Source organism: Alteromonas sp. 76-1, assembly GCF_900654235.1.
In the GTDB taxonomy this organism is placed as follows: Bacteria; Pseudomonadota; Gammaproteobacteria; order Enterobacterales; family Alteromonadaceae; genus Alteromonas; species Alteromonas naphthalenivorans.
In genome coordinates, this window is the sequence record NZ_LR136958.1 from 3,748,068 (window position 1) to 3,863,410 (window position 115,343).

At 40.2% G+C, this 115,343-nt stretch carries 52 protein-coding genes and 1 tRNA gene (2 of these 53 cut by a window edge); 29 read left to right on the forward strand and 24 right to left on the reverse strand.

Annotation, left to right across the window (positions count from 1 at the left end; all coding sequences use genetic code 11):
* Positions 1–1,013 carry the 5' portion of a translational GTPase TypA gene (gene typA, locus ALT761_RS16180; protein WP_129739964.1) on the reverse strand. The gene continues 817 nt to the left of window position 1, outside the view, so only the first 1,013 of its 1,830 coding nucleotides appear in the window; it begins with the start codon at positions 1,011–1,013; its stop codon lies off the left edge, out of view.
* Between the two features lie 432 nt (positions 1,014–1,445).
* Here typA and glnA point away from each other — a divergent pair, with 432 nt between their 5' ends.
* The 4 genes from glnA (at position 1,446) to glnG (ending at position 6,141) form a co-directional block, all read left to right on the forward strand.
* Positions 1,446–2,855 (forward strand): glutamate--ammonia ligase, encoded by a 1,410-nt coding sequence (glnA, locus tag ALT761_RS16185; RefSeq protein ID WP_129739965.1) that lies wholly within the window; start codon positions 1,446–1,448, stop codon positions 2,853–2,855.
* A gap of 105 nt (positions 2,856–2,960) precedes the next feature.
* On the forward strand, positions 2,961–3,530 hold the full coding sequence (locus ALT761_RS16190) for a DUF4124 domain-containing protein (protein ID WP_129739966.1): 570 nt from the start codon (positions 2,961–2,963) through the stop codon (positions 3,528–3,530).
* 126 nt (positions 3,531–3,656) lie between these two features.
* Positions 3,657–4,742 (forward strand): nitrogen regulation protein NR(II), encoded by a 1,086-nt coding sequence (gene glnL, locus ALT761_RS16195; protein WP_129739967.1) that lies wholly within the window; start codon positions 3,657–3,659, stop codon positions 4,740–4,742.
* On the forward strand, positions 4,732–6,141 hold the full coding sequence (gene glnG, locus ALT761_RS16200) for a nitrogen regulation protein NR(I) (RefSeq protein WP_013782790.1): 1,410 nt from the start codon (positions 4,732–4,734) through the stop codon (positions 6,139–6,141). The genes glnL and glnG overlap by 11 nt, the downstream gene beginning before the upstream one ends.
* 115 nt (positions 6,142–6,256) lie before the next feature.
* On the opposite strand, the gene ALT761_RS16205 is transcribed toward glnG, so the two are convergent.
* Positions 6,257–7,396, reverse strand: coding sequence for an HD domain-containing phosphohydrolase (locus ALT761_RS16205; RefSeq protein WP_129739968.1), 1,140 nt, complete (start codon positions 7,394–7,396; stop codon positions 6,257–6,259).
* Between the two features lie 232 nt (positions 7,397–7,628).
* Between ALT761_RS16205 and ALT761_RS16210 the strand changes: the two genes are divergently transcribed.
* The 4 genes from ALT761_RS16210 to ALT761_RS16225 all read left to right on the forward strand — a co-directional run bounded on the left by ALT761_RS16210 (position 7,629) and on the right by ALT761_RS16225 (position 11,326).
* A complete protein-coding gene (locus ALT761_RS16210) occupies positions 7,629–8,354 on the forward strand; it encodes a 1-acylglycerol-3-phosphate O-acyltransferase (protein ID WP_129739969.1) in 726 nt (241 codons plus the stop codon).
* A 30-nt stretch (positions 8,355–8,384) separates the two neighbouring features.
* Positions 8,385–8,783 carry a ribonuclease E inhibitor RraB gene (rraB, locus tag ALT761_RS16215; RefSeq protein ID WP_129739970.1) on the forward strand — a complete coding sequence of 133 codons (399 nt, stop codon included), beginning with the start codon at positions 8,385–8,387 and terminating at the stop codon, positions 8,781–8,783.
* Between the two features lie 113 nt (positions 8,784–8,896).
* Positions 8,897–9,736 (forward strand): choice-of-anchor H family protein, encoded by an 840-nt coding sequence (locus ALT761_RS16220; RefSeq protein ID WP_129739971.1) that lies wholly within the window; start codon positions 8,897–8,899, stop codon positions 9,734–9,736.
* 183 nt (positions 9,737–9,919) lie between these two features.
* Positions 9,920–11,326 (forward strand): sensor domain-containing diguanylate cyclase, encoded by a 1,407-nt coding sequence (locus ALT761_RS16225; protein WP_129739972.1) that lies wholly within the window; start codon positions 9,920–9,922, stop codon positions 11,324–11,326.
* On the opposite strand, the gene ALT761_RS20825 is transcribed toward ALT761_RS16225, so the two are convergent.
* Complete coding sequence (locus ALT761_RS20825) at positions 11,315–11,608, reverse strand: hypothetical protein (protein ID WP_232043611.1); 294 nt, start codon at positions 11,606–11,608, stop codon at positions 11,315–11,317. The two genes, ALT761_RS16225 and ALT761_RS20825, sit on opposite strands and share 12 nt — an antisense overlap.
* On the opposite strand from ALT761_RS20825, the gene ALT761_RS16230 reads away from it, so the two are divergent.
* Positions 11,532–12,755 carry an ABC transporter substrate-binding protein gene (locus ALT761_RS16230; RefSeq protein WP_232043600.1) on the forward strand — a complete coding sequence of 408 codons (1,224 nt, stop codon included), beginning with the start codon at positions 11,532–11,534 and terminating at the stop codon, positions 12,753–12,755. The genes ALT761_RS20825 and ALT761_RS16230 overlap by 77 nt on opposite strands.
* Before the next feature lie 34 nt (positions 12,756–12,789).
* A complete protein-coding gene (locus ALT761_RS16235; RefSeq protein WP_129739974.1) occupies positions 12,790–15,453 on the forward strand; it encodes a hybrid sensor histidine kinase/response regulator in 2,664 nt (887 codons plus the stop codon).
* Between the two features lie 102 nt (positions 15,454–15,555).
* Here ALT761_RS16235 and ALT761_RS16240 read toward each other — a convergent pair whose 3' ends face one another.
* From ALT761_RS16240 to pepA, 3 genes are read right to left on the reverse strand one after another with little or no spacing between them, the layout of a single operon-like run.
* Positions 15,556–18,330 carry a valine--tRNA ligase gene (locus tag ALT761_RS16240; RefSeq protein WP_129739975.1) on the reverse strand — a complete coding sequence of 925 codons (2,775 nt, stop codon included), beginning with the start codon at positions 18,328–18,330 and terminating at the stop codon, positions 15,556–15,558.
* A gap of 39 nt (positions 18,331–18,369) precedes the next feature.
* The gene (locus ALT761_RS16245) at positions 18,370–18,795 is read right to left on the reverse strand and encodes a DNA polymerase III subunit chi (RefSeq protein WP_013782780.1); all 426 of its coding nucleotides are present in this window, start codon (positions 18,793–18,795) and stop codon (positions 18,370–18,372) included.
* 6 nt (positions 18,796–18,801) lie between these two features.
* Entirely contained in the window at positions 18,802–20,307 is a 1,506-nt protein-coding gene (pepA, locus tag ALT761_RS16250) for a leucyl aminopeptidase (RefSeq protein ID WP_129739976.1), read from the reverse strand.
* 261 nt (positions 20,308–20,568) lie between these two features.
* Here pepA and lptF point away from each other — a divergent pair, with 261 nt between their 5' ends.
* Both lptF and lptG read left to right on the forward strand, forming a co-directional pair.
* Entirely contained in the window at positions 20,569–21,669 is a 1,101-nt protein-coding gene (gene lptF / locus ALT761_RS16255; protein ID WP_013782777.1) for an LPS export ABC transporter permease LptF, read from the forward strand.
* Complete coding sequence (gene lptG / locus ALT761_RS16260) at positions 21,670–22,731, forward strand: LPS export ABC transporter permease LptG (RefSeq protein WP_013782776.1); 1,062 nt, start codon at positions 21,670–21,672, stop codon at positions 22,729–22,731. It abuts the gene before it with no gap.
* A gap of 141 nt (positions 22,732–22,872) precedes the next feature.
* Here lptG and ALT761_RS16265 read toward each other — a convergent pair whose 3' ends face one another.
* Entirely contained in the window at positions 22,873–23,316 is a 444-nt protein-coding gene (locus ALT761_RS16265; RefSeq protein WP_041452682.1) for an RDD family protein, read from the reverse strand.
* A gap of 464 nt (positions 23,317–23,780) precedes the next feature.
* On the opposite strand from ALT761_RS16265, the gene ALT761_RS16270 reads away from it, so the two are divergent.
* The 14 genes from ALT761_RS16270 (at position 23,781) to ALT761_RS16335 (ending at position 39,981) form a co-directional block, all read left to right on the forward strand.
* Positions 23,781–24,314 (forward strand): sigma-70 family RNA polymerase sigma factor, encoded by a 534-nt coding sequence (locus ALT761_RS16270; RefSeq protein WP_129739978.1) that lies wholly within the window; start codon positions 23,781–23,783, stop codon positions 24,312–24,314.
* Complete coding sequence (locus tag ALT761_RS16275) at positions 24,311–25,012, forward strand: anti-sigma factor (RefSeq protein WP_129739979.1); 702 nt, start codon at positions 24,311–24,313, stop codon at positions 25,010–25,012. The genes ALT761_RS16270 and ALT761_RS16275 overlap by 4 nt, the downstream gene beginning before the upstream one ends.
* Before the next feature lie 158 nt (positions 25,013–25,170).
* Positions 25,171–26,751 (forward strand): DUF4331 domain-containing protein, encoded by a 1,581-nt coding sequence (locus tag ALT761_RS16280; RefSeq protein ID WP_129739980.1) that lies wholly within the window; start codon positions 25,171–25,173, stop codon positions 26,749–26,751.
* Between the two features lie 12 nt (positions 26,752–26,763).
* Positions 26,764–27,264 carry an Ig-like domain-containing protein gene (locus tag ALT761_RS16285; RefSeq protein ID WP_129739981.1) on the forward strand — a complete coding sequence of 167 codons (501 nt, stop codon included), beginning with the start codon at positions 26,764–26,766 and terminating at the stop codon, positions 27,262–27,264.
* An 80-nt stretch (positions 27,265–27,344) separates the two neighbouring features.
* Entirely contained in the window at positions 27,345–28,499 is a 1,155-nt protein-coding gene (locus ALT761_RS16290) for a hypothetical protein (protein WP_129739982.1), read from the forward strand.
* A gap of 9 nt (positions 28,500–28,508) precedes the next feature.
* Positions 28,509–29,663: a HupE/UreJ family protein gene (locus ALT761_RS16295; RefSeq protein ID WP_129739983.1), complete on the forward strand. Its 1,155-nt coding sequence runs from the start codon at positions 28,509–28,511 to the stop codon at positions 29,661–29,663.
* Positions 29,664–29,872: 209 nt separating this feature from the next.
* Positions 29,873–31,246: an MATE family efflux transporter gene (locus ALT761_RS16300; protein WP_129739984.1), complete on the forward strand. Its 1,374-nt coding sequence runs from the start codon at positions 29,873–29,875 to the stop codon at positions 31,244–31,246.
* 86 nt (positions 31,247–31,332) lie between these two features.
* Positions 31,333–33,198, forward strand: a complete 1,866-nt coding sequence (locus ALT761_RS16305; RefSeq protein WP_129739985.1) for an IucA/IucC family protein — start codon at positions 31,333–31,335, stop codon at positions 33,196–33,198.
* The gene (locus ALT761_RS16310; RefSeq protein WP_129739986.1) at positions 33,185–34,951 is read left to right on the forward strand and encodes an IucA/IucC family protein; all 1,767 of its coding nucleotides are present in this window, start codon (positions 33,185–33,187) and stop codon (positions 34,949–34,951) included. The genes ALT761_RS16305 and ALT761_RS16310 overlap by 14 nt, the downstream gene beginning before the upstream one ends.
* 16 nt (positions 34,952–34,967) lie before the next feature.
* Positions 34,968–36,275, forward strand: coding sequence for an AMP-binding protein (locus ALT761_RS16315; RefSeq protein ID WP_129739987.1), 1,308 nt, complete (start codon positions 34,968–34,970; stop codon positions 36,273–36,275).
* 4 nt (positions 36,276–36,279) lie between these two features.
* The gene (locus ALT761_RS16320) at positions 36,280–37,611 is read left to right on the forward strand and encodes a DUF6005 family protein (protein WP_129739988.1); all 1,332 of its coding nucleotides are present in this window, start codon (positions 36,280–36,282) and stop codon (positions 37,609–37,611) included.
* The gene (locus tag ALT761_RS16325) at positions 37,608–38,450 is read left to right on the forward strand and encodes a sugar phosphate isomerase/epimerase family protein (RefSeq protein WP_129739989.1); all 843 of its coding nucleotides are present in this window, start codon (positions 37,608–37,610) and stop codon (positions 38,448–38,450) included. Before ALT761_RS16320 ends, ALT761_RS16325 begins: the two co-directional genes overlap by 4 nt.
* 17 nt (positions 38,451–38,467) lie before the next feature.
* A complete protein-coding gene (locus ALT761_RS16330) occupies positions 38,468–39,562 on the forward strand; it encodes a heparan-alpha-glucosaminide N-acetyltransferase domain-containing protein (protein ID WP_172602907.1) in 1,095 nt (364 codons plus the stop codon).
* 332 nt (positions 39,563–39,894) lie between these two features.
* Positions 39,895–39,981, forward strand: a tRNA-Leu gene (locus tag ALT761_RS16335).
* 731 nt (positions 39,982–40,712) lie between these two features.
* On the opposite strand, the gene ALT761_RS16340 is transcribed toward ALT761_RS16335, so the two are convergent.
* Entirely contained in the window at positions 40,713–42,776 is a 2,064-nt protein-coding gene (locus tag ALT761_RS16340; protein ID WP_129739991.1) for a winged helix-turn-helix domain-containing protein, read from the reverse strand.
* A 409-nt stretch (positions 42,777–43,185) separates the two neighbouring features.
* Between ALT761_RS16340 and ALT761_RS16345 the strand changes: the two genes are divergently transcribed.
* Both ALT761_RS16345 and ALT761_RS16350 read left to right on the forward strand, forming a co-directional pair.
* Positions 43,186–43,365: a hypothetical protein gene (locus ALT761_RS16345; RefSeq protein WP_129739992.1), complete on the forward strand. Its 180-nt coding sequence runs from the start codon at positions 43,186–43,188 to the stop codon at positions 43,363–43,365.
* Positions 43,366–43,866: 501 nt separating this feature from the next.
* Complete coding sequence (locus ALT761_RS16350; RefSeq protein WP_129739993.1) at positions 43,867–44,157, forward strand: hypothetical protein; 291 nt, start codon at positions 43,867–43,869, stop codon at positions 44,155–44,157.
* 304 nt (positions 44,158–44,461) lie between these two features.
* Here the strand turns inward: ALT761_RS16350 and ALT761_RS16355 are convergent, their stop codons facing one another.
* The 3 genes from ALT761_RS16355 to ALT761_RS16365 are packed head-to-tail and all read right to left on the reverse strand — an operon-like array spanning position 44,462 to position 47,178.
* On the reverse strand, positions 44,462–45,286 hold the full coding sequence (locus tag ALT761_RS16355; RefSeq protein ID WP_129739994.1) for a 4'-phosphopantetheinyl transferase family protein: 825 nt from the start codon (positions 45,284–45,286) through the stop codon (positions 44,462–44,464).
* Complete coding sequence (locus ALT761_RS16360; RefSeq protein WP_129739995.1) at positions 45,279–46,037, reverse strand: thioesterase II family protein; 759 nt, start codon at positions 46,035–46,037, stop codon at positions 45,279–45,281. Before ALT761_RS16360 ends, ALT761_RS16355 begins: the two co-directional genes overlap by 8 nt.
* Positions 46,038–46,050: 13 nt before the next feature.
* On the reverse strand, positions 46,051–47,178 hold the full coding sequence (locus ALT761_RS16365) for a ParB/Srx family N-terminal domain-containing protein (protein ID WP_129739996.1): 1,128 nt from the start codon (positions 47,176–47,178) through the stop codon (positions 46,051–46,053).
* Positions 47,179–48,345: 1,167 nt separating this feature from the next.
* Between ALT761_RS16365 and ALT761_RS16370 the strand changes: the two genes are divergently transcribed.
* Positions 48,346–49,146: a trypsin-like serine protease gene (locus ALT761_RS16370; protein WP_172602908.1), complete on the forward strand. Its 801-nt coding sequence runs from the start codon at positions 48,346–48,348 to the stop codon at positions 49,144–49,146.
* Positions 49,147–49,461: 315 nt separating this feature from the next.
* On the opposite strand, the gene ALT761_RS16375 is transcribed toward ALT761_RS16370, so the two are convergent.
* From ALT761_RS16375 to ALT761_RS16435, 13 genes are all read right to left on the reverse strand, one after another.
* Positions 49,462–50,439 carry a TauD/TfdA family dioxygenase gene (locus tag ALT761_RS16375; RefSeq protein WP_129739997.1) on the reverse strand — a complete coding sequence of 326 codons (978 nt, stop codon included), beginning with the start codon at positions 50,437–50,439 and terminating at the stop codon, positions 49,462–49,464.
* A gap of 102 nt (positions 50,440–50,541) precedes the next feature.
* Entirely contained in the window at positions 50,542–51,387 is an 846-nt protein-coding gene (locus tag ALT761_RS16380; protein ID WP_129739998.1) for a thioesterase domain-containing protein, read from the reverse strand.
* A 130-nt stretch (positions 51,388–51,517) separates the two neighbouring features.
* Complete coding sequence (locus ALT761_RS16385) at positions 51,518–63,235, reverse strand: non-ribosomal peptide synthetase (protein ID WP_129739999.1); 11,718 nt, start codon at positions 63,233–63,235, stop codon at positions 51,518–51,520.
* Between the two features lie 2 nt (positions 63,236–63,237).
* Positions 63,238–74,094 carry a non-ribosomal peptide synthetase gene (locus ALT761_RS16390; RefSeq protein ID WP_129740000.1) on the reverse strand — a complete coding sequence of 3,619 codons (10,857 nt, stop codon included), beginning with the start codon at positions 74,092–74,094 and terminating at the stop codon, positions 63,238–63,240.
* Positions 74,094–85,400 (reverse strand): non-ribosomal peptide synthetase/type I polyketide synthase, encoded by an 11,307-nt coding sequence (locus tag ALT761_RS16395; protein WP_129740001.1) that lies wholly within the window; start codon positions 85,398–85,400, stop codon positions 74,094–74,096. Before ALT761_RS16395 ends, ALT761_RS16390 begins: the two co-directional genes overlap by 1 nt.
* Positions 85,400–90,103 carry a type I polyketide synthase gene (locus ALT761_RS16400; protein WP_129740002.1) on the reverse strand — a complete coding sequence of 1,568 codons (4,704 nt, stop codon included), beginning with the start codon at positions 90,101–90,103 and terminating at the stop codon, positions 85,400–85,402. The genes ALT761_RS16395 and ALT761_RS16400 overlap by 1 nt, the downstream gene beginning before the upstream one ends.
* Positions 90,100–98,094 (reverse strand): type I polyketide synthase, encoded by a 7,995-nt coding sequence (locus ALT761_RS16405; protein WP_129740003.1) that lies wholly within the window; start codon positions 98,092–98,094, stop codon positions 90,100–90,102. Before ALT761_RS16405 ends, ALT761_RS16400 begins: the two co-directional genes overlap by 4 nt.
* The gene (locus tag ALT761_RS16410) at positions 98,094–104,738 is read right to left on the reverse strand and encodes a non-ribosomal peptide synthetase (protein WP_129740004.1); all 6,645 of its coding nucleotides are present in this window, start codon (positions 104,736–104,738) and stop codon (positions 98,094–98,096) included. The genes ALT761_RS16405 and ALT761_RS16410 overlap by 1 nt, the downstream gene beginning before the upstream one ends.
* On the reverse strand, positions 104,738–108,199 hold the full coding sequence (locus ALT761_RS16415) for a non-ribosomal peptide synthetase (RefSeq protein WP_172602909.1): 3,462 nt from the start codon (positions 108,197–108,199) through the stop codon (positions 104,738–104,740). Before ALT761_RS16415 ends, ALT761_RS16410 begins: the two co-directional genes overlap by 1 nt.
* A 73-nt stretch (positions 108,200–108,272) precedes the next feature.
* Positions 108,273–109,931 carry a cyclic peptide export ABC transporter gene (locus ALT761_RS16420; protein ID WP_129740006.1) on the reverse strand — a complete coding sequence of 553 codons (1,659 nt, stop codon included), beginning with the start codon at positions 109,929–109,931 and terminating at the stop codon, positions 108,273–108,275.
* Between the two features lie 27 nt (positions 109,932–109,958).
* The gene (locus tag ALT761_RS16425; RefSeq protein WP_129740007.1) at positions 109,959–113,141 is read right to left on the reverse strand and encodes a non-ribosomal peptide synthetase; all 3,183 of its coding nucleotides are present in this window, start codon (positions 113,139–113,141) and stop codon (positions 109,959–109,961) included.
* A gap of 38 nt (positions 113,142–113,179) precedes the next feature.
* Entirely contained in the window at positions 113,180–114,052 is an 873-nt protein-coding gene (locus tag ALT761_RS16430) for a nicotianamine synthase family protein (protein ID WP_129740008.1), read from the reverse strand.
* 227 nt (positions 114,053–114,279) lie between these two features.
* On the reverse strand, positions 114,280–115,343 hold the final stretch of the coding sequence (locus ALT761_RS16435) for a M20/M25/M40 family metallo-hydrolase (RefSeq protein ID WP_129740009.1). The gene runs 1,231 nt beyond the window's last position; 1,064 of the gene's 2,295 nt are visible here — the last part of the coding sequence; the start codon falls outside the window, past its right edge — the gene reads right to left on this strand; the stop codon is at positions 114,280–114,282.

Sequence of the window (115,343 nt, forward strand, 5' to 3'; positions counted from 1 at the left end):
CGCTCTAGGATGTTACGTGAAGTAACATACTTACCTTCTTTACCAGAAAACGGTGACGTGTTTACTTGGAAAGTCATGGTCACTGTTGGTTCATCAACAGATAACGGCGTCATCGCTTCTACTTGGTTAACATCACAAATAGTGTCAGAGATTTTAAGCGAACCTAAACCTGTGATTGCAATGATATCGCCAGCGCTTGCACCTTCTACTTCATGACGTGCTAGACCAAGGTAACCATATACTAGGCCAACTTTACCGTTACGCTTCTCACCTTCAGCGGTAACAACAGTAACTTGTTGGTTAGGCTTAACAGTACCGCGCTTGATACGGCCAACACCGATTACACCTACATATGAGTTGTAATCTAGTTGAGAAATCTGCATTTGGAATGCACCAGAAGCATCAGCATCTGGAGGCGATACTTGGTCAACAATAGTTTGGAACAAAGCATTCATGTCTTCTTCAGGTTTGTCGGCGTCTAGTGAAGCCCAACCATTCAGTGCAGAAGCATATACAACTTGGAAGTCTAGTTGATCGTCAGTTGCACCAAGGTTGTCGAACAAATCAAATACTTGATCCATAACCCAATCAGGACGTGCGCCTGGCTTATCAATTTTGTTAATAACAACAATTGGCTTTAAGCCTTGAGCAAATGCTTTTTGTGTTACGAAACGCGTTTGAGGCATTGGACCCTCTTGCGCGTCTACTAGAAGCAACACTGAATCGGCCATTGACATTACACGCTCTACTTCACCACCGAAATCGGCGTGTCCTGGAGTATCTACGATGTTGATACGGTAGTCGTTCCAGTTAATAGCAGTGTTTTTCGCTAAGATTGTGATGCCGCGTTCTTTCTCGATGTCATTCGAGTCCATCACGCGCTCTTCTTGCTCACCGCGAGTTTCAAGAGTGCCTGACTGTTGTAACAGTTTATCAACCAAAGTTGTTTTACCGTGGTCAACGTGAGCAATAATAGCAATGTTACGTAATTTATTAATATCAGTGGTATTCATCTAGGGAGCCTGTGTAAATCATTACATGATGTTAAGCATGCATTAGATTTGTTGCAAAAAATGCAGATAGTAAATTTTGCGCGGATTGTACAGAAAAACCACGGCGTTTGCGCACCTTTTTTTAAAAGGGGGGCATGTTTTTCACTATTATAGTCTTTGATTAACGAATTTATTACTTTTGAGCCCTGTTTTCGGTGGTAAGTGACGACGAGTTACTCTAGGCTAGCTAACGGCTACTTACGTTTAATTTGCACCAAAATATAGCGATTAAGCACCATTTATGTGCAACGCCATTAATCATTCAGTTATCCTCTTGCTGCTAAGCCAGCAAAATTGGAACCACGATAGATGGCATGAAAATCGCTTTTAGTTTTTCCACTGTTGGGATGAAGCTGATCATTCCGCATTTTTACATTAAACCTGGAGGACACGATGTCAGTAGAAAAGGCATTAGAGCTGATTAAAGAAAGTGAAGCGAAATTTGTTGATTTGCGTTTTACTGATACTAAGGGCAAGGAACAACACGTATCGATTCCTGCTGCTACGGTAGACGAAGAGACATTTGAAGAAGGTAAAATGTTCGATGGTTCTTCAATTGCAGGCTGGAAAGGCATTAATGAATCAGACATGGTACTTATGCCTGATCCTACGAGTGCGGTAGTTGACCCATTCGCAGAAGAGACTCAAGTTAATATTCGTTGTGACATCTTAGAGCCTTCTACTATGGAAGGTTACGAGCGTGATCCACGTTCTGTTGCGCGCCGTGCAGAAGAATACCTAAAATCTACCGGCATTGGCGACACAGTATTCTTCGGTCCAGAGCCAGAATTCTTCCTTTTTGACGATGTTAAATTCCACACAGACATGGCTGGCTCTTTCTACAAGATTGATGCTGCTGAAGCAAAATGGAACTCAGGCGCCGATTTTGAAGGCGGAAACATGGGTCACCGTCCTGGCGTTAAAGGCGGTTACTTCCCAGTTCCTCCAGTAGATTCAGCGCACGACATTCGTGCAGCTATGTGCTTAGTAATGGAAGAAATGGGCTTGGTTATTGAAGCGCATCACCATGAAGTGGCTACTGCTGGTCAAAACGAAATCGCTTGCGAATTCAACACACTAGTAACGAAAGCAGATGAAATCCAAGTTTATAAGTATGTGGTACATAATGTAGCTCACGCTTATGGCCAAACTGCTACGTTCATGCCTAAGCCTCTTGTAGGTGATAACGGTTCTGGTATGCACTGTCACCAATCAATCGCTAAAGATGGCGTAAACATCTTTGCGGGTGACAAGTATGCTGGTCTGTCTGAAGAAGCGCTTTTCTACATTGGCGGTATTATTAAACACGCTCGTGCAATTAACGCTTTCGCAAACGCATCAACCAACTCTTACAAGCGTTTGGTTCCAGGATTTGAAGCACCGGTAATGCTTGCATACTCTGCACGTAACCGTTCTGCATCTATCCGTATTCCATACGTAACTAGCGATAAAGCGCGTCGTATCGAAGTACGTTTCCCTGACCCAACAGCTAACCCATACCTTGCTTTCTCAGCAATGCTTATGGCTGGCCTTGACGGTATTAAGAACAAGATCCATCCTGGCGACTCTATGGATAAAGACTTGTACGACTTACCACCAGAAGAAGCGGCAGAAATTCCAACCGTTGCTAGCTCGCTAGAAATGGCACTAGAAGCATTGGATAACGACCGTGAGTTCCTTAAAGCGGGTGGCGTTATGACTGACGACATGATTGATGCATACATCGATCTTAAGTCTGAAGAAGTGACTACGCTTGCTATGTCTACTCACCCAGTTGAGTTCGACATGTACTACAGCGTTTAATTAACGCTTAAGTGCTCATTTATACAAAAGCCCGCTTATGCGGGCTTTTTTTTATGCCAAAGCTTTTCTACTATATAAGTAAGAAACTATAAGTGGGTCTCCCTATTGAATATTTATCCCTACATTGCGCTGCTTTCAGTGATGGTGTTAATTCCCGGTGAAAGCCATGGGCAAAGCACATCAAACGCCCCTGATGAGTCAACTACCTCAAGCTCACCTGTTTATAAAGTGAAGCAAGCCGATGGCACTATCCTTTATACCGATAACCCTTCACCAAAAAGCGATACTGTTGAATTTGAAGCAAAAACACAGAATGTAGTGTCTAGCCCCTCAACACCGAAACCCGTTTTAGCTCAAACAACTAAATCGAAGGAAGTTGCCTATAAGGTGGTTATAGCCTCTCCTGCTCCTGAGGCTACCCTTCGAAACAACGCCGGAAACTTTACCATACGAGCGAATCAGCCGACTTCAGTGAAGGCGCCCCGCTATCAATTAATTTTTGATGGCGCCCTATTGCAGAGCAATACAACAGGCGTTTTTACCTTAAATGGTATAAATCGGGGCGAACATCAGTATAAGGTTGAGCTAACAGACAATAAGGGCAAGACTCTTGCATCCTCTGCACTACAAACGCTGTTTCTACATCAAGCATCAGCGTTAATAAATAGCAACTAACGTTCGAAAGTAGCGCAAAGCCCGCACCATAGCGGGGAACAGAAAAAAAGTAACACCAAATCTGTGCCTACAATTTTTGCCGATACGTTACAATGCACCCATATAGTGCAGAGGAGATAAGCTCGGATGCAATCTACCGAGTTAGACACGCAACAATTTTTGAACAGCCTGAATACTGCGCTTGTGATGGTAGACGATAGATTAAATATTGTTTACGCCAACCACGCAGGAGAAGCGCTGTTTGAAACTGGCAGAAAGCAACTATGCGGTCATCGGCTTGATGACTTTTTCGTGCCTGGAAATATCGACACCACTCGTTTACGCGCGGCACTAAGGCACGGAGAAGACTTTACCGAAAACGAAATTCGCCTTTGTTTTAGAGACAACCGCAATGTCATGGTTGATTTAACCGTAACGAACTTGCAACTAGAAGAAGGGGCTAGGCTACTATTTGAAGTTAAAAAAATAGATCAGCAAAAGCGAATATCCCGCGAAAATTTACAAAACGCACAACATTATGCAGCTCGTGAACTTGTCCGTGGGTTAGCTCATGAAATTAAAAACCCATTAGGGGGCATTCGCGGGGCAGCGCAATTACTTGAAAAAGAATTGAGCGAAGAGCATAAAGAATTTACTCAGATGATCATTGAGCAATCTGATCGACTTAGAAATCTAGTCGACCGTTTGCTTGGGCCAAATTCACTGCCTCGATTTAATTGGAGCAATGTGCATCAAGCATTGGAGCAAGTGCGAAGCCTGATGCGGGTTGACTCAGAAACACCTATCACCATCATTCGGGATTACGACCCTAGTATTCCACCTCTGATGATTGACGCTGATATGATTCAGCAAGCTGTTTTAAATATTGTCAGAAATAGTATTCAGGCGTTAACCGAAAGTGAAACGCCTGACCCTCAAATTCGTTTGGTAACGCGTATTGAACGACAGATGACTATTCAGGGAAACCGCCATGCGCTAATCGCTAAAATAAAAGTGATAGACAATGGCCCTGGTATTCCCTCCGAAATAAAAGACACGCTTTTTTATCCCATGGTGAGCAGTAAGCAAAATGGCTCCGGCTTAGGGTTATCGATATCGCAAACATTGATAAACCATCACGGCGGAAAAATTGATGTAGAAAGCCATCCTGGGCACACCGAATTTGTAATTTATATTCCGATAGACCGCAAGGAGACAGGCAATGACGAATGAGTCAGTATGGATTGTCGATGACGATAGTTCTATTCGTTGGGTGCTTCAAAAGGCCTTACAAACAGCAAGCATTGGATGCTTGTGTTTTGAAAACCCGCAAGATTTACTCCTTCAATTACAAAGCGGTCAAGCGCCAGAAGTGATTATCTCTGATATTAAAATGCCGCAGATGGACGGCATGACACTGCTTAATGAAGTTCATGCTACGCACCCCATGATGCCGGTAATCATCATGACAGCACATTCCGATTTAGACAGTGCGGTAAACGCCTATCAAAAAGGGGCATTTGAATATCTACCTAAACCCTTCGATATAGATGAAGCGGTCACGCTGACTCAACGTGCGTTAGCCCATGCAAGAGAACAGTCTAAAACGCAGCAAGCTCCTCAGGATGATCCCGAAACTGAAATTATTGGTGAAGCCCCTGCAATGCAGGAAGTATTTCGTGCAATCGGCCGATTATCTCGCTCATCAATTAGTGTATTAATTAATGGCCAGTCAGGTACTGGTAAAGAGCTGGTTGCCCACGCCTTACATCGTCATAGCCCTCGCTCTAGTAAACCTTTTATCGCCCTTAATATGGCCGCTATTCCAGCCGACTTGGTAGAGTCTGAGTTATTTGGCCATGAAAAAGGCGCATTTACCGGTGCTCAAAATGCGCGCCAAGGACGTTTTGAACAAGCTGATGGCGGTACCCTTTTTCTAGATGAAATAGGTGACATGCCGTTAGACGTACAAACTCGACTTCTTCGCGTTTTAGCCGATGGACAATTTTACCGTGTAGGCGGCCATCAATCAGTAGCAGTAGATGTACGTATTATTGCTGCAACCCATCAAAATTTAGAAAAGCGTGTGGCTGACGGAAAGTTTCGTGAAGATTTATTTCACCGTTTAAACGTTATTCGTGTGCACCTACCGTCTCTATCTGAGCGCCGTGAAGATATTCATTTATTAGCGCGTCACTTCTTACGCCGAGCAGCGAAAGAGTTAGATGTAGAAGCAAAAAGTTTAAGCAAAGATGCTGAAAAGTTAATGGCTCAGCTTCCTTGGCCAGGTAACGTAAGACAACTCGAAAACGTATGCCGTTGGTTAACCGTGATGGCTAGCGGACAAGAAGTGTTACCCAGTGACTTACCGCCTGAAATCCACTCAGACAACAGCATCGAAAAGCCCGCCGCCGAAGCGGGAGATTGGCCAGACTTACTCGCCCGTTGGACCGACAAACAACTTCGCGATGGCAGATACAATATTCTTAATGACGCCATGCTTACGTTTGAAAAAATTATGTTGGAACGTGCCCTTCAGCATACTCATGGCCATAAGCAAGATGCCGCTAAGCGTTTAGGTTGGGGCCGTAATACCCTTACTCGTAAACTAAAAGAGCTAGGTATTACGTAGTTTGCGCTAGGTTGTAAGGCCTGCTAATACACAAAAGCCCGCTTTATTCATTGTGAAATAGCGGGCTTTTTTATGCTTGTTGAAAACAAGAAATAGGTTCGTTACTAGTTGGAGGCTAGCCGCCTTTTTTCAACAAACTTGTCATCGCCTGGTTGAACAACCTTACCCACTGCATGCTAAATTGCCCTTTAGCACTGCGGTTAATTTCAATAACCGCCTCTTTCTTGGATAATTGTTTTTCATCATTATGAGCCCGAGAATGTGTCATCGCATCATAAGTATCAACAATGGCGAGTAACTTGGCCCCATCACAAATATCATCTTCTTTAAGGCCTAATGGATAACCGGTGCCATCAGTACGCTCATGGTGCTGCATCACTATTTTACGAGCCAAATCCCATTGATCTAAGTGTTCAAGCAAGCGGGAGCTTTTATACACATGAGAACGCATTAAGTTAAACTCTATATCGGTTAACGCTTCGCTTTTATGCAAAAGCTTTAATGGCATAAATGCCATGCCGAAATCATGTACATAACTGGCTACGGCTAGCTGAGATTCATCAATAGGCTTGCCTGCTGTACTATTAATATACAACGCTAACTTAGCAACTCTATCCCCTCTGCCTACCCAAAAATTCGAACGTTTCTCGATGGTTTGCATTAGATCACGAAAGAAAAGAACATCCAATTTCTTCTCATTACTCATGTCTTTGGGTATACCCGACGTTGCCAGCGTAGGCGGTTTTATTTGAATATTTTCAGGGTTACTGTCGTCGGTTATTACGTCTAATGCGGGGTTGAGTAATAATACAGCCTCGGTAAGACGTTTCTCATGTTCATCGCCATTGTCCGGTGTAATTCGGCTTATCGCCATGACCAACTGTTGGTGCAAGGTATCGTCATATTCGGCTTTTCCTTCAGCCATAACAGCTTCCACAAATGCCTTAACCCTATCCATGGTAAGTAACACCAAGTCACTCATGGTGCTGGTATACGACACCTGCCCTTTACGTAAGTAATCGAGTAAGTCTTCCACATGCTGAAGCAAGGGGATCATGGGTGAGAAGTTCACCAACCCAAGGTCGCCCTTAATGGTATGGATTGATCGGAACAACGCGCGTTGCAGTTCATTGTCTTCTGGACGAAGCTCTAATTCGATTAATGTCTGCTCACTCGATTCGTAAAGCTCGTTAATTTCTTCCATTAAGTCACAAAGAATATCTTCTTCGAGGTCGTCAGGTACAAATATCTGCATTATGGATACCGGGTTGGTGAGGATAAGGTTTCACTTTCTCTTATTGTAAGATGCTATCGACCAAGTTACCTCATACTAAAGTTAAGTATTTTAGATTAACTTGCCCAATTTGAACGTATTTCTTGCGATACCATGGCAACAGAGCCGCCAAAGCATCTATAATAACTCATCGGACAAGTGTACGCTGAAACTTACCTTATACTTCGCGCGTCATTTATATTCAGGAGCCATTTTGATTGCTTTACTTCGCGTTCCCGCGCTTTTACTGACCTTCTTGCTAGTTAATATAGCCCTATTTGCAGTATGCATTTTTCGCCCTTTTCACAAAGATAATGTGCATACGGCGGGTAAACTTTATTCGTTAATGTCTTACGTAATGGGTTTGAAGGTGATTGTTCGAAAAGACCCCGCGGTAGACATAAACGAACCCTACGTGTTTATTGCAAATCATCAAAATAGCTACGATGTGATGACTATCTGTAAGGCCGCATTACCTGGTGTTGTCACCATCGGCAAGAAAAGCCTAAAGTGGATCCCAATTTTCGGTCAAATTTATTGGCTGTCAGGTAATATCCTCATCGACCGGAAAAATTCTGGTAAAGCCCGAAACACATTAGATATTGCAGCCAACCGGATTGCCAAAAAGCGTACTTCAGTATGGTTCTTCCCTGAAGGGACACGCAGCTATGGACGAGGCTTATTACCTTTTAAACAAGGCGCTTTCAGGCTGGCGAAAACCACCAATGAACCCATCGTTATGGTCACTGCCAGTAATCTGCACAATAAAGTAAAGTGGAACCGATGGGACAATGGCATAGTACTTATCGATATTAGTGCGCCAGAAGCCCTCACCGAGGAAAAATCAATTAAAGTATGGATGCAGTATTTCAACGACCAGATGAAAAACAAGATGGTCGAGTTAGATGCTGAAGTCGCTGAAATGGAAAAAAGCAGGTAAACTTGCGAAAAATGATTGAGGTTTTGCTTTATGAGTCAGTTTGATGAAAGAGAAGAGTGGTATTCCTTCAATGAGGAAACCATAGAAGCGCTATTGGAAGACGGTAGCCAAGCCGATGCTGAATACACCATTGAGCATCACTTTGCGAGTAACGACTTCGACAAGCTAGAAAAAGCAGCGGTCGATACGTTCAAAGCGGGTTTTGAAGTGACTGACGCAGAAGAGCTAATGCTTGATGATGGTGGCACAATTTTTTGTTTTGATGCAATCGTTGAACGAGCTTTAGATCTTGAAAAACTTAATGCTGATTCTGACGCCTTACTTAAAATCGCTGACAAACAAGACGTTCAGTACGATGGTTGGGGTACGTATTTTATGCCCCGCGGCGATGATGAAGATGAGTACGAAGACGACTACCTAGAAGATTGATTCTGACAGACTAATCCCTTTACTCAATACTACATTAAGGGTGGCTTCAGTTTTTGTTCATCTTATCTAATCAACAATGGCACCTGTCATTTTGATTAGAAAGGATGTTAACAATGAAATCACCCATTCAACCTCTTGCTAAGTTCTGCTTATTAGCCCTATTCCCTTGCTCGTTGATTAACACTTCATACGCGGAACAAACGCTATCAAGTGACCCGGTGTCTGTTGAATCAACAGAATATCGCTACGGCGCCGTTTACTCCCCTACTGAAACGTCCACGCAGGCTGCAATAAACGGGATCGCCAAGACTGCACCTACCAGTGCTATTAACGATACTGAAAACAGTAACGTTACAAAAACTGGCACCTTGGAATCGTCTTCATTGGCTGAGAAAAAAGCTAAACGTGAAAGTCTTTTTAGCGGCACCAGTAAATCTTATGCCGAAGCACAATCAACCACACTTTTGCCTGATTACTGGATTTATGACAGTTGGGTGTCTTTAGATACTGATATTGATTATGACGGATATTATTCTGAATTTACCGTTGAGTTCGATGCCGATACCGCTTACGACAGCGCTCTCGTATATGGGGTTATTTACTTAGGTAGAAACGATCGCTATGAAGCCATCCATGTCACATCAGAATTTGTGCTGTATGGCGAAGATTCCTCAGATTCATTCGTGGTAGAAAGCCGCCTGCTTTCAGGTTTCCCCGCGGCAGATTATGATGTACTCGTCGAACTATATGATGCTTATTCCGAGCAACTGGTCGCTTTTTCTGACGGCTATGATGATGCCGACCTAGCTTACCTAAGTTTAGAAAGTGACAACCATGAATATATCTACGACGATACGGTCATAGTAGTAGAGGAGCACGGCGGCAGCACGACTATCTTCGGTTTACTATTCATCGCCTTTACTATAATGGCACGCAGGGTGGTTCGACACTAGCACTTTACAGTTCACTAAAAAGACTTTCATTGAAACGCTGTGTTTTATACTTTTATAGCTATACTAAAGTAGTAGAACAATAAGCAAGCATTATGCAATTAAGCCTGCCCGCATAATGACTTACGAAAGTGGCTACCGGTTGGCAGCCACATCGATATGTTAAGTCTAGATGGTATACGTGCAATGAAAATTGAAAATGTAAACCTGATCAATCTGTTGGAACATGCGCACATTGGCGTAGTAATACATTCTTGGGATTCGCAGATTGTTTACGTGAACCCCGCCGCGTTGAAGCTTTTCAAAACATCACTTGAAGGCTTACACAACCTTCATCAACTTGAAGATGGCTGGGAGTTGATAGACCGCCAGAACCGCCGTCTTCACCCCGACGAATATCCGGTGAATAAAGTGATTTCGTTAAATGTATCTATTACTGATGAAGTAATAGGGCTAGTTGGTGAAGAGAGTTCAGAGGTATGCTGGTTAAATGTTAGTGCCTACCCTGAAAAGTCCGAAAGCACAGGTTTTGTAGTGGTCTATTTCACGGAAATCACTGAAAAAATTGCAGACTTTTCATTTCTTGATATCGTGCAAAGTGCACAAGATATGATTGTGGTTACCGAAGCTAAAGCCATTGATGGTCCTTTGTCGCCAAAAATTATTTATGTAAACGACGCTATCTGCGAGCTTACCGGCTATTCTCGAGAGGAGCTAATAGGTGAAACGCCGAGAATTTTTCAGGGGACGCTAACAGACAAAGAAGCGACCACGCGCATCCATGAAGCGCTTTCAGAGAAAAAGCCCATTACGGAAACCCTGCTCAATTACACGAAGAACGGCACGCCTTATTGGGTTGAAATGAGTATATTTCCCCTGAAAAACCAACTAGGAGAGGTCACCCACTTTGCTTCGGTCGAGCGAGACGTAAGTGCTGTTAAGTTTCAAGCCGAGCAACTGAACAATCGCAATTTTGAGCTGAAAAGTATCCGAGAAAATTTAGAAGACTTGGTAAATAAACGTACTAGAGAGCTTCGCAATGTGAATGTGAAACTTGAAAAGCTGGCTTATTTCGACCCCCTTACAGACATTCCCAATAGGCGTGCCTTTGAAGAGGCATTAGATAAATCTACGCATTTTGCTCATCGCCATGGCCACTCTCTATTAATCGGCGTTGCCGATGTTGACCACTTTAAAAAACTCAATGATACCTTCGGTCATGCGTTTGGTGATGATGTACTCGTGGCTGTTGCGAAGTCGATGAAACAATTTTTCCGCCAAGAAGATGGTATAGGAAGAGTAGGCGGGGAAGAGTTTGCTTTTTGTATGGTATTGCCCGGCTCTCACGATCCTAAAGACATTCTAGAGCGACTTAGAAAACGGGTTGAAGTACTTTCAAGCACGCTTCCTGCGCTAAAGGGTTATGACGTTACAATTAGTATTGGGGCTTATTATGTCACCGAGATATCCCCCACTGAAACAAAAGAGATGATAAACAAGGCTGATGAAGCGCTGTACCGCGCTAAACGAGAAGGGAGAAACCGGGTTAGCTTGGTGATGCAAGATAAAACCGAATCCAATTCAGTCAATTAGTGGCATAACCTCAACGAGTATGATGAATTCATTTTTATCATTCTTTGGTATAAAGCTTCGCTTGCGAAGACAAATAACTTGGTAAATATCTAAAATCGATGCCAGAATAAAAATATCATAAAGAACAACTGGAACCGTTCTAATGCCACCCAGCCAACGCTTATCTTCCCGCCCTCGGCGTAGTTTTATCAAAGGAGCCGCCGCGCTGGGAGTAAGCGCGGGTGTCACTGCCGGAGTAGCGCCTTTTGCAATAGGGAAGCCAACACCAACGTTGAGAGTCATGGGTACCCATGTCACGCTGCAAGAAGAAATTCGTCAACACGCAATGGCCGACCTAGGCATTAATATAGCGTTTGAACCTGGTGGAAGTGCAACTGTACTTCAAAAAGCATCAATGAACCCTGGTGCCTTTGATTTATACGAACAATGGTCAAACAGCATAAATGTTTTGTGGCGTTCGAAAGCTATTCAGCCTATCGAAAAGAAAAAGCTTACCTATTGGGATGAAATAAACGATTTAACCAAAACAGGGAAAGTGACTGAAGCCGCTCGCTTGGGCGCTGGTGATGCTCCCCATAAGATTATAAATGTACAAGCTGATGGCCGTTTAGGGGTTGAGCATACAGACACCATTAGTTTCCTTCCCTATGTGCACAATGTAGACTCATTTGGCTACAATACGTCTCAATTTCCTGAGCAACTCAAAAACCAGGAAGAAAGCTGGGGATGGTTACTTGATAGTCGGTTGTCTGGCAAAGTGGGGATTGTAAATGACCCCACCATTGGACTTTTCGATTTAGCCTTAGCGGCACAAGCAAAGGGCTACATTACATTTGAAGATATAGGGGCAATGACCACCCAAGAGCTAGATAACTTATTCAGTATTCTTATTGAGTTATCCCAGTTAAATCACTTCAGTGGCTTTTGGACATCAGTGCCTGAATCAGTGCAGTTCATGAAAAGCCAGCGTGTTTCTATAGAAAGCATGTTCTCTCCTGCAGTATCAGCCTTAAACAGTCAAAATATTCCGGTTAAATTTGCCGCTCCAAAAGAAGGTTACCGAGGCTGGCATGGTGTAATGTGTTTATCTTCCGCCACCCAAGGAAGAAGTAAAGATATTGCTTATGAATATATGAATTGGTGGTTATCGGGCTGGCCTGGTGCATTCATTGCTCGTCAGGGCTACTACATCTCTAATCCAGAGCGCTCTGCAAAGTATTTGTCGCAAGCCGAGTGGGATTATTGGTACAAAGGCTTACCGGCAAGCGAAAGCCTAAAAGGGCCAGCAGGTAAGATTAGCGTTCAAAAAGGTGAACAGCGCTCAGGAGGAAGCTATGAAGATAGGTTTAGTAATGTTGCAGTATGGAATACTGTCATGCCTACTTACGAATATAGCCTCCAAAAATGGTATGAATTTATTACGTCTTAACCAGGTTGGTTAAGTTAAAGGCACAATAATAGCTATGCTGTCATCGATTCGAACGCAACTTGTTCTTGTATTAATTGCCCTAGTCGCCCTGCTCTTATTACAAGGGTATATTGCTAGAGAGAACCAATCTGTATTAAGCAGCGGTATGGCAGCATCGAGTCGTGCTGTAGTTGATGTGGCAATAGTGAAAGAACTCGAAAGAGATGTTATCGACCTGCAGCGTAATGTGCTTATCTTCAAAGAAAATGCTAGCCAATCTGCGGTGACGCGTTTTGAAAGGTTGATGCTCTCTATCAATAAAAGGCTAGATGAACTCGCCGATCCTATTACCCAAAGCGGTGAGATTGACGATACCTATGTGTTGTCTCGTATGCATAAACATCTTAGTGCCTACCAAGAAAATTTTCGCCAAGTTATTGATGCTCGTTCGAAAAAAGACGACTTAATCGTTAATGGGTCTCTGATAGATTTACTAGCAATTAAACGATTACTTGATACTGACAACGAAAATTTCGCGCTTCCTAGAAGTACCATCGATAAACTTAACTTCTATATTGCCAAGGCGGAAAATGCAATCCTTCGCTACTTGATGAAGCCTGACATGGCCTTAATCACTCAATTCAATGAAGCAATTACTGCCATTAAAGCGATTACAATAAACAACCAAATACTTCATAGCCAAGTTAATGATTTATTAGAAAAGGCTGAAGCAGACTTATTCAAGCTGACACAAATCACCCAAGGAAACTTGTTCTTGGTTAATGTGGTTATGGCAGGGTCAGCGAATGAATTTTTATATTTAAGTGGTGAACTTGCCAATCAAGTAACATCGAAAACCGAATCTATTACTCACAACACCTATTTGGTCGCGCAAGAAACACAACGTAGTGGTGAGATATTTTCACTGGTCGCCATTCTACTTGCGATCATCGCCGCCATATTTACCGCCTATCGTATCTTAGGCCCAATTCGTACTATAACCCACGTATTCAATCGGCTATCTGAGGGGCAAAATATTTCGAGTATTCCAGGCAATAGCCGTAACGACGAAATTGGTAATCTTGCGCGTGCCGCCCATGTATTTAGTGACAAAAACAAGCAAACGGAAAGCTTACTATTGGAAGCCCGTGGACTAAATAGCAGGCTGGAATCCTTAAACTCAGAACTGACTGAAAGTAAAATAAAAGCAGAGCGAGCAACCGCCTCAAAGAGTATTTTCTTAGCCAATATGAGCCATGAAATTCGCACGCCAATGAATGGTATAATTGGTTTAATAGAACTCGCACAGCAACACCCAGTGCCTGATATCGTAAGCGGTTATCTTGATAAAGCGGCTTATTCAAGCCAGATTTTAATGAGTGTTATCAATGACATTCTTGATTTTTCAAAAATTGAAGCCGGCAAACTTAAAATTGAAGAAGTCAGCTTTTCCCTTCATTCGCTGTTCGATAACCTCATTGCGGTTATTGCCCTTAAAGCCAAAGAGAAGAACTTAGCCGTTCGTTTCATCGTGTCACCTTCCATTGTGCCGCAAGTTATTGGCGACCCGCTACGTATTGCGCAAATCATAATGAATATTGGAAGCAATGCGGTGAAATTTACCGAACAAGGGCAAATCTGCATTCGGTTTGATGGCAAAATTAACGATAAAGGTAATTTACTCTCTCTAACAATGAACATTGAAGATTCGGGTATTGGAATGAGTGAGCGACAGCTTGCCCGTATATTTAACCCCTTTACTCAGGCCGATGACGCGACCAATCGCAAATATGGTGGAACCGGTCTGGGTTTAACCATTGTAAAGCAGCTCACCGACTTGATGGGTGGCTCTCTATCAGCCACTTCAGTGGAAGGAAAAGGCAGTACCTTTACAATATCGTTACCGCTTCGTGTATTTAAAAATCAGCCTGGTATTTTTGACCTTACGCCCCAGTTACCCACGTCCAGTATGTACTTAACTTCTTCGCCTCTGCTACCAGATATCTACCAGTCGATAGTACAAATTAGCCAAGCCAATATCATGGACATTTACGCCGCCCAATCCCTCGACTCTCTGCCCAAACACCTTATTGTTGATATTCCTAGCTTTAGTGTGTTTAAAGAAAATATCCGTTGGTTACACGCACTGGCAGAGCAAGGAACCCATGTGGGCTTGATTATGGATACCGTGGGAAGTGCGCTGCAAGATAAGTACAATAGCCTGTGGAAAGGCCCGCTTATTATGCACCCCTTTACGCCGGCACAATTTGAGCACTTCATGTCTATGGTAGTGAGTAATGAAACACGAAAAACCATGACCAAGAATATGGATATCATTGAAGATATAAATTTGGAAGGACATATCTTGTTGGTTGAAGATAATAATATAAATCAGATTGTTACCGGTGAAATGCTTAAAACCTTAGGGATTACGTTTGATATAGCCGAAGATGGCAATCAAGCGGTGCGTAAAATAGAAAACGCGCCTCATTATGATTTAGTGTTAATGGATGTCCAAATGCCCGTAATGGATGGCTATGAGGCAACAAAAGTATTAAGAAATGCGGGCTTTACTACCCTTCCCATTATCGGGCTCTCAGCGAATGCCATGAAAGAAGACAGACAAAGCGCTATCGATGTAGGTATGAACGACTATCTTACTAAGCCAATTAAACGCAAAGCTTTGGTTGATATGTTAAAGCGGCACATGAAACATTAAACACGCAGAGGTTGTTACTCTTTGCACCGTTTCGTGAATAACGGCCAAACAAAAAGGGTTGTCTCTCGACAACCCTTTATCAATTAGCGTGTTAGCTCTGACCTATAAAGCAGCAATAGTCTCGTATTGCGCTTTTAGCTTCTCAAGCTGTTTCTCACCTTCTTCCAACTTACCGCGCTCTTTCTCAATCACGGCATCTGGGGCGTTACTTACAAACTTCTCATTACTCAACTTTCCGCGGGTACGTGAAACGTCTTTGTCCACTTTATCCATGGCTTTCGTGATTCGAGCAAGCTCGGCATCTTTGTCGATAAGACCCGCCATAGGAATAAGAATTTCCATTTCACCTACCAGTGCCGTAGCGCTCGCTGGTGCTTCTTCACCGTCTTCAAGGATGGTCACTGTTTCAAGCTTAGATAACTTATCTAAGAAGGCTTTAGCAGCCTCTAAACGGCGGCTATCTTCAGCGCTTACGTTTTTAAGTAAGGCATTAAGCGGTTTGTTTGGAGAAATATCCATTTCGCCGCGAATATTACGAATACCTACGATAAACTTCTTCACCCACTCAATATCGGCAAGTACTTGCTCATCTTGTTTAGCGGCATCTTGTACTGGGAATGCTTGCACCATAATGCTGGCATTCTCTTCAACCTGTAGCGCACTTAATGGCACAACACGCTGCCAAATCGTATCGGTAATAAATGGCATTAACGGGTGCAACAAACGTAGCAAGTTTTCCAGTACGTTAATTAACGTATGGCGTGTACCACGTTTTTCAGCTTCACTACTGGCTTCGTTGCTAAGTACTGGCTTGGTAAGTTCTAAGTACCAATCGCAGAATTGGTTCCAGGTAAACTCATACACAATATGCGCAGCAATGTCGAAACGGTAGTCTTCTAATGCTTTTTCAAACTCAACAAGGGTTTGTTGGAACTTAGCCCAAATCCAGCGATCGGCAATGCTTAATACCATTTCGCCGCCATCACGGCCTGTATCGTGTTCTTCAGTATTCATCAGCACGAAGCGTGATGCATTCCAAATCTTGTTACAGAAGTTACGGTAGCCTTCTACCCGCGCCATATCAAAGTTGATATCACGGCTGGTTGATGCCATGGCAGCAAAAGTAAAACGAAGTGCGTCGGTACCATAGGCGTGAATACCATCTGGGAACTGCTTACGCGTTCGCTTCTCAATCTTTTCAGCTAGCTTTGGCTGCATCATGCCTGAGGTACGCTTTTTCACTAGCGTTTCTAGGTCGATACCGTCAATAAGGTCGATAGGGTCAAGTACGTTCCCTTTTGACTTAGACATTTTATCGCCGTTCTCATCGCGGATAAGACCGGTAATATAAATATCTTTAAACGGAATTTGGCCTGTGAACTTCTTCGTCATCATGATCATTCTGGCTACCCAGAAGAAAATGATATCGAAGCCAGTTACCAATACCGATGAAGGCAAGAAGGTTTCTAGTTCAGGCGTTTTTTCAGGCCAGCCCATGGTCGCGAACGGCCATAGTGCAGATGAGAACCAGGTATCAAGTACGTCGTCATCTTGGCGAAGGGAAATATCGTCGCTCAAACTGTTTTTAGCGCGAACTTCTGCTTCAGTACGACCCACGTAAATGTTGCCGTTGTCGTCATACCATGCAGGAATGCGGTGTCCCCACCACAACTGACGTGAAATACACCAATCTTGAATGTTGTGCATCCACTGGTAATAGGTTTTGTTCCAGTTTTCCGGTACAAAACGAATCTCACCGCTTTCAACCGCTTCAATAGCAGGCTTAGCAAGTGACTCAACCGCAACATACCATTGGTCGGTAAGGTAAGGTTCAATGACCGCGCCGGTTCTGTCGCCGCGAGGTACTTTAAGCTTATGCGGTTCAATTTTAACGAGTGCGCCTTGGGCGTCTAAGTCGGCCACAATTTGCTTACGTGCGTCGAAACGGTCTAAGCCGCGATAAGCCTCTGGCGACTCATCATTAATTTTCGCATCGTCAGTTAGTATATTGATCATCGGTAGGCTATGACGCTTACCCATGTCGTAATCGTTAAAATCGTGAGCCGGCGTGATTTTAACGCAGCCGGTACCGAATTCTTGATCAACATAATCATCGGCAATAACCGGAATTAAACGGCCAGTAATAGGCAGTTTAATGTCTTTACCAATGTAAGCTTGATATCGTTCGTCATCAGGATGTACTGCAACAGCGGTATCACCTAGCATGGTTTCTGGACGAGTAGTAGCAACCACTAGCTCACCACTGCCATCAGCAAGTGGGTAGCGCATGTGCCACATGTGGCCATCTTCTTCTTCGTTTAGGACTTCTAAATCTGACACTGCGGTGTGCAGTACAGGATCCCAGTTAACCAAACGCTTACCGCGATAGATTAAGCCTTCTTCATGAAGCTTCACAAAGGTTTCAGTTACCGCATCAGACAACTTGTCGTCCATGGTGAACACTTCACGAGACCAATCAGGTGATGTGCCTAACCGGCGCATTTGCCCTGTAATAGTGCCGCCACTGTGCTCTTTCCATTCCCAGACTTTTTTAATGAAGTCTTCACGACCTAAGTCATGACGAGTCTTGCCTTCTGCATTTAATTGGCGTTCTACCACCATTTGGGTAGCAATACCCGCGTGGTCGGTGCCCACTTGCCATAAGGTGTTGTCACCTTTCATGCGGCGATAGCGGGTTAAGGCATCCATTATAGTTTGTTGAAAACCGTGCCCCATATGAAGGCTTCCGGTAACATTTGGCGGTGGAAGCAAAATACAATACGGATCGCCGCTGCCCGATGCTTTAAAAAGACCCGAATTTTCCCATTTTTCATAGCATTGCTGCTCAATGGACTGTGGTTCGAAGGTTTTATCCATTACTTACTCTCGTTGTGAAGCCCGATTCTGATGTGCTCACTATGCAGTTTTCTTAAACTGCATATTACATCCGGCTTGCTGGTAGTTCTTATATCGCACCCGCGCAGCCTGTTTGGCTTCGTCATCTACGGGAACAAAATCGATAATTTGGCGATGTTGATTTGGTGAAGGCACCATGCCCGAACCAACATTAACCACCATTTGACGGCGGGCAACCTGCTCGGGTTGCCAACAAATTTCCACCGGTGTGCCGCTTTGTGGCCCTTCACCATATAGGTTATGGGGTACAAAGCGATTGGCTGGCAATTGCCATAAAAATTCATCAACTTCTTCGGCTTGCTTTTGCGTATCGCATAACACGCTTATCTTTTGCTTGTTGGCAAAAGCATCTGCAATAAGTTCGCTCGCGCGAGACGCCACACTGGTGTCGCCTGCGCTCAGTTGATAAAACACGACTTGAGGCATCGTGCGTTAGTCCTCTAACTTGGTGCCAGCGCGGTTCATTAAGAACTGCGATAACATAGGAACAGGTCGCCCTGTTGCACCTTTGTTCTTGCCACTGCGCCATGCAGTACCGGCAATATCTAAGTGCGCCCAATTATATTTCTTGGTGAAACGAGACAAGAAACACGCTGCCGTTATACTGCCTGCCGGACGACCACCTAAGTTAGTCATATCAGCAAACGGGCTTTCAAGCTGTTCTTGGTAATCATCCCACACTGGTAAACGCCATGCGCGATCTGAACTTTGCTCAGATGCATTTAGCAGCTCATGGGCAAGCGGGTTATGCGTGCTCATCACACCGGTTGCATGGTGGCCAAGCGCAATAATGACGGCACCGGTTAACGTAGCCACGTCAATCACCAGCTCAGGCTCGAAGCGCTCAACGTAGGTTAACGCATCACACAGTACCAAGCGTCCTTCTGCATCCGTATTTAATACTTCAACCGTTTGCCCCGACATGGTGGTTAAGATATCGCCTGGGCGATAAGCCGTGCCATCTGGCATGTTTTCACAGCCGGCTAGCACACCAATAATGTTTATAGGCAGGTTTAGCGCTGCAATAGTGTGCATAGTACCTAGCACACCAGCTGCACCGCCCATGTCGTATTTCATCTCATCCATGGCTTCGCCAGGCTTAATTGAAATACCACCTGAGTCGAAGGTAAGCCCTTTACCCACCAGCACAATAGGTGCTTGATCGGCTGGACCACCACGGTGGTGCATAATACTCATCATACTTTCGTTTGCAGAACCACGGCCCACAGCTAGATAAGCTTGCATGCCCAGTTCAGCCATTTGGGTTTCATCTACAACTTCAGCGCTCACGCTGTCGTACTGGCTGGCTAAAGACTGGGCTTGTTCCCAAAGGTAAGCAGGGTTACAAATGTTTGGCGGCATGTTAGCCACATCTTTGGTAACTTTGGCGCCGCGAGAAATGGCTAGCCCATGCTCTACTGCACGCTCACCCACGGTGAGTTCGCGACGTGTAGGTACGTTAAATACGATTTTACGCAACGGACGACGTGGTTCACCTTTCTTGGTTTTAAGTTGCAAGAAGGTATACAAAGAATCTTCGGTAGCTTCTACGGCTTGACGCACTTTCCAATAAGTGTCGCGACCTTTAACGTGTAATTCCGTTAAGAAACATACTGCTTCCATCGAACCCGTTTCGTTTAGGGTAGTAATGGTTTTGGCAATAATTTGCTTGTATTGGCGTTCATCAAGTTCGCGCTCTTTTCCGCAACCAACTAGTAATACGCGCTCACTCAGTACATTCGGTACATGGTGCAGCAATAGCATTTGCCCGGCTTTACCTTCTAGGTCGCCGCGGCGTAATAAGTTGCTAATATAGCCTTCACTGATTTCGTCTAGTTGTTCAGCCACCGCGGTAAGGCGGCGCGGCTCGAAGACCCCGACAACAATACAGGCACTGCGTTGTTTTTCCGGACTGCCACTTTTTACACTAAACTCCACGATATCACCTCGTTTTTCGTCGTTTAAGATTTGCATGCTGACTAAATTCACATAACGTTTCGCGCTGCTTTATGTTTTAATACGCAGCCATACTTGCATGCTAGCTGCGAATGACGCAATGTTGACGTAAATTATGTCAATTTTGCTTCGCCACACCATGCAATTAATTTTATGATTGCAGGCAAAACTTGTAAAAACGGTAAGTTTACTCAAAATTGTGGTTTCTTTCACTAAAATTCCAAAGTTTCCGGTAGGACTGAGATGTTGATATTCCGCTATTTGCTTAAGGAAACCCTTAAGTCTCAGTTAGCCATATTTTTCATTCTAATGGCGATATTTGTCACCCTTAGATTTGTACGTGTACTTGGTGATGCCTCAGACGGCGATATACCAGCAGGACTAGTACTTGGCTTTCTTGGGCTATACGCCCCGATTCTCGCATCACTCGTGCTGCCTATAAGTGCTTATTTAGGCATTATGCTGGCCCATGGGCGACTGTATGTAGACAGCGAAATGACTGTCATGCGTGCATGCGGTATCAGTGAGTGGTACATCACCCGAGTGATGTTGTTTCTCTCAGTACTCATTATGATAGTAACGGGGGCGATTACCCTCTATTTTGCCCCTATGGCGGCTGAAAACGAGTACCAACTGAGGGAAAAAGCCCGCAACGAAGCCGGCCTTTCTGCCATTATTCCTGGTCGATTCCAACAAACCGGTAATGCCAAAGCGGTTATTTTTGTTCACGACATTGATACGGACGACCAATTGCGCCGCGTGTTTTTATCGCAAAATAAAACTGAGAATGGTGAAAATCAGGTTCAAGTGGTTTACGCGCAAACAGGGCAAGTGGCCAGTAACCCTGATGGCACCCGAAACTTGGTGTTAAAACAAGGGGTGCAGTACGAAGGTCAGCAGTCGCAAAAAAGCTACCGCAAGGTGGAATTCGATGAATACCAAATTCAAATAGCCGATAAGCCTGCAGAGGAAGCAAGACGCAAGGTTAGCGTTTTACCTACTACTGAATTATGGGGTGACGAATCGATAGAAGCCCGTGCAGAGTTACAATGGCGTATAGCTATTCCTCTTTCACTGCCCTTCTTGATTCTTATTGCGGTGCCATTGAGCGCGGTAGATCCCCGCCAAGGCCGATTTGGAAAAATGTTCCCGGCTATACTGCTCTATCTTGGCTACTTCTTATTGTTATTAGCCAGCAGACGGGTACTAGAAGACGGCAAAATCCCCCCTCAACTTGGGTTGTGGTGGGTGCATACCATCATGCTGATAATTGGTGTTGCCTTGATTGTGCGAGACAGAAAAACAGGCACCCAATTTAGGGCCTGGATATTGGGGAAAAAATAGATGTTTAAAATCCTCGATTTATATATTGCTCGCACGCTGTTAGGTACGGTAACTGTTACTCTATCGGTCCTTATTGGCTTAAGCGCACTGATTAAATTCGTAGAGCAACTGCGTAAAGTGGGTGAAGGCGACTACGACATGATGGTGGCGTTCCTTTATGTTGTGCTTAGCTTACCAAGAGATTTAGAACAGTTTTTCCCCATGGCAACTCTGCTCGGCGGGTTAATCGGTATGGGTGTACTTGCCAGCAACAGTGAGCTTGTTGTTATGCAAGCAGCAGGCATGAGTAGATGGAACATAATTGTCTCTACCATGAAGTCTGCCACTATCATGATTCTATTGGTCATGGCTGTGGGTGAATGGGTAACCCCCTTCAGTGAATCTAAAGCCAAAGAAATTCGCACAGAGGCCATTTCAGGCGGAAGCTTATTCTCTTCAGAGCAATTGGTTTGGGCTAAAGATGGCGAACACTTCGTGAGTATTGGCGAAGTGTTAAGTCGTGATTCACTAAAAGATATTAATATTTTTGATTTTAACGACGACCTTTCACTTGAAAGTATTACCTATGCTAAATCGGGTAATTTCGATGGCAGTGAGTGGCGTTTAAGTGATGTGGACGTTACGCGTTTTAGTGAAACCGCAGTAACGTTAGATAACGAAAAAAGTATGCAATGGAACTCGACATTAACGCCAGATAAGTTGGGTATTGTTGCCGTAAAACCTGAAGCTCTATCTATTTCTGGTTTGCTAGACTATGTGGGCTATTTGGCTAATAACGGACAAGATCCATCACGCTACGAATTGGCACTGTGGCGCAAAATTTTACAACCTGTGTCGGTAGGGGTAATGCTATTAATGGCCTTGTCGTTCATCTTTGGCCCGCTGCGCAGTGTTACTATGGGTGCCCGGGTGATCATGGGCGTACTGACCGGCTTTGGCTTCTTCATTTTAAATGAAGTGTTTGGCCCACTTAGTTTGGTATATCAAATTCCACCGTTTTTAGGCGCTTTACTTCCCAGCTTATTGTTTGCGGCCATCGCCGCCATCATGCTGAGAAAGTAGCGTATTTTGAGTCGTCTAATTTGAGTCGCTTGAATTAAGCGTTTGGTTGAATCTTCAGACACACTAGGCTCTTCCGCTTCAACACTGGATACAAAAAAGGGAAGCTTAGCTTCCCTTTCTTATTGGTATTAGCGCTTTTGCTTACCAGCTTTTATGATCGTTACTTTCTTTAGTCAATTTGAGCACTTGGGTTTGCGCCAATCTATCTTGCAATGACTGCTTGTGCTTAAAATCAAAAAGTACCAATAGCGTACCTAAGCCACCTAGTGACGCCACCAAACGAATAAGCAATCGCGGCCATGTCATAGGTGCATCTACGGTGCTGAAAATACGAAGTCGCCATGCACGCATTCCCAAGGTTTGCCCACCTCGCTTCCAAAACCATAAAAAGAAACCAACCACCCACAAACCAACCCATACTTGAATAAGTAACTTATACCCAGTAGATGCTTGAATTAATTCAGCGGGCTGCTCGTAGCCTTGCAAATCCAATATACCATTTGAAAGCAACACAATAAGCGTCACTATTACCACCATAGCAGCACACATCCCCACCGCAACGGCAACCAATGTATCGTAAATCATGGCAGCTAAACGGCGAATAAAGCCTGCACGTTCTGAGGAAGAGGTAAATTCGACAGCTTCATTTTCGGTGAGTTTTTCACGCTTATTCGCTTTTTTTGCATTGCGTGCAGCACGTGACGCTTTGTTGTGACTTTTGTTCAAAATACTTCCGATACAGTTCAATACCGCGCTAGTGTGCCACAACCCTGACAAGGCATAAATAACCGATACGGAAACAGGGCTAGTTTTAATACTTAGTATTGTGAATTGCTAAGCTATAACCGGTTAGAAATAGCGTGTAAGGTGTAGAGCACAAAGAATATTTATACTTTTTGCATCTAATTACAGACGGCAAACGTTTAATAAGATGTAAACACAAACAATCGATCGAAAAATTCTTGTGTCTATGCCCTGATCAGAGTTCCGAAGCTTAAGGCCATTTAATTTCTAAATGCCATGTATGGCTCGGTAAAGAAGGATACTTTATGGAACATGAAACCTTGTTTCCCCTACTGTGTGAAACAGCGAATGGCAATAAAGCCGCTTTTGCTGAGCTATATAAATTAACTAGCCCTCAACTGTATGCTGTGGTGTTAAAGCTTTTGAAACGGCCGGAACTGGCCGACGAAGCAACCCAAGATGCTTTTATCAAAATATGGCATAACGCAGGCAGTTACCAACGTGGTAAAGGGACTGTGCTGACTTGGATGGTCAGTATTGCTCGCTACCGTGCATTAGATTTAATGCGCTATCACAATGTGAGAAATGAAGTATCACTAGATAACGAAGCGCCTCAATTGGATGAGTCTTCTACCCCCGTTCGGATGAATACCGAGCAAGATAAATTAGCGGAATGCATGGATGAATTGGATCAATCCCAACGTCAAGCTATACAACTGGCTTATGTAAACGGACTTTCCCATCAAGAAGTTGTGAACCATTTGTCGTCGCCTCTGGGCACTATAAAAAGCTGGATTAGACGTGGCCTTCAAAGCTTACAAAGGTGTTTGTCATTATGAATTATTTGAAAGAAGAACGGTTAAACGCACTCGCGGCCGAATATGTGGTGGGTACCTTAAGAGGCAAAGCACGTCTGCGCTATCAAAAACTATTGATGCAGTACCAAATCGTAGGTGAAACCACCGCCAAATGGGAAGAATACTTGGTAGGCTTCTCAGACGGCATAACCCCTGTAAAGCCTCCCCATGCTGTGTGGGAACAAATTCAGCATCGTCTTGATCATGGCAATTCAACAAAACCAGTGTCGAACGTTGTTGAATTTGAACAAGCAAAGCAGGCTAGATGGCGTTATCTCTCCTTTCTGTCTACCGCTGCTGCAATGATATTTGCGGTACTTCTTGTCGTGATGATGCCAGTAGCCGACGAAGAAACGTCACATGTTGCGGTGTTTAATAACGCCGACAATGCGCCGTTATGGGTAATAGAGATTTCTGAATCCACTATGGATGTAAAAGTGACCAGTGCATTTGCTGCTACGACCGATAAAGACTACGAGCTATGGATGGTACCTGAAAATGGTGAAGCACCTATTTCATTAGGCTTAATGCCTGAATCTGGCTTCGAGCATTTTGCGACGAATGCCATATTACTTGATGGTAGTATTGCTGCGCTTGCGGTGAGTTTAGAAGCGCCAGGCGGCTCAAAAACCGGCGCACCTACTGAAGTGTTATACATAGCGCCGCTGGTTTCTGTGTAATAAAGAAGACATTTCTAAAAAAGTACTTTTGAAAGCCGGCGTTCAAGCCGGCTTTTTTGTGTTCGATAAAAGGGTTTTAAATAAAAGTAAATAAACTTGCATCCAACTTCGCATCCGAATCGTTTGGCTTTATGAACTCACTCACTAAGAGACATAATATGATTTCGATTAAACGTTCAGTAGTTGCTGTATCTTGCGCACTTATTGCCGCAGGCGCAGTGGCTTCAAGTCACCGAGAAGCACCTAATATTACACGTCACCCCGCTTTAGACAGCACCGACTTTTACGCATTTAATAGCTACGAAGAAGGGCGTGAGGGCTACGTTACTTTCATCGCAAATTACATTCCACTGCAAGATGCCTATGGCGGCCCTAATTATTTCGCCATGGATCCAAACGCGCAATATACTATTCATATCGACAGCGATGGCGATGCAGTTGAAGACATTAGTTTCGTTTTTGAGTTTCAATCTATGCTTGCCGCTGAAAACGAAGGCATTGCATTACCTATTGGCGCAGCCGGCGAAGAAAAAATGGTGAAAGTGCCATTAAAGAACATTGGCCCTGTTAGTGCTGACGATCAAAGTGCAGCCAACTTCTCAGAAATGTATAGCTTAACAATGGTATCGGGCGACATGCAAAGCGGCGAGCGTACTACGCTGACGCCAAGTGCAGGTGATATGTTTACCAAACCACTTGATTACATTGGTAATAAAACCTTTACCAGCGAAGCAGAATACGCACGTTATGCTGAAAGTTTTATTTATTCGTTTTCAATACCAGGCTGTGACGACATGGCAAAGGTATTTGTAGGCCAACGTAAAGACCCGTTTGTAGTAAACCTAGGTAAAACCTTCGACTTGGTGAATTATGTGCCCGTTGAAGGCGATAGTGCCCCTGGCGCAGGTGATGGTGCTGGTTTTCCAGGCGGTATTACCCAAAGCGATGACAACGATGACTTAGCCGATAAAAATGTGACCTCAATTTCTGTTGAAGTACCTTCAGCATGTGTTACTGGCGACGGTAATGGCGTAGTGGGTAGTTGGACAACAGCCAGCCTTCCACAAGCACGTATCCTAAACCCTGATGCAACCTTTGAATCGCCAGAAGTTAATGGCGGCGCGATGACCCAAGTATCTCGCTTAGGCAGCCCATTAGTTAACGAACTGGTTATCGGTATTGGCGATAAAGATACCTTCTCTAGTGCCCACCCAAGTGATGATGGTCAGTTCGCTGATTATGTTACTCACCCTGCACTACCAGAATTACTAAACATCTTGTTTAAAGATGCAGTAAACACAACGTTAGGCACATCAATAGAAACGTTAGCGCCAACTAATTTCCCAAGAAATGATTTAGTTGCTGCGTTCTTAACAGGTTTCCCTGGCGTTAACCAACAGGCAACGGTAACGGCGTCTGAAATGCTTCGCTTAAATACAGGCATTCCAGCAACACCTGCAGCCGACCAATCTGCATTCGGTGTAGCAGGCGACGATTTAGCTGGCTTCCCGAACGGAAGAAGACCTGGCGATGATGTGGTAGATATTGCCCTACGCGTTGTGATGGGCCGCTTATGTTATCCCATTCCAGTGAATGGTGAAGATACTGATTTAGGCTTGTGTACTGAAGAAGATGCAAGCGTAGGTAATGTTCCATTCACTGATGGTGCGCCAGTTGATGCCAGTATGACCGATGCGTCATTCCCTTACCTTAAAACACCTATAGCGGGTTCTGAATAAGGAGTGATGATTATGAACAACGCTCTTTTAAGAGGCTTAGTTTTGGTAGGCGCACTCAGTGCGCTTACTGGATGCTTTGACAATGACGATGATAAGCCAGAAGTAAACGTGGCACCGGTAGCTGAAGATGCCATGTTTACTACCCAGGCTGATATTGCGTTCACCGAAATGCTCAGTGCAAGTGATGCTAATGGCGATGCTTTAACTTATACGCTAGCCACAGACAGCGCAAACGGAACCACAACGGTAACAGCAGACGGTGATTTTACTTATACGCCGAATGCGCAGTTTACCGGAACTGATTCTTTTGTATTCAGCGTATCTGACGGCGTAGCCGATGCTGACACGGGTGAAGTGACTATTACTATAGATGCGCAACAAGTCTCGTTTTCAAGCTATACACGAGATGCATTTAATCAAGAAGCGACTGATGAGCCCCTTCCTATTAACGGAAGAGAATTCACTCAGGATGCCGAAGAAAGTAGTTTTGATGACTTAATACCTCAGCAATAAATAGCATTAGCGCCATGGATGGCGCTGTTTTTTTCTTAAGATTGTTTACTTTACGTTTATCTACCCTAGGAGTTCATACTATGAAGTTAATGACTCGGCTTATCGCACTTAGCGCTTTGTCTATATTATGCTCATCGGCGCTGGCATTTAATGATACAGCCTCTCTTAGCGGTACATCAGGCGACATTCCTAGCAATAAAGTTATCGCCACATGGAGTGCACAACCTCAAGCAAAAATGACCATAGCACAAGCACAAACAGTGCTCAGTCAAAGCCGTTATCCCGATGCAACAGGTAATGAAAGACAACAGGTGATTCGCTTCATCCATTATCAAAAACAGCAAAAAAGTTCCCTTTCAGCTAGTGCGCAAACGCAACTTATGGTGTTAGAGGCCAAGGTGCTGCAAGGCACCCATCAATTTCGCGAAGCTGAAGCTATTTTAAACGAAATAAAAACGCCCCTTTATGCACCTGCTTTACTGCTACTAGCAGACATTAACATTCAGCAAGGCAACCCCGTTGCGGCCAAAAAATACTGCCAACAATTAGTTGGCAAAACCAGTTATCTATTGGCTTTCACATGTATTTTAAACGCCGAATTCACACTTAATACTAATAGTGCTAGCTACGAGAAACTACTAAACCTTGAGGCATTTGCTGAAAAATCTCGTGTGGAAAAAACGAATGCTAATAACACTAGCATCAAGCAAGGGGGCGCGAGCGAACGCCTGTGGTACTACGAAACCTTGGCAGCAATGGCCTACACCCTTGATAAACCAGAGGCTGCGCTTTCACACCTGAACAAAATAGACACACAAAAACTGCCCGTAAGCGCACTATTGCTATGGTCTGATGCTAAGCTCAAACTTTCAAAATCTCAAGATGTGATTAAAAGGCTTACAGCAATTCAAACTGCAGCTAATCGCAATTCCAACAGTACAGGAAAGAACATAGACGATGGTTTATTGCTTCGCATGGCAAAAGCAGAACGGCAAATAAGTCTTCATGATACTGAAATTCAAAAGCAATTAGCTGATAGAATGGCTTTACGTACTTGGCGGGAAGATGTTTCTCATGCAGCGCAAGTAGCTAGTTACTTTTTAGATATTGACTATAAACCAGCTATAGCCCTGAAATTCGCTAGGCTAAACTGGCAAGCAGCACAAACACGAAGTGACGCTAGGTTACTGGCACGGGCCGAAAGCGCTGTTGCCACATCATCGACATTGAATTAAAGAAAATATATGAAAGCACTTGTAGTTACTCTTTTTTTGTCACTTTTAGTTATGAACGCAAGCGTAGTAAACGCCCACGAACTGAGTAGCGGGTATTTAACCCTCAACGCGGGTGAAGAAAATACCTATAGCGGCGAATTGTTATTAAAGCCCGATGATATTGGGCAAGTAGCAGGGCTAGATACCAACGGAGATGGCGCACTGACGTGGGGTGAGATTCATCAAAATCAGCCTTTGTTAGAGCGCTATATAACGAAAGTGCTAAGTATTAGAGTAGATGACTCGCCCTGTGAAATTAACCTTAGCATGCCAAATATTAGAAGTGTTTCCGGCGATTCTTACTTGGTCTCACCAATTCAAGTTATGTGTGGATCAGATGGTATATTGGGCATCCACTACGACGGCATTTTTGAACATAGCCCTACCCATAAGCTGCTTGTAAACGTAAACCTTGCTGATCAATCAGGAAGTCGTGCACAAGGCAGTTCACAAAGCACTTCAGAGAACACGTCTGTTACCAGCGTACTTGATACAGATAGCCGCAGCGTTACATTCGATGCTAGCACTACGTCACTAACCGCATTGTTCATTTCGCTAGTGTACGAAGGTGTATGGCATATCTTCATTGGTATCGATCATATCCTGTTTCTAGTGGCTACTTTGCTTACCGTTAACCTGGTAAGAGAGCAAAAACAGTGGCAAAAAGAGCCTTCAACTTCTCGAATACTAAAGCACACTGTAATATTAGTCAGTGCGTTCACCCTAGCGCACTCTATTACCCTGACCGCTACCGCCCTGAATTTTATTGCGTTGGATAGCCGTTTAGTCGAGCTTGGAATCGCTATTTCAGTGCTGCTGACTGCTCTTAATAATATCTATCCGCTCATTGTGCGATTAGGTATTATTACCTTTGCCTTCGGCTTATTACACGGAATGGGGTTCGCCAGCGTATTTGCCGATTTAAATGCCCAGTCAAATAACCTTGTGCTTAGTGTGGCTGCATTTAACATTGGTGTAGAAGTGGGTCAGTTAGCTATTGTGGCCGTGTTACTTCCTTTGCTGTTGTGGCTTAGACATTATACGTTTTATGCCAAAACTTTAATGCCGCTGGTATCTTCAGTCATTGCCATCATTGCGATTAACTGGACGATTCAGCGCTGGTAACGATCATAGCAGTAAACCTTGTTTAGAACGCTTAACACTGGTGTTAAGCGTTTTTTTTGAATGCAACATGTCATCGCGAGTGTCACGCCAAATGTCACAAATGTAACCTTGATTGCACCTCACGTTTCTGCCGCATAACCTTTGCCCCTACACGCTGGGTATCAATGAGGTTTCTAGCACAGGGTTAATTATTTACATAAGAGCAAGCAATGAGTAGTCGCGAGCAAAATCGGGTTCTGGCAGGCCCCACCATTCCCACATTTTTCTATTACGTTATTCCCTCAATGATAGGCTTACTATCACTTACCACCGCTAGCCTTGTAGACGGCATTTTTGTGGGAAATATCGTCGGCTCAGATGCGTTAGCCGCCGTTAGTTTGCTGCTGCCGTATTTAACCTTCCTTATAGCTATATCACTCATGCTCGCCATTGGCGGCGCGGTAACGGCAGGCAAGTATTTAGGCGAAGGGAACACTACCGCCGCCTCTGACATTATGAGTAAAACTCTGATAACCACTGTGCTAGTTAACGTTTGTTTTGCACTGCTAAGTTTTGCTCTTGAGCCTACGTTATACGTAATTTTAAACGTACCTGCGCCTATTAAACCGCTGGTAACCGAGTATTTTGCCATTATTCGTTGGGTGTTCATTCTGCAACTAAGCACCATGGTGCTTTATTATTTTGTGCGCACCGATGGTCATCCTGTGCTGGGAACAAAAGCCTTAGTCATAGGGGCGCTTACTAATGTTCTTCTTGATTGGGTATTCATATTGCACCTTGATATGGGAATAGCGGGCGCCGCCTATGCTACTGCCATCGCGCAGCTTATACAGTGCGTGGTGCTTATGACCTACTTTTTCAGCCAAAAACGTACCCTACGCTTTTCCTTTAAGCAGAAAAATTGGCGTGCTATTTTCTCCACTGCCTATAACGGCGTTTCAGAATTCGTAAATGAAGTATCAGTTGGCGCCCTTTTCTTACTCCTAAACTGGCTGCTGATTGCACAGTTAGGGGCTAATGGCGTTGCTGCGTTTAGCGTAGTGAACTATTTTATTTTTCTTAGCGTGATGGTGTCTTATGGGGTAGCGGATGCTCTTCATTTACTGGTTAGTCAGAATTACGGCGCAAAGAACACCATTCGAGTTTACGCATTTCTAAAAATTTCACTTTCAAGTGTTTTACTCACTGGCCTGCTGCTAGCGGGTGCACTGATTTTTGCACAAGCACCTCTTACCACCTTATTTTTAAATGAACGAGACAGCGAGGTAACCGAGCTTGTTAGTCACGTTATAGGCCTGATGTGGCCGGTGTTCATTGTAAATGGCATTAATATTCTTCTAGGGTGCTACCTAACGGCCATTCATAAACCCGCGCCGTCGGCATTGTTAGCGCTATGCCGTAGTATTTTATTTCCCGCAACTATGCTGGTGTTCCTCTACGTTATTTTTTATCACAGCACGCTGTTGGCGCTGTCACCTTCCCCACTATTATTTCTTATCGCACTGCCCATTGCCGAATGGCTCACCTTTAGTTTTGCTCTCATATATAGCTATCGATTCCGCCCCACTACGCTTTTGGAATAAGTAACAAATGTAAACTAACTTGAGCATGATAATCATTCTCATTACGATGACGGGGAATTTTAATGTCTGAGTAAGGGGAGAAAAGCATGGCCACAATCGCCAAGCAAATTGCAGATAATGCATCCTACCAAGCTTTTGTTAACGGCTATTTAAAAGAAATAGATGAAGGGGTTTGGCACTCGATAGTGCAATGGAAGACAGCAAGTGGCTTCAATACAGAAAACCACGATAAATTCATGCTGGAATTACAACTTCAGCACAGTGAAATAAAGCTGGTATTCGGTGTGGCGTTTCGCTCAATCGTGGGAAGACACAAACTCACTGGAATTTACCATCAACGTCCAAACAGCATGGAATGGCACCCACTAGACTCTATTTCAGCCATCATGCTATTGATTAAAGAAATCTACGCTCGGTCAAACACCCCTCATGTTTGTGAGCAGGAATTGGAACTCACATCACGCACTATTGAAAGCCATCAGGTAATGGCTGATTATGTCCAAGAAAGAAAAGATGATCCCGCACTAAAAAGTCCTCGCTTTATTGACTCTGAACAGTCGGTGTTGTTTGGTCACTGGCTCCACCCTACTCCAAAATCTCGCCAAGGTATGCACCGTTGGCAACACGCGCATTATGCCCCTGAACTTAAAGGCAGCTTCAAACTACATTTTTTTGCCGTAGAGAGGAAATGGCTAAACCAAAGTTCGGCGATTGAACTTTGCGCAGAACACATTGTGCTTCGTATAGCAGAGCAAGACGCTGGCGATGAACAAGTAGCTTTGATTAAGCAGTTTAGTGAAGCGGGCAAGGCGTTAGTGGCGGTTCACCCACTTCAAGCAGAATGGTTACTAAAGCAAGATTACATCCACCAGTTAATTTCCACTGGGCAATTACATCCATTAGGCCCGCTAGGCGCAAAGTTCACACCAACGTCATCGGTTCGAACCCTTTACTGTGAAAAGCTCAACTTCATGGTGAAAGTTTCTATTCCGGTTAAAATCACCAACTCCATGCGTGTAAACATGGGTCATGAGCTTGATGCTGGCGTGACCTTAGCGAAGCTACTTAATACAACACGTTTTTCGTCTCTGCATTCACAGTTTCAAGTTATTGGCGACCCCGCTTACCTATCACTTTCTTTACCTGATATGGATGAAAGTGGCTTTGAAATGATATTGCGCGATAACCCATTTAAACAAACCGAGAAAGAATTAGGCATTGGAGGAATACAATCAATAGCGGCGCTGGTGCAAGACGCTATTCTCCCTAACGACCGTTCAAAGCTTGCCACTATTATTCATACGCTGTCTGTTCAAGAGGGACGTTCAGAGCACCAAACAAGCATTGCATGGTTCGACCGTTACTGGAAATGCGCAATAGAGCCAGCCATTCGATTGTTCGATCAATTTGGTATTGCACTAGAAGCCCACCAGCAAAACTCCCTATTAGACCTAACTGAAGGCTATCCGAAAACGTATTTTTATCGGGACAATCAAGGGTTCTACCTTTCAAGTTCGGTTAAAAGCACGCTACTACAGCTAGAGCCCGACCTCATTAAATGCCCAGATCTATTTTACGATAACGACATGATTTTCGACCGCTTTGGCTATTACTTAATAATTAACCAACTCTTCTCGGTAATTAACCGCTTCGGCTTAGACGGGTTAGTTAGCGAAGACACCCTGCTAAACCTGGCCCGCATAAAATTAGATAAGCTACTAACCCAAGTATCTTCACTAGGGCAAGGGTTGATACGCTCCATTACAGAGCGTAAGTCTATTCCTTGCAAAGGCAACCTGCTGACCCGGGTAGATGACGTTGACGAGTTACAAGCTGAGATGGAACAAGCCGTTTATACCCAAATTAAAAACCCATTTTACTGCTTAACACCGCCAGTTTCCCTCCCCAATAATCCAGCCACCACATTCGAGGTTTGCCTTGAATCAGCCTAATATTCAGAAAAGACCTGCATTAATGCATGTGAATAAGGGGCTAAACACACGTTCAAAAGCCCGTGTAGTCAAACAACTCGTTGAAGCATTATTATTTGAGAAGCTTGTTCCTTACCACTATACCAACGGCAGCTTTTGGTTTTCAGTTGGCTCCACCCGTTACATCGCCCGCGGCCATATCTCAAGCTTCGGCCGAATTCGATTAGATGCTACCTATATAAAACAAATTGCGCCCTTCAAGACAGCCACCATTGATTTACCTACCTTAGTAAACGACTTACCCGCAAGTGATAGCACAAAACGCCAATTGCTAAAGGAGTTAGATCAAACTATCGGGTTTTGTGAATGGAACGATGTGCATTTATCACAATTACAGAGTCGACGACATCTAGTCTACTCGGCCTTAGAATCAGCCATTTTAGAGGGCCATCCCTACCACCCTTGTTTCAAAGCCCGCACCGGCTTTAGCACTAGTGATCATGCGAACTATAGCCCAGAAGCAAATAACCATTTCAAGCTTCACTGGTTGGCCATTAAACACGCCTTTTTAGCAGAAAACTTGCCAACGGAAACCATGCATTTTTGGCAGCAAGAACTGGGCAATGAAACACTAAATACTTTGCAGCAGCGGTTAAATACTACAAGCACACATGGCCAAGAATATGGTTTTCTACCTATCCACCCTTGGCAACGACAAGTATTAGCATCTGAGCTCACACAACCTATTAATAACAAAGATGTTATTGATTTAGGTGAATGTGGCGATAGTTATCAGGCCACTATTTCGGTGAGAACGTTACTGAATGTAACCTCACCAAACAAAGCGCATGTGAAGCTGCCTATGAACATGGTTAATACATCTTCTTTGCGCACCATTGAACCTCATTCAGTGACAACAGCACCGGTCATTTCGAACTGGTTAGATACCATTATCAAGCAAGATAGCTGGTACCAAGAAAAGCAAAACCTTGCTATCCAAAATGAATATGCAGGCATCGTAGTTCGACACCCCGATACTACTGTGGGGGCCGAGCATTGGGCGAACAAACTATCCCCAAGTCTTAGTGTAATTTTTCGCAACAGCCAACCGCTAAAAGAAGGCATTACGCACGCCCTTCCCTTTGTTGCATTATCTCTGGTTGAACACGACGGTTTGCCCTTTATCGACCCATGGATAAAAAAATACGGCTGCGAAGCTTGGCTAACACAACTACTTGAAGTAACGGTTATTCCGGTGTGGCACTTGTTAGTTAAGCACGGTATAGCTTTGGAAGCCCATGCACAAAATATGATTTTACGGCATGACAATGGCTGGCCAACGTCGGTGGTATTGCGGGATTTTCATGAAAGTTTAGAGTATGTCGACAGCTATCTTGCGCAGCCAGCGCTAACGCCTCACTTCGCTAATTTACACCACGATTACATTCATGCACCAGCCAATCAATTTTACTGGATGTCAGATGTAGATGCACTGCGTGAACTCTTCGTAGATACCTTGTTTGTATACAATCTTACCGATGTAGCCGAGTTGATGCATCGCTATTATCACTATGAAGAAAGCCAGTTTTGGCAACAAGTTAGTCATGCATTAACAGCCTACGAAAAAACGGCTAAGCCATGCCCTACTCGCATAAGGAAAATCAAATTACTTGCGCCCACTATTCAAACTGAATCTCTACTCGCCAAAAAGCTGAGTGGCCAAGGGACGCAAGAATTTCATCACACTATCCCTAACCCTTTACATCCACTTTAATGTGCAGGAGATTTTCATGTTAAGTGTTGATACCACATTTTATTCCACCCACGATTTCGAACGTTTTTACCAGCAATTTTCAGCAATTGCCGAACTGCATGCAAAGCACACAAATATTGCCGTTTGTCTTAGCGATACCGCTACATGGTTAGCCCTATGCCTCTACGCTAAAAACCATGATATTTCAGTGATGCCAATTCACCCAGATACGCCGCTGTCACAGGCCAAGCGTAGCGCCAGCAGAGCTAAATGTGGGGTATTGTTTTACGGCGACATGCACTCCCCAATTGCTGTTGAATATGAAGGTGAGGCAGACCAGCATGCCGGGCTTATTCAAATGAGCTCTGGCACAACGGGGGAACCTAAGTGCTTAAAACGAAGTTGGGTAGCTATAGATGTAGAAATAGCCAGTTACATTTCTCACTTCCCTGAGGCTGACGCTATGACCCCTTACGTAGCCTGCCCAGTCACCCACTCATACGGACTAATATGTGGGGTGCTAGTAGCGCTCGGTAGAGGCAAAAGCCCGACAATTATTACCAATATCAACCCAAAATTTATAATGAAGTTATTGCTGGCAGCAAAAAAACCGCTACTTTACTCGTCACCTGCGATGTTAAATATGCTTAGCATGTTATGGCCGAAAACCAGCACGCTTTATGCCGCCATGACTTCTGGTACCTTAATGTCGAAACCAACCCGCGATAAGGTAAGTGAACGAGTAACGCATTTATACCAACAATACGGATGTTCTGAATCTGGTTGTGTCAGTCTAGGCCCTCTCACATCTTCCAACACCAGCATTGGTCATGTTCTGCCTCATATTCAGATATCGTCTGGGCATGACGTCAATTACCCTGAAGAAATTGTGATAACCGTACCTGCAATAAATGCTAGCCATCAGGCACACGTTATCCATACCCAAGATTTGGGCTATTTTGAGCATGCAGAAAATGTGTCACCGATGCTGCATTTCATCGCGCGCCAAGACGACACCATTATTGTCTCGGGTTTAAATGTATACCCACAAGAGATAGAAGATATTGTTCTTGAACACCCAAGCGTGACCGATGCCGTACTGTTTAAAGTAAACGACACCACGGCGGGTCAGCGAGCCTGTTTATATTTCACCACCGACAAACTCGATGCCGATACGCTTCGGGCTTGGTGTGGCGACAAACTTGCCGCGTACCAAATTCCGCAATTTTTACATGCAGTGGAGCACATTGAACGCCTAGCAAACGGCAAAGTGAATCGGAAAAAACTGGCAGAAGCATACTGTGCCCAAAAGCACCAAAACGAACTAGCACAGATGGCAGAGTAACCCCATGGATAAACAAAACATTATTGATGCCATTAAATTGGTACTTGAAAAAGAGCTCAACAACCAAAAGCTGCGCGACTTTAGACCAGCGGCTCGGCTAAATGAAGACTTGTATTTAGATTCAGTACAGATAATGCAGCTACTGGTTCATATAGAATTGACGCTTGGTATTGATATACCCGACGCTGCGCTGAGTAATGAAGACGTTGCTACCGTATCTTCGCTAGCAGACTTTCTGTTAAGCCAGTCAAACGGCCGAACTAACGAAACTAGCAATGCGACAAATGAGGTAACTGAGGTCCAACAAGAGTTTGAAGATATCAAAGTGCACTGCTTTGTGAGCTGCTTATGCGAAAGCATTAAAGCTGATCCGCGCGTAGATCACAGACCATTCTATTTTGGCGTGTGGGACGCTGAAGTACTCATTAGCAATGACCACCATTTAGCCTACCACTCAGATGACATTAACCACGATGAGTTTAGAGCCTGGTATAAAAAAATATATGGTGTATCGGTTACGCCATGGTATTGCGAGTCACTCACCAAAAAAGAAAACATTCACACTTTGCAAACCTTGCTAAAGCAAAAGTCTGAAAGCGAAAACATTATGGTAATGCTTGATATGTATTTGCTGCCAGAACGTGAGAACAAATTTAATCAAAACCCTTTCCCTCACTATGTAATGTTAGAAGAGACAGGCGAGCCAGATATATGGTTCATGCATGACCCTGACTTTCGCTGGGAAGGCACGCAAAATAAATCACAAGTCATCGCCGCTATTGAATCAAAAGCTGTTGCAGGCGGCTATATTTTTGATAGCAGCAAAATAACGCCGAGTAAAAATTCCGTTATCGCCGATTACTTCCTCAGCTGCTTCAACGCAAACCACAACCCAATGACGGACAAAGTACGAGATGTTGTTCACGCACACATTGATACAGAAAATAGTGCAACCGATATTACTCAGCTTGGCGAGGCGCTTAAGCAGCTTCCCGTATTAGCAATTCGTAAGTATGCCTATGAACATGGGTTTGCGTTTTTCTGGCGAGACATCGGCTTTCCAGAAGAAGAATTTGAGTATTGGTGCGATGTGATTGAAGCCCTTGTAAGCAATTACAAAAACATTCAGTTTCGTGCCATGAAATTAGCCTCTGACCAACTAAGTCAGGCTCATAAAAAAGCATTAATAGAAGAAATACTCTTACTATTAGATCAGCAAGATGAGCGCGAATTTAGCATTAAAAAACATCTACTTGAAGTATTTTCGCAGTGGTCAAGTTTGCACCAGATAAACTTACACGGCACACAGAAATGTGTTGAGGAAGTGGCAGTATGAACCTTTCAATTTGTACGATATCTTTTCGCCATCAACTCATTTCAATAGAAGAAATAGCCCAATGGGCACAGGCCAACCACTTCCAGGGCATAGAGCTGTGGGGGGCACATGCAAATAACCTCACCGATCAACCCCGTTACGATAAACAGTGGCTAGCATCTTACGGCTTAAGCGCCACCATGCTAAGTGATTATCTGCCGCTACTGGTTTCTGAAAACGTGCTCTATCACAAAGTACAACACCTTTGCAGACTAGCCAAACATTGGGGCGCCAGTAAAATTCGAACATTTGCGGGGGGAGAAGGAAGCCTTGATTATACTGAAGCACAGAGAGACGTTTTGTTTAAAAGGCTTCAGCAAGTATGTGACTGGTTAGCTCCTCATGATTTAAATTTGGTCATAGAAACTCACCCAAAAACCTACGCCGACTCCGTAGCCTCTACGCAAGCCATGTTCGCACATGTTAATAGAGATAATCTTCAGTTAAATTTTGACGTACTTCATGTGTGGGAATCAGGTGCTGAAATTACCAGCGCACTTGAAACGCTACTACCCCATATCAATCATTTTCATTTTAAAAATATTAGCGATGCATGCCACCTATCAGTCTTTGCGCCTGAAAATGTATATGCCGCAGCAGGAACACGAGAAGGCATGGTGCCTATTTTTGAAGGAGCGGTAGAGTATCAAAATTTTATTGAGTATCTACACCTTCATCATAGTGCAGGTATAGCCAATGCAGATACGTCATTAGAATGGTTTGGCAATCATGCTAAGCAAGTTCTCAGTCGCGACAGGTATTTAATCCAGCAACTACAACAAACATGCTTAAGCGCGTAGAAACGAGGTGCTTACTAATGACTATGTCGGCCACTTCGCCAAGGCATGATTCTCAGCCTGCTAATGAACGCCTACTCACGTTCGATTTTGCCCGCGGCATACTCATTATTTTGATGGTACTGGTTCACGTTTTAGATTTCTATGGAGATACAAGTACGCATGAAAGTGTAGTGGGCTCTACTATTGGGCTTCTGGCCAGCTGGCAAGTGGCCGCGTGGTTCGTATTTATTATGGGGATGTTTATTACCTACAGCGGCCAGCAAACGTTAACAACGAGTTTAAAACGTGCGTTGGGGTTATTCGCACTAGGCTATGCGCTAAATATTGCCCGAGGCGCTATCCCAATGTGGCTTTCGCTAAAAATGGGGCTAGTCACTCAAGAGCAATTGGGAAATTATACCCCTACTACCGAACTTTTAGTTGTAGATATTTTGCAATTTGCTGGCTTAGCGTTAGCGTGCTGCTTACTTATCAAACATCTATTTCCCGCTCCAAAACACTGGATTGGCTGCGCCCTTTTAGTAACTTTTCTTTCGCCCTATTTGTGGGACATTACAACAGGCTGGGCTACCCCCGATGAAGTATTAAAACTCTTCTTTGGGAATACACATCAAGGGGCAATGTTTCCCCTACTTCCTTGGCTAGCCTACCCACTTGCAGGCATGGTATTCGGCTGTTGGTTAAAATATTCAAACAACATTCAACAGTTTTTTAAAACATCACTTTGGATAGGTGCAGCACTTACCGCCACTGGCACGTTACTTATAATGACCAATACCGATTATCATATGGCCAGTAACATGCGAGCTGGCCCAGGAATGATAATTAGCTTAACGGGTGGTGCGCTTGTTTTTTTATGGCTTTGCCAACGTTTAACACAAGATCAGAGTGCCAATCGCTTTGTTTTACTTTTGTGCTTTTGGGGGAGAAACGTTACAACCTACTACGTTATTCAATGGTTGTTGATTGGCTGGGGGTTGATGCTAGTAGGCTCCCAACAATTGCCGCAAATAGCAGCAGTTTCGGCAATGCTAGTGGTAATGGTACTGTCTCATTTTGGCGTAGTGTTTTGGTTAAAGGTACGCAGTATTCGCACTATGAAATTTGCTTAACTACCATCAAGGTTCTTGGCTTCAACAGGTATTCAACGCCTTTTGAAGCCAAGAATGTTTATCTTTTATTCAGTCAGACATATAACGGTAATAAAACCCTAAAAAAAACTTGTACACCTGAGCTACATCGCTATAATGCAGCCTCATCGATAGCAAGACTATCTAAGCCAGTGTGATGGAATTGGTAGACATGACGGATTCAAAATTGATAATGTCTAACACCCTTATGTAGGCAAGTCATTGAAAGGTAAGCGCCTTTTGACTTAAACAAGCTAAAACATGCTTGCAAAGATTTGCAAAGTTTTTAAACCTCGCAAATATTAAAATTTGATGCCAGAGTGATGAAATTGGTAGACATGACGGATTCAAAATCCGTTGCTAGAAATAGCGTGCCGGTTCAAGTCCGGCCTCTGGTACCATCTCTTCTTTTTTGAAGGAGATACTAAGACCGACTATTAATTCGGTTTTTTTGTATCTATAAAGAGCGGCTCTACCCCATAAACGGGGGATCAGCACTCACCTCTATACTAAGCGGCATATGATCACTAACGCCGATCCATTCATTACGCTTGCCGATAAATAATTTTGACTTAAGAATAATATCTCTAGAAAAAAATGCATAATCGATGTGGTATGGTTTTTCTTTTTTTCGATGCAAGTGAATGTTGGAGAACTCTCTTTACCTTGCCCCTCTTTAAATTGTTCGTGATATAAGCTCGAAATCCCCATTTCTCTTAACTCAGCTATGACGTCGCTATGACTCCATCAACGATCTCCCTTATCCCAAACCGCATTACTATTAAAATCTCCGATAATAATCGTTTTCTCATTTTCCAAGTCATTTCTGTGAATTTTAAGATATTTCCAGAATTGCCCCATATAACCAAATATCTGGGAACGTTGTCGATGTTCTATCAAAATTGCTACTCACACCTCTTTTTTTGACTAAGGCTTTTATAGATACACTTCACACGCAAAAAGAAAGTTGCGAGCACTGACGGGCTTCAACAGACGATTAACAAACCATCAGACTCTAGACTTCCAGTTTGACTGAATGTTAGAGAACAACTTTATACTATTCAGTTTATAGACTCCAAGGATTTATCTACGTAGTGGCATAGTGAACAAATGCATAGATAAGCGTCTAGCTTTAATCCAACAGAATTATTCTATTTATTGATGGCTCATGAATCCTTGATACGCATTTTCCCTTATCAATATCAACAGGTTGTGTGCAATTTTGAAATTCTACTTTGGATTTGATCTCAGACTCAATGTTGTATGAAAAAAGTGAACCTTGATCATTTTGAAAATATATATAATTTTCGTCCACTAACCAACGATATGAATTAGATGAAAGTGAGAGTATTAGTTCATCCTCTTTATCAGGATGATATCTCCAGACTCCTGGAAAGTATAATTTTGAGTAAAATAAGTCGCTGTCGTTGGCCTTAGAAATAAACCCACCTTTTACAATTAATTTTTTCTCTTCAAATGAAGAAAAATTTTGTGAAAACAAATGAGAGGATTCACCGTCGTATTTAGAATAAATTAGATTGTTTTTGTAGATTGTTGGGTTGTACCCCTTTGTAGAATAAATGGGTCCTACAATTTTGTTATGCTCAATTCGATAGACTTCAATTTTATCTTCAACCTGAATTGCTAGTTTTTGTACCTCATCTTCAACTGTAAGTGAGTTGATCGACTTTTCTTCATCAAATGCACTGAGTTGTGTATTTTTCTTCGTAGCTGTATTGAATGACCAAACTTGTTTTATTCCCCCACGATTCGAAATATATAAAATTTCATCACGATTATACAGTTGGCCAAAATTGTTTTTTGCGTTAGATCCAGTAGTGAAGCTGGCAGACTCGCCAGTATAAATATCTGCATAAAAAAGACCTTGGCCTACCAACTCACCGCTAGTCATAACTAACCCCTGCCCAGTTGAGACAATACTTTTAATTGGGCTAAAAGTAGGAACGCTGTTTCTAGCAACTTCATTTGAACCTTTAAAGCTGACAAAGGTAATCCCACGCCGGTTATTTAAAAATGATAAAGTTTTCCCATCCCATCCAACCGAAAAGTTTGTTACTTTCAGCGATATTTCCCAAACGCTTCTCCAATTGTCAGATGCATCTACCAACTCAATTTTATGTGAAATTCCATCTGTGCTTGAGAGCATTGCCACCAGCTCAGAGTCAGGTGATGCAATAATATTGTAAAAACCAATACCCCCTCCATGCTCTTTCTCAATTTTCTCCACTTTTCCCGTTGTTAAATCTCCAAGGAATATACTCGATGCAGTATCATTTAATTCAGCATCACTAAAAAGCACCTTGTCATGGTGAAAAAGAGAAATAGATGAAGAGTAAGAACCTGAATTACAAGGAAAAATTTTTATTGAGTTTGTGATCTCCCCTTTTTCAATAGTAGCTTTTCGAAGCTCACAACTATTTTCATCTGACTCTCTGTACATTAGCTCATTTGCGCTAATCCACGCAGGTTTATTAATGTTTTTATATTTATTAGAAATTAACCGTTTTTGTTTTGCTTCTTGATCGAAAATGGCGACTTGCCAATTGTCTTCATCAAACCTTTTCGTTGTATATGCGATAAGGCCATTGCTTGAGTTATAAGCTAACTCAATTTTTATATCGGAATTAGCTAAAACCTCGGTCGTCATAGCGTTTTGAAAATCAAATGAGGTAGGTTTTGTCGTGAAATACGTAACTGAAAACACGAATACCAAAGCTATTAAAAGTGAGAAAATGACTGTTAAAACAACTTTTGCAATAAGAGAAGTATCAAGAGTCTGATCTTTATCAATGCTTTCATTAGTATCTTCGAGGACGATTTGGTCCTCAATATGTTGCTTTGCGACTTCTTTATATTCCTCAATATGAGACGTGAACGTATAGCCCTTTTTCGCAGTGTTAACGATCACATTGTTGGACAGTCCTGCCCCCCGCAACTTACTTCTTAATGAGGATACCACTCGAGTAAGTGAGTTGTGGGTTGCTTCTGTGCTCCTCCAATGAGTCAAAAAAGTATCGTAAGTAACCAAATTATTACTATTTTCGATTAGCAACCTAAGAACTAAAGACTCCAAATAATCCAGCTTCAAGGGAATAGCGTGAGGATCACTTATAGGCATGAGTGTAGCGTTTGATAGCTCAAGCCTCACTTCCCTGTTAATGACTATAGAATTCATTTGCAAAAAATCGCCAACAATACTGCGAAGGATAAATATGTAAGAACTTTATAACAGTTTTATAAGTACTTCAAACTCCAGAAAAGCTTAAATAATCGGCGTTTAACTAAATTAATAATAATTTTAATACTTGAGGTATCTATGATGAACCACTTAAAGCTGCTACCCGCCTTTTTAATGTTAGGAACTCAATATGCATCCGCTAATATCGACTCAGTATCACTATATGGCAGTACAATTAGTCCTTATACGATTACGACCCAATTGGGATCAAATAACGTTGATAGTGACGATGACAAACAAAAACCTACCAATATTTGTAAAGGCTACCCCTTTTGTAAATATAAAAACATTCTGGTAATAAACAGAGTAAACAACCAAAATCATAAAGCTGTATAGGAAGCTAAAGATGGACTATAAAGCGCTTTTGGAGGAAGCATTCAAAGAAGGTTATAGTGCGGGAAGACAAGATGGATTAAACGGAGTTTACATCAAACCCAGAGTGAGTTTTGAACGTTATTTACTTGAGTATTTTAACGATGATAATAATCCTATTCCCAAAAGTGTCTCTGGTAATCCAGTTCAGTAATTTATTATTAAATAATCTAGAATTCCAAATTAGCCAGCAAACAATTACTACTAATTTAAAATTGGCATTAATCTTGCGCTGGCTTAAAATACACTTCTCATGCTAATATAAAGTGTTTTGAATGAATGGTGTAGGATTCATATTAGTGAATTTAATTTCACTAAAGCAAGAGCTTACAGCAGCCATAAAAAATCGGAACAGCGAGAGTTTTCTTAAAGAGCAATTATATGGCTACAAATCGATTTTTTCGAACAAAGTATTTCCTGACAACACTAAACCAAGATTCTTCCCTGCAAAAATAATCAGTAACGAACATGCTTACATGTTCAGCTCCCGACAAATTTCAAAACGACAGTTAATTGACAATTACTGTGCAAATGGAAAAGTTCTTATCGGAAAATCCCGTACTATTAATTGCTGTAAATATAATTTTGGCGAATGGAAAAATGCGAATTTTCTACTTCACCTAAACTGAGACAGGTTTAATTCGAGTTTTCTGCAATGATGAATGCAGAAGACGACAATGAAAAAATAATTTTGGCTGTCGAGCATAAATTTAAGAGTCTCTCTGCAAATAGCAAACTCAATAAGACATCATCAGATACTAAGCATCCTACTTTAAAAATAGCAAACAGCGAATCAATCGACAAAAATTTTTTAAGTACGGAAAGCTTTCAAATTGAATTCGTCGGCTCACTTGCTGCCTTAAAGCTGTTGTTATTTTCTGACGTGAAGACTCTGAATTTACCGTTGATTGGTGCAAGATTAACTGGGGCGACAATCAAAAAGTAAAAAGTGTTCTTGAAACTATAGTTTCAGGTATCAATGAAAACGCTGTTCAACAAAGTGAATAAAGAAAGATTAAGCATGCCGTAAAAGGCTTAAATATTCAGTTTCGTACAATACAATTTGAGTCAATCTTCAGCAAACTGTCACCCTAGCCATTAGAAATAGAACAATTTTAAAGTCAGGTTAGCCCGTACAACACCACATAATTTTCTGGAAATGCCTCAAATCTATTGAAAAGGTTTTCAAATAGAGCTTTCATTTTTATCTACTCAGCAGCGTAAATTAATGCAGATTTGCTAATATGAGCTTATAAGCTTATTTCCAACGTCGTTTTACCCCTAATACCTTTTGAAGGAATAGAAACGATTGTCAACACCCCTTCATCTAAAAATGAGAAATGACACATATAAGATGCGCGTAGCTGATTCCTTTTTCGGAAATTCTCTTCTAAAACTAAATAAATTGTTGAGGCTTCAAGATCAATATCGTCAACGAAAGCAGACTCAAAACCGAAAAATTCGTTGACGTACTTATACAAGGCCTTAAAAAGAGATTCTTTGGCAGAGAAAATTAATGTTGTTGCTCTATTATTAGGAACCCCATTAGCATTCAGCAGCAGTATCTCTTCTGCACTATGAATTTGATGAGCAATTTCGGCACTGACTTCTGGTGATAAATATCCTTCCAAATCAACCCCTAAGGAGTCGAATTGGTCAACACGACTTGCTATTGATACCGCCATATTTTCAGTATGGGAGATTGAACCACAATATCCTTGTGGCCAATCAGGCGCTCTATTCTTCGAGATCTTTATCTGCTGAATAAACTCATGAGGGAATTCTTGCTGCATTACTTTTTGAGCTGCGACTCTGCCAGCTAAAAACTCGGCCTGCCTTTTGGACACAGACTTTAGTATTTGATTTGGAAGTGAAATATCAAAATGATGAAACAAGGTTGATGTAAAATGACGTAATTGAAAATGGCACATTACCATATTGACTGGTAGTTTATTATGTGTCCATGTAGTGATCCTATTAATAAAAGCTGAATCATCATATTCATCCAATGACAATAATCTAAAATTTGATATATCCACTTTTTCAGCTATAGATCGTGCATGAAATTCAGACACACATATTTTCCACAACGTCGTTTACTTTCTTTATAACTACTTTGCGTTCGGTATTGATAAAAAAATGATCTCCTGCCACGACCGAATACGCAAAATCATCATCAGTTAACTCACGCCATGCAATTAGTTGATCGTATTTTACATCAACATCATCTTCTCCCCCCAAAACAGTAATTGGAATAGGTAACCTTTTACCTGAAGCCAAGTAAGAATCTGCTATTTTAAAGTCAGCGCGTAACAAAGGTATCAACATTGATATAATTTCTTGATTCTCCAAAATCTCTTTGGGTGTACCTTTCAATTTTATCAATTCATCAATGAATTCATCTTCAGGTAAGTTATGTACATTTCGTTTACCAGATTTAATGTGGGGCGCTTTACTACCTGATGCAATTAAATGCCTAGGCAAAGGTAAGTTATTGTTCTGTAATTGAACACAGGTTTCATAGGCAACCCGGCTCCCCAAACTATGACCAAAAAACACACTTGGTTTTTCACACAGGAATTCAGAAAAAGATAAGATTTTTGTTACTAACGATGACATGTTGTCATATGGTGTTTCTGCTAGTCTAGAACCACGACCAGGCGGTTGAACAATAACGACTTCTACTGAACTAGCTAGTTCGTTTAACCATGGCATATATATACTTGCAGAGCCACCTGCATAGGGAAATAAAAATAGCCTGAACTGAGCTTGAGGGACAGCACGAGGGATTAAAAATAATTTATTACTTGATGTATTATAAGTCATAATTAATGTTTACTTAGCTATTATTCTGTTTATTGCTATTTTCCGTTTCAGAAATATGCACGACTACTTTTTTAAAAATTTCGTTCATTTCGCTTACGTTCTGCCAGTCGACCTGGTCCCAATCAACTCCACAATCAAATTCACATACATTTTTTGTAAGTAACATTTTTATTACAAAGGAGGACTCGATACTGCCCAATTTATAGGCTTGGACACCTGTCCCAGTTAATTCCTTTTTCTTGACCGACTTATCATCAGGAGCGAAATATACTTCAATTAAACGATTAATTTCGTTCCTGTCGTTCACATTAAGCTGGGAAACATTATTTCTTTTTTTGTATGCTTTTTCAGTATTCAGCACCAGCTTTTTGACAGCTAAGAGTGGATCTGAAATACCATTTTCAAACGCTTTAATGACCGCTGGATATCTTGTCAATACGTTGTAATTATCATAGGCTCCCATTGAAACACCTAAAAGGTTTGAAATCTCCTTGATAGTGAGTGCCTTGTGTCCCAGCTTTAACATAGATGTATTTAATATTTCCACCTCTCGCAAAGCATCTTGAAACGCAAGTAACTTGCCGTGTTGAGGAAGCTCTTCACGGCTTGCATTTTCTTGAAATTGTTTAGTTTTTAACAATAAAGGTTTAGATGCATATACTTTAAAGTGCGCAGCACCATTGACCCCATCGTTATAAACCATTGCATAAAATCTTCTATGACCGGTTAGAATTCTATAGTCTCCGGCATCGGTAGGATAGATGGTAGGTGCTTGAATAACCTCTGAAACCGCCACATTTTCCGCTAACTCAATTATTGAGTTAATAGTCTTATTAGCCATTTTCCACTCAGTGGTACCGTACTTCAAACAATTTACGATACAAGACTTACCTACCAACACTTTGTCCTGACCCTGATAGATATTTACAAGCTGTGATTTGCTTAGTTGCCTGGAAACAAACTGATATGCATGAGAGTCACTGATAATTATTGAGGGTAAATAGCGGGCATTGGTGCTATCAGGTGATATTCTTGACAAAAATATCGATTCGTAACTATAGACTTCATCTTTTGCAAAGTTTTTAGAGTTCTTGTCGTTCAATACACTTGTGAACAAACGTTCTAATGAAATGGAGGCCAATGTATTTCCCTCAATTATACAAATTTACACACGAAAACATCCATTTTTAACGGAAGAGGTTATCTGAGATATGAAGTGACCTAGCCATTGCTTTTCAATTCTAGCTCCACACCGCCAATTCGCTTCCAGAGGCCAACTATTCCCGAGCGGCCAACCTATTCATCTCTATTACATAACTTTTCCACAGATCTCGCAATGTTGGTGAGACACTCTAATTTATATATTTTCGCTGTTTTTTGGAAACAGCAACTCTTATTCTACATAGACCATGAGTGTATTTTTCCATTTTACAACACATCTAAGTTTGGCTTTGGCGTATTTTGGCATTTAAAAAAAATGGACTTAAACATAGACAACAATAGTTTACAGGTTGAAATAATAATTCAGAACGACTCCTATCTTCAGTGACACTTGTTTAACTATGAGAGTACAAAACTCATGTATCTAGAACGACATATTTAGACTAGTCCTACCAGAGCCTTTGGATTCACACAAAGCAGATAGGTCGTGGTGCCATCCAGAACATCGTTATCTGTAAATCCTTTCACTTAAATAGGCTTTTTACCTTACTAACACCAACACAATAGCGAATTCAATCACAGCGACAATAATCAACTATTTTACTAAATCATTAGTCGGCATTTTGATCATATTTAAATCACTTGTGCCCTGAGACTTCTGTCTGATATTGTAAAATAGAGTTTTTGTAATAACAACATTTGTGGAACTTAGTGCTTTGAGTTAGGGTCATACTGTTTTAAAATTTGTCAACGAATAAAACGGCAACAACTGATACACGTTATGACCCAAATAGTAACACATCTTGCTAAATTAAGACACTATACGTTATGCTGTTACTGATGACTTCAAACGGAAAATAACATTGCAGTAACTCAAAGGAGGTTAAAGTTTTTATGCGATGATAGCTTAAAAACGACTCTGGTAGCGTCTCTAAGTATAGGGCATAGCTAATGAAAAACTGCCGAGTAAATAAGTCTTTTTCTAAATCGATCTCAAATCATCGAATTTTAGAGAGTATCGCTGAATATAAATATACAGTCAGCGAACTTATGTAGTCTTTATACGCCGCTTGATTACCATACTCAGGAATTGAGAATTCCTTTTAAAGATAGCCTTTGATCCAACCCTAGTGAACGTGGATGAATTTTGAAAATTTGGTTTTTCTTATTTCTATATATTTTTTCTTTCGGTAGTCATGCTGTTGTCAAGAGACATGATGTTCCGAATGAAAATTACGTGTTAAGTGAAGCTCCAGAGTATTTAGTTGATATGCCTGACGAGGGGCATGGGGTTTTAATTAAACCTCAATGGATTGTCACTGTTGCACATACTATATTTAGTGACTACACAGGGACCAATTTAAAAATTGACTCGAATCTCTATAAAATAGAAAAAGTTTTCATACATCCTGATTTTAAAAAGCCTAGCAAAAGTTTGCTAAAAGGTGATTTGGCTCCTCTAATGAATTTTCTAAAGGCTAGAAGCGATATTGCACTAATTAAACTGTCTAACCCCGTAAAATGTGCTACACCAATTAGTTTGTATACAAAGGCAAACGAGCAAGGCAAAGTAATTACGGTATTTGGAAAAGGGGCGACAGGTGATGGCATCACTGGCGAAAAGCTTGAAACTAAACCTTTACATCACCTTAATCAATTTAAAAATATTATAGAGAACACTGAAACTAACTGGCTGACATTTAAATTTGATGAACCTCCGACTGGACTACCGCTAGAAGGAATACATGCTTCAGGAGATAGTGGTGGGGCTTCCATCATCAATGAGCAAGGCGTTACCTATCTTGTAGGGCTTTCGAGTTGGCAGTTAGCATACGGTGACATTTCGGATTTTGAGGGTGGCTTATATGGAACGGTGGGTTATCAAGTTAGGATCTCAAGTTATATAGGTTGGATTAGTGAAATATTGAATGGTGAGAAGCGAATTTAAGCTCAATAAAATACACGAATGTGTACGCGTATGTTTGCCAAGGTAACTTGACGGTTTCATTACTAAGCTGTACTTGCTCAGACTTGATCTGACAATTACCCGTTTTCAGGTGCCACTGTCAGATTGGATTTGAGCCAAATTATCTTCAGCCCAGACCCTTTTTCCATTAATTGTAAATTTTAGCCGTCATTATTTGAGCATACAGGGTAGACCAATTACCACCCTGGCATGGTACTCACGCTAGAAACATAGTCACTATATTAAAATCCCGTCATCTTAAAGGTTCGAAAACTAGCTCATTGAAATGTTCGAGAATTACTGCATCTCACAAGGATGAGAACCCAATGATGACATGCCAACCAGCACTTTTCTGGGACCGCGGAAAGGTTTTCGTCCATGTGAATAAAGCATGTTATCAACTAATAACAAATCATTTTTTTGCCAATCAAAATAAAACAAAGATTGCTCATAAACTTCTCTAATATGCTCTAGTGCTGATTCATCGATGGGGGTACCGTCGCCAAAATAGGTATTTCTTGGCAAATTTTCTTCGCCAAAATTAGCGAGCATGCTTTCTTTAACTTCTCTTGCATGACTTGATACATGAAACAAGTGCGCTTGATTAAACCATAGTTTTTCTCCCGTAGCAGGATGCAGCGCTGTTGCTGGTAATATTTGATATGTTCTAAGGCCATCATTCTCCTTCCATTCATACTCTATTTGGTTTGCCCTACAATACTGTTCAACACTCGATTTATCAGAAGTTTGAAAGACTTCGCTCCAAGGTAAATCAATATCACCGTAGTTGCGTACATATCTTATTTTTTTTGCTTCAAATTCTTGTCTTATATCTGCATCAATTTTAGATAAAACCTCTCGACTATCTGCCAACGGTGTTTCCCCGCCTTCACTCGGGGGCAACATGCAAAGAAAACCTATACGCATTGCCCATACATTTGAATACGAAGATTCATTGTGCTGTAAAATAGTTTCTGATGCAGGATACTCAGTCGCTGTAAACACATTACCCTTCAATTGAGAACGAGGCGTTGACCGATACTTATATTCAAGCAAGGGCTCATCAAAAATAACTTCTAATGCCTGACTAAACTGTTTTCCCGTTAGAAATTTTAAACCTCGAAGAAGAACCACTCCATTTTCATCCAAGAGTTCTCTAAGTTGTTGTTTTTTGTTATTTACCCAATTTAGTGTCTTTTCCCCTTGTAAGTCTACATTAAGTAGCATTCTTCTTTGTGAATTAGGTTCAAAGATAAGATCGCTTGTTTTAATCATTTATGTCATCTCAATATCATCAAATTTACTGTCGGTTTTAATATTCATTGATTGATTACCAGCCTACTTTTAGCTAACGCAAAAGTGTTAGAGAACTACAATTTATAGATGGCATAGCGAGTACCGTTCTAAATTTTGTATTGTTTTTGATATATGAGGTTCCGCTAAAATATCGTCGTGAATCGTCATTAGACGATTATGTTCGACCACAGTAAGTTCGCCAGTAGTCAATTTTTCCCAATCGCACCAATCTTTCTTCACAAAAATGACCTGATCTTTACCTTCAGCTCTTGGTTGCTTATAAAGTTGAATGTTTATACTAGATGTAGGAGCTTGATATCGTTTGCTTGCAAAACGACTTAGACAAACTGAACGTAATGAACGCGATATCCAATTGCTGTCTTTATTTTTATCTAATACATCTTGGTTAATTAACTCATCAATTATATTTTTCGTTACATTGTCAATTGATTGAGACTCCATCTCATTCCAGTTTAGCTGGCCCACATCAATAGAAAACTTTCTCTTTAAATAATCAGGTAAAAAACCGTACTTTGATGTTTCTGATGGATCAAACCCAACTAATTCATGGGAACCAAACATTGCTAAGAATGGGACTTTCTCTCCATCCAATGTTAACTGATACGCAATTTCATACGCCAAAGGCCCACCTGAACAATTTCCAAATAAATAATAAGGACCTGTAGGCTGAATCGCCTGTATAATTTCAATGTGGTACTCAGCCAAATCAGGTATCGAATCATAACTCTGATAATCGTATATCGATGGGTCATCAAGTCCAATCATACGGGCCTTATGCTCCAGCTCTTTAGCTAGTTTCTTGTAGGGGTCTACACCTCCACCAGCAGGATGTATACAAAAAACCAACTTATCGCTAGTTGACTCATTCAAATCAACTACAGTGGGAAATTTATCAATACCTATCACAACTTAATCTCCAAATGTAATTCCTTAGAATCCTGAATGTCTAGCAAAAGACCATGTATGTCATTGGACTCTACTTGTTCAATCCAATGCAGATCTGTCGCTTAAACTCATCCGGCACTTTCTTCGGAACTTATTCTGTCGGTAACGGGAAGACCAATTGGTTGCCCCCTAAATATTCCTTAAATAATTGCCATTCCAGGTCAGTTTTCAGAAGTTTATGTACTACAACGATTAAATATACACACCCATGACTGTCATGAGTCCAAGCAATTCGAATTAACGGGCCACTTTCTTTTAAGACAATTTCAACCAAAGCACTCACAATATTGTCGATATGCTCATTTAACTGACTATTATTAGGTTGATGATCAAATAGTTGTAACACGCTTTTAACTAATTGACGATTGACCGGTAAGTAGTGTTCATTTAATACAAAACTTTCGGCCTTTTCACTATGTAAATTATCGGATGGATCCATTGACAAGGTCAGCGCTTTATCCGTTTTTAGTAGATTCTTTACTTTATGACGAATATGAGTTTCCGTCGTCATGTCGTCTAATTTAACGACGGTACTCCAGCACATATCGTTAGCGTTTAATTTGGACAATTTGTTTAGATCCGTGGTTATGCTCTTTCCTGCACCCACTACCTTTGATTTCGGATCTGTGTTTCGTTGCCTTTTAGTTGCATGAGTATCATTATCTTTGTTTAAGATCTCAGAAAGGTTTGCGATAGTAGGATATCGCATGATATCTCCTATCCTTAGGGAGATACCTTTATTTTCAGCTGCGAAAACAATTTGCACAGTTCCAATTGAGTTACCACCTAACTCAAAGTAATTATCATCAATACCTACTGTTTCTGCGCCAATGACTTCCTGCCAAATTTCACAAAGAGTACACTCGACTTCGTTTCTAGGAGCTCGATAAGTGGTTGTTTGTATATCTTCCAGTACGGGCGCTGGTAATTTTTTTCGATCCAATTTTCCATTTGAGGTTAGTGGCATCTCATCCATTATCTTGAAAACAGTCGGCACCATGTATTCAGGCAGCTTGGTCTTTAAAAAATCCTGCAGAACTCTTTTAATATCTTGTGTTTGTTGACACACAATATACGCAATTAACTGAGGTACGCTCCCAGCGCTTTCATTCAATAAAACCGCAGCTTCCTGCACCCATTCATGAGACATCAATTGCTGTTCAATTTCTCCAAGCTCGATTCTGAACCCGCGCAGTTTGACCTGATTGTCTAGTCTACCAAGATATTCAATTTCACCTTGCGGCAACCATCTAGCCAAGTCACCAGTTTTATACAGTCTCGTTTCCATATCATGGTAATTATTTTTGACGTTAATAAACGGATTTTGAGGGAACCTATCTGATGTTAATTCGACATTGTTCACATATCCCCGTGCTAATCCTACTCCACCGATATATAGCTCACCTGGTACTCCATATGGAGTCGGGTTCATGTGTTTGTCTAAAACATATAGCTGAATATTATCTATAGGTTTACCTATAGGAGTATTTGTGAAATCTGCGACCGCGCTACAATCCCAATAGCTAACATCAATAGCCGCTTCGGTAGGTCCATACAAGTTATGCAGCTCACTTTGAGTTCCTGTTTGCCAAAATTTTTTAACTAGTGATTTATCAAGTGCTTCGCCACTGCAAAAAACTCTTTGCACAGAATCGCAACGACGCCAATCACTAATGGATAGCATGCTTGATAGCATTGATGGCACAAAATGAAGTGTTGTTATTTGCTTTTTAATAATGACACTTTCTAAGTATTGCGGATCCTTATGCCCTTCTGGCTCTGCAATGACAAGGGTAGCCCCTTGTGTTAACGGCCAGAAAAACTCCCATACAGAGACATCAAAACTGTAAGGTGTTTTTTGTAGTATTTTATCTTCCTTTGTCAATTGATATTTTCGTTGCATCCATTCAATACGATTAACCAATGCCCTATGAGAAACCATCACTCCTTTAGGTGTGCCCGTAGAACCTGATGTATAAATAATATAGGCCAAATTTTCCGATGTTAGCCCTACAACTTCTGGGGTATGGACAGGTTGATTTTCTAAGATTTCTTTCATCGAATCGGTGTCGATAGCGATTTGATCACTTAGTACGCTAAGAGAGCTATTGTGTGATTGGGTTAACACACAACTTATATTTGCATTCTCAACAATATAATTTTTTCTATCATCAGGGAGAGTCGGTTCAATTGGGACATAGGCTCCCCCAGCTTTTAAAGTCGCTAAAATAGCAACGACCATTTCAAAACTTCGTGTCATGCAAATCCCAACACCATTGTCAGGCTTTACACCACACTTGATTAAATAATGCGCAAGTTGATTAGATCTTTCATTCAATTCGGCATAAGTTAAGCGTTGATCTCGAAACTCCAACGCAATTAGATTGTCTTTTGCCGACTGAATAGGAGCATCTACACACTGTTGCACTAACTGATGAATACATAAGTCGAACGAAAAAGGGGCATACGTTTCGTTGTTTTCGACAACCAACTCATGTTGTTCAGATTCGTTATACACGGGTAGTTTAGAAACAGACAAATGAGGTTCGTCGAGCATAACCAGTAATAACTGCTCAAAAGCAGATTTCAGTCGCTCCAAAGTGGCCTGCTCAAAGAGTGCTTTATCGTATGTCCAACTCAAGTGAATTTCTGAATTTATTTCTGATGCCGTCAGCTCTAGATCGTATTTTATGATATCTGCGGCTTGGTTTTCAGGAATATAATTTAATCCATCCAATTCGATGTCTACGACTTCATTATTTTGCATAGAAAACAATATTTGAAAAACTGGAGAATAATTAAAGCTTCTTTGAGGTGCTAGTTTTTCTACTAACATCTCAAACGGCACATGCTGATGCTTAAATGAATCTAAAATCACCCTTTTATTATTATTCAATAATTCATTAAAGGTTTCATTGCCTGAATATTGAGTCCTTATTGCCAGGGTATTAATGAATATCCCTACTAAGCTCTCCAGCTGTTCATGGACTCTCCCGGCGACGGGAGTACCAACGACTACATCATTGGTTGATGAGTAACGGCCAATTAACAATGCAAAAGCCGTTTCTAAACACATAAACAATGTAACCTCTTGCGTCTCACAAAAGCTTCTAAGTTTACGAGTTAATTCTTTATCTAATACTTGGAATAAGGAGGCACCTTCAAACTTAGGAACGCTGGGTCTTTTATGGTCCAAAGGAAGTTTATGTATTGCTGGGATATTACTTAACTGTTTTGTCCAATAATCAAATTGTTTTTGTAAGAAATCGCCCGCCAACCAACTTCTTTGCCATATAGCAAAATCAATATACTTGATTGTTTTCTGAGGCAAGACTACATTGTCGTTTCTAACTAAAGAACTATATATTTGGCTAAACTCCTTAAGCAGAATGCCCATTGACCAGCCGTCTGCAGCTATATGGTGAACATTGAATATAACACGATGCTCATCATTTGATAGCTTAATTAGGTGGACTCTAATCATGATATCTGAAGACAATTCAAACAATGCTGTAGCGTCTTTTTTGCCTACCTCTGCTACTCTCTCTAGCGCGGTTTCTTTGGATAAATCGCTTAAGTCTAATACCACAACCGGGTTATCTAAAGAGTCTAAAACAACTTGTTCAACTTCTCCGCCTATTTCTTTATAACACGTCCTTAACGTTTCATGTCTCTCAATAAGCAACCAAACAGTTTTGCAAAACGCGTCTACATCAAGCTGTCCTTCAAGTGTAAAAGACACTGGAATATTAAATTGATGGCTTCCATTTTCAACTTGATTTATCAACCATAATCTACGTTGAGAATAGGAAACCAATTTAGGTTTATGAAGGTCTGCTATTAGTATGTCAGGGATTTTAGCGCTTGTACTTTCATTAATTATCATGTTCGCTAAAGATTCAACTGTTGAAAACTCAAAAAGTGCTGTAAGAGGAATTTCAATATCGATAGCTTTTCGAATTCCGTTTATAACCCGAGTTGCCAACAAAGAATGGCCACCTAAACGGAAAAAATTATCATCAATACTGATGCGTTCGACATGTAAAAACTTAGCCCATATTGCGCATAACTGATGTTCTAAATCTGTTCTCGGTGCAACGTAATTGTTATTCGTTCGCTTAAAATTTGGTTCAGGCAAAGATCTCGTATCTACCTTACCATTAACCGTTAGAGGCATCTGTTCCAAGCTAATGACTAACGAAGGAACCATATAGTCTGGCAGTTTTCTTTTTAGATGTAGATTACAGATATCAATAATACTTGAGTCATTACTATGTTTATGCGCTACCACATAGGCAAATATATCATCATTACTACTGGTAACTGCTACAGATTTAACTTGATCCAGTTGCATTAGCTGACTTTCTATCTCACCTAATTCAATTCGAAACCCTCTAATTTTCACTTGCGAATCAATTCGATTAACATACGCTAAATTGCCATCAGGCAATCTTTTTACTAAATCACCGGTTCGATAAAAACGGCTGCAATTAAGTAGGTTATCAGCATCTAACTGACGTGTAATCATCGACCCATCAACGAACTCTTCACTTGTTAGTCTTTCTTGATTTAAATACCCTTTCCCTACACCCTCACCACCGATCAATAATTCTCCAACAGTTCCATGAGGGCAAATACCATAATCTCCTTGTACAATTACCCCATATACATTTTTAATAAAAGTTCCTATATGAGGTAAAGGATGCTTGGGTGATATTTTACAAAACGTTGCATCAACGGTTGTCTCTGTTGGACCATAAACATTATATGCTGCCAAAGACGTCTTTGTTACCAAGCTAATCAGTTGCTGCCATAAATGTCCTGATATTGCTTCTCCTCCAATAAACAACATTGGTAATATCGGCTCGGGTTCTAATTCCAAAATTTGAGCAATATGAGCAGGAGTACAATCAAACACATCAATTTGATTTACTTTAAAGTAATTTAACAATTGCTCTGGGTCTGAGCGAGTTTCATCGGTTAATAAGTGAATGGTGGATCCAATAGCTAACTGACTAATAGCTTGCAGTGACGCATCAAAGCCATAAGACGCATTCCATGCCCAACTTATGTTGTTTTCGTTCTGCTGAACACTATGAAATGCGTTATTTAGCTTACTCTCCTGGCCGATAATATCTCTCAAATTAAATGTTAAATTTAATAAACTTTTATGCTCAATCTGAACCCCTTTTGGCGTTCCAGTAGAACCTGAAGTGAAAATTGTGTATGCCAACTTACTCTTTATATCTCGGAACTTTTCCCTTTGTTCATTATCCTTTGTATCAAGGTGGAGGTTTCCTTTAGACTGGGCTTGTACTGTCTTCAATAAAGTAGGTTGGTCAGTTTCTACTAATCTGCACTTAGCCTCAAAAAATTTATCAACCCAGTGGCTTTCCGTTATTACGCATTTCACATTTGCGCTACGCGCAATTATCGTGGCTCGATTCTCAGGTGTTTCAGGAGTAATAGGAACATAAGCCGCCCCTGTTTTAAACACCGCTAATATTGAAACCAACAACTGAGTGTTTCTACCGTGACATATCCCTACCAAATCTCCTTCCATAACGTTTTGAGAAACCAGGTAATGGGCAAGGTGATTGGCTTTCTCATTCAACTCTCTAAAGGTTAATTTTTCACCTTCAACTATCATCGCAAATTGATTTGGAGACAGCATTACCTGATGCTCGAATAACTGATGTAGCCCTTCGTACTGAGGATATGAATTAGTATTTTCCAGTGATTCTCTGAGCAAATCTTGTTTTTGCTCTTCACTTACGATGTTCAGATTTCTTACGTCAATTTCTGGTTTTGCAAGTATACTCGAAATTATTTCCTGGAAACTTGCTGATAGCTGATTAATGCTAGCCTCTTCAAATAAGCTAGTATTATACGTCCAGCCCAAAACGATTTGATTACTCCATTCTTGCGCATCTAATTGTAAATCGAATTTTACAAAGGAGTTCTCAGCACCCATGAGCTCTATATCTAGCCCTTCGATTGACAATGAAGATTGTTCATTGTTTTGCATAGTAAACAAGATTTGAAAAAGTGGACTATGACTTAAACTTCTTTTTGGTTTTAATTCTTCTACTAACAATTCAAATGGAATGGATTGATGATTGAATGCATCGAGTATATGTTCTTTGCTTTGTTCTAGCAGTTCGAGAAAATTCGCGCTTTTAGGAATTCTTGTGCGCAAAGCAATAGTGTTTACAAATAATCCAATTAATGGTTCCAGTTCCCTATATTGACGCCCAGCTACAGGTGTACCAATAACGACATCGTCTTCGTTACTGTATCTCGCAATTAATATGGAATAAGCTAGTTGTAAAAACATAAATAACGTTACATTATATTGCTGACAAAAAGCGTTAACTCTTTGAGAAAGGCATTCATCTAACGTAGTGAACAAACTTCTGCCGCTATATATTTGTCGTTTTGGTCTTTCCTTATCCAACGGTAATTGGTGTACGGTAGGTATATCACTTAAATAATTTTTCCAAAAATCTAACTGTCGGTCTAGCTTCTCTCCAGTTAATTCATTTCTTTGCCAAACACTATAATCTGCATATTGAATCTTCATTGGAACGAGTTTTTCAGATTGCATTCCCATCGCATTCAGATAAAAGTGTTTGAACTCTTCAATAAATAAATTTATGGACCACCCATCGGAAATAATATGGTGCATAGTGCAAAGTAAAACATATTCAATTTCAGATAAAATAATCAAATGGACTCTAAACAAAGGAGCTTTTGACAAGTCAAATTTATCAGATGATTCTTTTTGCATAAGCTTAGATAAGCGACTTTGCACATTTCCTTCATTCTCATCAATTGTTAAATTAGTTACTTTGATGGGACAGTCAAAATGACTTGAAATATTTTGATAAACGCCATTATTTTTTTCCACGAAACACGTTCGAAGTATTTCGTGTCTCATCATCATAGATTCGATTGCTTTATTAACAGCCTCCATTGACAGATGCCCTTTAAGCTTTATTGCACTAGGCATGTTATATTGAGCAGAACCATTATCCAGCTGATCGATAAACCATAGCCTCTGTTGAGCAAACGACAACGGGAGTAATTGACTGCGATCCACTGGCACAATATTTTTAGTAGATGCAAACTCCGCAACTATCGACGAATCTAAGAGTTGCGCTAGCCCAGAAATTGTTTGACGCTCAAAAAGTGCTCGTAAAGATAAATCGATATTAAAGGATTCTCGAATAGCACTTATTACTCGAGTAGCCAACAGCGAATGCCCACCTAACTCAAAAAAGTTATCGAAAACCCCCACGGAATTAATTGACAAAATATCTTTCCAAATTTTGGTCAACTTATGTTCTGTGTCAGTTGAAGGGGCGATATATGCCTCTACTCTTTCTTCAACAAAAGGTTCAGGCAAAGATTTCTTGTCTATTTTACCATTTGATGTGAGTGGTAACTTATCTAACACCATATAATGCGCGGGCCTCATGTACTCAGGGAGTTGTTGGGCCATGTACTCCCTGACCATTGGAAGCAATTGCTTATGGTATCGCTTTATCAGTGGGTTATTTATAAGACTACTGATTGAACTATTTGATGTTGACTCATTTTCAAAGGGCTCTAGCGGAGGGCAATTAGGACTGATAATCGGCTCTTTCGTAAAGAAAAAATCTAGACGTCTTTTATCTATTGGTGAAAAAGTAGGATAAAAATAAAAATCATGTTCTTCGGCTAATTGCTTAATATTAGCTAACTGAAGATAATCGTTATTAGCTCCCTCAGAAATGAATTCTGAAGCTAGCTCATCGACGAGCTTTGACTCGCACTCACTCTCGATAGATTGTATACACTCGAAAAAGAAACAATCTTTATTGATTCGCCTGTTCTCAATATTATGAAATGCAATAAAGTTGACATTAGCATTCTTTAGAATAGAAGATAGTGCACCTTCTCCTTGCCAGGGTAGCCATGTAAAGCACTCTTTGACATCGTGTTTCAGATCTAATTTAACTGATCGAGATTTTTGAATAAATACATCAAAGCGATACTTATTCATTTCACTACGGAAACGACCAACCTTCGCTAAAGGTACAACTTTACTCACAAGACCATTATTTTTAAACAGTTCACCAAAATAGCTTGGACTTATTAATAACTCTGAATCTTCATACCTACGCTTTTCTATTCTTTGCCTAAGCTCTTTCAATGAAGTTGCATTGTCTTTAGATGAACGAGCCCACTCGACTGAACTATAAAACGTGTTTGCTAATTCGTAGTTTCTTATATCTCCAACAAAAAGATAGCCACCTTCGTTTAAACTTTCCACTGCCTGTTCAATCACGTTTGACAAATAGCTTTCGTTTGGAAAGTACTGTGAGACAGAATTAATAACAACTAAGTCAAATTTTTCATTATTATTGAAAGATTCGGTTGCCGTTGAATGGCGTAATTCTACATTTGAAATACCAAGTTGTTTGAGCTCGCCTTTCAGAATAGAGAGTGCATTTACGGAAATATCACAAGCTACAACCCGAGAACAAGACTGTGCGTATCGTGTAACTAACATCCCAGTTCCAACGCCCACCTCTAAGACGGAAGATGGCTTCAACTGCTCGATCCGGTCAACTGTATCCTGTACCCACTCCTCCATAACTTCAGCTGATAAAGTGTTGCCTGTATAACTACTATTCCATCCGTGAAATTGAAGCAGCTCACTCTCGTTGACAGAGTGATTTTCATTGTAGGTATTGTTGAATAAAACCTGCCAATCATTCACATATGAATTCTCATCAGAACCCTCTTGGCTCAACTTATGTTGCTTTATCAACTGTTCGACATCAGGGGAAATATATGCAACTAATTGGTTGTCTTGTTGATTGCCTTTATGTGTTTTGTTATAGACAATTACCGCTGACTGTTTTACCAGACCACTGGCTGATAGGTGTGATTCAACATCACCAAGCTCTATCCTAAATCCTCTCACCTTCACTTGGCTATCTGCTCTACCTAAGAATTCCAGCTCACCATTTGGTAAATAACGTACCAGATCACCAGTGCGATAAAGACGATTAGGCAAATTAATTAAGCAAGCCTCTGCGGCGGTTGATTTTAGCCAAGAAGATTTTGATAGGATTGGTTCAGCATCAAAAAATTTATCAGCCGTTAACTCTGGTTGCTTCAAATATCCCCTTGATAACCCTTCTCCACCTAATAATAATTCTCCTATTGCCCCCTGCGGAGTCAACGTATCTTTATCTGACACAACCAATGTAAAGGTATTATCTAAACCTATACCTATTGTTGGCTCTGCCTTAATAGGTTGGGTAAATACTGCAAATGTCGAATATGTAGTGTCTTCTGATGGGCCATATAAATTGTATAGGCGATCAACTGATTCAATTAATAAAGTGCGATTAACTAAATCTTTTTTTAGTGGTTCTCCTGCTACATTTACAACATTTACGGAATCAGGCATAACGCCAGCATCCAACAATGCTGTGAGCGCACTTGGTACTGTATTTATTAAAGAGGGTAAAAGAGAGCGATCATCTACAAGCGACAAAATATCTTTTACTAGGCATATTTCGCCCCCACAACTCAAAGCACTCCAGATTTCAAATACGGATAAATCAAAGCAATAAGAGGTGCTAAACAGTACACGAGATCGTTCTCGAATTGTGTAGTGATTTCCCAACCAGTTGATCAATGCAATCACTGCTTTGTGCTCTATACAGACACCTTTAGGGCGACCTGTAGAGCCTGAAGTATAGATAACGTGACTAAGTTGAGACCCGTGATGACTTTTATTTAGGTTTTGTACGGATTCTAGAGCGAGTAAATCTTGTTCTGCCTCATTATCTATCCACAATATAACTTGATTGGTCACAGGGAGACGATCTTGCAAATGCTCATGCGCAATGATAAAGTTTAGCTGAGATTCATTGAACATGTAACTCACACGTTCTTCGGGGTAAGCAGGGTCGAGAGGGACATACGCAGCACCGACTTTTAGTGTGGCTAAAATACTAACAACCAAATCAGAATTGCGCTTCAAACAAAGACCAATTAAATCTTCGTGCTTTACTCCATGATTTTTTAACCAATTTGCTACTTGGTTAGCCTTTTCATTCAATGCTTGATAAGTTAAATAGTGCCCCTCACAACTAATTGCTATGTTGTCGGGTGTTTTTTGTACTTGGGATTCAAATAACCCCACCAAATTAGTATGACCTTCAAAAGGGTAAAACCTATCATTCCATTGGCTTAACATTCGCTGTTGTTCGTTAGAGTGTATTAAGTCAATATCATGAATTGGCGTGTCTATAGACAAACAAAGCTGCTCAACAAGTACATTAAAATTGGTGGCCCAACGATTTACCGACTCCTTGGAAAACAACTTTTTATTAAATGCCCAATTGACAGCTATTGAATCATCAATTTCAATAATGGAAAGCTCTAGATCAAATTTTAAAAGATCCGCATTCTTTTCTATTGGTTCCAGAGATAATCCATCCATCTTTAAGGAGACCTGTTCATTATTTTGGTAGGTAAATAATATTTGAAAAACAGGACTTACGCTTAAATTCCGCTCCGGTTGTAATTCTTCAACTAGCATATCAAAAGGAATATGCTGATGCTCAAATGCATCAAGGATAACCCTTTTGTTTCGCTGTAAAAACTCTATAAAGGGAGGGTTATCTGAAAGATCTGAACGCAAGACTAAGGTGTTAACGAAAAATCCGATTAGAGGTTCTATATCCTTATGTACCCTATTGGCAACCGGGGTTCCCATCACGATGTCTTCTTCACCACTGTATCTTGATAGCAATACAGAAAATGAACTTTGAAGCAGCATAAACAAAGTCACATCTTGTTCTACACACATTTTTCGAAGTTGTGTGACAACTTCAGGTTTTATATAAACCGTTAAGTCATCTCCCTGTACGATTTGATTAGCTCCACGTTTGCCATCTAGTGGTAGCTTATGAACTTTGGGAATGTCTTCTAATTGTCTTACCCAGTAGTCAAGTTGATTGGCTAGCACGTCCCCACTCAACCACGAACGCTGCCATGATATAAAATCGGCATATTGGTAATGCAACGGAGGAAGCGGATCCTCAATGCCTTTAATAAATCCATTATATAACTGTGTTAATTCGTGAATGATTAGACCGATTGACCATCCATCACATGCAATATGATGCACATCGAAAAAAACTATAGTTTCATCAGAACGGGTATGAATTAAGGCTACTCGTAACATTAAATCATGTTCTAAATCAAAAGGCCTGCCTGATAAACTTAAAAGTAAGTTTTCTATTTGTTCCTTTTGTTCTTTCCCCTTTAAATGGGTCAATTCAAATCTTTCTATATCAAATACTCTATCGGTATTAATTCTCCATGTTAACTGACTATTTTTATGGTAGTAATTAGTTCTTAAAATATCGTGGCGACTAACGATAGTTTGCACTGCTCGTTCGAAAGCATAAACGTGAAGCTCACCTTTTAATTTAAATAGCCCTGGCATATTGTACTGACTGGATTTTTTATCCATTTGGCTAATAAACCACAAGCGCTGTTGAGAATATGACAATTGTGTAAAATCGTAAGATTCTGGCTTTACTAATTCAGGGAAGCTAAATCCGGTAAATGCTTTTGTCGACTGCAAGTACTCGATAATTTCAGCTTTATTCCTAGAGATAGCGAGCTTAAGGTCATCTGACAATGCATCTTTTTTGGCCTTAAACTTTAATTTATCGTTTTCTAGATATAAATAAACGCCCTTTTCAATAGCTTGGTTTAATAGTTGAGCAAGCATTATTAAAACTCCCCTTCCTCTAAATCCTCTTCAATTGCTAGGATTTGACTTTGTTGCTGCTCCATTTTTTCTGTTAATTCCGCCGCTTCAATCCAGCTAGCTAAGGATCTAATTGTAGGATTTGTAAAAAATCGTTTTAGTGAGATTCCATTTGCAGCGCTACCAAATTTTTTATTAAGTGCACTTATCAGTCTTGTTGCCATTAAAGAGTGACCACCAATGTTGAAAAAATTTGCTTCAACGCTGATAGAATCTTGTCCCATAAGTTCTCGCCAAATTTCAGATATTTTTTCTTCTGTTTCCGAAACAGCAGCGACATACTTGTTCTGGATATTCAAATCTGTCTTCAACACGCTTAATGCTTTACGATCAATCTTCCCATTAGCCGTCAAAGGTATGCTTTCGATTAATTGGAAAAATCCTGGGTTCATATATGCTGGTAATTGAGATGCCAGTTGCTGTTTTATATAGTTAATTTGATTTTCAGTGTCTTGATTATTAGTAAGTTTGACAAAAGCGATAATGAACTTATCTCCATCACTATTTTGTTGAACAACCGTTGCACAGTTTTCTACTTCATCATTTTTAAGCAATTGGTATTCGATTTCTTCTAATTCGATTCTAAAGCCTTGCACTTTTACTTGCTGATCAAGCCTCCCGACATAAACAATTTCATTATCATTATTTAATTTAACTATATCACCTGTTCTGTATAGTCTTTCATCTCCACTATTATTTGAGAAAGGGTTTTCAACAAACTTTTCAAGTGTCAGCTTCTCTCTTCTCAAATAACCTTTCGCTAACCCAGCGCCACCTACAAATAGTTCACCAGGTACACCTTTGGGCTGTAATTCAAATTTATCATTGAGTATGTAAAATTGAGTACGATCTATAGGTTTACCAATTGAAACTTTACCATCAACAACTTGCCCGCAACTTGACCAAACGGTTGTTTCAGTTGGTCCATACATGTTCCACACTGAATTTGCTCGTTCTTCTAACTTCATTGCTAGATTGCGATCAAGGAGCTCACCTCCACAGAGTATTTTTAGTGGTGTTTTGTCTTGCCACAAATCAGAAGCCAATAACAACTTCCAACTTGCCGGTGTTGCTTGCATGATAGTAATGTCATTATCCATAATTTTATTAAATAAAATTCGGCCATCTTGAGTTGCCTCTTTATCGCAAACGACTAATTGACCACCACATAGTAGCGGTAAAAAAAGTTCCAGCACGTGAATATCAAAACTTATCGGCGTCACTGCAAGTAGCTTGTCGTTTGAATTCATGCTTGGAGTTTTCTGCATTGAACGTAGAAAATTCAATACGCTACTGTGCTGTACTTCCACGCCTTTGGGTTTACCAGTAGATCCAGAAGTATAAATCACATAGGCAATTCCTTCAGAATCAGCCAAAACAGGGAAATGTTCAATTATTTCATTTTTGTCACTAACAAGTATTTTCTCTAACATCACTATGTGACAGTCAGAAGAGATATCTAAAGTGCCTTGCAAACTTTCTTCAGACACTGCGAAAGTGCAACAAGCGTCTGACAGCATATATTCTAACCTTTCCTTCGGATAGTCAGGATCAAGCGGAAGGTATGCTGCGCCTAGCTTCCAAATAGCTAGCAATGTTGCCACCATGTGCTCTGAACGTTGTAAATGAACTGCGATTATGTCTCCTTTATTCACTCCTTCACGACGAAGATTGCTAGCCAATAAATTGATTTTTTCGACTAACATTTTATAACTGAGACATTCAGAATTAAAAATAACAGCTTTCTTTTCTAAGTTCTTCTGAGCGGTGGTTTCTATTAAGTTAGCCACCGTCAACGAATCAGCTTTAACAGAAGTTTCTTCAAGCAATGGTAGCAATTCTTTTTTATGAGATGTAGTTAGTAAATGGTGCGCAGAACAAGGTTTACTGGGCGAGTCAACAATACTTCTTACTAAAACTTCAAAATACTCACTCATTCGTTTGATTGTTTCTCTATCAAACAAATCTGTATTGTAAGACCAATTTAAATACAATTGATCCTCAAACTCAGTGACGATCAGTTCTAATTCAAATTTTATCAAGTTTTTTAGATTATCACTTGGTTCATATTTTAAACCGGGTAGCTCTAGTTCTACTTGCTCATTATTTTGTAAAATAAACATAACCTGAAAAAGCGGGCTGTGGCTCATGCTTCGCTCAGGGTTAAGCTGTTCAACTACCATCTCGAACGGGGTTGTTTGTTGTGAAAAAGCATTTAGTATAGTGTGTTTATTATTCTCTAATTGCCTTTCGAAACTTGCGTCTCCATCAATTTTAGTTCTCAAAACCACAGTGTTTACAAACAACCCTATTAAAGGTTCAAGCGCCTGATGAGTTCGTCCTGCTACAGGCGTTCCCATAACAATATCCGTATCATTACTCAACCTGCCCAGCAGAATGGAAAAGCAGGTTTGTAACCACATAAATAGTGTAGCGTCTTGCGCCCTACACATTTTTTTGATGATTTTGGTTAATTCAACATCAAATGTCTGATTTAGCGAATCGCCATTAAATGTCTGTTCAACTAGTCTATGTCTATCCAGAGGTAAGTTATGTACTTGTGGAATTCCTGTTAACTCTTTTTTCCAAAAACTGATTTCATCGAGCAATCGATCTTCACTCATCCAATCCCTTTGCCAACTCGCAAAGTCAGTATACTGAATTTCCAAAGCGGCCAGATTAGGACTCTCATTGTTTACAAAAGCAGTATAAATTTCGCTAAACTCTTTTACTAAAATGCCCATAGACCACCCATCGGATGCTATATGATGCATATTAAGTAGCACCCAATGATCTTGCGCAGCTAATTTGACCAATGTAATTCGCAGCAATAGGTCACTACTCAAGTCGAAAGCAGTATCTCTCTCGTTCAGCATTATTTGATTTAATTTTTCTTGAATTAGATCCATTTGTAGATGAGACAAATCGACTCTTTTTATTGGTAGCACAAAAGACTCGTCAATGACTTGACTCGGTTGCCCTTGAATCTCTACGAATCGAGTTCTGATTGTTTCGTGCCTTTGCACAACTGCTTCTAATGCCCTTTCGAAAGCAACAACATTAAGATCACCTTTCAAATAAAAGGCGACAGGCATATTATACTCCGTACTTTTACCAGAAAGATTATCGATGAACCACAATCGCTGTTGTGCAAAAGATAACGGTAGATTTCCATCACGGTCAACGGCTGTAATAGTCGGAATGCCGAGCTTATCAAAACCTGAACTGTCGATTGAACTTTTACAACCTATATGTTTTGCCAAGTCACCTAAAACTGGATATTCAAAAATTTCTTTAATACTTATTTCTGCCCCTGTTTCCTGACGAATTCGACTAATTAAACGAATAGCCAATAATGAATGCCCACCAATATCAAAAAAGTTACTCTGAATACTAACTTTCTTAAGGTTAAGTAAATCACTGGTCAGTTCGCAAAGTAAACATTCGAGTTTATTTGATGGAGCAACAAAATCTTGTGAGGTAAGTACTAAATCATCATTTTCAGGGAGAGCCTTGTAATTAATCTTGCCATTCCCTGTTAATGGAAATTCATGCATTGGTATTAACGTTGTTGGCATCATATATAAGGTTAGCTGCTGAGCAAGCTGCGCTTTTATTGACTCTTTAATGCTTGATAAACCTAACCAACGCTTATTTTGAGTACCAGATAACTGAATCATTTCCTCTTCGCGTCGCGCATACAGATTATATAACTCAGTACCTTCTAAATCTTTGTCTTGTTCCAGCACCACATTAAATCCATGACGCTTCAAAAGCGATTCTACGTCGTTAATTGCATTATCTACGTCATGTACTTCGACAACTAGTTGTTGAATAATTGGCCAGTGTTCTTCCTTAATGCCACTAAGTACATCCCTTTCACTTCTTTCCACATCAATCTTCAGCAAATCAATTTGTTTAATATTATGCTTCTCGATTTGCTCCGAAACAGTAGACAATGAAACTTTAACTTGCTGAGTATTCATCCTGGTTTCGGCGAGTTCAGTGTAAGACTGGGCATGCTCTTCTATTGAGTGGCCGCTTTTATTGGTGTTTTCTAGGAATTTTCTTACGATCTCAATATTATCTTGTCTTCCCTTACTGACTCCAGAATAGACCGACATATTAGGATAAAAACTAAACTCAGTTTCGGTTACCTTGTCAGATAAGCCCAGACAAAGGGGAACTATTTGAGACTGACCAAAAATCTTACTGTTAATAGAAAGCTTGTCAAATACGACAGGAATAGGCTCAAAACTAAAAATTTGTAAATGGCTAAATTGTGTCGCTAGATAAACACTAAACGTACCTATATTGGCACCAACATCAAAAACACAATCTCCATCTTTGATTGAAATACCATGTTGACTATAAATTTGATGGATAAAGATTTCGTCATATAGGTATTCGGTCTCAGCGCGATTAATACCATACAACTCCATGCCATTAGGTAATTTATGCAGCGAGTCTTTATCTATATCATTACTAACCAGTAGATTTAATGTATTGTGAGCGGCTGTTGAGGTAGAAGGGTTTAAAGTAAAATAACCCGCTAGATAGTGCTCATTAAATTTATCTTGTTTTACTGTAATGAGCGCATCATCGATACTATCTAGTGCTTTCAATTTATGAGCTATCTCTCCAGGCTCAATACGATAACCTCTAACTTTAACCTGATCATCCACTCTACCAACAAAGACTAATTGACCTTGATTGTTCCAGTAAACGAGATCTCCTGTGCGATAGAGTCGGCGACTCTTACACTCAGAACCTTTAGATTCTATGAACTGGGACTTATTAAGTGAATCAAGATTAAGGTATCCTTTTGCCAGTGATAAGCCTCCAATATAAAGCTCACCTACAGAATTCAATGGCTGAATTTGTAACTGACTGTTTAATACATACAGCTCAACATGTGGCATCGGTTGTCCAATAGGGACATTTAAAGAATCAACCTTATCTATATTGTCTTTATTTACCCAAAATGTACTACAACCAACCACCGCCTCTGTTGGACCGTACTCATTTACCAACGTTGCATTAGGTAAACGACTTGGAATCCATCGCTCGAGCGTTTTTTTAGAAAGTTGCTCTCCACCAACAATTAACAAATGTTGATTTAATGCTACCGAAGATTCAGGGATTTTGAGCGCTAAGGCATCTAAATGTGCTGGAGTAATTTTGAAAAGCCAATTTTCAGCCTGTTCCATTAAACGAATGGCCAATTCGTCGACAGCCTCCTTTCCTTCAGGTAATAATGCTACTTGTTTTCCTAAAGTTAACGGCACCAGCAATGAGGTAATGGTTGCATCAAAACATAAAGGAGTATTTACAACTGCACCAACAATAGATTTTGAAAAATAATGATTTTTGGCATAATCAATATATTCTACAAGAGCGTTGTTAGGAATCATTACGCCTTTAGGTTTACCTGTTGAACCTGACGTATAAAGGATATAAGCAAGCTGTGTTTCTTGATAAGAACTATCGATGTTCAAGTCGTCAGAGTCAAAATCGTCTAACCAATCATCATCATTTACTGAATTGTCGAGCAGTAGAAACTCAATATCTTCAAGCCGGATAGAAGTCAGCTGTGTACTTTGAAGTAGTACCATTTCTATCTCAGCATCTTGAAGTATAAACTCAGTTCTTTCTTGTGGATGGTCAGGATCTAAAGCAATATATGTAGCTCCAACTTTTAAAATTGCTAACAGTGATATCACCATTTCTATAGATCGTTCTTGATAGATACCAACCCTACTACCACTATCAATATCACTTTCTAAGAGTACATTTGCAAGTCGATTAGCTTTAATATTTAACGTAGCATAATCGATTATTAAATCACCTGATGTTATCGCTACTGAATCAGGAAACTGCTCTGCCATTTGCTCAAATTGGATGCTGAAAGATTTAATTGACTTAGGTACATCTTTCAGTGTCTCTTCCGTATCATTATTTAGCTTTCTGATTTGAGACAATTCTGAGGCAGAAATTATGCTATATTGATCGATGTTGCGGTTCGGCTCTTCAACAATTTGACCAATTAAATCACAGTAACTTTGTGAAAGTCGCTTGATTGTTTCTACTTTAAATAGATCACTGTTATATGACCAGCCTAGTATCAACTCTCCCTCAAATTCATTAACATTCAGCACTAACTCAAAATGCGATGTATTTCTGTCTTGATCTAAGGTTGTGAACGTTAGGTCAGGGAGTTGCATTTTTACATTTTCATTATTGTGAAATGAAAACGCTATCTGAAATAAAGGTGTATGAGTTGTGCTTCGCGCAGGATTAACAACTTCCACCAACGTTTCAAATGGAACATTTTGATGTTCGAAAGCATCAAAAATATGCCCTTTATTTTCGAGCAACAATTCTATAAAACTTGCATCTTGTTTTAATGCAGTTCGCAAAACAAGTGTATTAACAAAAAATCCAATTAAAGATTCGATTTCCTTATGCGTTCTCCCTGCAACGGTCGTCCCCATCACTATGTCACGATCATTGCTCCAGCGTCCAATTAGTAATGCAAATACGGATTGCATTACCATAAAGGGGGTGCTCTGCGTATGTTGTGCTAAGTTAGCAATTTGCCGGTTAAGTTCATTATCGATCTTTTGAAAATAGGTAGCCCCATTATAGGTGGCTTGAGTAGGACGAGGAAAATCCAATGGTAATTGATGAACTAACGGTAAGTCTTCTAATTGCTTTTTCCAATAATCAATATCTTCATGTAAATGCCCATCTTCCATCCACTGTTTTTGCCACATAGCATAATCTGAGTATTGAATTGATAAATCTGGCAATTGTGGCGCCCGATCGTCACATGAAGCTGTATAAAATTCACAAAATTCTTTAACCAGAACTCCTAATGACCAACCATCGGAAGCGATGTGATGCATGTTGAACAATACTAAATAATCATCTTTATTTTGTTTAACAAGTAAGACTCTGAGCATCGTATCTTTACTTAAGTCAAAAGGAGTATTTGACTCTTTCTCAATCAAGTCCTTGATATACTCACTCTTTATCGACTCTTCTTGTTCAGAAAAGTCATAATACTTAACACTCGCTGCTACACCTTCGTTTACTTTTTGGTATGGATAATTATTTTTCTCGTGAAATGTTGTTCTTAAAACATCGTGACGGTTAATTATTCTGTTAAATGCATCATTAAAAGCTTCTTGGTTAAGCTGCCCCGACAATCTAAATAAGCCAGGCATATTGTACTGTAAACTTGAACCCTCCATTTTGTCGATGAACCATAATCGCTGCTGAGCAAACGAAAGTGGAACTAATAAGTCTTTAGTTTTTTTAACCGCTGTGATAGCTGGAAGTTTTGATATTGATTTGGACGTCTCAATAGCAATAGATTGCGCTTGAATGGTAGGTGAAGAGAAGACCGATTTTAAACTGAGTTCTACATCATAACGATCCCTAATATGACTTAGCAATCTTAAGGCCAGTAAAGAATGCCCTCCGACTTCGAAAAAAGAACTGGTAACACTAACCTGCTCAAGTCCCAACAATTGACACCAATAGGTCTGCAATTCAATTTCAATATCACTACTTGGAGCTATATATCTATCGATTTCACTAATTTGCTCTTCGGTCTTAGGTAGGGCCTTACGATCCAACTTTCCATTATTAGTTAAAGGCAATTTATCGATTATCACCCAATGATTTGGCATCATATACTCTGGTAAGGAATCTCTAATTGATTGACGGCAATCATTGAGAATTCGCTTTTTGTTTTCTGTTAACGAGCCATGTTGTTGAACAATACTTTTATCCTGGGGAACAATATAGGCGATCATTTTTGCATCTTGAACAGAGCGTTCTTTCGTTTCTGCGTTCAACACTACGACAGCATTTTGTACCTTATTTTGCGCTTGCAGTACTTGCTCTATCTCAGCAAGTTCTATTCGATAACCTCGAATTTTTACTTGATCATCAATTCGACCAATAAAAGCTAAAACACCATCAGGTAACCAGCGAACTAGATCACCCGTTTTGTAGAGAGTTTTAGACGAAATGTCAGACTGTAATTCTTTAGGTAAAGTGTTAGTTTCTATGAATTGTTTATTCGTTAATTCTTCTCTATTGAGATAACCTTTTGCGACTCCAGCTCCAGCAATGTATAACTCACCAGCTCCACCGATAGGTTGAATTTGCATTTCATTATTAAGAACAAGTAGCTGGGAATTCTGAATTGGTTTACCAATCGGAACAGCGTGAGAATTTTTTAATGCATCGACTTGTGCTTCATCTTGGACAATATAAGTAGTGCAACCTACAACGGTTTCTGTTGGACCGTATTCATTGATAAAGTGTGCATTTCTCAACCGATTTTTTTTCCAACGAGAAAGCGTATGAACTGTTAATTGTTCACCACCTATAACTAATACATGATGAGCCATAGAAGCTTTTGATTCTTCGACGTGCAGTTCTACTGCATTTAGGTGTGCAGGTGTTAATTTAAATAACCAACTTTTTGAATCAAGTAACTTTGCGCTTAGCTGCGATAACATCTCCTCACCGTTTGCTAGCAAGTAAACCGACTTGCCACAACAAAGCGGTAACATAATTGACGTTACTGTTGCATCAAAACAGAGTGGCGTACACACGATTGCACCATTTATCTCATCATTTATATAATTTGTTAGTGCATGCTGCAGATAATTATCAAGCCCGCCGTGCGTGATTTTCACTCCTTTAGGCTTGCCAGTAGAACCTGAAGTGTAAAGAATATAAGAGAGTTGTTCGGAATCTATAGTTGAAACAGATTCTAATTCCGTTTCGTAGTCAGATAACCATTCTCTATTGTCTCGAACGGTTTCAACGAGTACTGTATCAAAGCGAGTTAATGGGAATTGCTTGATTAACGTTTCGCTGATCAAAACAAGTTCGACAGCGGCATCTTCACATATAAAATCAATTCGACTTTGGGGGTACGAAGTATCTAAAGGAACGTAACATGCGCCAACTTTTAATATAGCCAATATCGCGATTAATTGCTCAAGACTGCGGTCGAACAGTACTCCTACATGAGCATTGCTTCCTAACTCACATTCTATTAAATAATTTGCGAGCTGATTAGAAAAGCAATCAAGTTGCCGGTATGTTAAAGTGTCAGCTCCACAAATAGCTGCTATTGAATCTGGAGATATAGTAACTTGATGATTAAAACGCTTTATTATGTTGTTAGTTTCGTCCGCTTTCTCGCCATAGCCTATACCTAATTGAATTAGGGTTTTTAAATCATTTTGTTCAACTATTGGCACTGACATAATAGGTGACTCTGGGTTTAACATACATTCTCGCAACAGAGTCTTGTACGCATTTGCCATACTGACAATTGAATCTTGTAAGAATAAGTCCGTATTGAACGACCATAAGATACCAAGTGAATTTGCATCCTCTGTAATACTAATTTCCAAATCAACTTTGGCAGTTTTTACTTGGTTTGGTAGTGTTTCTACTGTTAGACCGTTAAGATTTAATTTACCTGCATTTGTATTATTAAGTCCAAACACAATTTGAAACAATGGAGAAATAGATGGATCGCGCTCTGGGCTTAGTGCTTCAACCAACATTTCAAATGGAATAGTTTGGTTTGTGAAGTCAGTAAATAGATTTTCTTTATTCTGCTTCAAATAAGTGCCAAAAGATAAGTCGGAGCTAAAATCATTTCTTAAAACTAAAGAATTAATAAAAAAGCCAATTAATGGCTCTACTTCTGGATGGGTTCTACCAGCTAGAGGAGTTCCCATAACTATGTCACACTCTCCACTTAGCCGACTAACCAGTAATGCAAATACGGTTTGGAGATAAGTAAACAAAGTAACATCTTGTGCTTTACAAAACTGTTTAATTTGCGCGAATGTTTCTGAATCGAGCTGAATAAATTCAAAATCGCCATTATATGTTTGCTGAGCGGGTCTTGTTTTATCTAATGGAAGTTGATGGACTGAGGGGCAGTTTTCCAGTTTACTGGTCCAGTAAGTTAATTGGTCTTGTAAGGCTTCGCTATTGAGCCACTCTCTTTGCCAAGCCGCGTAATCGCCATATTGTAATTCTAATGGTGGTAATGGATTCTGACCGCCTCTCGAGAAAGCATTGTAAAGTTCACAAAACTCGGAAACGAGAATGCCTAATGACCAGCCATCAGATGCAATATGATGTAAATTAAAGATCACAATATGTTCGGTAAGGGACGTTTTAATCAGATGAGTCCTGATTAGTACCCCTTTTGTGAGATCGAACGTCGTATTTGCTTCAGACGCCACTAGCGATTCAAGTTGCTTTTCTCTTTCATCCAACGATTTGTTTTGATAATCAAGGTATAGAATATTATCAGTGAGCTGCTCATTGATAATTTGATACGGCATGCCATCTCTTTCAATAAATTGAGTTTTTAATACTTCATGCCTATCTATAATGGTAGAAATCGATTTTCGGAAAGCTTGTTCATCCAAAATGCCTGAAAGCCTGAGGACGTTAACCATGTTAAATTGCGCACTTTTACCTTCGAGCTTATCAACGAACCATAATCGTTGTTGAGAAAAAGATAACGGAGTTTCTGTTTTTTTATCTCGTGGAGTTATTGAACCACTACCCACCCCTTCTTGCTTTTCGGTGTGCTCTATTTGATTTAGATATTGAATTATCTCTTTTTTATTATTCTTCACTTGCACTTTCAAGTCATCTGGGAATCCTTGTTCACCAGCAACAAACGCTAGTTGCCCTTCTTTCAAATAAAGAACGATATCCAAAGCAAGTGCTTTATCAATAATGGATTCAATACTACTCATTAAATAATACCTTCTTCTCGGGTTTCGCTTTGGATTAGCAATTCCTTTTTAATTTTTACTTGTTGACTGAGAATTCGTTTTGAGATTGACTCTGCAATGCTCTTAATGACTGGGTCTGCAAAAAAATCCCTTAGTGAAAACTCTATACCTTCCTGAGAAAATTCAGTTCTGATATGGCTGATTAATCGAGTTGCAATTAGTGAATCTCCTCCTAAACTAAAAAAGTTGTCATTAATTCCTATCTGTTCTATTCCTAGCAACACCTGCCAAATTGCGACGATTCTTTTTTCAATATCTGTTTCGGGAGCTACGAATGTCTCATTTAACTCAGGACGCGTATACAGTTGGCGTGTTTCAGAAATGTCTGAGTTTTCTACACATTGTTTAAGTCTCTCATATAACGAACCTGTTGAGTTAATTATTTGTGCGGTATTACGCACCGACATTACATGATTAAATGCCTTAACTCCTTGTTCAAAGGTCATACTGTATGGGTCAATTAGTCCTATGCCAGGACTAGATTGTTCAACCCATCCATCCCAATTCACACTTAGCCAAAAATAATCTTCTTCGTTATGCTTTTTATTTACAAAAGCATCCATGAATGTATTGGCTGTAGCATAAGCAGAAAAACCCAAACCGCCCAAAACCGACGACAAAGAAGACATTAATAAGCAGAATTCAGGTTTAGTTTTCTTAAATAATTGCTCTAGTACAAGCACGCCTTTAATCTTTGTTTCGAATTGTCTCTGATAATCTTGCTCTTCCAGTTCCTGCAATGGCCGTACAAAATTACTTAAATCTGCCGCTGCGTGGACAACTCCATTAATATTGCCAAATTGATTTTCAACAGCGTCAAAAATTTGTGTCATTGATTCAAGACATGCAACATTACCTTGATAAACAGTAACGGTCGAGCCCAAAGATTCAATTTCTAACAAGTTTTTAATTTTTTCTTTAACTACGCTATCAATGCCAGAAGTATTTTGATCTGACAATATCTGATTCCATAACGATTTAGAAGGAAACGAAGAACGTGACAGCAATACTAAATTCACTTCGGATGCCTGTGCGATAAACCTGGCTAATGCCAAACCTATTTTTCCTAGTCCGCCAGTTATGAAATAAGTTCCTTTAGGCTTTATATAAGATGCCTGATCGCCTTCAGACACTTTTGATGAACTTTGCAATTTGTTAAAGCACTGTACCCATCGATTTTTCCCCCTGTATGCAATTTTTCTTTCCCTTGTATTGGCGCCTAATTCGTGTACTACTCTTTTTGCCCAGAGTTGTTTAGCTTCAAGTTCACACGCATCATCGATATCAATAATGTAGCTAGAAACGTTGGGATATTCTTGTTGTAAAACTGTTGAAATGCCAGAAATCATAGCATTTTTTGCACAAATACTTTCTTCGCCTGTAACACGATTAAAAGCATTGCCGATAACATTTACTTCAAAACTCTCCTGATTAATTAAGTTCCCCATATTCTGAATACTGTATAACAGACTAGCGGATCCGATTGGTAATGACACCGGTGATTCTAAATACTGATTTTCATCTGATATACATGGTTCACTGACATTTGCTGACCAGCAATGGATAATACGAGTAACTCGTAAACCGCTTTCTTCTATGCGATCGAACAATTTTTTATAATCTGTTGGTTGATTAGCTTTAATCTCAAATTCAGCATTACCGCTATCAGAAAATTGCTCGCCAGCCCGCACAATCAAAACGGTTTGATTTGCTTCATTAAGCAATGTAGCTATAGCATCACCGACGCCTCGCTCATCAGCGAATATTAAATTACAATGAGCATTACTTCCCCCCCTTTCAGAGCATACATTAGATTTCAATTGCCATGAGGGAACATAGAACCAATCAGCAACTTCGCCCTGTTTTTGATGGCTAACTTGTTGGCCGTAAATATTATTCTTATTAATATCTATCCAATAACGCTCTCGCTCAAATGGATAAGTGGGCAACGGTACCCGGCGTACTTTACCTCGCACTTGCTGCCAGTCTATCGTTACACCGCGTAGCCAGCATTCACCTAGCATTCCCAGTAACACTTCTCTATCTGCTAACGCTTGCTGACTATGCCGCATGCTGTGTACCAGCGTGTGATTGCCCGCTAAACCATGTTGTCTCACCAGCGAACCCAATACCATTCCCGGCCCCACTTCCAGCCAGACTGCACCCGCTGATAAACCTTCTTCCTGATGAATGTACTCTATACCCTCTGAAAACCTCACCGCTTCTCTTACATGCTTCAGCCAGTAACTCGCAGCTGTCACCTCTTTGCCCGCTAGTTTACCTGTCACATTACTCACGTAGCGCTGCTCCGGGGCACGTAATTCAACGCTCGATAATTCCGCCTCAAAATCTCCTAGCATCCCTTCCATCATCGAAGAATGGAAAGCATGAGATGTCGGTAACCGTTTGCTCATTACATCGTCTGCTGACAACGTTATTTCTAACGCCTCTATTGACGCCGACGGACCTGATACTACGCTGCTTTTCCGACCATTTAACGCTGCAATACTTAGGTCCGTTCCTTCCAGGTACGTTGCTAAACCGGCTTCATCTAACCCCACCGACAACATCGAACCTGGCGCCATCGCTTGCATTAAGCGACCTCGCGCGCTCACTAGTTTCAGGGCGTCAGGTAAGCTCATTACCCCCGCTAAACAAGCCGCAACATATTCACCCAGACTGTGACCTATCATCACCTCCGGGCGCAGCCCCCATGACAACAATAACTTCGCTAAGCTATATTCAACCGCAAACAAAATCGGTTGTGTCAGTCGTGTTTGCGCTAGTAACGCTGAGCTTGCTTCACTTTCCGCCGCAAAAAGCGCTACCCGAATATCTGATTCTATCTGTGGCATTCCTATATGGGCTTTCAGCAAGTCCGCGCATTCGTCCAGCTGTTGTTTGAACACTGGCTCCTGTTCGTAAAGCCCCGCGCTCATCCCTATATATTGGGTACCTTGACCACTGAACATCCATACCTGCGCTGGCTGATGACCTGACTCACAAACACCTCTTTTAAGGCCCTGAGGCTGAGATAACTGCTCTATTGCACCTGTCTGACTATGACATACCGCATAACCTCGGTACTCATAATCACTGCGACCCACTTGCAACGTAAAGCTGACATCCGATAGCGCTTGATGCGTATTCGCGGATAAGTGGCGGCTTAAGTTCTCTTGCATCTGCGTCAGGGCTGTCTCCGTTTTCGCAGACAAAATCAGCAATTGAGCTTTGTCATCTACCGACTCTTCATGCCTTAGCAACGGGGCCTCTTCCAGCACTACATGCGCATTAGTGCCACCTATACCAAATGAACTCACTCCGGCTCTGCGTGGTGTCTCTCCATCGCGCGGCCACGCTTTTAATTCTGTGTTTACATAAAACGGACTGTTCTCAAAATCTATCTCTGGATTCGCCTGCTTGAAATTGATGCTGGGGGGCAATTGCTGGTGTTTTAACGCTTCAACCGTTTTTATTAATCCTGCTACGCCAGCTGCCGCATCTAAGTGACCAATATTGGGCTTTAATGACGTAATCGCACAACTACCAGAAGCATTCGCACCAAACACTTTATTCAATGCTTTTATCTCTATTGGGTCCCCAAGTTTAGTACCTGTACCATGCGTCTCAATATATTGAATCGATGCAGCATCGACTGATGCCACATCCAATGCATCTCGAATGACGCTCGCTTGACCGAAGACGCTTGGCGCTGTATATCCTACCTTACCTGAGCCATCGTTATTAACAGCAGAGCCTTTTATCACCGCATGAATAGTATCTCCATCGTCAATCGCATCATCTAAACGCTTTAATAAAACGACACCGACGCCACTCCCACCGCGAGTACCAGATGAATCTTTATCAAATGCACGACAATGACCGTCTTTGGAACCTATGCCCCCATCTTGGTATAGATAACCTGAAGGCTCAAGTTGAGCTATACCGGCACCTCCAGCAACAGCCATTTCGCACTCGTCCAATAGTAGGCTTTGGCATGCCTGGTGTAAACTAACCAGCGAGGTTGAACAAGCAGTAGAAGTATTGATTGCTGGTCCCACCAGATTCAATCGATATGATAATCTTGTAGCAGTATAGTCTTTGCTATTAGCATGTAATACAGCCATACCAAAATCGTTCATTAGTTCTGTGTTTGAGAGAAGATTGTTAAGCAAATAATTACTATCCCCTGAGCCAACAAATACACCAACATTTCTTGCAATACTCTGGTTGCCATATCCAGCTTGCTCTAGAATTTCATACGTAGTTTCAAATAACAATCGTTGTTGGGGGTCTAAAACCTCTGCTTCTCTTGGTGTAAAACCAAAAAATTTAGCATCGAACGATTTCAAACCATCTAAAACAAAGCCTGACTTTACATAATCAGGGTGATTGATTAGTACTTCACTTACACCCGCATCTTTAAGTTCTTCTTCTGAAAAATGCTGAAGTGACTCTTTTCCACTTTTGATATTTTGCCAAAATGCATTGACGGTATTTGCATCAGGAAACCTAACAGAACTCGCAATGATTGCTATATCTATATTTTTATTATCACCACCAACACGTGCTCTAGGCTTTCTTTTACTATCGGGTTGATTTTTACTTCCCGTTCTGATGAACGTTGCAAGCTCATTAATAGTTGGATACTCAAATATGTCTGTAACATCTATCTCAATGTTGTGGATTTCTTCAAGTTGCCTTTGCAACTGAATACTTAAGAGCGAATTACCGCCGATATCAAAAAAGTTATCGTGAACTCCCAATGAATCAATGCCTATTAGATTACTCCATAATGACACTAATTTCTGCTCTAATTCCCCATTTGGCACTTGTACGTCACTAACTTTTAATATTTTTCGAGTGTTCTTAGGCAATTGCTTTCTATCTATTTTCCCGTTACTTGACAATGGTAATTCTGGAAGAAATACAAAATGAGCTGGCACCATGAAGTCGGGGAGAGTAGTTTTTAAAATAGATTTAATTTCAGCTACTCTATCAAGGCCCTTAGTATTAACTTCCTCATCAAATTCAGGCAATTGACCTGTAGATTTAGATGAATTGCTATCCACAATAAATGCTACTAGATTTGATCCCGCATTATCGGTTTGTTGTGCGATTACTACACAATCCGCGATTAAAGGGATAGCACAGATTTGAGATTCAATTTCACCTAACTCTATTCGAACACCGTTAACTTTCACCTGAAAATCAATTCGCCCACTATATTCCAAGTAGCCTCTATTGTTCCAACGTGCTAAATCTCCCGTTCTGTACAACCTCGAAACTAGACCAATTCCAGGATCTATTTCTATAAATCTCTCACGCGTGAGATACACATCATTTATATATCCCTTCGCTAAACCGACACCGCCGATATACAATTCGCCGACACAACCTGGAGGGACTATTTTTCTATTTTTATCAAGAACATAAAGCTGTATATTATTAATAGGCCTACCAATTGGTATCTGGCGGCATCCATTACTTGGACTGCATTCCCAGAATGATACGTCAATTGCAGCCTCTGTAGGACCATATAAGTTATGCAACTTAGTTTTTGCTTTGAGTACTGTATCATTAGCATAGAATGCTTCCACTAAACTCGTACTAAGGGCTTCGCCACTACAAAAGACATGTTTTACATTCTTAAGATCATACCATTGTTCAGCTTTTAATATTTGTGAAAGCAGGGAAGGTACGAAATGGAGTGTTGTTACATCATATTGCTCTATCGTTTTTCTTAAATACTTAGGATCTTTGTGACCTAAAGGTTTAGCAATAACTAAAGTTGCTCCCTCTTGAAGCGGCCAACAAAACTCCCAAACAGATACGTCAAAACTGAATGGAGTCTTTTGCAATACTACGTCTGATTGGTTTAGCTGATATTCGCCTTGCATCCAGTGAATACGATTCACTAAAGCCTGGTGTTGTACCATCACTCCTTTCGGTTTGCCCGTCGAGCCAGATGTATAGATTACATAAGCCAAATTCGTGGAATGATAGAAAACCTCATTTTCAATTAAATTTCCCTCATCGATTAACGCTAGCTGTTTATTTAATTCAATGTCATCGAGTATCAGGTGTCGGCAAGATAGCTTTGAAAGTTGGGTGTGGCACTCTTGTTGAGATAACACTAACTTAACCTCTGCGTTATCAAGCATATACTGCTGTCGTTCAACAGGAAAGTCCGGTTCGATTGGCATATATGCTGCCCCAGCTTTCCAAATTGCATAAATACCTATAACCATTTCAAAAGAACGTTGGCAAATCAAGCCAATACAGTCATTTGTCTTTACACCTTGTTTCAATAAATAGCGAGCAAGTCTGTTACTTCGTTGATTCAATTCAGCGTAAGTCATCACTTCATTGTTGAAAATAAGTGCATTATTTTTTGGATATAAATCAACTGCGGATTGAAAAAGTTGATGGAAACACACAGAGTCATCGAATTGCGTTTCTGTCGAATTCAACTCACTGGTTAAAGTGAATTTATCTTCCTCTGTTATCACTTCATATTCGCCGGTATTAAGCTCCGGGCTTTCGACCACTTGAGTCAACAATGAGACAAAACTCTTAGAAAGTCTTTCAATACTATCGGTTTCGAAAAGGTCCTTGTTATAACCCCAAAATATACTTAGGCCTTGCTCAGTATCCTGTGCAACGATATCTAAGTCGCATTTAACATATTGCCCATTGCGGTTTACTGTTTTTATTTCTAAACCTGTTAACGAAAATGCCTCATTCTGATTATTTTGTAACGTGAACATAATTTGAAATATAGGGCTATGACTCAAACTTCTGACAGGGTTGAGTTTATCTACTAACATTTCAAATGGGATGCTTTGATGATCATAAGCTTCAATAAAACCTTTGCCATTTTTGGTTAATAACTGACCAAAAGTTTCATCTGGCAATACATGTGTTCTGAGAGGTAATGTATTAACAAAAAAACCAATAACTGAGTTTAGGCTTTCTTGTAACCGCCCTGAAATAGGAGTGCCGATTACAATATCTTGTTCACCACTGTAGCGATTCAGTAATAGTGACAATGTTGTTTGGAGAAAAACAAAAGGGGTGATTTGATAAGAAAGAGAAAGCTGTTCGACTTTTTCCATCAAGTTTTGCGAAATCGTCTGTTTGACGAAGTCGCCCCGATAACTTTGTTTTTTTGGTCTTTCATAATCGAGAGCTAAACCATGGACAGAGGGAATATCTGCAAGCTTATCTCGCCAATATTCAATGTGCTGCTCATAAAATGTTCCGGTCAGAACATTTTTTTGCCACATAGCAAAATCACTATACTGCACAGGTAATTCAATTAGCGCTGCATGTGTATTGCCAACATATTGATTGTAGAATTCGCTTATTTCATTAACTAGCACACCCAATGACCAACCATCAGAGATGATATGATGGATATTAAATACTAAAAAATGACGTTGTTTAGCCGCTTGTACAAGCGAGATTCTTATCAATAAATCGTGTTCAAGGTCAAAAACATGGTTAATCTCTTTTGTGATTAAGTCATCAACAAATTGAGGTATTTGCTTATTTTCTAATACAATATTATTTTCAGAAAGTTCAACTGACGCTGATGAAAATGTCTCTTCACTAATTATCTGTAGCGGCAGCTGTTCATCATCGCTTATAACGGCCTGATACTGACCTGAAACTTCCTTAAATTTTGTTCTCAAGCCTTTATGTCTGGACATTACTTTTCGCAGTGCTACTTGCAAAGCATTCAATTCCAATTGTCCATTTAGCTCAAAGCAATTGACTATGTTGTATTGCGGTGAGCCAGATTCAAGCTTATCAATAATCCACAGCCGCTGTTGTGCATACGACATTGGGTAAACACCATCATTGCCCAAGGATTCAATTATTGGCAGCGAAATAGACTGTGCGTTTTTCTCTATTGCCAATGCGAATGCTTCGATAGTGGGATTTTGAAATATTAATTTCAGCGGAACATCAATGCTCAACTGTGCTTTTATCTTTCCAATCAACCGTGTCGCAAGTAGAGAGTGTCCACCTAGCTCAAAAAAGTTATCTTGTATGCCAATCGGTGATACATTTAATAATTCCTCCCAAATTTGACACAAAACAAGTTCTTTTTCACTAGCTGGCTCTACGTGATCATTCTGATTAATGACGCTTTTGTCAGGCAAGGGCAGCGCTTGTCTGTCAATTTTGCCGCTTTGAGTTAATGGCATTTTAGGCAACAAAATGAACACTGCAGGAATCATAAAACTAGGTAATGTTTCTGCAAGTTTGGATCTTATGGAAGAAGCTATAATCTCGTTTGATGACTGATCAGCATCAATGTCCGAGTTTTTTGCTACTACATAAGCGATTAATCTCTTTTCTCTGGCAATCGAATCGTCAACTACAACTACACTTTCTTTAACTTCTTGTAGACTATTAATTGCGCTAATGATTTCACCCAATTCAATTCGAAAGCCGTTTATCTTTACTTGATGATCCACTCGACCGATAAATACTAATTGGCCTAGTTCATCCCAGCGAACCAAATCACCTGTTTTGTATACACGCCCTTCTCTTCCGAACGGGTTAGGTACAAACTTTTCTTGAGTTATGGATGCATTGTTCCAATACCCTCTGGCCAACCCTTTACCACCAATATATAACTCTCCTACAGCCCCTAATGGAGCTAACTGATTTGAAGAGGCCATCACATATAGTTCAGTGTCACTTATCGCCCTACCTATTGTTGGTTCAATTTCAATAGTGGCTGTAAACTCAGCATGTGTAGAATAGGTTGTATCCTCTGAGGGACCGTACAAATTGTTCACTCTTTTGGCTGATGTTTGAGTTATTGTCCGATTGACCAGCGCTCGAGTCAGCGGTTCGCCAGCGACGTTGATAGTAACTACGCTCTTCGGTATTGCATTATTATCTAAAACACTTATTAACGCACTTGGTACGGTGTTAATTAGCGTCGGTTCTAACTTTGAATTATCAACCAATGCCAAAATATTTTCGACGAGCAGCACTTTACCGCCACTTGCTAATGCACTCCAAATTTCAAAAACAGACAAATCAAAACAAATCGAGGTAGAAAATAAAACACTTTTGGTTTCTTCCTGAGTAAATGTGTTTTGACACCAATTTACTAACGCCGCGACTGATTTGTGCTCTATGCATACCCCTTTGGGCTTTCCTGTAGAACCTGACGTGTAAATTATGTGAGATAAATAATCGCTACAGATCTTGACCTCTTTTTCAGTTAAATTTTTCTGAGAAAATTCGGCATACCTCTCTCGTTCGTCAATAAATAGAGTATCAATAGTAAATACATGGTTACTAATTTTACGCTCGGTGATGACAAGTTTAGATTGTGCATCTAAAAGCATATAATCTAATCTTTCTGATGGGTAAGCAGGATCTAGAGGAAGGTAAGCTGCTCCAGCCTTGTGAATTGCAAGCAAGGCTACAACCAAGTCAATACTTCTCCCTAAACAAAGCCCAACAACATCTTGATTTTGGACACCTTGAGCGATTAAATAGCGAGCCAGTTGATTTGCACTTGCGTTTAGCTTGGCAAAGGTAATACTTTGTTCACCACAGCTAATTGCTATATCTCGTGGTTGATTGTCTACCTGCTGTTCAAATAATTGATATGGGCACATCGACATCAAGTCTGGTTTTGTGCCTGTTTCTGAAACGCGATTATTTCTTGATTTAAGCGTGTTGAGTTCTTTATCTGAAACGAGTTTTAGATGCTCTAGAGGGCATTCACAATTACACAAAACTCCATCAATAATTTGTCGAAAAGTCTTTGCAAAATTAGCAATAGTCGCCCGTTCAAATAATGCCGTGCTGTATGTCCAATTAACGAGTAAACGGCTATCCACCTCACCAATATAGAGCTCCAAGTCAAATTTAGTAGCTGGTGAATCAGAAAAAATAGGGGCTAAACTCAAGTCACTCAATCGAATATCATTTTGACTTTGGTTATCTAAAGTAAATAACACTTGAAAAACGGGGCTATAACTTAGACTTCTTTTAGGTTTTAGTTTCTCTACTAATAACTCAAATGGGATTTCTTGATGATTAAACGCCTCAACAATGTCCTTTTTATTTTGTTTAAGCAAAGATAAAAAAGAATGTTTTCGTACTATTTGCGTTCTTAACACCAACGTATTAGCGAAGACACCAATCAAGGACTCTAGCTTCGTATCTGGTCTCCCCGCAACAGGTGTGCCCATAACAATATCGAGTTCGTCACTAAAATAACTAAGCACAATCGCGTAAACTGTTTGCATAAACATAAACATTGTTACGTCATGTTTCTTGCAAAATAACTTAATATGCTCCGTCAACTTGCTATCAAACTCCTGGAAAAATATTTTACCAGTAAAATCTTGTTGTGTTGCTCTCGGACGGTCCAAAGGCAAAGAATGCACGGGTGGCAGTTCAGCTAAATATTGATGCCAAAAACTCAGTTGCGATGACATACTTTCACTTTTAAACCAACTACTTTGCCATTGGGCATAGTCAGAATATTGAAGCGGTAATGGTGTTAGTGTTATTGGTTTACTTTCACAAAGTGAGTTATATATTGTTCCAAACTCTGAAATTAACACTCCCATTGACCAACCGTCAGATACTATGTGATGCATATTCAGCATTACAACGAATTCTGTTTCGGACAGTGTAATTAAATGTATGCGCATTAAGACATCTGTCTTAAGGTTAAATGGGTTAGCGATATCTGACGCTAATAATTGTTCTATCCTCTTTTTTTGCTGTGATTCATCCACTGTTGATAGGTCAACTTCCTGAAACGGCAGCTCAACTTTTTCTCGATCTAATACCCATATTTGATCATTTTGTTCAACAAAACTGCTACGTAATATTTGATGTCTATCCAGTATTGTTGAAAACGCTTCCACTAAGGCAGTTTTATTCAATCTACCTGTTAATCGATAAGCGGCAGACATATTATACTGGCTGCTTCCTTCTCCTAGCTGATCGATGAACCACAATCTTCGTTGGGCATAAGACATTGGTGCAGGTGCGTCAGTGTCTTTGCGCTTTTCCAAAGGCGGTAGTTGTGAGACTTGCTTTCTATGTTCAAGCTTTTGTAAATAAGCAATGATTTCTTGTTTGTTTTCCTTCAGCTTATTTTTTAATGATTCAGATAACTTAGCTCTTGTGGCTTCAAATTTTAACTTACCATCCTCTAGATATAGAATTACACCTTCATCAATTGCCTCTTGAACGAGCGACTGCATTGACATCAAATTTCTCCCTCTTCAACAACAGATTCTGTCGCACGTAACTCTGATACCAGCGTTGCTAACGTCTGGTCATTTTGATTGTCTTCAATATACTGAGCAATTCCTGAGATTGTTGGGTATTCGAACAATGTCTTTAATGTCACACCTGAATTGGATAAATCTATTTCGCCTTTCATCATCGACAACAACCTCGAAATGAGAATAGAATCGCCTCCTAAATCAAAAAAGTTATCGTTGACTCCAATACCTTCAATACATAGTAACGATTGCCACAATGAGACTAATTGTCTTTGTAAATCATTAGACGCTGATTCATATTCAACATTGAGTACTGGCCTTTGTTGACCATTAATAACTGCACTTATTTTCTCAGATGGTAGATTATTAGCTTCTGTTGTAACAAAAGATACAGACAACATTTTCTTTAGGCACTTAGTCGTGACTAACCACTGACTGGAAGAATTCGCTAAGGCTCTTTTGAATACTTCTTTGCCTTCTTCAGAAGAAATACCACTAGCCAGAACTTGCTGTTTTTGTTCGATCAAATGATCTGCAACTGCAGTGTTGACGGCCATACCAACATCTGACCAAGCATCCCAATTAATACTAAGAAAGTGTGTTGAATTTTTGCGGTTATTATTCATAGACAATGCAAAAGCATCTTCAAAAGCATTTGCTGCTGCATAATCAAACTGTCCAACCCCACCGACAATTGCATTCATTGAGGAACACATTATAAAGAACCTAAGATCTTCATTCTTGATTAGCTCATGTAAGTTTAACGTTCCATCTATCTTAGGAGCGACTACCGATTCTATATCAGACCTTGTTTTAAACTGCATAACTCCCTGCCCTGGAATTCCAGCAGCATGGATTACACCATTAATTACACCGTATCGAGTTTGAATACTTTCAATAACCGTTTTTAACTGATGTTTGTTTGAAACATCGGCTTGCGCAAAGTCAACTGTTACACCTTGATTTTCTAGTGACTGAAGATATGCAATTTTCTCAGCAATTGGATTCTCTTCCCCATTTGCAATCAGCCAGCTATCCCAGTCTTCCTTTAAGGGAAAGGTAGAGCGACTCATAAGCACGATGGTAGATCCTGAAACTTCAGCTAGCGATTCAGCTAAAGTTAATCCCATGCCTCCAAGTCCCCCAGTAATTAAAAATACTCCTGGTCTATCTATAAATGTTTCTGTCTCTCCAAACTCAAGTTCTACCATTGAATAATCGGGAATCCAACATTGAGAGTGCCTTATTGCAATTTCAACATCGCTACTATTGCTAAATATCTCTGCGGCTATTTGCTCGACACAATTTATCGTGTCTGAATTTTCTCCCGTCCAATCAATATCAATAGAACGACAACTAATTCTTTCATATTCCTGATTGATTACGCGAACCGCCCCTTTAATAGGGGATTTATTAATATCAATTTCCTCAGTACCGGTTACATTTTGTAATTGATTTGACAGTATTGTTATAGCTAGCGGGTGAATTTGAGAAATTTCATTTAGATTCTGACAGAGATATAAGAAGCTATACAAATTAAAATCTAGTTGAGAATTAGATAGCTTGTCATACTTCTCTTTACATTTTCCTACATTCCAACAATGGATAAGTTGTTCAGGTAAAAACTGCTGTTCTTTAAGTTCATCAAATAAAAGTTGATAATCCTCAACTTTAGATGGGTTAATTTGATAACAACAGTATTTATCACTTTCAACACGCTTAAATGATTCTCCAACTCGGACCCAGATCACGGATTCATCACTTAAACAAAGGCTCTCTGTTAATTGTTGGGCAAAGAACTCATCATCAACAAAAATAACCGTACTAATGGTCGACAATTTACGCTTAATTAAATGTCTTTTGGGTAAAAACTTAGATTTCCAACCTGGACTATAGAACCATTGTGCAATGTTTTCATTTTTTACCAGATATTCGTTATTTTTTGGAGTCTTATTTTGTGAATATAGATGATCATTCGATTCATCAGTCGCTATTGCGTCTACCCAATAACGCTCTCGCTCAAATGGATAAGTGGGCAACGGTACCCGGCGTGCTTTACCTCGCACTTGCTGCCAGTCTATCGTTACACCGCGTAGCCAGCATTCACCTAGCATTCCCAGTAACACTTCTCTATCTGCTAACGCTTGCTGACTATGCCGCATGCTGTGTACCAGCGTGTGATTGCCCGCTAAACCATGTTGTCTCACCAGCGAACCCAATACCATTCCCGGCCCCACTTCCAGCCAGACTGCACCCGCTGATAAACCTTCTTCCTGATGAATGTACTCTATACCCTCTGAAAACCTCACCGCTTCTCTTACATGCTTCAGCCAGTAACTCGCAGCTGTCACCTCTTTGCCCGCTAGTTTACCTGTCACATTACTCACGTAGCGCTGCTCCGGGGCACGTAATTCAACGCTCGATAATTCCGCCTCAAAATCTCCTAGCATCCCTTCCATCATCGAAGAATGGAAAGCATGAGATGTCGGTAACCGTTTGCTCATTACATCGTCTGCTGACAACGTTATTTCTAACGCCTCTATTGACGCCGACGGACCTGATACTACGCTGCTTTTCCGACCATTTAACGCTGCAATACTTAGGTCCGTTCCTTCCAGGTACGTTGCTAAACCGGCTTCATCTAACCCCACCGACAACATCGAACCTGGCGCCATCGCTTGCATTAAGCGACCTCGCGCGCTCACTAGTTTCAGGGCGTCAGGTAAGCTCATTACCCCCGCTAAACAAGCCGCAACATATTCACCCAGACTGTGACCTATCATCACCTCCGGGCGCAGCCCCCATGACAACAATAACTTCGCTAAGCTATATTCAACCGCAAACAAAATCGGTTGTGTCAGTCGTGTTTGCGCTAGTAACGCTGAGCTTGCTTCACTTTCCGCCGCAAAAAGCGCTACCCGAATATCTGATTCTATCTGTGGCATTCCTATATGGGCTTTCAGCAAGTCCGCGCATTCGTCCAGCTGTTGTTTGAACACTGGCTCCTGTTCGTAAAGCCCCGCGCTCATCCCTATATATTGGGTACCTTGACCACTGAACATCCATACCTGCGCTGGCTGATGACCTGACTCACAAACACCTCTTTTAAGGCCCTGAGGCTGAGATAACTGCTCTATTGCACCTGTCTGACTATGACATACCGCATAACCTCGGTACTCATAATCACTGCGACCCACTTGCAACGTAAAGCTGACATCCGATAGCGCTTGATGCGTATTCGCGGATAAGTGGCGGCTTAAGTTCTCTTGCATCTGCGTCAGGGCTGTCTCCGTTTTCGCAGACAAAATCAGCAATTGAGCTTTGTCATCTACCGACTCTTCATGCCTTAGCAACGGGGCCTCTTCCAGCACTACATGCGCATTAGTGCCACCTATACCAAATGAACTCACTCCGGCTCTGCGTGGTGTCTCTCCATCGCGCGGCCACGCTTTTAATTCTGTGTTTACATAAAACGGACTGTTCTCAAAATCTATCTCTGGATTCGCCTGCTTGAAATTGATGCTGGGGGGCAATTGCTGGTGTTTTAACGCTTCAACCGTTTTTATTAATCCTGCTACGCCAGCTGCCGCATCTAAGTGACCAATATTGGGCTTTAATGACGTAATCGCACAAAACTGCTTTCGCTCTGTATAAGACCGGTAAACCTGTGACAAAGCATTAACTTCAATTGGATCGCCTAATAACGTTCCAGTACCGTGGGTTTCAATATAAGATATATCTTCAGGATTAATGTCAGCATTAACAAGTGCTTCTGCAATAACATCCATTTGCCCTGTTACGCTTGGTGCTGCAAAACTCATTTTATTGCCGCCATCATTATTAATGGCGCTACTTCTAATTACGGCATGAATTGTATCCCCGTTTTCGACAGCTTCTTCGAATCGTTTCAACGCAACGACAGCAACTCCGTCACCAAAAACAGTACCATTAGCTCGCGAGTCGAATGCATAAACTTGTCCATCTCCAGATAATATGCTGCCTTCTTTGTAAAGATACCCCGTTCTCAAAGCCCTCACGGTCGCGGCTCCTGCCAAGGCTATATCACACTCATACGAAAGTAATGATTGGCAAGCTTGATGAACAGAAACAAGCGATGTTGAGCATGCCGTATTAATATTTAGACTCGGACCAGACAAATTGAGTTTGTAAGAAACATAAGTACTTATGAAGTCTTTTTGGTTAGCTAAAACGGTTGGCAAATCTACAAGTGATTCTAATGATTCGTCATTGCCGTTGAAATGCTTCATTTGCGAAGACAAATTTCCAAAGGGATAGGTACTAGTAGAAATTCCTGCATACATCCCAACTATATCAGATGACAGCTTACTTACAGCGTAACCTGCACTTTCTAACGCCTCATGAGCACAAGTTAGCAAAAACCTTCTTTGCGGATCCATGTAGGTGGCTTCTTTTCCAGAAATGCCAAAAAATTTTGCATCAAACCACTCGATATCATCGAGCGCACTGACACTATTAACGAAATCCTCTGATTCATAAACTGATTTAGATAACCCAGAGTTGACTATAGCCTCATTAGATAACTTACTAATAGAGCTATTTCCTTGCGATATATTTGACCAAAACTGCTCCGAGTTATTTGCACTTGGAAAGCGGCAGGACATACCGACAATAGCGATTAAATTATTATCTGTTTGTTCGCTCATGACGTAACCTTCTCTCTTCCGGATCTAAACGACTGACTTCTACTACGATTGCTCGACTTTTTTCTATTTTTTCGCTTATCTACAATAGACTCACCTTCAGGCACTTGAGATTGTTTATCTAAAAAGCCCGAGAGTTCACCTATTGTTAAATACTGAAACAGAGCAGCGATTGCGATATCTGATTCGAAATACTTTTTAACTAGCTTGTGAACTTGAGTAAGTGATACTGAATCTCCACCTAACTCAAAAAAATTGTCTTGGATACCAATTTGCTCAATGCCTAACACCTGCTGCCATATCGATACAAGTTTTTTCTCTGTTTTTGTATTAGCACACTGAAATGCCGTTTGTATATCCGGTCGCTTATGCAGCGTTGCCGGCTTTTCAGTTACGCCATGATCTTTTTCCCAGTGATTCAATCGTTCAGACAAAGGTCCGGTAGAGTTGATTAACTGTGGTACGACCCCGTTTGACATAGCAAAATCAAATGCGCTAACACCTTCATCTGGCGTTAAACTATATTGATTAATGTTTTTAAATAATGGATTCGAAAGCTGATTAAAACCCCAGCCATCCCAGTTAATTGATAACCAGTGCTGATTTCCTTTTTGATGTTGGAAATGGACAAATCCATCTACAAAACTATTGGCTGATGCGTAAGCAGCAAAACCAAGGCCACCTAAAATCGATGAAAGTGACGACATAACTACACAAAAATCTGGTTGCCGACATTCTAGAAGTCGCTCAAGGATTAGCAGCCCATTCACCTTCGATTTAAATTGCCTTTCACAACTTTCTTCGTTTGTTTGTTCTAGTGGCAACATCGCGCCTGAAACTTTACCTGCGGCATAGACAATACCATTGATCTCGCCAAATTGTCTTTCTGCATACAAGAAAGCTTCTTGCATAGACGTTTCATCACTCACATCTGCACATATGATTGAAAACTCAATGCCCAATTGTTCTAATTTTGTTAATTGTTCTATTTTTAACGTTGTTGGATCATCTTTAGCCTTATTTTTTAGCCATGACGCCCATTCTGTTTTTTCGGGGAATGTTGACCGAGTGATTAAGGTTAATTTCGGCTGAAAGCGCTTTGCCAAAAATTCACTCAAAGTAAGTGCTATATTCCCCAGGCCACCGCAAATAACATAATGCCCTTGCTTTTTAAATGAATGCGCAGGTTTAGCAAGACTAGGATTAAACCGCGTATAGTTAAGTGCCCATCTCTTTTGTCCACGAAAAGCAATGATTGGCACCCTTTGCTTCACGCTAACTTCTGACATTAACTGTTTAGCTAAAGCTTGATGATTAGAGTGAGATGTTATGTCTATATGATGACATTTTAAATTAGGTATTTCTTGATTCAGTACTTTGCAAAGCCCAGTTAAAGTCGAACTTTCGACATTAAGCTGTTCTTCACCGGTTACTGAAAAGCAATTTTCTGTAATAACATTAATTTGAACATCTTCTATCTCAATATTACCAGAAAGCGCTTGAGCTAGATAAAGCGCACTGTAATAACCATAGCGTTGCTTTTGGTTAAACCGTGTTTCCGCATCTGTTGTTTCTATGTCTTCGTACACACTTGCTAGATGTAATATTTGTCCTACTGATGTAGGACCAATGTCTTTGAGTAGACGTTTATAATGCTCTGGATTTGAGAGTTCTATGTGATATTGAAATTCTGACGCCTTTTCATAATGATGGCTATCGTGAATAACAATACATTCTTTTTCTAGCCTGGCTGCTTGCTCTACTACAGCTTGTGTAAGTTCAGTCACATTTCTAACAATGAGCAAAATTGAACGAGCTTTTGCATCTTCAGATGAAAATTTCTCAAACCCACGAAGTGGTAACATTTCCTGCCATGAGGGAACATAGAACCAATCAGCAACTTCGCCCTGTTTTTGATGGCTAACTTGTTGGCCGTAAATATTATTCTTATTAATATCTATCCAATAACGCTCTCGCTCAAATGGATAAGTGGGCAACGGTACCCGGCGTACTTTACCTCGCACTTGCTGCCAGTCTATCGTTACACCGCGTAGCCAGCATTCACCTAGCATTCCCAGTAACACTTCTCTATCTGCTAACGCTTGCTGACTATGCCGCATGCTGTGTACCAGCGTGTGATTGCCCGCTAAACCATGTTGTCTCACCAGCGAACCCAATACCATTCCCGGCCCCACTTCCAGCCAGACTGCACCCGCTGATAAACCTTCTTCCTGATGAATGTACTCTATACCCTCTGAAAACCTCACCGCTTCTCTTACATGCTTCAGCCAGTAACTCGCAGCTGTCACCTCTTTGCCCGCTAGTTTACCTGTCACATTACTCACGTAGCGCTGCTCCGGGGCACGTAATTCAACGCTCGATAATTCCGCCTCAAAATCTCCTAGCATCCCTTCCATCATCGAAGAATGGAAAGCATGAGATGTCGGTAACCGTTTGCTCATTACATCGTCTGCTGACAACGTTATTTCTAACGCCTCTATTGACGCCGACGGACCTGATACTACGCTGCTTTTCCGACCATTTAACGCTGCAATACTTAGGTCCGTTCCTTCCAGGTACGTTGCTAAACCGGCTTCATCTAACCCCACCGACAACATCGAACCTGGCGCCATCGCTTGCATTAAGCGACCTCGCGCGCTCACTAGTTTCAGGGCGTCAGGTAAGCTCATTACCCCCGCTAAACAAGCCGCAACATATTCACCCAGACTGTGACCTATCATCACCTCCGGGCGCAGCCCCCATGACAACAATAACTTCGCTAAGCTATATTCAACCGCAAACAAAATCGGTTGTGTCAGTCGTGTTTGCGCTAGTAACGCTGAGCTTGCTTCACTTTCCGCCGCAAAAAGCGCTACCCGAATATCTGATTCTATCTGTGGCATTCCTATATGGGCTTTCAGCAAGTCCGCGCATTCGTCCAGCTGTTGTTTGAACACTGGCTCCTGTTCGTAAAGCCCCGCGCTCATCCCTATATATTGGGTACCTTGACCACTGAACATCCATACCTGCGCTGGCTGATGACCTGACTCACAAACACCTCTTTTAAGGCCCTGAGGCTGAGATAACTGCTCTATTGCACCTGTCTGACTATGACATACCGCATAACCTCGGTACTCATAATCACTGCGACCCACTTGCAACGTAAAGCTGACATCCGATAGCGCTTGATGCGTATTCGCGGATAAGTGGCGGCTTAAGTTCTCTTGCATCTGCGTCAGGGCTGTCTCCGTTTTCGCAGACAAAATCAGCAATTGAGCTTTGTCATCTACCGACTCTTCATGCCTTAGCAACGGGGCCTCTTCCAGCACTACATGCGCATTAGTGCCACCTATACCAAATGAACTCACTCCGGCTCTGCGTGGTGTCTCTCCATCGCGCGGCCACGCTTTTAATTCTGTGTTTACATAAAACGGACTGTTCTCAAAATCTATCTCTGGATTCGCCTGCTTGAAATTGATGCTGGGGGGCAATTGCTGGTGTTTTAACGCTTCAACCGTTTTTATTAATCCTGCTACGCCAGCTGCCGCATCTAAGTGACCAATATTGGGCTTTAATGACGTAATCGCACAACTACCAGAAGCATTCGCACCAAACACTTTATTCAATGCTTTTATCTCTATTGGGTCCCCAAGTTTAGTACCTGTACCATGCGTCTCAATATATTGAATCGATGCAGCATCGACTGATGCCACATCCAATGCATCTCGAATGACGCTCGCTTGACCGAAGACGCTTGGCGCTGTATATCCTACCTTACCTGAGCCATCGTTATTAACAGCAGAGCCTTTTATCACCGCATGAATAGTATCTCCATCGTCAATCGCATCATCTAAACGCTTTAATAAAACGACACCGACGCCACTCCCACCGCGAGTACCAGATGAATCTTTATCAAATGCACGACAATGACCGTCTTTGGAAGCGACACCACCTTCTTGATACAAATACCCTGTTGGTGACAGCTGAGAGACACTTGCGCCACCAGCCAAAGCCATTTTAGATTCATAACTGAGCAAGCTAACACAGGCTTGATGAACAGCAACTAACGAAGTTGAACAAGCCGTTCCGACGTTAATTGAAGGCCCTGTTAAATTTAACTTGTAGGATAGGCGAGTTGCTGAAAAATCATTTCTATTGCCATATAAAACAGCTCTTGCCATTGAGTCCATCACAGATTGATTAGGCAAAAGGTTTTTCAATAGATACGTACTTTCACCAACACCCACAAATACCCCTACCTCTCTAGTCTCCTCGTTTCCATATCCAGATTGCTCGAGCGCTTCCACTGCACATTCAAATAGTAGACGCTGTTGTGGGTCCATCACTTCCACTTCTCGAGGTGTAAAACCAAAAAAACCTGCATCAAACAGCTCGATATCATCCAAAACAATGCCTTTTTTCACATAGTCAGGATTATCTATTAGTGCATCACTCAAGCCCGTTTTGCGCAAAGATTCATCGTCAAAAGATTGAATAGATTCCTTGGCTTGCGCAATATTTTTCCAAAATTCATCAATTTTATTTGCGTCAGGAAAACGACCAGCACTCGCAACAATAGCAATGTCTGTTGATTGGCTACCGACCTTTCTAATTCGGCGACTACTTTCAAAATCTCGTTGAGCATTTTCCGATGCTAATAAATGATTACACAAATCTAAAATAGTTGGATAGGCAAATAGATCGGTAATGGTTACATCGTAATCAGTTCGACTATTAATCTCTTGTTGGACCATAATGCAATGAATCGAAGTGCCACCTACCTCGAAGAAATTGTCGTTGATACCCGGTGATTCAATAGAAAGAACTTCACTCCATATTTCAGAAATGTCTCTTTCTAATTTTCGTTTGGGGGCGACATGACATTTTTTCTTCACTTCACGATCATTTGGCACTGGTAAAGCGCTATAATTAACTTTGCCGTTAGCAAGCTTGGGGAGCGATTCAATTATGACCACCGCCTTTGGCATCATATAGTCAGGTAAAACCAATGCGAGCGTTTCCAGATAACTTGATGTCAACATCAGCTTTGCCGCTTCCACCTTGTCTGGATTATCATCTTCAGGAAACAAAGATGGCTCTACATATGCGACAATATATTCATTATCACCTTTTCCAATATCAAATAACTGTGATTTAACAGCACAACGATCAATATCTGTTACTTTCAACAATTCAGATTCAATTGTCAGTGGAGATATTATGTATCCCCTAGAGTGTATTAATCGTTCGAAGCTAGCGCCAAATTCGATGGAACCATTAGCTTTTCTCCGTACTCTCTGGCCCGTTTTGAAGACCGACTCCAACGACAGCAGATCTTTATTCTCAATGTGATCTATATTAACTCCTACGCCACTTATTGTTAATTCCCCCCAAACGCCATCGGGTACCTCATTGCTATTTTGGTCGACAATAAATAACTGCGTATTTGAAATAGGTTCACCCGACATACACAACGTATTGCAGTCAGATATTTTCGTAGCTATAGAGCAAAGGGTCGTTTCAAGAAACCCATACAAATGTGAGCAACGGCTAACATTTTTGAATATGCGGTTAATCAGTGCAGGTTGCCAATCATTGTCAGAGTATATTGCGTGAATTGGTAACAATTTTTGAGCGTCTAATTCATTTAAAATTGAAGACCAGAAACTGTGATTACCATGTAAAGTTGTAACATTATACTGCTCAATTTGTTCAACTAAACATTTGGGATCTTCCATACAAATTTCAGACGCTAAAACCAACGTCGCGCCAGAAAGCAGAGTCAAATAAATATCTACAAAGTGCGAACTGCTATTGATAGAAACATGGCTGAGTAAAACTTCTTCACTAGATAATATTTGCTGACACTTTAATGATGAAAATAAATTTTCTAAACTATCATGCCGAATACTAACGTGCCTTATAGGTACAACTCGCTGCTCAGGCAATATCTGACAAGCAATTGAATTTGGTTTACACAACATGTGAGAAATATCAACTCGATTACTCTCCTTGCTATTTACCTCTGCTTTGACCGATGATTCGTCGAAACAGATCACTTTCTTTTTGGGTGCAGTGATATCAGCTGCTAAGTCAGTTTGCGTAATAATCAGTTCGATGTTTTTGTCAGCATGAAAGCTATTTACGACGTTGCCGTTTTGTATTTCAAATGGGACATAATAAGCGCCTGATTTGAGTACGGCAAAGATTGTTACGACCAAATCTATCGAAGATGGCATAACTATACCGACTGCATCGCCAGGCTTTAAGCCTTGCTCGATTAAATATCTCGCGAGTTGGTTAGATTGCTCTTCCAATTCCCGATAAGTCATTTTTTTATTGGCAGCAATAATGGCAAATTTGTCGCCAAACTCTTCTACATTTAACGCAAGTTGATCCTGTAAACATAAATTAGTTGTATGGCTATTCTCAGTTCTATTTCGTTGCTGATGCTTAAGCATCTCTTTGGGATTAATTACATTCAGCTCGCATAACTTAGAATCGGGGCTGGTGATCAAATTATCTAACCAATGTACAAAATTATTTGCCATTGATTCTATCGTTGACGCTTCAAATAAATCTGTCGCGTATTCCCAGCCAAAACATAGGCCATCATTTCGCTCTTTAACAAACAAGGTGATGTCATATTTAGCCGTATTCGACTCAAAGTCCATTGCTTCAATTTTTAGTTCAGGGAGGGAAAGTTCACCAGTTTGATTATTTTGTAAAACTAGAGCGACCTGAAATAAGGGGGAGTGACTTAAGCTTCGCTCTGGTTGCAAACTATCAACCAACTGTTCAAAAGAAACTTGTTGATTTGAGAAAGCTGACAATATTTGAGATTTAGCTTGTCGTACTAATTCACTAAATGTCATGTCTGACTGCACATCAAATCTTAGTACCAACATATTAATAAAAAAGCCGATGAGATCTGTCAACTCTGCATTTTCTCTATTGGCAACAGGGGTACCAATAACTACGTCATGACATTGAGAATATCGACTTATAAAGCTAGCAAAAGCAGCTTGCAACACCATGTATAAAGTTGCACCGTTACGATAACCAAACACTTTAAGTTGATTGAGTTTTTCCCTATCGACAAGATGAATGAATGTTTTGCCTTTATAGCTTAGTTTTGGAGCACGAACTTTGTCTAATGGCAAGTTGTGAGTTGTAGGGATATTCATTAAGTTATCAACCCAAAAAGCGAGTTGTTTTTTTATCCCATCTCCTTTAAACCATTCTTGCTGCCAAATTGAATAATCACTATATTGAATCGGTAATGGTTCAAGTGAAAATCCAGAGTCTACTAATAAATCAGAATAATTTTGAGCAATATCACGGATCAATATGCCAATTGACCAACCATCAGAAGCGATATGATGCAAATTTACCAACAATTGAAACTCAGTATCAGTCAACTTTATAAGTTGGGCTCTAATAAGTAGGTCTTTTGTTAAATCAAAAGCTCGCCCAAACTCTCGCTTAGCTAACTCTTCTATTGCAAACTGCTGCTCTTCTTTACTCATTGACGAAAAATCAAAGACTTCAAAAGGTGTTTGAAACTGCTCTTTAACGATTTGAAAAACCTGGCCACCTTCTTCTACAAAGTTTGTTCTTAGTACTTGATGGCGCAATACTAACTGTTTAAATGACTCCTCCAAATAATCTATTTGACAATTTCCAATCAACTTGGCCATAAAAGGTAAATTATAATGACTGCTGTTGCCTTCAAATTTATCAATGATCCACAGTCTTTTTTGTGCAAATGATAATGGCGCTTTAAGTAAGTCATGCTTTTTAATAGTAGATGATGAGCGAGCCGTTTCTTTTGCTAATAAGTACTGTTTAATATCTGTTTTATATGACTTCACAAGGCTTCTTAACTCGTCGGTGAAACCCGCCTTTCTAGCTTTAAATGCTAGCCCCCCGTCTTTTAGATACAAAGAAACACCGGCCATTTTAGCCTTTTTAATGATCTCAGCTACATCCATTAAATCATTCCTTCTTCAATTTCTTCATCAGCTTCCGTTAGATTTAGCAAGCCATCATTGAGTTTTTCTATTCTTTTATATGCAATGATATTTTCTGCAATTGCCTTAATCGTTGGTTTTTCAAAAAAAGTTGTTATCTGAAATTTGTCACTGTCTAAATCAAACTCATTGCGAATCGCACTAATAATTTTGGCTGCTTGCAGCGAATCACCGCCTAGCAAGAAAAAGTCGCTTTCTACATTTTGAACTTCCAATCCCAATGTTTCTGACCAAATAGCGCACAATTTTCGCTCAGTCTCATTTTCAGAATAAACAATATCATCAGCTTGTTCTTGCATTAGGTCTGGTACTGGCAGTTCATCACGATTAACTTTTCCATTGGCTGTCAGCGGAATGTTATCTATCGCAATAAATCCAGCAGGTATCATGTAATGAGGTAATGCTCCACTAATTAGTTGAGTAATATCTTCTTTCACTTTGTCGAAAGAAATATTGTTGTTTGAAAGTACCAAATAAGCGATTAGTTTTTTATCGAACTTTTCGCCAAATGCGTTAACAACGACATGCTTCACCAGTTCGTGTTGCTTAACAATACTTTCAATTTCCCCTAACTCAATACGATAGCCATTGACCTTTACTTGGGCATCTTCTCGGCCTAAAAATTCAATATTCCCATCAGCAAGATATCGCCCCATATCACCTGTTCGGTACAAGATTTCACCGGTGTTAGGATGCTTAATAAAACTCACTTTAGTTTTTTCTGGGTCTTTAAAATAACCTTTTGCTAAACCTATACCACCAATGTATAAATCACCAACCACTTGTTCAGGGCATTCACTTAAATCAGACTTGAGCACATTAAATGTTTGATTTTCCATTGGCTTTCCATAAGGAATACTAGTCCATTTATCTTCGACTCGTTCAATTGGATAATATATTGACCAAATAGACGCTTCTGTTGCGCCCCCAAGGCTATAAATATTGACACCATCAAACATCTTTTGTATTCGAGTAGGTAAATCAAGGGGGATCCAGTCACCACTCATCATGACAGTACGTAGAGGAGATTCTATAATTAATTGTCGATCACAAACCGTATCAATCCACATTTGCATTAACGCGGGTACGCTATTCCAAACGGTAACTTTATGAATATTGACCAGCTCACTCCAAACTTCTGCGTCATTTACCTTATCTGCCGGAGGAAGCACAATTTTACCACCAACCCCAAGAATGCCAAAAATATCATAGACAGATAAATCAAAGTTCAGCGCTGACAATGCCAAAACGGTGTCATTTTCTGTAATAGAAAATCGATTGTTAATATCAAAAATAGTATTAATTGCACCTCGATGGTCGATCATCACGCCTTTAGGTATACCAGTCGAGCCTGACGTAAATATAACGTAGGCTAAATCAGTGTCTGCCAAAATACTGTTAACTCGTTGGTGAGGTGCAACACCCAAATACTCAGAACCTATTTCGATGCTTTGTACTGAAATCAACTCATCTACACATTCTTTTGTATGTTGTTGGCACAGGACCGATTGCACATCACCGATCTCTAATAAAGAATGTATTCTTTGAACTGGCAAGTTTGCATCAATCGGCAAATACGCCGCGCCAGCCTTTAAAATACCCAATACAGCCGCAATCTGTTCCCAACCTTTTTCCATTACCACTGCGACTAATTCATTTTGCTTAAGTTTTGCTGCAATAGCATTACTCATCCACTCAAGTTGCTGATACGTGATTTCGATATTTCCGCTCACTATCGCTGTTTTATGTGCAAATAATTCCGTCATTTGCTCAAATGGTTGATGAAGAAGCTGAGTAGGCCTATCTACAGAGGTGTTATTAACCATCCGCCTTCGCTCATCCTGAGGTGGCGGCAATACACTACGTTTCGTGTCACTCCAGAAATACTCATCAGTAAGCATTTGATTAATACTGCGCTCAAATTGTTCAAACATTTCTTGCACTAAATTAGCAGGAAACAAGGCATCGACACTATTCCAATTAATCTTTGCACCTTCACCAACCTCAGTTATCTGGCAGTCCAGCAGTACTTGAGAAGTTTGGCTATAACTTTTCATTGACTGCGCTATTTGTGCAAAAAATGGATTCTCATGAATATGCTTTTCAGTGCCCATTCCGATTAAACTGGTAAAAACTATTGGCATAATTACTCGTTTACCATCACGAGCACTTTTCTCACGAAGCACCTCAATTCCTGTAAAGTAGCGGTATTCTAAATCTTGAAGCAGTTGATTTTGAATATTCGTTACACGGTCATTAAAGGCAAAAACATGGTTATGATTTACTTCCAGCAAACTAGAGGAAGTAAAATCACCAATAACATTTTCAATATCTTCATGTAGCGGTAATCTGTTAAATGCAGTTACATTAATAGTGAAATGTTTGTTTTTGGACCAGAGCGCCAAAACATCTGAATATAATGTTAGTAAAACATTGGTGATGGTTACTTGATTTAACTGCGCAATTTTTTGCAATTGCCGCCACTGCTCTTTTGAAAGGTTGATAGCACGTTGTTTGAACTGTAGAGATTTAGTTTTCCCTAACTGACCAGCAAGAGGCAACTCTGGAGATAACGGTAACGCATCAATTCGCGCTAACCAGTATTGTTTAGATGATTCAAAAAGCGCAGTGTCTTTAAGCTTCTCTTCTGCTAACACATAATCTCTAAAAGAAACGTTCAGATTTGGCAACGCGGACTCAGGAGAGTGATATAATTTCGCAATATCTTGTAGGAAAATTTGTTTACTTCTGGCGTCCATATAAATTGCATCAGTACATAAATGGACCTTCGTTTTTTCATTAGTAAACTGTGTTATCCTGATATCAAAATTGGGCCATTGTTCTAGTGATTGCATCCTTTCAAACATTTGTCGTTGAACATTAGCAAAGTGTTCGTTTTGATGCTCTTCTGATTTTCCGACTAAGGAATAATAAGCTAGAGAGTAGTATGGGGTCTCGGCAAAAATTTGCTGCGAACCATCACGGTTAAGTACCATCCGAAGCATATCATGGCGCTTTACTGTTTGATTTATAGCCTTTTCTAATAATTCCCGATTTAAATCAGGAATTTCAAATTCAACATAGGATTGTGTTGAGACCCCGCCTAATTCGAAGATTCCCGCTCTTCCTAACCAGTAGGCATGCTGAATGTTATTTAATGGAAATGATTCATACCATTCATTTGAACGTACCGTTAAAAGTGAATCTAGTTCATTGGTTTTCGCTGGTTGCGCATTCTGTACTAACTCAGCTAAAGCTCTTATCGACGGATTAATGAAAAAGTCTTTTAGTGAAACAGCTACATTAAATTCTTTACTCACCTTCGCCAATAGATTCATAGCACCAATTGAATGTCCACCAAGTTCAAAAAATGAGTCATCAATACTGACGCATGATACCCCAAATATGTCACTCCACAGTTGAGAAAGTTTTTGTTCATTTGGATTTCGAGCTGCAATGTTTGTTGATTTTATTTCTTTAACAATCGCCATTTTCGATAGGACTAAACGATTGATTTTACCACTAGCTGTTTGCGGCAATTCGTCTAACTGAATAAATTGATTTGGCACCATGAATGTTGGTAGGTACTTTTTCAATTTATCTCGCCAACCTTCAACATTCATATTCGATTGATCAGCAGTAAAAAATACAACTAACGAGTGTTGGTCAGAATTGGCATCGTAATGCTTAATAGCGGCTGCACTTTTTAACTTCTCAATTCTTTTTACGTGAGCTTCTATTTCGCTTGGCTCTATCCTAATACCATTAAATTTAATTTGTTGATCTTTTCTACCAACCCAGCGCAATAGTCCTTGTGAGCAAACGTACCCAAGGTCACCTGTATGATACTTCCTAATTGGCAACAATGTAGAGAGATATGGAACGTTCGGGCCCTTTGTTGTTGCTTCTATACAGTTGCTAAATCGTTCCTCCGTTAATACGTCTTTATTCCAATATCCTTGCGCTAAAAACGCGCTTTGAATTACTAACTCCCCTACTTCGTAGGCTTTACATTTTGACTTTTCATTGTTTATCAGCTCAATGCGCATTCCAGGAATTGCTTGACCTAAATTCACAACCCTCTCTTGCCGGCACACCTTTTGAGTAGAAATCAAAGTTGATTCAGTTGCTCCGTACAGATTAATTAAATCTGCACTAGCAGGTGAAATCCTATCAAACAAAGAGATGGTAGAGTCGCTTACAGCTTCACCTCCAATAACAACTTTACGGATATTTTCAATTTTGTAACCTTTAAAGTCGCCGAATATTGCGTTGAATACTGTCGCAGTAGAGTGATATACGCTTATTTCCTTTTCTTGTATTTCATCAAGTATCTGACTCTGTAACACATGCTTTATATCAGTTAAGTATAGAGTAGCCCCGGAAATGATAGACCCAAACATATCGGGTATTGAAGCGTCGAAACTAAATGAAGCTAACTGTAAGATTTTGTCATTTGAATTTAAATCTAATAAATCGGCATATTGCTTGGCGTGATAACTCAACCCATTTATGTTTTGTAACACTCCCTTAGGTTTTCCCATCGATCCTGATGTATATAGAATGTAGCCTGCATTCCAATTTTTACCTGTCGTACTACTTGAGCATTTATCATAGGCTTTGGGCGGTAAATCTTTGTCTATCAGTAAAGATTCCACTCCTAGTTTTCGGCAGTAGACTTCAGCATTGGAATGATTTGATAGGTCATTCACGATTAACTGAATTTGCGCATCTTCAAGTATATCTACAATCCTTTGAGTTGGAAAGCTCGTATCAATAGGCACGTAAATCTTGTCAGCTTTAAGACATGCCCACATTGCAATGATGATTTCTATTCCTTTTTCCTGAATTAATGCAACCCTTTGAACTTCTTCGAGAGATGCCAGTTTAGCTGCATAAGCATCACTTAGCTCATCTAATTCTGCATAGGTTATTGAGTGATCTTGAAAGACAACTGCGGTTTTATTTGTGTGCTTTTCTGCTTGCTTTCCAAGCATCTGTATCACGTTGAAGGGCAAGTCTACATCTACGTGACCAGAATAGTTATCATTAGTGATTTCGAACAAAGTGTATTGAGAAACAAGCTTTGCAGGATCATCTGCTAATTCAATTAAGAAAGCTTCAAACTCTTTAGCTAGAAACTGGGCTGTCGATTCTACAAAAATATCTTCATTTAGCACCCAATCAAAATGTAATCCATTGTTATTTTGACTCGCGTAAAGGTTCACATCGTATTTTGCGGATATTGAGTCGTCTGAGGAATAGGGCTTTATTTGACAATCATCTAAAGCTAACTCAATTTTTTCGTTGTTCTGTAATACAAACCAAGACTGAAAAATAGGATTTATATTATTCCTTCGTTCGTGATTTAGTGTGCCAACAATATCTTCAAAAGGGACGAATTGATTGGCGAAGGCTTCAATTATTGTATTTTTGTTATGAGATAACAGGTCAGTGAAATTTTGATACTTATCAGATAGATCTGTCCGCAAAACAACCGTATTAATAAACAAGCCTATGAGTGGCTCTAGCTCAGACTTTTCTCGACCTGAAACAGGTGTTCCTACAACAATATCGTTTGAATCGCAAAAGCGTCCAAGCAATACAGCGAACGCCGTTTCAAGAAACATATACAAGGTTACATTATTTGACTGACAAATTTCTTCTATTTTATTAAGAATAGTTTTGTCAATAATCGTTTCTGCGCACACACTTCCATGGGTCATGACTTCAGGTCTTTTCTTGTCAACTGGGAAGTCAGTGTAGGGCGATAAGCCCGAAAGTGTGCTTTGCCAAAATTTTAATCCTTGTGTATAGAGAGGGCTAGTTAGCAACTCTGCTTGCCAATGTACGTAGTCACTATATTGATAAGGCAACGTTTGAAGGCAGGGTGTATTGCCCAAAGCAAAAGCCGAGTACAACTTATTAAACTCTTGTTTAATTACCCCTACAGACCAGCCGTCTGATGCAATATGATGCATATTAAAGATAACAAAATGGCGTGTTGACGAGACGCGAAAAAGTGTGACCCTTAACAAACAATCCTCTGACAAATTAAACGACTTATTTCGGTCATCGCTAATGATTGAGTTAAGTTCTTCTTCTATTGACTTTAAACTATTGTCTCTACGTGTCATTTCAACAACAGGAGTTTTATGTTCAAGGTTCAGTACAGTTTTCACCTGTCCATCAACTGTTTGATAATTTGTCGACAAAATGTGGTGCCGGCCAATAATCGCCTCAATAGTTGAATAAAATGCAGATTTGTTAAACTTACCCTCAACTTCAAATACTCCCTGAATATTATATTCTGCTGAGCCTTCGTTTTGTTGATCTAAAAATAATAATCTCTGTTGTGCTCTAGATAAAATCCCTCTATTTTCGCTTGGTATTTTTCTTATTGGAGGCAATTGAGCGGATATCGGCTTACTTGCACTTTTTAACAGAGAAAGGTGTGTAACAATCTGTTTTTTGTTTGCTATGATTTCCGTTTTAAGTTGTTCAGATAAACCGTTAGCTGCTTTAAAAGCTAATTCACCCTTGTCATTGAGATAAAGCAAAACATCTTGTTGTAAAGCTTGATCAATTATGTTTGCTACAGACACTATAAAACTCCCTCTTCTAGCGTTTTATTTAGGGATAAAAGTTGACGCTCTTTTTCAATAATGCGTTCATTTTGAGCCCGCTTTTCAATTAATAGAGCTATTTTTTCTGGAGTTGAATTTTCAAATAGATCTTTAAGTGTTAGCTGCACTGATTCGCATTCAAACTTACTATTCAAAGCGCTTATCAGTCGAGTTGCCAGTAACGAATGACCACCTAGATTAAAAAATTCATCCTTAATTCCTACATTTTGCACACTTAAAATCTGTTGGAATTGAGCAACAATGGTCGCTTCCAGATCTGTTCTTGCATTAACAAATGTTTGTTTAAAGTCTTCGATATTGAGTTCAGGAAGTCGAGCAATATCCACTTTACCGTTAGTTGTTAATGGCATTTCGTCTATAGCGACAATGAACGAAGGAACCATATACTCTGGTAGCCGAGACATCAGCATTAATCTTAACGATTGTGAGCACTGAGTGATTGTTTCATTCTTTTTAAGCGACGAAGGCGAAAGCACCACAAATGCAACCAAATACTCTACCTTCTCTTGAACTTGTACGACAACTTTTGAATCAATGACGTCTCGACTCTCGATCAGGGCATGTTCTACTTCACCAGGTTCGATTCTATACCCTCTAAGCTTAATTTGATTATCTTTACGTGAGACAAATTCAAGCTGGCCATCTTGCAGATACCTCACAAGGTCACCAGTACGGTATAGCACCTCGTTCTGGTTAGCCGATATGTTCGATTTTATAAATCGCCCCTGATTTAAATCACTATCGTGATACCCATTTGATAGACAATCCCCACCAATATATAACTCCCCCACTACGCCAACAGGCACCAATTTCATGTTTTCATCTAGGACTCGATGAACCGTATTGCCTACAGGCCTACCAATCGGCGTTGTTTTATAGTGACTTTGATTTAATTCAACGGGAAATACTGTACTACAGACTGTTGCCTCCGAGGGACCATATCCGTTAACAATAGTCAAATTAGGTAAACAATGTTTTATTTCTCGAAGCAATTTATAGGAAATAGGCTCAACACCAACCAAGATAAACCTTAAAAAATTAAAATCATGCCCTCGCTTAAGCCGTTCCAACAATATGCCGAGGTAACCAAAATGCAAATAAAGATTATTTATTTGATTTTCTTGGACCCAATCTAAATAAATATCACCATCGTTTCGAACGCTATCATTTGCAATAAAAAATGTTGCACCGCGGTATAAAGGACAAAAGATTTCATAGATTGAAACGTCAAAGCTAATACTAGTCCACCAACTGCCAGAATGAGTTGACTTAGTATCACTTAAGTTAGCAAAAGTGGTTAGTAAATTTACTAAATTTCCATGCGTCACCTTGATACCTTTAGGATTACCTGTTGAACCTGAGGTATAGATCATATAGGCAATATCCGACGCTTTTATATCAATATTGGGCGATAAAGGTGAATACTTGTTTAATGTCTCAAACTCCTTTAGCAAGATAACTTTACAAATAGCACTTTCGCTTAGAGAACTTGATGCAATACAAAATTTTGCCTGGCTATCATTTAAAACAGCGGAAACTCTCTGACTTGGGTAGCTAGGATCAATACCAATAAAAGCTGCACCTGCTTTTAGTATTGCTAAAATTGAGACAATACACTCAATACTTCGCTCAAGGTATATCGCAACTTTATCACCGAAGGAGAGACCTTTTTCAATTAATAAGTTTGCAAGTTGATTGGCTTTTTTATCAAGTTCTGCATAAGTGTACGACCTGTTTTTACCTACTACAGCCAGTTGCTCTGGGAGTTTATGCGCGAATGATTCAAAAGCAGTTATCACATGACTAACATCGATGTGGTATTCGGGCCCCTTTCCCCAATATTCAACTAACAAAGTTTGCTCCGATTCACTAATTATTTCTAAATCATCAACAGCAGTATGGTAGTCATTGACAACACTGTTGAGCAATTCCAAATAGTTACTAGTGAGCCTCTCAATAGTTTTGCTAGAAAACAACGAGTTGTTATAATTCCACTTGAAAAGTAAACCTTTCTTATCGACGACTGCGGTCAAATCTAGATCGAATTTTGCAATTTTCGAAGAACTGTCAATGTCTTCTATTTCACAATCGGCAAACTGTAGCGATTGCTTTTTATATATTAAGGTGAACATCATTTGAAATAACGGATGGACACTCAAACTTCTGCTTGGCTGCAGACGTTCAACAAGTGTTTCAAACGGTACACTTTGATGGGCGAGCATAGTGTTGACTTCATGTGCATTTTTTTTCAGTAAGTCAGCAAATGATGCCCTACCGTCGACTTCACAGCGAAATACTTGAGTGTTGACAAAGAACCCTACTACTTGCTCTAAATCTTTGTGTAATCTACCTGATGTTGGCGTACCTAAGACAATAGTTTTTTGCTGACTATAGCGGTAAAGTAAAACAGAAAAAGCGGTAATCAGCAAAGTGTATAAAGTTACGTTTTGCTGCTTGGCTAACTTATCAACCTTACTGTGTAATGCTGAATCGACATGATTACTTATGCTATCACCATCAAAATTTTGCTTGGTTGCTCTAGGAAAATCCAAAGGAAAATTATGGACCGGAGAGATGCCCGAAAGATGTTTTTCGTAAAACGTAATGTCGTCTTTGAACTTGCTAGAGGGCAATAGATTAGCCTGCTGCCAACGAGAAAAATCTGTATACTGTAGTCTGCCGCTCTCCTTGTCATTCACCTCTTTATTTTGTTTAACGACGCCAGTTAATTCCGTTTGAAGAGCCATTTTCAGGTAGGTGTTGTAAAACGAACTTAAATCACTTAGTAAGATATCGACTGATGTGCCGTCAGCAGCAATATGGTGCACATTAAGAATCAAATAAGTGGTATCGTCACTTATTGACAGTAATCGAGCTCTGAAAAGCTGCCCTTTAGTCAGATCAAATGACTCATGTTGTTCAAAATCAATAGCACTAGAAATATCCGAATCCGAAGAAACAAAACGATTTTCTATGAGCGGTTGATAGACACGCCCAACCGATTGAATCAGAGTATTTTGCTCTTCATAAAAAAAAGTTCTCAGTGCTTGATGTTTATGAACCAATTTCTGGAGTGCTTGTTCAAGTACACTAAACTGTAGTTGCCCTTTTATTTTAAACGCGCCAATCATATTGTAAAAATGATTGGAGCCCGACATCTCAGAGAGCATCCACAAACGCTTTTGGCCTAAAGACGCTATAACTGGTTTAGAATAATTTAAAGGTTTAATATCTGATATTAAATGTGTATCTGTTCTCTTTCGAATTATTTGAATGATTTCGTCCTTGTGGGCTTTAATCCTTGAAATTAATTCACTATCTGGCAATTTTTCGTTAAAACTCAGCTTGAGTTGTTGCTCCAACAAGGTAACGGTGATGCCAGCTTCCCTACAAGCTGTTAATATTTCAATTGCATTCATTGGCATTACCTTCTCTGCCAAATAAATGAGAAGAACACGATACATAGAATAGCGTTTTGCGGCGTTGTCATGACTATACCTCTACAACTGAAGACTGGTTATTTCTTAAAGTACAACCATCAACAATCGAGTGTATTGTGCCCCGCTCAAATTTGACAACCCTATCTGCACAGTCGAAATACCTCTCATCATGACTAATGACAAATATCGTTTTGCCTCTATCTTTTAAGTCCATTAAGAATTCGCGATAGAAAAACTCTCTAAACTCTGGATCTTGATCCGCTGCCCATTCATCAAAAATATAGATCTCTGAATCTTCGAAGTAAGCTAGTAGAAGTGCCAACCGTTTTCGTTGACCGTAAGAAAGTTTAGTCGTTAGTAAGCGACCATCTTTTATTTCAACTTTTCCAAAGAGACCTAACTTCGTCAGCATCTGTTCAACTTCTGCCGTATCAATAGCTGCTCCAGATTTATTAATAATTTCTTCGAATAAATAATAATCTTGAAAAATAGTAGAGAAATAATCATAGAATTTACTTAACGATTGTTTAGTAATTGCCTTGCCATTTACCCTAATCTCGCCAGCCGTAGGATAAAACAAACCAGAAAGTACTTTTGCAATCGTAGTTTTTCCTGAGCCATTTCCCCCTACCAAAAAGATCATCTCTCCTTTGCTAACAGATAGTGAAATTGGCCCAACAGAAAATGCGGAAGATTCAAACTCAGTTTTTGAATATGAAAATTCAACTGCATCATATTCTATCTTTTCAATACACTTAGCGGTTGATTCATGATGATACTCAGAACTCTCAATACCATTAACATCTAGTTGCAGGCTTGCAACCTTTTCTACGCTAACTTTTGCATTGTAAATACTTTGAAATGAATTCATCAAAACAGTTATCGGGCCAATCATATATAAAATTACCACGATGAAGTGCATCATTAGAGTAGCGGTAGCAACTGCAGAGGCTGTAGAAATAAAGATAAGAGCGCCTATACCAATAAAAACAACACCGTTGTTCCAGTTATTAGCCAAATTCCAAAATAATTCAGCTTTAATGGTAGTATCACGATACTCTTTGGCATGCTGACTTAAGCGATTGCCTAGAAATTCACTTTTTCTAGCTTTATTGAAATTCAGCTCTTTATATCCATCTATAATGCTCTTATAGCACTTAAAAAGTTCGTCTTGAATAATTCTTTTTTTTCTAAATTGGATTTCACCCCTATTGACTATCGAGAATTTTGAAATCACTAACGCAATGATAAGAAACATGGTGAAGATTAGGAATAAATTTATAGATAAAATGCCAAGATAAACCAAACCAGAGAAAACAATTGTAGCGTTAAATATATAATTGGGTAACAAAATAATTAAATCATGTATTGCTGCGATATCCGTTGTTAGCGCTGTATATAGCTTATCGTCTCCTAATTTCTGTAATTGCTGATAGTTAAGCGAAGAGATCTGCTTAACCATTTTTTCGCGAATTTCATAAAATACTTTTCCGCTTAATCTAGATAAAAGTATTTGAGACAGAAAGCCTACCGAGACCATGAATACCAAAGCCCCTGTATAGATTAAAACTGAATGAGTTAAGTTACCCGTTGTTTGAGCATATCTATTTATTAAGCTGAGTAGTCCTATATTTGCAACACCTGAAACGACACTAATCAAACTGATAAGCACCAGTTTTAATCTATTTTTTCTTATTGTTTCTTTAATCATCTGTTTGCTCTATTTTCTTTAGTACGCTCAAATAACAAGGCAGTTGGAATTCTCAGCATTCGGGACATTGGTAACCTCATCAATGAGTTCATTAATTTGCATCTGCTGCTCAATGTAATAACACTGCCTCACAATACTGTTATTTGAATACATCGTTTTTACATCCACCAGAATGCCAAAAGTAGTTTCTACTTTTGCAATAAATTTCATCAATTGCAGTGAGTTCACGCCCATAGAATATATATCCGTAGTCAAATCAATAGCGTGCCCTGGTATGATTTCTTGCCATAAACCCAATATCTGCATTTCAAACTTATTTAGTTGTTTAGGTGGTATCGGGTTACTGTGAACACCAAAAGGTTTGCTTGTTATGCTGATACTGGCTAACGCTAATTTGTCTACCTTCCCATTAAGTGTAAGAGGTATCGTTTTGATCAAATGGAACCTATCAGGGATCATGAATGCCGGTAATTTTTGAGTAAGATAATCGCGTACTTGCCTCAATAAGCTCTGTTCACTTTCGGATGATTCGACTTCTTTGACCAAAAATGCAATTATGCTTGAAATACCAGCACTATCGATCGCGATATAAACACTACAATCATTGACAAAATCCAACGCATTAATGTGTATTTCAATTTCACCTGGCTCAACCCTAAAGCCTCTCACTTTACATTGGGAGTCTGTTCGCCCTAGATATTCTAATTCTCCCGATTGGTTAACTTTGACTAGGTCACCTGTCTTATATACTTTACTTTCTCCCCAAGGGTTGTTGAGATACTTTTCAGCGGTTAACTCACTTCGATTTAAGTAGCCACGAGCAACTCCTAGCCCACCTAGCCACAGCTCGCCTTGAACACCAACAGGTACCAGAGAGTTTGTTACTGGGTTGACAACGTAAGCTAGAGTACCACTGATTGGCAGACCAATCGTATTGTTTCCTCCTGCTTTTCTCAATGCACACGTACTATAAGTTGTATCTTCTGATGGCCCATATAAATCATATACCTTAGGAATTCCAATTTGATACAGCTCGTCAACTATAGATTGTTTCAATAGCTCTCCAGCTAGGTTCACACACAACAAATTTGATGGTAACGCATTGAGTCTAAGAAGACTTTTGATTGCCGATGGTACAGTATTTATCAAGGTAAGTGCTTTACCAGAATATCCTTTAAGACTGAGAATATCGTCAACAATGACTACTTCGCCACCAACACTCAATGGTACAAACATTTCAAAAACCGACAAATCAAAGCAAATAGATGTTGAAGCTAGTACGCGACTTAATTCTTCTGTTGTGAAGTGCTTTCTCGCCCATGAAATGAGAGACATCATATTTTTATGCTCGATCATCACTCCTTTGGGGTTACCTGTCGAGCCAGAAGTATAAATAATATAAGCAAGTTGATAAGCGTTTATTAAAGTAAAATCTTGATTGTCGTTTATTTCTAACCCATCGGCCTTATCAACTTCATCAATCACAACAATGTTTTTAATAGCATATGGAAGAGCATTTACTAACGTAGAGTGAGTTAATACATGCTGGCAACGGGTATCTTTAAGTATGTAACTAATTCGATTTGCAGGATAACTAGGGTCAATAGGGACATACGCCCCCCCCGCTTTTAAAATAGCAATAACCGACACTAACATATCAATTGATCGGTCAAAAAATACGCCAACGAACTGTTCTGCTTCTACTCCCTTAGCTAATAAATGCTTGGCAAGTTGATTTGTTTTCTCTGATAAGTCTCGATAGGTCAGCTGCTCAGTACCACACGAAACGGCAATAGCACTTGGTGTATTCTTCACTTGTTCATTGAATAGTGATACAAAAGTAGACTGTTGAATCGAGTCAAAAGTCGAAACAACTTTACTCGTATTGGTTATTTGAAATCGACTTTGATTTACCAGTTCCACATCGCAAAGCGCTAATGTATTACAATCTTCACTTATGAGTTGTCTTACAATAGCTATGATGTTTTCCAACAACTCTTCTGCTTGCTTATCCCAAAAGTAATTCAAGTTAAAATCGAGATGAAGTTTTACATCTTGCTCTGGTCCGTAATCACACAACACAAAAGATAAAGGTAACTGTTCATGAGAATGGCTTAAAAAATGAGTTTCTACATGCTCATTGTCTATCGTTAATTTAAAATCTAATTTTTGATAATTAAAGTGAATATCAAAGAGTCTAGGTTGCGTTAATTTTCCTTCTTGTTTCAAATTACGCACAACATCACCTAAGGGAAATTGACTGTGACGTTGACTCTTTCTCTGCAAAATTGCGATTTCCGACATCATTGACGACACGCAATCATTTGCAACACATTTAATGTTTATGGCATTCACATTAACGAATGACCCAATAGTATTCTTTTCAAGTCTATTTCTGCGATTATGGACTGGGGTGCCAATAACTAAACTAGATAAGTTATATACACGGGTAAAATACAAATAAAGTGCCGTATAAAAAACGGTTACAAAACTCACACCATACTGAGAAGCTTTTTCTACAATTTGTTCGAATTCACTATAAGCAAATGAATTGGTCACTCGATTGCTCAAGCTCATCTCACTGCTTTGGGCTAACTCATATTTTCCAGTAAAAGGTAACTCTGCCACTTCAGCAAAACTATCCAACCAAAACGATAAATCTTTTTCATACTTGTTACTCAAATGGTAGTTTTTTGATGTTTCGATATAACTAGTGAAAGATGGATAGGGTGCTTGGTCATGGATTTGAATACGCTCGTTATAGGTGTGAAGAATTCTCTCCATCAGTAGGGTAAAACCCCATCCATCCATTATGACGTGGTGAGCTTTCGCATAATACCAATACTCATTGGGGGATATTTTTATCAATGCATCTTCAAACAAAGTACTATTTACAACAGTGAACGGATTTTTGAATAAAGTATTTATGGATTCAAGAGAAATTTCATGAGCATTCACATAATCTGAGAAATCATAGATCAGCATGGAAGGCAATTGGACGTTTTTTAATGCGCCTCTCATCTCTCCGTGCTCTTCCTCAATGCTTAAACCAATAGAGTCATTAGATTCAACGACATAATTTCTTGCTGCATTAAATAAGTCAGCATCAACTGCATTTAAATACTTTTGATAGCCTCCTATATTATTAACAGTATTGCCATATATCTTGCCTTCTAAAAGAATATCCTGCTGATTGGTTGTCAGTTTCACTTGCTGTTCTCTCGTAATCAATAAAGTGTCATTTGAACTTATGTCGAAGTGCGCGTTTTTTTAAGTAACATAGAAGATATTGTATCGTCGCTATTTCCGTCAGCTACCTTTACATCGTGAATATCGAACTTATCTAACATGTATTTAGAGGCAACTGCTGGTTCGTATATCACCTTACGTAATCCGAATGATGTTCTGCAAATAACTTCGCAAGCATCGGACATCGTATTGAAAATATTATTTAGTATTTCATCCTTGGGTTTAGCTAGCAATGCAATAATGATGACGTCGTATTCTGATACATCATATTGAGGGTTAGGTTGATGTATGACATTAATTTTGTACTTTAGATCAAACATATCTAATAGAACTTTAGAGCAATTAATGGCGTGCTCACAAACATCTATACAATCAATATCAATACCTAAATAATTGTGCAACCAAATCGCACTAATGGGCAGCGGGCCTGAGCCGATAAATAAAGCTTTGGAAATTTTTTCACCCTTCAGCATTGATGTCTCGCGTTGGAGTAACCGTTGAAATCGTGTATTTAAAGGGTAATCTCGAAAACTCTTAACTTGACCACTGTGTATCTTGTCGACAAAAATCTCTTCTAATGCAGTCTCCCAGGCACAATATGCGTTGTTGAGAATTTCTTCATTTTCCAAGCTACCTTGAACGCCATATGTAACTTCGTCAGCATAAGACGCATTAAAAATCTTTCTCTCAACATGATCTATAAGACCATCGAGGACAGCAAAATTTTCAATAGGCTCTGCAACTAGTTCTTTATTACTTTGAATAATATTTGCAGCAGCCTCGATGTGGAGATCAAATCCCTGAAGCTCATTAAAGTGAGGTTCTAGGACTAATTCTCCATTATTTTTAGAGTACTTTATTTCTACTTTCATTTTCCACTCCTTCGCGCTTCGAATAGTTGAATGTATTGCTTTTTGCTTATTTTTTGAGTTTGAAGTATCAAAACGCTTTCCATAAAAAATATCTATAAAAAAGCCGTTAACATCTAAAGTAATATGGTTGCCATTACCTACTTTAAAATTTTTCTACTTGCTACCCACTTTAATTACTACCTATGGAAGGAAAAACCGAGTAAGCACGTTGCTTACTCGGTAAAATCCTAAATTTTGATTCTGGAAATGATGTAACTTTCATCTCCTCCATGAATAGCTACACCATTGTTATCTCTTGCCTTTTGAATATCTCTAAGTGACTCAGGCACACGGCTAATACCTTTTGCCACGATAATTTCTACAGGCTCATCCTCCAGAAACTTAAAGCTTATTTCCTGTCCTATGCAAGATTCACCGATACAGTTAAACTGATCGTATTCACCATCACCAGTTGCGACATAGTCCAGAGTTTTACCGGCATAGGAAATTGACTGTAATTGAGCTTCTTTGGGGATGTAAAACAGAATATTCTGAGACGTGGTTTGTGATTCGATTTTAAAAGACACGTCCCTAGCATTTTCAGCAGATGTTTGTGCAACGGGGATAAGATTTATTGCGTCTAATTTCAAAGAATCAATTGAGGTAGTGTAGAACATGTTGCTGCTCCACGGGAAAATTTGATTTAGCTCTATGTTTTCTCCCATCACGGAATACACTTCATTCGATGCGGGGTAAGTTTTACTGCCTACAGCAATTCGAGCAGTATCATCGTCACCATTTTGTATATAGTACACATTCATGGCCAGTGGGCGTTCGCTCGTGTAAACAGGGGAGACTACCGACCACACAATTGTCGCTATACTGATAATGGCCAAGCTAACGAGGGAAGATTTAGTTAGATAAATATTTGAAATAGCCATGACTATGGGCGATACAGAACTAAATGCCATACCTAAAATCACGCCCATTACTACTGGGCCTAAGCCTGCAAAGCCAAGCATGATGTCTATGTAAAAGACAATCGGGAGTAGTACTAGTAATGCCACAATAGAAGACAAAGACAACGTAAATGGCAACGCCAACCCTTCATATTTTTTGACAATTGCTGGAAAACACAAAAGCAACAAGGTGGCTACGAGTGACGGGATAATAAATAAGAAACTTGCGCCTGGTACGAATAAAGATGTCAATATTGCTAAGATAGACCACGAAAACCATAGACCAACAAAATTTCCTATTATAGAACGATTGCGTCCGATCAGTGCGTAAACAACTGAGGTTGTCAAAAAGA

Coding starts and splice junctions, on each gene's coding strand:
- ALT761_RS16350 (WP_129739993.1), top strand. CDS start 43,867: ATGATGAATGCAGAAGACGACAATGAAAAAATAATTTTGGCTGTCGAG.
- ALT761_RS16300 (WP_129739984.1), top strand. CDS start 29,873: ATGAGTAGTCGCGAGCAAAATCGGGTTCTGGCAGGCCCCACCATTCCC.
- ALT761_RS16325 (WP_129739989.1), top strand. CDS start 37,608: ATGAACCTTTCAATTTGTACGATATCTTTTCGCCATCAACTCATTTCA.
- ALT761_RS20825 (WP_232043611.1), bottom strand. CDS start 11,608: ATGACTCTCAACGTTGGTGTTGGCTTCCCTATTGCAAAAGGCGCTACT.
- ALT761_RS16330 (WP_172602907.1), top strand. CDS start 38,468: ATGACTATGTCGGCCACTTCGCCAAGGCATGATTCTCAGCCTGCTAAT.
- ALT761_RS16240 (WP_129739975.1), bottom strand. CDS start 18,330: ATGGATAAAACCTTCGAACCACAGTCCATTGAGCAGCAATGCTATGAA.
- ALT761_RS16265 (WP_041452682.1), bottom strand. CDS start 23,316: ATGATTTACGATACATTGGTTGCCGTTGCGGTGGGGATGTGTGCTGCT.
- ALT761_RS16205 (WP_129739968.1), bottom strand. CDS start 7,396: ATGCAGATATTTGTACCTGACGACCTCGAAGAAGATATTCTTTGTGAC.
- ALT761_RS16225 (WP_129739972.1), top strand. CDS start 9,920: ATGAAAATTGAAAATGTAAACCTGATCAATCTGTTGGAACATGCGCAC.
- ALT761_RS16375 (WP_129739997.1), bottom strand. CDS start 50,439: ATGATTAAAACAAGCGATCTTATCTTTGAACCTAATTCACAAAGAAGA.
- rraB (WP_129739970.1), top strand. CDS start 8,385: ATGAGTCAGTTTGATGAAAGAGAAGAGTGGTATTCCTTCAATGAGGAA.
- ALT761_RS16345 (WP_129739992.1), top strand. CDS start 43,186: ATGGACTATAAAGCGCTTTTGGAGGAAGCATTCAAAGAAGGTTATAGT.
- ALT761_RS16290 (WP_129739982.1), top strand. CDS start 27,345: ATGAAGTTAATGACTCGGCTTATCGCACTTAGCGCTTTGTCTATATTA.
- ALT761_RS16395 (WP_129740001.1), bottom strand. CDS start 85,400: ATGTCAATGCAGTCGCTCGTTCAAGAGGCAATTGATGAAGGTGTAATT.
- ALT761_RS16305 (WP_129739985.1), top strand. CDS start 31,333: ATGGCCACAATCGCCAAGCAAATTGCAGATAATGCATCCTACCAAGCT.
- ALT761_RS16320 (WP_129739988.1), top strand. CDS start 36,280: ATGGATAAACAAAACATTATTGATGCCATTAAATTGGTACTTGAAAAA.
- ALT761_RS16340 (WP_129739991.1), bottom strand. CDS start 42,776: ATGAATTCTATAGTCATTAACAGGGAAGTGAGGCTTGAGCTATCAAAC.
- ALT761_RS16280 (WP_129739980.1), top strand. CDS start 25,171: ATGATTTCGATTAAACGTTCAGTAGTTGCTGTATCTTGCGCACTTATT.
- lptG (WP_013782776.1), top strand. CDS start 21,670: ATGTTTAAAATCCTCGATTTATATATTGCTCGCACGCTGTTAGGTACG.
- ALT761_RS16315 (WP_129739987.1), top strand. CDS start 34,968: ATGTTAAGTGTTGATACCACATTTTATTCCACCCACGATTTCGAACGT.
- ALT761_RS16220 (WP_129739971.1), top strand. CDS start 8,897: ATGAAATCACCCATTCAACCTCTTGCTAAGTTCTGCTTATTAGCCCTA.
- ALT761_RS16420 (WP_129740006.1), bottom strand. CDS start 109,931: ATGATTAAAGAAACAATAAGAAAAAATAGATTAAAACTGGTGCTTATC.
- ALT761_RS16360 (WP_129739995.1), bottom strand. CDS start 46,037: ATGACTTATAATACATCAAGTAATAAATTATTTTTAATCCCTCGTGCT.
- ALT761_RS16235 (WP_129739974.1), top strand. CDS start 12,790: ATGCTGTCATCGATTCGAACGCAACTTGTTCTTGTATTAATTGCCCTA.
- glnA (WP_129739965.1), top strand. CDS start 1,446: ATGTCAGTAGAAAAGGCATTAGAGCTGATTAAAGAAAGTGAAGCGAAA.
- ALT761_RS16400 (WP_129740002.1), bottom strand. CDS start 90,103: ATGAGCGAACAAACAGATAATAATTTAATCGCTATTGTCGGTATGTCC.
- ALT761_RS16275 (WP_129739979.1), top strand. CDS start 24,311: ATGAATTATTTGAAAGAAGAACGGTTAAACGCACTCGCGGCCGAATAT.
- ALT761_RS16415 (WP_172602909.1), bottom strand. CDS start 108,199: ATGAATGCAATTGAAATATTAACAGCTTGTAGGGAAGCTGGCATCACC.
- glnG (WP_013782790.1), top strand. CDS start 4,732: ATGACGAATGAGTCAGTATGGATTGTCGATGACGATAGTTCTATTCGT.
- ALT761_RS16295 (WP_129739983.1), top strand. CDS start 28,509: ATGAAAGCACTTGTAGTTACTCTTTTTTTGTCACTTTTAGTTATGAAC.
- ALT761_RS16390 (WP_129740000.1), bottom strand. CDS start 74,094: ATGAGTAGTATTGAATCCATTATTGATAAAGCACTTGCTTTGGATATC.
- glnL (WP_129739967.1), top strand. CDS start 3,657: ATGCAATCTACCGAGTTAGACACGCAACAATTTTTGAACAGCCTGAAT.
- ALT761_RS16245 (WP_013782780.1), bottom strand. CDS start 18,795: ATGCCTCAAGTCGTGTTTTATCAACTGAGCGCAGGCGACACCAGTGTG.
- ALT761_RS16285 (WP_129739981.1), top strand. CDS start 26,764: ATGAACAACGCTCTTTTAAGAGGCTTAGTTTTGGTAGGCGCACTCAGT.
- ALT761_RS16270 (WP_129739978.1), top strand. CDS start 23,781: ATGGAACATGAAACCTTGTTTCCCCTACTGTGTGAAACAGCGAATGGC.
- ALT761_RS16430 (WP_129740008.1), bottom strand. CDS start 114,052: ATGAAAGTAGAAATAAAGTACTCTAAAAATAATGGAGAATTAGTCCTA.
- ALT761_RS16385 (WP_129739999.1), bottom strand. CDS start 63,235: ATGCTTGCTCAACTATTAAACCAAGCTATTGAAAAGGGCGTTTATTTA.
- lptF (WP_013782777.1), top strand. CDS start 20,569: ATGTTGATATTCCGCTATTTGCTTAAGGAAACCCTTAAGTCTCAGTTA.
- ALT761_RS16405 (WP_129740003.1), bottom strand. CDS start 98,094: ATGGATGTAGCTGAGATCATTAAAAAGGCTAAAATGGCCGGTGTTTCT.